Annotated in this window: 106 protein-coding genes and 1 tRNA gene (2 of these 107 cut by a window edge); 78 read left to right on the top strand and 29 right to left on the bottom strand. The window is 70.6% G+C overall.

All coding sequences use genetic code 11. The features are described 5' to 3' along the window. The 6 genes in view from LQ757_RS16980 to LQ757_RS16955 are tightly spaced (at most 48 nt apart) and all read left to right on the top strand, a layout consistent with a single transcriptional unit that may run on beyond the window. Positions 1–696: the 3' portion of an SDR family NAD(P)-dependent oxidoreductase gene (locus tag LQ757_RS16980; protein ID WP_231048452.1), read on the top strand. The gene continues 93 nt to the left of window position 1, outside the view; the window shows 696 of its 789 coding nt (coding positions 94–789); its start codon lies off the left edge, out of view; the stop codon is at positions 694–696. Beyond that, positions 693–1,511 (top strand): potassium channel family protein, encoded by an 819-nt coding sequence (locus tag LQ757_RS16975; protein ID WP_231048451.1) that lies wholly within the window; start codon positions 693–695, stop codon positions 1,509–1,511. The genes LQ757_RS16980 and LQ757_RS16975 overlap by 4 nt, the downstream gene beginning before the upstream one ends. Before the next feature lie 2 nt (positions 1,512–1,513). Next, positions 1,514–2,068, top strand: coding sequence for a phosphoribosyltransferase (locus LQ757_RS16970; protein ID WP_231048450.1), 555 nt, complete (start codon positions 1,514–1,516; stop codon positions 2,066–2,068). Continuing rightward, positions 2,065–2,781 carry a Type 1 glutamine amidotransferase-like domain-containing protein gene (locus tag LQ757_RS16965; RefSeq protein ID WP_231048449.1) on the top strand — a complete coding sequence of 239 codons (717 nt, stop codon included), beginning with the start codon at positions 2,065–2,067 and terminating at the stop codon, positions 2,779–2,781. The genes LQ757_RS16970 and LQ757_RS16965 overlap by 4 nt, the downstream gene beginning before the upstream one ends. Next, the gene (locus LQ757_RS16960) at positions 2,781–3,476 is read left to right on the top strand and encodes a uracil-DNA glycosylase (protein WP_231048448.1); all 696 of its coding nucleotides are present in this window, start codon (positions 2,781–2,783) and stop codon (positions 3,474–3,476) included. Before LQ757_RS16965 ends, LQ757_RS16960 begins: the two co-directional genes overlap by 1 nt. A gap of 48 nt (positions 3,477–3,524) precedes the next feature. Continuing rightward, positions 3,525–4,103: a GNAT family N-acetyltransferase gene (locus LQ757_RS16955; protein WP_231048447.1), complete on the top strand. Its 579-nt coding sequence runs from the start codon at positions 3,525–3,527 to the stop codon at positions 4,101–4,103. A 23-nt stretch (positions 4,104–4,126) separates the two neighbouring features. On the opposite strand, the gene LQ757_RS16950 is transcribed toward LQ757_RS16955, so the two are convergent. Continuing rightward, a complete protein-coding gene (locus tag LQ757_RS16950; protein ID WP_231048446.1) occupies positions 4,127–4,759 on the bottom strand; it encodes a hypothetical protein in 633 nt (210 codons plus the stop codon). A gap of 49 nt (positions 4,760–4,808) precedes the next feature. On the opposite strand from LQ757_RS16950, the gene LQ757_RS16945 reads away from it, so the two are divergent. From LQ757_RS16945 to LQ757_RS16925, 5 genes are all read left to right on the top strand, one after another. Continuing rightward, on the top strand, positions 4,809–6,230 hold the full coding sequence (locus tag LQ757_RS16945) for an amidase (protein WP_231048445.1): 1,422 nt from the start codon (positions 4,809–4,811) through the stop codon (positions 6,228–6,230). 56 nt (positions 6,231–6,286) lie between these two features. Beyond that, positions 6,287–7,162, top strand: a complete 876-nt coding sequence (locus tag LQ757_RS16940) for an ABC transporter ATP-binding protein (protein WP_231048444.1) — start codon at positions 6,287–6,289, stop codon at positions 7,160–7,162. A gap of 96 nt (positions 7,163–7,258) precedes the next feature. Continuing rightward, positions 7,259–8,227, top strand: coding sequence for an ABC transporter substrate-binding protein (locus tag LQ757_RS16935; protein ID WP_231048443.1), 969 nt, complete (start codon positions 7,259–7,261; stop codon positions 8,225–8,227). Further along, complete coding sequence (locus tag LQ757_RS16930; protein WP_231048442.1) at positions 8,199–10,289, top strand: iron ABC transporter permease; 2,091 nt, start codon at positions 8,199–8,201, stop codon at positions 10,287–10,289. Before LQ757_RS16935 ends, LQ757_RS16930 begins: the two co-directional genes overlap by 29 nt. 34 nt (positions 10,290–10,323) lie before the next feature. Next, positions 10,324–11,271 carry a siderophore-interacting protein gene (locus LQ757_RS16925; protein ID WP_231048441.1) on the top strand — a complete coding sequence of 316 codons (948 nt, stop codon included), beginning with the start codon at positions 10,324–10,326 and terminating at the stop codon, positions 11,269–11,271. Here LQ757_RS16925 and LQ757_RS16920 read toward each other — a convergent pair. After that, positions 11,234–11,680: a Fe-S oxidoreductase gene (locus LQ757_RS16920; protein WP_372459669.1), complete on the bottom strand. Its 447-nt coding sequence runs from the start codon at positions 11,678–11,680 to the stop codon at positions 11,234–11,236. The two genes, LQ757_RS16925 and LQ757_RS16920, sit on opposite strands and share 38 nt — an antisense overlap. Continuing rightward, positions 11,677–13,209, bottom strand: a complete 1,533-nt coding sequence (locus LQ757_RS16915; RefSeq protein ID WP_231048440.1) for a dihydrolipoyl dehydrogenase family protein — start codon at positions 13,207–13,209, stop codon at positions 11,677–11,679. The genes LQ757_RS16920 and LQ757_RS16915 overlap by 4 nt, the downstream gene beginning before the upstream one ends. Positions 13,210–13,420: 211 nt before the next feature. On the opposite strand from LQ757_RS16915, the gene LQ757_RS16910 reads away from it, so the two are divergent. Both LQ757_RS16910 and lepB read left to right on the top strand, forming a co-directional pair. Next, a complete protein-coding gene (locus LQ757_RS16910; protein ID WP_231048439.1) occupies positions 13,421–15,103 on the top strand; it encodes a multicopper oxidase family protein in 1,683 nt (560 codons plus the stop codon). Beyond that, on the top strand, positions 15,081–15,656 hold the full coding sequence (lepB, locus tag LQ757_RS16905) for a signal peptidase I (protein ID WP_231048438.1): 576 nt from the start codon (positions 15,081–15,083) through the stop codon (positions 15,654–15,656). Before LQ757_RS16910 ends, lepB begins: the two co-directional genes overlap by 23 nt. Before the next feature lie 11 nt (positions 15,657–15,667). On the opposite strand, the gene LQ757_RS16900 is transcribed toward lepB, so the two are convergent. From LQ757_RS16900 to LQ757_RS16860, 9 genes are all read right to left on the bottom strand, one after another. Then, complete coding sequence (locus tag LQ757_RS16900; RefSeq protein WP_231048437.1) at positions 15,668–16,525, bottom strand: arginase family protein; 858 nt, start codon at positions 16,523–16,525, stop codon at positions 15,668–15,670. 122 nt (positions 16,526–16,647) lie between these two features. Then, positions 16,648–17,382: a PspA/IM30 family protein gene (locus LQ757_RS16895; protein WP_231048436.1), complete on the bottom strand. Its 735-nt coding sequence runs from the start codon at positions 17,380–17,382 to the stop codon at positions 16,648–16,650. A gap of 60 nt (positions 17,383–17,442) precedes the next feature. After that, positions 17,443–19,425, bottom strand: coding sequence for a TPM domain-containing protein (locus LQ757_RS16890; RefSeq protein WP_231048435.1), 1,983 nt, complete (start codon positions 19,423–19,425; stop codon positions 17,443–17,445). A gap of 142 nt (positions 19,426–19,567) precedes the next feature. After that, on the bottom strand, positions 19,568–20,356 hold the full coding sequence (locus tag LQ757_RS16885; RefSeq protein WP_231048434.1) for a hypothetical protein: 789 nt from the start codon (positions 20,354–20,356) through the stop codon (positions 19,568–19,570). Further along, positions 20,343–20,876: a sigma-70 family RNA polymerase sigma factor gene (locus LQ757_RS16880; protein WP_231048433.1), complete on the bottom strand. Its 534-nt coding sequence runs from the start codon at positions 20,874–20,876 to the stop codon at positions 20,343–20,345. The genes LQ757_RS16885 and LQ757_RS16880 overlap by 14 nt, the downstream gene beginning before the upstream one ends. Positions 20,877–20,956: 80 nt before the next feature. Beyond that, entirely contained in the window at positions 20,957–21,604 is a 648-nt protein-coding gene (locus tag LQ757_RS16875; protein WP_231048432.1) for a DUF2461 domain-containing protein, read from the bottom strand. A 54-nt stretch (positions 21,605–21,658) separates the two neighbouring features. Then, positions 21,659–21,731: transfer RNA gene (locus tag LQ757_RS16870), tRNA-Arg, on the bottom strand. 76 nt (positions 21,732–21,807) lie between these two features. After that, positions 21,808–22,947, bottom strand: a complete 1,140-nt coding sequence (locus tag LQ757_RS16865; RefSeq protein WP_231048431.1) for an ROK family transcriptional regulator — start codon at positions 22,945–22,947, stop codon at positions 21,808–21,810. Between the two features lie 53 nt (positions 22,948–23,000). After that, positions 23,001–23,615: an iron ABC transporter ATP-binding protein gene (locus tag LQ757_RS16860; RefSeq protein ID WP_231048430.1), complete on the bottom strand. Its 615-nt coding sequence runs from the start codon at positions 23,613–23,615 to the stop codon at positions 23,001–23,003. A gap of 39 nt (positions 23,616–23,654) precedes the next feature. Here LQ757_RS16860 and LQ757_RS16855 point away from each other — a divergent pair, with 39 nt between their 5' ends. The 8 genes from LQ757_RS16855 to prfA all read left to right on the top strand — a co-directional run bounded on the left by LQ757_RS16855 (position 23,655) and on the right by prfA (position 34,657). Next, a complete protein-coding gene (locus LQ757_RS16855) occupies positions 23,655–25,328 on the top strand; it encodes an arginine--tRNA ligase (protein WP_231048429.1) in 1,674 nt (557 codons plus the stop codon). Between the two features lie 24 nt (positions 25,329–25,352). Continuing rightward, positions 25,353–26,192 (top strand): LmeA family phospholipid-binding protein, encoded by an 840-nt coding sequence (locus LQ757_RS16850; protein ID WP_231048428.1) that lies wholly within the window; start codon positions 25,353–25,355, stop codon positions 26,190–26,192. Positions 26,193–26,339: 147 nt separating this feature from the next. After that, entirely contained in the window at positions 26,340–27,770 is a 1,431-nt protein-coding gene (gene lysA / locus LQ757_RS16845; RefSeq protein WP_231048427.1) for a diaminopimelate decarboxylase, read from the top strand. Beyond that, positions 27,767–29,077: a homoserine dehydrogenase gene (locus tag LQ757_RS16840; protein ID WP_231048426.1), complete on the top strand. Its 1,311-nt coding sequence runs from the start codon at positions 27,767–27,769 to the stop codon at positions 29,075–29,077. The genes lysA and LQ757_RS16840 overlap by 4 nt, the downstream gene beginning before the upstream one ends. Next, on the top strand, positions 29,074–30,174 hold the full coding sequence (gene thrC / locus LQ757_RS16835; RefSeq protein WP_231048425.1) for a threonine synthase: 1,101 nt from the start codon (positions 29,074–29,076) through the stop codon (positions 30,172–30,174). The genes LQ757_RS16840 and thrC overlap by 4 nt, the downstream gene beginning before the upstream one ends. Then, positions 30,171–31,118: a homoserine kinase gene (thrB, locus tag LQ757_RS16830; RefSeq protein ID WP_231048424.1), complete on the top strand. Its 948-nt coding sequence runs from the start codon at positions 30,171–30,173 to the stop codon at positions 31,116–31,118. Before thrC ends, thrB begins: the two co-directional genes overlap by 4 nt. 262 nt (positions 31,119–31,380) lie before the next feature. Further along, on the top strand, positions 31,381–33,573 hold the full coding sequence (rho, locus tag LQ757_RS16825) for a transcription termination factor Rho (RefSeq protein ID WP_231048423.1): 2,193 nt from the start codon (positions 31,381–31,383) through the stop codon (positions 33,571–33,573). Between the two features lie 7 nt (positions 33,574–33,580). Beyond that, entirely contained in the window at positions 33,581–34,657 is a 1,077-nt protein-coding gene (gene prfA, locus LQ757_RS16820; RefSeq protein ID WP_231048422.1) for a peptide chain release factor 1, read from the top strand. A gap of 242 nt (positions 34,658–34,899) precedes the next feature. Here the strand turns inward: prfA and epsC are convergent, their stop codons facing one another. Together epsC and cysK are read right to left on the bottom strand one after the other, a co-directional pair. Continuing rightward, on the bottom strand, positions 34,900–35,478 hold the full coding sequence (epsC, locus tag LQ757_RS16815) for a serine O-acetyltransferase EpsC (protein WP_231048421.1): 579 nt from the start codon (positions 35,476–35,478) through the stop codon (positions 34,900–34,902). 42 nt (positions 35,479–35,520) lie between these two features. Next, positions 35,521–36,456, bottom strand: coding sequence for a cysteine synthase A (cysK, locus tag LQ757_RS16810; protein ID WP_231048420.1), 936 nt, complete (start codon positions 36,454–36,456; stop codon positions 35,521–35,523). A gap of 87 nt (positions 36,457–36,543) precedes the next feature. Here cysK and prmC point away from each other — a divergent pair, with 87 nt between their 5' ends. Continuing rightward, positions 36,544–37,428 carry a peptide chain release factor N(5)-glutamine methyltransferase gene (prmC, locus tag LQ757_RS16805; RefSeq protein WP_231048419.1) on the top strand — a complete coding sequence of 295 codons (885 nt, stop codon included), beginning with the start codon at positions 36,544–36,546 and terminating at the stop codon, positions 37,426–37,428. A gap of 132 nt (positions 37,429–37,560) precedes the next feature. On the opposite strand, the gene LQ757_RS16800 is transcribed toward prmC, so the two are convergent. Beyond that, the gene (locus tag LQ757_RS16800; RefSeq protein ID WP_231048418.1) at positions 37,561–38,511 is read right to left on the bottom strand and encodes a TetR/AcrR family transcriptional regulator; all 951 of its coding nucleotides are present in this window, start codon (positions 38,509–38,511) and stop codon (positions 37,561–37,563) included. Between the two features lie 115 nt (positions 38,512–38,626). Here LQ757_RS16800 and LQ757_RS16795 point away from each other — a divergent pair, with 115 nt between their 5' ends. The 15 genes from LQ757_RS16795 (at position 38,627) to LQ757_RS16725 (ending at position 51,378) form a co-directional block, all read left to right on the top strand. After that, positions 38,627–39,541 carry an ATP-binding cassette domain-containing protein gene (locus LQ757_RS16795; protein ID WP_231048417.1) on the top strand — a complete coding sequence of 305 codons (915 nt, stop codon included), beginning with the start codon at positions 38,627–38,629 and terminating at the stop codon, positions 39,539–39,541. A gap of 5 nt (positions 39,542–39,546) precedes the next feature. Beyond that, positions 39,547–40,335 carry an ABC transporter permease gene (locus LQ757_RS16790; protein ID WP_231048416.1) on the top strand — a complete coding sequence of 263 codons (789 nt, stop codon included), beginning with the start codon at positions 39,547–39,549 and terminating at the stop codon, positions 40,333–40,335. Between the two features lie 88 nt (positions 40,336–40,423). Beyond that, positions 40,424–41,335, top strand: coding sequence for an L-threonylcarbamoyladenylate synthase (locus LQ757_RS16785; RefSeq protein ID WP_231048415.1), 912 nt, complete (start codon positions 40,424–40,426; stop codon positions 41,333–41,335). Then, positions 41,332–42,525, top strand: coding sequence for an MraY family glycosyltransferase (locus LQ757_RS16780; RefSeq protein ID WP_231048414.1), 1,194 nt, complete (start codon positions 41,332–41,334; stop codon positions 42,523–42,525). Before LQ757_RS16785 ends, LQ757_RS16780 begins: the two co-directional genes overlap by 4 nt. Beyond that, positions 42,522–43,031: a Cg1360 family ATP-synthase-associated protein gene (locus tag LQ757_RS16775; RefSeq protein ID WP_231048413.1), complete on the top strand. Its 510-nt coding sequence runs from the start codon at positions 42,522–42,524 to the stop codon at positions 43,029–43,031. The genes LQ757_RS16780 and LQ757_RS16775 overlap by 4 nt, the downstream gene beginning before the upstream one ends. 115 nt (positions 43,032–43,146) lie before the next feature. Further along, entirely contained in the window at positions 43,147–43,947 is an 801-nt protein-coding gene (atpB, locus tag LQ757_RS16770) for a F0F1 ATP synthase subunit A (protein WP_231048412.1), read from the top strand. Between the two features lie 42 nt (positions 43,948–43,989). Then, entirely contained in the window at positions 43,990–44,226 is a 237-nt protein-coding gene (atpE, locus tag LQ757_RS16765; protein ID WP_231048411.1) for an ATP synthase F0 subunit C, read from the top strand. A 29-nt stretch (positions 44,227–44,255) separates the two neighbouring features. Continuing rightward, a complete protein-coding gene (locus tag LQ757_RS16760; protein ID WP_231048410.1) occupies positions 44,256–44,813 on the top strand; it encodes a F0F1 ATP synthase subunit B in 558 nt (185 codons plus the stop codon). Between the two features lie 3 nt (positions 44,814–44,816). Beyond that, the gene (locus LQ757_RS16755) at positions 44,817–45,614 is read left to right on the top strand and encodes a F0F1 ATP synthase subunit delta (protein ID WP_231048409.1); all 798 of its coding nucleotides are present in this window, start codon (positions 44,817–44,819) and stop codon (positions 45,612–45,614) included. A gap of 94 nt (positions 45,615–45,708) precedes the next feature. Then, positions 45,709–47,349, top strand: coding sequence for a F0F1 ATP synthase subunit alpha (atpA, locus tag LQ757_RS16750; protein ID WP_231048408.1), 1,641 nt, complete (start codon positions 45,709–45,711; stop codon positions 47,347–47,349). Positions 47,350–47,393: 44 nt separating this feature from the next. Further along, positions 47,394–48,290, top strand: coding sequence for a F0F1 ATP synthase subunit gamma (locus LQ757_RS16745; RefSeq protein ID WP_231048407.1), 897 nt, complete (start codon positions 47,394–47,396; stop codon positions 48,288–48,290). Between the two features lie 20 nt (positions 48,291–48,310). Beyond that, positions 48,311–49,771, top strand: coding sequence for a F0F1 ATP synthase subunit beta (atpD, locus tag LQ757_RS16740; protein WP_231048406.1), 1,461 nt, complete (start codon positions 48,311–48,313; stop codon positions 49,769–49,771). A 2-nt stretch (positions 49,772–49,773) separates the two neighbouring features. Then, a complete protein-coding gene (locus LQ757_RS16735) occupies positions 49,774–50,034 on the top strand; it encodes a F0F1 ATP synthase subunit epsilon (protein ID WP_231048405.1) in 261 nt (86 codons plus the stop codon). Positions 50,035–50,044: 10 nt separating this feature from the next. Next, positions 50,045–50,617, top strand: coding sequence for a P-loop nucleotide/nucleoside kinase family protein (locus tag LQ757_RS16730; protein ID WP_231048404.1), 573 nt, complete (start codon positions 50,045–50,047; stop codon positions 50,615–50,617). Beyond that, positions 50,617–51,378: a YaaA family protein gene (locus tag LQ757_RS16725; protein WP_231048403.1), complete on the top strand. Its 762-nt coding sequence runs from the start codon at positions 50,617–50,619 to the stop codon at positions 51,376–51,378. The genes LQ757_RS16730 and LQ757_RS16725 overlap by 1 nt, the downstream gene beginning before the upstream one ends. 147 nt (positions 51,379–51,525) lie before the next feature. On the opposite strand, the gene LQ757_RS16720 is transcribed toward LQ757_RS16725, so the two are convergent. From LQ757_RS16720 to LQ757_RS16710, 3 genes are all read right to left on the bottom strand, one after another. Beyond that, positions 51,526–52,341, bottom strand: coding sequence for a M57 family metalloprotease (locus LQ757_RS16720; RefSeq protein ID WP_231048402.1), 816 nt, complete (start codon positions 52,339–52,341; stop codon positions 51,526–51,528). Positions 52,342–52,510: 169 nt separating this feature from the next. Continuing rightward, complete coding sequence (locus LQ757_RS16715; RefSeq protein ID WP_308195662.1) at positions 52,511–53,101, bottom strand: DNA-3-methyladenine glycosylase I; 591 nt, start codon at positions 53,099–53,101, stop codon at positions 52,511–52,513. A gap of 5 nt (positions 53,102–53,106) precedes the next feature. Next, positions 53,107–53,598, bottom strand: a complete 492-nt coding sequence (locus LQ757_RS16710) for a methylated-DNA--[protein]-cysteine S-methyltransferase (protein WP_231048401.1) — start codon at positions 53,596–53,598, stop codon at positions 53,107–53,109. A gap of 221 nt (positions 53,599–53,819) precedes the next feature. Between LQ757_RS16710 and LQ757_RS16705 the strand changes: the two genes are divergently transcribed. Next, positions 53,820–55,004, top strand: a complete 1,185-nt coding sequence (locus LQ757_RS16705; protein WP_231048400.1) for a DUF4192 family protein — start codon at positions 53,820–53,822, stop codon at positions 55,002–55,004. Here the strand turns inward: LQ757_RS16705 and LQ757_RS16700 are convergent. Genes LQ757_RS16700 through LQ757_RS16690 form a run of 3 tightly spaced genes read right to left on the bottom strand, consistent with a single transcriptional unit; the run spans position 55,001 to position 58,362 of the window. Then, positions 55,001–56,455, bottom strand: a complete 1,455-nt coding sequence (locus LQ757_RS16700) for an NAD(P)/FAD-dependent oxidoreductase (protein ID WP_231048399.1) — start codon at positions 56,453–56,455, stop codon at positions 55,001–55,003. The two genes, LQ757_RS16705 and LQ757_RS16700, sit on opposite strands and share 4 nt — an antisense overlap. Beyond that, positions 56,452–57,867: an aspartate aminotransferase family protein gene (locus tag LQ757_RS16695; protein ID WP_231048398.1), complete on the bottom strand. Its 1,416-nt coding sequence runs from the start codon at positions 57,865–57,867 to the stop codon at positions 56,452–56,454. The genes LQ757_RS16700 and LQ757_RS16695 overlap by 4 nt, the downstream gene beginning before the upstream one ends. A gap of 12 nt (positions 57,868–57,879) precedes the next feature. After that, positions 57,880–58,362, bottom strand: coding sequence for an Lrp/AsnC family transcriptional regulator (locus LQ757_RS16690; RefSeq protein ID WP_231048397.1), 483 nt, complete (start codon positions 58,360–58,362; stop codon positions 57,880–57,882). Between the two features lie 140 nt (positions 58,363–58,502). Between LQ757_RS16690 and LQ757_RS16685 the strand changes: the two genes are divergently transcribed. From LQ757_RS16685 to LQ757_RS16625, 13 genes are all read left to right on the top strand, one after another. Next, positions 58,503–59,693 (top strand): FHA domain-containing protein, encoded by a 1,191-nt coding sequence (locus tag LQ757_RS16685; protein ID WP_231048396.1) that lies wholly within the window; start codon positions 58,503–58,505, stop codon positions 59,691–59,693. Next, entirely contained in the window at positions 59,690–60,517 is an 828-nt protein-coding gene (locus tag LQ757_RS16680) for a PP2C family protein-serine/threonine phosphatase (RefSeq protein WP_231048395.1), read from the top strand. Before LQ757_RS16685 ends, LQ757_RS16680 begins: the two co-directional genes overlap by 4 nt. Before the next feature lie 137 nt (positions 60,518–60,654). Continuing rightward, positions 60,655–62,070 (top strand): serine/threonine-protein kinase, encoded by a 1,416-nt coding sequence (locus tag LQ757_RS16675; RefSeq protein WP_231048394.1) that lies wholly within the window; start codon positions 60,655–60,657, stop codon positions 62,068–62,070. Further along, positions 62,070–67,973: an Ig-like domain-containing protein gene (locus tag LQ757_RS16670; RefSeq protein ID WP_231048393.1), complete on the top strand. Its 5,904-nt coding sequence runs from the start codon at positions 62,070–62,072 to the stop codon at positions 67,971–67,973. Before LQ757_RS16675 ends, LQ757_RS16670 begins: the two co-directional genes overlap by 1 nt. An 8-nt stretch (positions 67,974–67,981) precedes the next feature. Then, a complete protein-coding gene (locus LQ757_RS16665; protein WP_231048392.1) occupies positions 67,982–68,953 on the top strand; it encodes an AAA family ATPase in 972 nt (323 codons plus the stop codon). Continuing rightward, positions 68,950–70,275, top strand: coding sequence for a DUF58 domain-containing protein (locus LQ757_RS19475; protein WP_231048391.1), 1,326 nt, complete (start codon positions 68,950–68,952; stop codon positions 70,273–70,275). Before LQ757_RS16665 ends, LQ757_RS19475 begins: the two co-directional genes overlap by 4 nt. After that, the gene (locus LQ757_RS16655; protein ID WP_231048390.1) at positions 70,272–72,560 is read left to right on the top strand and encodes a transglutaminase domain-containing protein; all 2,289 of its coding nucleotides are present in this window, start codon (positions 70,272–70,274) and stop codon (positions 72,558–72,560) included. The genes LQ757_RS19475 and LQ757_RS16655 overlap by 4 nt, the downstream gene beginning before the upstream one ends. After that, a complete protein-coding gene (locus LQ757_RS16650) occupies positions 72,557–73,207 on the top strand; it encodes a zinc-ribbon domain-containing protein (RefSeq protein WP_231048389.1) in 651 nt (216 codons plus the stop codon). Before LQ757_RS16655 ends, LQ757_RS16650 begins: the two co-directional genes overlap by 4 nt. Positions 73,208–73,324: 117 nt before the next feature. Beyond that, complete coding sequence (locus tag LQ757_RS16645; protein ID WP_231048388.1) at positions 73,325–76,339, top strand: FtsK/SpoIIIE domain-containing protein; 3,015 nt, start codon at positions 73,325–73,327, stop codon at positions 76,337–76,339. A gap of 60 nt (positions 76,340–76,399) precedes the next feature. After that, positions 76,400–77,641, top strand: a complete 1,242-nt coding sequence (locus LQ757_RS16640; protein WP_231048387.1) for a polyamine ABC transporter substrate-binding protein — start codon at positions 76,400–76,402, stop codon at positions 77,639–77,641. Positions 77,642–77,643: 2 nt separating this feature from the next. Beyond that, positions 77,644–78,843 (top strand): ABC transporter ATP-binding protein, encoded by a 1,200-nt coding sequence (locus tag LQ757_RS16635; protein ID WP_231048386.1) that lies wholly within the window; start codon positions 77,644–77,646, stop codon positions 78,841–78,843. 2 nt (positions 78,844–78,845) lie between these two features. Beyond that, positions 78,846–79,757, top strand: a complete 912-nt coding sequence (locus LQ757_RS16630) for an ABC transporter permease (protein ID WP_231048385.1) — start codon at positions 78,846–78,848, stop codon at positions 79,755–79,757. 98 nt (positions 79,758–79,855) lie between these two features. Continuing rightward, entirely contained in the window at positions 79,856–80,656 is an 801-nt protein-coding gene (locus LQ757_RS16625; protein WP_231048707.1) for an ABC transporter permease, read from the top strand. Positions 80,657–80,749: 93 nt separating this feature from the next. On the opposite strand, the gene LQ757_RS16620 is transcribed toward LQ757_RS16625, so the two are convergent. Beyond that, complete coding sequence (locus LQ757_RS16620; RefSeq protein WP_231048384.1) at positions 80,750–81,739, bottom strand: asparaginase; 990 nt, start codon at positions 81,737–81,739, stop codon at positions 80,750–80,752. 3 nt (positions 81,740–81,742) lie between these two features. Then, complete coding sequence (gene gabT, locus LQ757_RS16615; protein ID WP_231048383.1) at positions 81,743–83,119, bottom strand: 4-aminobutyrate--2-oxoglutarate transaminase; 1,377 nt, start codon at positions 83,117–83,119, stop codon at positions 81,743–81,745. Between the two features lie 93 nt (positions 83,120–83,212). Here gabT and LQ757_RS16610 point away from each other — a divergent pair, with 93 nt between their 5' ends. After that, entirely contained in the window at positions 83,213–83,692 is a 480-nt protein-coding gene (locus LQ757_RS16610; protein WP_231048382.1) for an OsmC family protein, read from the top strand. 2 nt (positions 83,693–83,694) lie between these two features. Here LQ757_RS16610 and LQ757_RS16605 read toward each other — a convergent pair whose 3' ends face one another. Continuing rightward, entirely contained in the window at positions 83,695–84,630 is a 936-nt protein-coding gene (locus tag LQ757_RS16605; protein ID WP_231048381.1) for a hypothetical protein, read from the bottom strand. A 68-nt stretch (positions 84,631–84,698) separates the two neighbouring features. Then, the gene (locus LQ757_RS16600; RefSeq protein ID WP_372459668.1) at positions 84,699–85,460 is read right to left on the bottom strand and encodes a lysophospholipid acyltransferase family protein; all 762 of its coding nucleotides are present in this window, start codon (positions 85,458–85,460) and stop codon (positions 84,699–84,701) included. Positions 85,461–85,545: 85 nt separating this feature from the next. On the opposite strand from LQ757_RS16600, the gene LQ757_RS16595 reads away from it, so the two are divergent. The 6 genes from LQ757_RS16595 to LQ757_RS16570 all read left to right on the top strand — a co-directional run bounded on the left by LQ757_RS16595 (position 85,546) and on the right by LQ757_RS16570 (position 91,193). Next, positions 85,546–86,187 (top strand): 4'-phosphopantetheinyl transferase family protein, encoded by a 642-nt coding sequence (locus LQ757_RS16595; protein ID WP_231048380.1) that lies wholly within the window; start codon positions 85,546–85,548, stop codon positions 86,185–86,187. A gap of 82 nt (positions 86,188–86,269) precedes the next feature. Then, on the top strand, positions 86,270–87,355 hold the full coding sequence (gene dxr / locus LQ757_RS16590) for a 1-deoxy-D-xylulose-5-phosphate reductoisomerase (RefSeq protein ID WP_231048379.1): 1,086 nt from the start codon (positions 86,270–86,272) through the stop codon (positions 87,353–87,355). 56 nt (positions 87,356–87,411) lie between these two features. Next, positions 87,412–88,737: a M50 family metallopeptidase gene (locus LQ757_RS16585; protein ID WP_231048378.1), complete on the top strand. Its 1,326-nt coding sequence runs from the start codon at positions 87,412–87,414 to the stop codon at positions 88,735–88,737. Positions 88,738–88,864: 127 nt separating this feature from the next. Then, positions 88,865–90,079 carry a sensor histidine kinase gene (locus tag LQ757_RS16580; RefSeq protein WP_231048377.1) on the top strand — a complete coding sequence of 405 codons (1,215 nt, stop codon included), beginning with the start codon at positions 88,865–88,867 and terminating at the stop codon, positions 90,077–90,079. Further along, entirely contained in the window at positions 90,076–90,738 is a 663-nt protein-coding gene (locus tag LQ757_RS16575) for a response regulator (RefSeq protein WP_231048376.1), read from the top strand. The genes LQ757_RS16580 and LQ757_RS16575 overlap by 4 nt, the downstream gene beginning before the upstream one ends. 143 nt (positions 90,739–90,881) lie before the next feature. Continuing rightward, complete coding sequence (locus tag LQ757_RS16570; RefSeq protein ID WP_231048375.1) at positions 90,882–91,193, top strand: SHOCT domain-containing protein; 312 nt, start codon at positions 90,882–90,884, stop codon at positions 91,191–91,193. A 56-nt stretch (positions 91,194–91,249) separates the two neighbouring features. Here the strand turns inward: LQ757_RS16570 and LQ757_RS16565 are convergent, their stop codons facing one another. Further along, entirely contained in the window at positions 91,250–92,506 is a 1,257-nt protein-coding gene (locus LQ757_RS16565) for a low temperature requirement protein A (RefSeq protein ID WP_231048374.1), read from the bottom strand. 141 nt (positions 92,507–92,647) lie between these two features. Next, positions 92,648–93,832, bottom strand: coding sequence for an acetyl-CoA C-acetyltransferase (locus tag LQ757_RS16560; RefSeq protein ID WP_231048373.1), 1,185 nt, complete (start codon positions 93,830–93,832; stop codon positions 92,648–92,650). Positions 93,833–93,959: 127 nt separating this feature from the next. Here LQ757_RS16560 and LQ757_RS16555 point away from each other — a divergent pair, with 127 nt between their 5' ends. From LQ757_RS16555 to LQ757_RS16490, 14 genes are all read left to right on the top strand, one after another. Then, positions 93,960–95,159, top strand: coding sequence for a substrate-binding domain-containing protein (locus tag LQ757_RS16555; protein ID WP_231048372.1), 1,200 nt, complete (start codon positions 93,960–93,962; stop codon positions 95,157–95,159). A gap of 81 nt (positions 95,160–95,240) precedes the next feature. Continuing rightward, positions 95,241–95,996 carry an ABC transporter ATP-binding protein gene (locus tag LQ757_RS16550; protein ID WP_231048371.1) on the top strand — a complete coding sequence of 252 codons (756 nt, stop codon included), beginning with the start codon at positions 95,241–95,243 and terminating at the stop codon, positions 95,994–95,996. Beyond that, a complete protein-coding gene (locus LQ757_RS16545) occupies positions 95,993–96,751 on the top strand; it encodes an ABC transporter ATP-binding protein (RefSeq protein WP_231048370.1) in 759 nt (252 codons plus the stop codon). Before LQ757_RS16550 ends, LQ757_RS16545 begins: the two co-directional genes overlap by 4 nt. Beyond that, positions 96,748–97,623, top strand: coding sequence for a branched-chain amino acid ABC transporter permease (locus LQ757_RS16540; protein ID WP_231048369.1), 876 nt, complete (start codon positions 96,748–96,750; stop codon positions 97,621–97,623). Before LQ757_RS16545 ends, LQ757_RS16540 begins: the two co-directional genes overlap by 4 nt. Continuing rightward, entirely contained in the window at positions 97,620–98,804 is a 1,185-nt protein-coding gene (locus tag LQ757_RS16535) for a branched-chain amino acid ABC transporter permease (protein WP_231048368.1), read from the top strand. The genes LQ757_RS16540 and LQ757_RS16535 overlap by 4 nt, the downstream gene beginning before the upstream one ends. Continuing rightward, on the top strand, positions 98,797–100,506 hold the full coding sequence (locus LQ757_RS16530; RefSeq protein WP_231048367.1) for a class I adenylate-forming enzyme family protein: 1,710 nt from the start codon (positions 98,797–98,799) through the stop codon (positions 100,504–100,506). Before LQ757_RS16535 ends, LQ757_RS16530 begins: the two co-directional genes overlap by 8 nt. Further along, a complete protein-coding gene (locus tag LQ757_RS16525) occupies positions 100,503–101,186 on the top strand; it encodes a TetR/AcrR family transcriptional regulator (RefSeq protein ID WP_231048366.1) in 684 nt (227 codons plus the stop codon). Before LQ757_RS16530 ends, LQ757_RS16525 begins: the two co-directional genes overlap by 4 nt. Then, the gene (locus tag LQ757_RS16520; protein ID WP_231048365.1) at positions 101,183–101,929 is read left to right on the top strand and encodes a 3-hydroxybutyrate dehydrogenase; all 747 of its coding nucleotides are present in this window, start codon (positions 101,183–101,185) and stop codon (positions 101,927–101,929) included. Before LQ757_RS16525 ends, LQ757_RS16520 begins: the two co-directional genes overlap by 4 nt. After that, a complete protein-coding gene (locus LQ757_RS16515; protein ID WP_231048364.1) occupies positions 101,926–102,825 on the top strand; it encodes an alpha/beta fold hydrolase in 900 nt (299 codons plus the stop codon). The genes LQ757_RS16520 and LQ757_RS16515 overlap by 4 nt, the downstream gene beginning before the upstream one ends. Next, positions 102,822–103,625, top strand: coding sequence for a CoA transferase subunit A (locus tag LQ757_RS16510; RefSeq protein ID WP_231048363.1), 804 nt, complete (start codon positions 102,822–102,824; stop codon positions 103,623–103,625). Before LQ757_RS16515 ends, LQ757_RS16510 begins: the two co-directional genes overlap by 4 nt. Before the next feature lie 3 nt (positions 103,626–103,628). Beyond that, positions 103,629–104,270: a CoA transferase subunit B gene (locus LQ757_RS16505; protein ID WP_231048362.1), complete on the top strand. Its 642-nt coding sequence runs from the start codon at positions 103,629–103,631 to the stop codon at positions 104,268–104,270. Between the two features lie 75 nt (positions 104,271–104,345). Then, positions 104,346–105,392 carry an alpha/beta hydrolase gene (locus LQ757_RS16500; RefSeq protein WP_231048361.1) on the top strand — a complete coding sequence of 349 codons (1,047 nt, stop codon included), beginning with the start codon at positions 104,346–104,348 and terminating at the stop codon, positions 105,390–105,392. A gap of 121 nt (positions 105,393–105,513) precedes the next feature. Continuing rightward, positions 105,514–106,644, top strand: a complete 1,131-nt coding sequence (ispG, locus tag LQ757_RS16495; protein WP_231048360.1) for a flavodoxin-dependent (E)-4-hydroxy-3-methylbut-2-enyl-diphosphate synthase — start codon at positions 105,514–105,516, stop codon at positions 106,642–106,644. 75 nt (positions 106,645–106,719) lie between these two features. After that, positions 106,720–106,920, top strand: a complete 201-nt coding sequence (locus LQ757_RS16490) for a hypothetical protein (RefSeq protein ID WP_231048359.1) — start codon at positions 106,720–106,722, stop codon at positions 106,918–106,920. 35 nt (positions 106,921–106,955) lie between these two features. On the opposite strand, the gene LQ757_RS16485 is transcribed toward LQ757_RS16490, so the two are convergent. Beyond that, positions 106,956–108,386 (bottom strand): RNB domain-containing ribonuclease, encoded by a 1,431-nt coding sequence (locus tag LQ757_RS16485; protein WP_231048358.1) that lies wholly within the window; start codon positions 108,384–108,386, stop codon positions 106,956–106,958. 79 nt (positions 108,387–108,465) lie between these two features. Between LQ757_RS16485 and LQ757_RS16480 the strand changes: the two genes are divergently transcribed. After that, complete coding sequence (locus LQ757_RS16480) at positions 108,466–110,229, top strand: proline--tRNA ligase (RefSeq protein ID WP_231048357.1); 1,764 nt, start codon at positions 108,466–108,468, stop codon at positions 110,227–110,229. A 123-nt stretch (positions 110,230–110,352) separates the two neighbouring features. On the opposite strand, the gene LQ757_RS16475 is transcribed toward LQ757_RS16480, so the two are convergent. After that, complete coding sequence (locus LQ757_RS16475; RefSeq protein ID WP_231048356.1) at positions 110,353–110,913, bottom strand: hypothetical protein; 561 nt, start codon at positions 110,911–110,913, stop codon at positions 110,353–110,355. 96 nt (positions 110,914–111,009) lie between these two features. Here LQ757_RS16475 and LQ757_RS16470 point away from each other — a divergent pair, with 96 nt between their 5' ends. From LQ757_RS16470 to infB, 5 genes are all read left to right on the top strand, one after another. Continuing rightward, on the top strand, positions 111,010–111,306 hold the full coding sequence (locus tag LQ757_RS16470; protein WP_231048355.1) for a putative endonuclease domain-containing protein: 297 nt from the start codon (positions 111,010–111,012) through the stop codon (positions 111,304–111,306). Between the two features lie 142 nt (positions 111,307–111,448). Beyond that, positions 111,449–112,540: an LOG family protein gene (locus LQ757_RS16465; RefSeq protein WP_231048354.1), complete on the top strand. Its 1,092-nt coding sequence runs from the start codon at positions 111,449–111,451 to the stop codon at positions 112,538–112,540. Positions 112,541–112,678: 138 nt separating this feature from the next. Next, positions 112,679–113,677 (top strand): transcription termination factor NusA, encoded by a 999-nt coding sequence (gene nusA / locus LQ757_RS16460; protein ID WP_231048353.1) that lies wholly within the window; start codon positions 112,679–112,681, stop codon positions 113,675–113,677. Positions 113,678–113,732: 55 nt separating this feature from the next. Further along, a complete protein-coding gene (locus LQ757_RS16455) occupies positions 113,733–114,005 on the top strand; it encodes a YlxR family protein (protein ID WP_231048352.1) in 273 nt (90 codons plus the stop codon). A 59-nt stretch (positions 114,006–114,064) separates the two neighbouring features. Beyond that, a protein-coding gene (gene infB / locus LQ757_RS16450) for a translation initiation factor IF-2 (RefSeq protein ID WP_231048351.1) crosses the window boundary here: on the top strand, positions 114,065–114,952 show its start. The gene runs 1,908 nt beyond the window's last position; the window shows 888 of its 2,796 coding nt (coding positions 1–888); its start codon is at positions 114,065–114,067; its stop codon lies off the right edge, out of view.

Genomic DNA, 114,952 nt, shown 5'->3' with positions numbered 1-114,952 from the left:
GGCGTCGCCCGGCGCGAGGACCGTTTGCGCGAGCTCGAGGCCGAGACCGGGGCATCCTTCGTCGTCGCCGACCTCACGAAGCAGGCCGACGTCGACCGCCTGCGCGACCACCTCGCGGCGACCGGGGGAGTGCACGCCCTCGTGAACAACGCCGGGGGCGCCAAGGGGCTCGACTCCGTCGAGGCGTCCGAGATCGACGACTGGGCGTGGATGTTCGAGGTCAACGTGCTCGCGCTCAAGCGGGTGACGAGCGCACTCCTGCCGCTGTTGCGGCGGGGCGCGATCGAGCGCGGGGTCGCCGACATCGTGAATGTCACGTCGATCGCCGGCCACACCGCGTACGCCGGCGGCGGCGGCTACAACGCCGCGAAGTTCGCGGCGCATGCGCTCACCGAGGTGCTGCGGCTCGAGCTCAACGGCGAACCGCTGCGCGTCATCGAGGTCGCACCGGGCCTGGTGAAGACCGACGAGTTCGCCCTCGTGCGGTTCGGTGGCGACCGTGCGCGGGCCGACGCCGTCTACGAGGACGTCCCCGAACCGCTCGTCGCCGACGACATCGCGGGCGTCATCGCCGATGCCGTCCTCAAACCGCGCCACGTCGACCTCGACCTCATCGTCGTCAAGCCTGTGGCGCAGGCGGCGCCCTACCGACTCGCGAAGGGCGACCTCGTGGTGCGACCGGAGCCCACGCCATGAATCTTCGGGGTGCGTCGGAGGGCGATCCGGCGACGCATCGCCGCACTCGCTATGTCGACGTCACCGGGCGCGCCCTCGCGTTGCTCGGCGTGGCGTTCGTTCTGGCGTACACCGTCTTCGTGCTGTGGCAGGATCGCCCGCTGTGGGTGACGACGGTCATCTTCTTCGTGCTCATCCTCGCCTGGGTGATCTTCGTCATCGACGTCGTCATTCGCATCGCACTCACGCCGCGCGGTCGACGGTGGCACTACGCCTGGCATCATCCGCTCGAGGTGCTCTCGGCGGTCCTGCCGGTGTTCCGCGCGCTGCGCGTCATCGGCCTCCTGCAGGATCTTCCCGTGCTGAAACGGCACACACCGAGTGCGGTGCGCGCGCAGTTCATCGTCCTCGCGCTCGCGTACGCGGGAGCGTGGGTGTTCTTCCTCGCGCTCGCGACGCTGCAGGCCGAGCGCGACGCACCCGGAGCGAATATCCTGACCTTCGGCGATGCCATCTGGTGGGCACTCGTCACGATCGCGACGGTGGGTTACGGCGACACCTACCCGGTCACCGCGCTCGGTCGGTTCTACGCGGTGCTGCTCATGGCGGGCGGCATCGCGATCGTCGGCACCGCGTCGGCCACGATCATCTCCTACCTCAACGAGCGCGTCGCGGGGCTGCGCCACCGGGGTGACACGCTCGCGCCGCCGTCGCTCTCCACGGGCGAGGAGCCCGACGAGTCGGCCACGGCCGCGCTGCCGCCCTCCGAATCGCGGGCCCCGGTCCCCGCCGACGCCGAGCGCCCGCCTTCGGCGGGGCCGCCGGGTAGCCTGTGAGGATGACCTTCGATGCGAATGACGCCGCTTCGGGCGTCGACGGGATCCGCCGCGAGATCCTCAGCTGGGACGACTTCGGCGAGGCGGCCCGAACGCTCGCGAGCGATGTGCTCCGCGCCGGGTTCCGCCCCGACGTCGTGATCGCGATCGCGCGCGGCGGGCTGCTGCTCGCCGGTGCGATCTCGTACGCCCTGGGCACGAAGGCGTGCGGCTCGATCAACGTCGAGTTCTACTCGGGTATCGACGAACGCCTGCCCGAGCCGGTGCTGCACCCGCCGATGCTCGACGCGCCCGCGCTGAGCGGCAAGCGTGTGCTGCTCGTCGACGACGTGTCCGACTCCGGCCGCACCCTCGCGAAGGTGCTCCGCCTGCTGACCGACGAGGGTGCAGAGGTGCGCACCGCGACGCTGTTCACGAAGTCGCACACCGTGCTGGTGCCCGATTTCGACTACCGCCGCACCGATGACTGGATCGTGTTCCCGTGGTCGTCGCTGCCCCCCGTCACGGTGCCGGCCGCGGGCGCCTCCACCGAGGCCGAGGCCGAGGGCACCGCGTGAGCGTCCACCTCGTCGGCGGCGGTGCGCTCACCGCTGCGGATGCCTCGCTGTACGCGCCGTTCGTCGCCGAGGCCGCCGCGCGGGCGCGCGTCGCCGGTCGCAATCGACCTCGCGTCGCCGTGATCTCGATCCACCCCGAAGGCGGGGAGCGGGCCGCTGTGCTCGTCGACGTCCTCGCCGCGGCCGGCGAGTTCGATCCGCACGTGACGGCCGTTCGCGGCGGCGAGGACGTAGCGATCACCGCGCTCGCCGAGGTCGACGGAATCGCCGTCGGAGGCGGGATCGTCGAAGAGGTGCGGGCGGGACTCGAGCCGGTGTTCGGTGAGCTGCGTCGGCAGGTCGCCGCCGGCGTGCCGTATCTCGGCGTCTCGGCGGGTGCGATGATCGCGGCGGAGGGGTCGCTCTCGAGCGGCTCGCGCATCGACGGCGTCGTCGTCGCGCCCGAAGACGTCGACGAGCCCGGCTTCGAGCTCGAGATCGAGGCGGGAATCGGACTGGTCGACGTCGCCATCGAGGTGCACGTCGCCCAGCGCGGCATGCTCTCGCGTCTCGTCGCCGCCGTGGAATCCGGCCTCGTCGACGGCGGGCTCGGCATCGACGAGCGCACTGCGCTGATCGTCGGAGAGGGCGGCCTTCGGGTCGAGGGCCTCGGCAGCGTCTGGCGGGTGCTGCCCGCCGACGGCGGGGTGCTCGTCTCGACGATCGGCGTGTGATGCCCGCGAAGACCCTTGACGAACTCGCCGCCGACGGGCTCATCGATCCCGGGTGGGCGCACGCGCTCGCGCCCGTCGCGCCGCGCATCGCCTCGCTCGGCGACTTCCTCCGCTCCGAGACCGCGGCCGGTCGCGGCTACCTCCCGGCGGGCGACAAGGTGCTGCGGGCCTTCGACGCGCCACTCGACGACGTGCGGGTGCTCATCGTCGGGCAGGACCCGTACCCGACGCCGGGACATCCGATCGGGCTGTCGTTCGCCGTCGACCCGCATGTGCGACCGGTCCCGCGCAGCCTCGCGAACATCTATCGCGAGCTCCACGACGACCTCGGTATCGTGACGCCCGCGCACGGCGACCTCACGCACTGGAGCCGCAGCGGCGTCATGCTGCTGAACCGCGTGCTCACCGTGCAGCCCGGCACTGCGGCCTCGCATCGCGGCAAGGGCTGGGAGGAGGTCACCGACCACGCGATCCGCGCGCTCGTCGCGCGCGGCACCCCGCTCGTCGCGATCCTCTGGGGCCGCGACGCGCAGGGGCTGAAGCCGCTGCTGGGCGACACGCCGCTGATCGAGTCCGTGCACCCGAGCCCGCTCTCGGCGTCGCGCGGGTTCTTCGGCTCGAAGCCGTTCAGCCGGGCGAACACGTTGCTCGCGGCTCAGGGCGCCGAACCCGTCGACTGGAGCCTTCCGGCCTGACGGGACATCCGAAACCCGATCGAAATACCGCGCGCGTAGGCTTGCGGCATGCTCGAAGAGGAATACCAGCAGCGCCGCGAACTCCCGAGGCACCTGCGCCCGGTGCCACCGGTCGAGGCGCCGTTCGAGTACACCGTCAGAGATGCGCGTGCGGCCGACCTGCCTGCCGTTCGCGAGATCTACAACTACTACGTGGCGAACTCCACCGTGACCTTCGACGAAGACGCGATGACGCTCAAGGAGTGGAAGTCGAAGTTCGCGTACCTCGCCAAGCTCGGCATGCCGTTCATCGTCGCAGAGTCACCATCGGGGCAGTTGCTCGGCTACGCGCTCGTGTCGCCGTGGAAGCAGAAGCGCGCCTACCGGTTCACCGTCGAGAACTCGATCTACCTGGGCCCCGCGGCGTCCGGCAAGGGACTCGGCCGCGTGCTGCTTCGCGAGCTCATCGACCGGTCGAAGGCGGCCGGCCTCAAGGAGATGATCGCCGTCATCGCCGACCAGGGCGCCGAGGCGTCGATCGCGCTGCACGAGAAGTTCGGGTTCGTCGAGATCGGGCGCATGGGCCGGGTCGGCTTCAAGTTCGACCGGTGGCTCGGCACCGTGCTGATGCAGAAGACGCTCAAGTAGCCGGCGGATGCCGCGACGCGACGTCAGAGCGTGAGGTTGAACTCGCCCACCGTGAACGGCACGGCGATCGCGACGGCGAGGCCCGTGACCGCGAACAGCGCCGGGTGCGCGAGGCCGACGACCGCCCGACGCAGCGCCGGGTGCCGGGCCAGCAGGCCATCGGGAATCCGATCGCGGTCGGGAACCTCGGCCCAGCCACGCACTTTCGCCAGGAACCACGCGCACCGCAGCACGAACGCCGCCCACAGCACGGCGACCACGAGGGGCACGATGACCGACATGACGTTGAAGCCGATGCCGACGATCTCCTCCTCGCGCCCCTCGGCCGCGAGCTGGATCGTCTGCGAGATCGTGGCGCCGACGACGACCGACGCGCTCCACGCGCCCACCGCGATCACGAGGGCCAGGTAGCGCACGAAGAAGTGCGAGAACACCGAACTCATCTCGTCGAAGTGGCGGCGGGGAGTGCCGCTCAGCACGACGACGGTGGCGACGAGCGAGGGCGTGACGAGCGCAGCGAGCACGAGCCAGTCGAGCCATCCGGGCCAGTCGGCGGCCACCGCGGCGGCGAGGACGACGCCGAACGCGGCGCTCCAGGCGGCGCCCCAGACGAGCGGATGCCGCCCGACGAGCGTCACGACCCGGTTCTCGGTCACGCGCGCCATGCTAGCGGGGCGGAGGCGGCGCCGGTCGTAGGCTCGACGGATGGAGCTGCACGAGCACACGGCCCTCGAACTGCACCGACTGCTGCAGCGGCGCGAGGTGTCGCCCGTCGAAGTCGCCGCGCACTACCTCGCGCGCATCGAGCGGCTGAACCCGCAGGTCGGCGCGTTCACCACGGTGACGCCCGAGGCGGCGCTCGAGCGGGCTGCGCACGTCGAGCGCGACGTGCCGACGGCCCGGCCCTTGTGGGGGCTGCCGATCGCCGACAAGGACCTGCTTCGGCGTGCGGGCGTGCCGTCGCGGTTCGGCTCGCGCGCGTTCACCGATTTCGTTCCGGATGACTCGGACGAACTCGTTCGCGATGTCGACGCCGCGGGCGCCGTGAGCCTCGGCAAGTCGTCGACGCCCGAGTTCGGGCTGCCCTCGTACACCGAGGGCCTCGCCGGGCCGCCCGCCCGCAATCCGTGGAACCTGTCGCTCGGCGCGGGCGGCTCGAGCGGGGGAGCGGCCGCGGCGGTCGCCGCAGGGATGCTGCCGTTCGCCCCGGGTTCCGACGGGGGCGGGTCGATCCGCATCCCCGCGGCCTCGTGCGGGCTCGTCGGAGTCAAGCCGTCGCGTGGCCGGGTGCCCTCGGGGTCGGGTCTCGGGAGTCTCGCGGGCCTGGGCGTGGCGGGGCCGATCGCGCGGACCGTGGCCGATGCGGCGCTCCTGCTCGACGGCCTCGTGGCGCCCCTCGGCTACCCGGCGGCGCACCGTTTCGCCGTGCGCGCGCCGGGTGACGACGGTCCGTTCCTCGCGGCGGCGATCCGTGGCGAGGGACGGCACCAGCTCGGCGTGATGACCGACTCGCCCTGGGACGAGGCCTACGAGATCGCGATCGACGCCGATGCGCGCGGCGCACTCGACCGCGCCGTCGCGGAGTTCGAGGCGATCGGTCATGGGATCGAGCAGCTGGCGCCGTCGCCCGAACCCGGGTATGCGCCGGCGTTCCGCACGATCTGGCAGTCGGGCGCGGCGACGCTTCCCGTCGACGGCGACGATGAGGCGCTGCTCGAGCCGCTCACGCGGTGGCTGCTCGAACGCGGTCGGCAGGTGACGGCCCGCGAGCTCGCCGAGGCGCTCTCGTGGCTCGCCGGGTTCGAGGAACGGGTCATCCGCCGGTTCTCGTCGTTCGATGCGGTGCTGACGCCCGCGCTCGCGCTGACCCCGCGGCCGGTCGGCTGGTACGACCCCGAAGACGGGGAGCGGAACTTCGCGCAACAGGTGCAGTTCACCCCGTTCACCTCGTTCGTGAACGTCTCCGGCCTGCCGGCGATCACGGTGCCGGTCACCGAGACCGGCGACGGCGTGCCGATGGGCGTGCAGCTCATCGGACGTCCCGGCGGCGAGGCCGTGCTGTTCGCGCTCGGGGCGCAGCTCGAGCGGCGCGTGCGGCGCTGGCAGCGCCATCCGTCGATCTGGTGACCGAACGGTACGTCACGAGTTGACGAAGTTAGGTAAGCCTCACCTATAGTGGAACCATGCTCGGTCTCGACCTCACGATCTCCTACAACGGCACGCCGGTCGTGCACGGCGCCGAGCTCCACCTCGAACCGGGCAAGGTGACCGCGCTCGTCGGCCCGAACGGCAGCGGCAAGTCGACGCTGCTTCGCGCACTCGCCCGCCTGCACCAGCCCGACGCTGGTCGGGTGCTGCTGACGCCCGGCGGCGACGCGCACACCGTCTCGTCGGGTGCAGCCGCCGGCGAGCCCGACGACCTCGTCGCGCACGGCATCGACGCCGCGAGCCTCAGCGCGCGCGACTTCGCTCGTCGTGTCACGCTGCTCGCACAGAGCCGACCCACGCCCGGCGGCCTCACCGTGCGCGAGCTCGTCGAGTTCGGCCGGCACCCGCATCGCGGCCGATTCATCGCGGGCGACGCGCACGGCGCCGCGATCGTCGACCGGGCCATGTCGCTCACCGGCGTCGGCGACCTCGCGGGCAACGCCGTCGACCAGCTCTCGGGCGGCCAGCTGCAGCGCGTCTGGCTCGCCGCCTGCCTCGCGCAGGACACCGCCGTGCTGCTGCTCGACGAGCCGACGACGTACCTCGACATGCGGTACCAGGTCGAACTGCTCGACCTCATCCGTGAACTCGCCGACGATCACGGCGTCACGATCGGCGTCGTGCTGCACGACCTCGACCAGGCCGCGGCGATCGCCGACCGCATCGTGCTGCTCGAATCCGGCCGGGTACGAGCCGTCGGCACACCCGCGGAGGTGCTCGTGAGCGACGTGCTCAGCAGCGCATACGGCATCCGGGTCGATGTCGACATCGACGAGCGCGGCTGCATCACGACGTGCCCCATCGGGCGATACAACACGCGGCAACGCATCGAACGGCTCGCCGTCGCCTAGCGGCGCAGACCCCGAACTCCCACCCCGACCACCCCCTTCGCACGGGACACCCATGCCCGCGCACCGATCCGTGAGGACACCATGAGAAGTACCACCATGAACCGGGCTGCCATCGCTGGGACCGCCGTCGCTGCGGCATCCGTGCTGCTGCTCACCGGCTGCGGCACGACCGAAGCCCCGGCCGCCGCAGGCGACGACGCCGCAGCCATCTCGATCGTCGACGACCGCGGCGAGACGATCGAGCTCGGCGCCCCCGCCGAGCAGGTGGTCGCGCTCGAGTGGAACACGGCCGAGAACCTCGTGACGCTCGGCGTCATGCCGGTCGGCGTCGCCGATGTCGAGGGCTACAGCGCCTGGGTGAAGTCCGAGTCGCTCGACGACGGCGTCACCGATGTCGGCATGCGCGGCGAGCCGTCGGTCGACGCGATCGCCGGCCTCGCGCCCGACCTCGTGGTCACCACGACCGACCTGCCCGAAACGGTGATCGCGCAGATCGAGGAGTTCGCACCCGTGCTCGTCGTGCGCGGCGCCGATGCGTCGAACCCGATCGGCCAGATGGAGTCGAACCTCGAGCGCATCGCCACGGCGACGGGCACCGATGACGAGGCCGACGCCGTGCTGGCCGAGTTCGACGCCAAGGTCGCCGAAGGCAAGGCCGCGCTCGAAGAGGCCGGGCTCGCCGGCACCGCGTTCATGATGAGCGACTCATGGGCCAGCGGCGGGCAGGTCTCGATCCGTCCGTTCACCGAGGGCGCGCTGCTCACCGCCGTCACCGAGGAGCTCGGCCTCGAGAACGCGTGGACCGGCGAAGGCGACGCCGACTACGGCCTCGGGTCGACCGATGTCGAGGGTCTCACGAGCGTCGGCGATGTCGAGTTCCTGTACATCACCAACGGAGCGGCCGACGCGTACGCCGTCGACCTCGCCGACAATGCCGTGTGGACCTCGCTGCCGTTCGTGAAGAGCGGCAACGTGCACCGACTGCCCGACGGCATCTGGATGTTCGGCGGCCCCTCGTCGATGAACGACTACATCGATGCGGTCGTCGACACGCTCGCAGTCTGAGCCGGTGACGGCGCCGGGCGGGGCGACACGTCCCCGCTTCGGCGCCGTCCTGCTCATCGGGCTCGGACTGGTCGCCGCGACGCTGCTCGCCGGGGTGCATGTCACCCAGGGCTCGGCGGACGTGGGACTTGCCGAACTGCTCGGTCTCGCGACCGGCGCCTCCGACGACCAGGCGGCCGCCGTGCTCGTCGCATCGCGCATGCCGCGTCTGCTCGCCGGCGTGCTCGTGGGCGTCGCCCTCGGAGTCGCCGGGCTCGTCATGCAGTCGGTCTCGCGCAACCTGCTCGCCTCACCCGACACGCTCGCGGTGAATGCGGGCTCATACCTCGCGGTGGTCGGCGTCGCCGCATTCGGCGTGGTGCTGCCGGCGCTGGGCGGCGGCTTCGTCGCCTTCATCGGCGGCCTCGCCGCGGCCGGACTCGTGCTCGCACTGTCGGCAGGGGGTCGCGGCGGCGGCACGGTGCGCCTCGTGCTCGCGGGGTCGGCGATCGCGCTCGCGCTGCAGGCGATCACCATCATGCTGCTGCTGCTCCACCCCGAGGCCACGACCGGCCTCTACGCGTGGAACCAGGGCACCCTCGCGCAGACCGGCCTCGGGCCCGTTTCGCAGCTCGCGCCCGTCGTGCTCGTCGCCGTCGCGGTGCTGCTCGTGTTCTCCCGCCAGTTCGACCTCGTGGCACTCGGCGACGACACCGCGACCGTGCTCGGCGTGCGAGTGCGGCGCACCCGGCTCGTCGGCATCGTCGTCGCCGTGCTGCTCTCGGCGGCCGCGGTCACGGTCGCCGGCCCGATCGGCTTCGTCGGCCTCGCCGCGCCGGCGATCGTGCGGCTCATCGCCGTGCGCGTACCGGGCATGCAGCGGCACGTGCTGATGATCCCCGCCGCGGCGGTCATGGGCGTCATCGTCGTCCTCGGCGCCGACGTGCTCCTGCGCCTCGCATTCGGGCAGGCCGCCGTCGAGGTGCCGACGGGCGTGGTGACGACCGTCTTCGGCGCCGTGTTCCTCATCGCGCTCGCGTTGCGGGCGAGGGCGTCGTCCGAGACATCCGCCGGGTTCGTGATCGGCGCGGGCCTCTCGGCCCGCGGTCGGTTCCTCGTCATGGCCGGATCGGCCGTGCTCCTCGTCGTGCTCGCCTTCGTCTCGCTGCTGCTCGGCGACGCGAAGCTGCTCGGCGGAGACGTGCTCAACTGGGTGACCGGCCAGGCCGGGCCGCTCGTCGAGTTCGTCATGAACACGCGTGCTCCGCGCGTCGCCGCCGCCGTGCTCGCGGGTGCCGCGCTCGCCCTCGCGGGAACCGTCGTGCAGGCCGTGTCGCGAAATCCGCTCGCGGAACCCGCGATCCTCGGGGTCACCGGCGGGGCGGGTGTCGGTGCCGTGCTGGTCATCACGTTCTGGCCGCTCGCCACCTTCCTCGGCATCGCCACCGGCGGCATCGTCGGCGCCGCGATCGCCGCGGTGATCGTGTTCGGGCTCGCCCTGCGCGGGGGCCTGGCGTCGACCCGACTCATCCTGATCGGCCTCGGGGTCTCGGCCGCCGCCGGGGCGATCACCTCGATGCTGATCATCGCGACCGACCCGTACAACGCGGCGAAGGCGCTCACCTGGCTCTCGGGTTCGACATACGGGCGCACGTTCCCCCAGCTCATTCCGCTGCTGGTCGTGCTGCTCGCCGCCCTGCCGCTGCTCGCCGGCGCCCGTCGAGAGCTCGACCTGCTCGCGTTCGACGACGACACCCCACGGGTACTCGGAATCCGGCTCGGGCGGGCGCGGCTCGGCCTGCTCGCATCAGCGGTGGCGCTCACCGCCACGGCCGTCTCGGCCGTCGGCGTGATCGGCTTCGTGGGGCTCGTCGCGCCGCACGCGGCCCGCGCCCTCGTGGGGGCGCGCCATGCCCTCGTGCTGCCGCTCGCGGCGCTGCTCGGTGCGTTGCTCGTCACCGTCGCCGACGCCCTCGGCCGCACCGTGATCGCGCCCGGGCAGCTGCCGGCCGGCCTGCTCACGGCCGTCGTCGGCGCCCCCTACTTCGTGTGGCTGCTGTGGCGCTCGCGCCGCACCGCCTGACCTTCACCCACCGACTCGACAAAGGAGCCTGCACATGGCCAAGCCCGGATACCGCGTCTTCGACACCCACGTCGGTGCGATCGAGCGGATGTCGCCGCATTTCGTGCGGGTGACCTTTCGCGGCGACGACCTGCGCGAGGTCGGCTGGGACGGACCCGACCAGCGCATCAAGGTGATCCTGCCGCTCGAGTCGACCGGCTTCGCCGACGTGCCGAGCGGGGGAGACTGGTTCACCGCCTGGCGGGCGCTTCCCGACGAACGCCGCAACCCGATCCGCACCTACACGATCCGCGACGCTCGGCCCGAGCTCGGCGAGCTCGACGTCGACTTCGTCGCGCACGGCGACGGTGGGCCGGCGTCGCGGTGGATCGGGACGGCCGCGATCGGCGCTCGGATGCTCCTCGTCGCGCCCGACGCGACGAGCGACGAGCCCTCGGGCGGCTGGGAGTGGAACCCCGGCGCGGCCCGCACCGTGCTCATCGCGGGCGACGAGACCGCGGTGCCGGCCGTCTCGGCCATCCTCGAACAGCTGCCGGCCGATGCCCGGGGCGTGGCATTCCTCGAGGTGCCCGAGGCGCGCGATGCGCTCGACGTGCGGGCACCCGAGGGGGTCGACGTGCGCTGGCTCCCGCGGGACAGCTCGTCCGACAAGACCGACGAGTACGGCGCACGTCTCGTCGAGGCGGTGCGGGCGTGGGCCGACGAGTGGGCCGCTGCCGACGCATCCGGTGCTGGTGCGACGTCGTCGGCCGGGCTTGCCTCCGAACCGCCCGCCGCCTCGAACGAGCTCCCGGCGATCGACGACGAGGAGATCCTCTGGGAGGTGCCCGAGCCGCGCGACGACGCCGCCTTCTACGCGTGGCTCGCGGGCGAGGCATCCGCCATCACGACGCTGCGCCGCCATCTCGTCAAGGAACTCGGCGTCGACCGTCGGCGCGTCGCCTTCATGGGGTATTGGAAGCTCGGCCGCGCCGAGGGGTAGGCAGGTAGCCTCCGGCCTCGAGCCCGGCCTCGATCTCGAACCGGTTCTTCAGCGGGTTGCGCCCGGCGAAGAAGTACAGCAGCGGGAAGAGCATGCCGTACTTCTGCCACTGCGCCTTGTGCACCGTCTCGTGCTCGAGCACGCGCTCGCGGGTGTTGGAGCCGGTGAGGTAGCACGCCCCGACGCACGAGCCGCCGCGGCCGTACGTCCACTTCGGCATGCCGGTGAAGACGATGAGCCCGTGCCGGCGTTCGATGGGCCCGGTGCTCCAGAGGAAGCCCCAGGTGAAGCCGACGAGGGTCGCCCACCAGTATCCGGCGCGACTGATGGGGGAGTCGGTCAGGCGGATGCGCACGGTGCGGGTCTGGCGCCGCCCGACGCCACGTCGAACACCCTGCCGGTCGCTCACGCGGCGACCTCGCCGTCGCCCGCCGCCGCGCCCGGGTCATCCGACGCCCGATCGTCGTGCGGTTCGCCCGACGCGACCTGCGTCGCCGGCGATCCGGGCCGGCCGAGCGCCTCGAGCAGGCGCAACCACGTTTCGCTCACGGTCGGGAAGGCGGGCACGGCATGCCAGAGCCGGTCGACCGGCACCTCGCCGACGATCGCGATCGTGGCGGCCTGCAGCAGTTCGGCGACGTCCTGACCCACGAACGTCGCCCCGATCACGGTACCGGCATGCGCGTCGACGACGAGCCGGGCCCGGCCCTCGTAGTCGTCGGCGAGGATCCCGGCGCCGCTCACCCGGCCGATCTCGACATCGGCGACGCGCAGGGTGCGTCCGGCGCGCTCGGCGGCCTCGACGGTGAACCCGACCGAGACGCACTCGGGCTCGGCGAAGACGACCTCGGGAACGGCGGAGTGATCGGCGGTCGCGACGTGCGCGCCCCACGGCGCCGTGTCGACGGGGCGGCCGAGCGCACGTGCGGCGATGAGATCGCCCGTCGCACGCGCCTGGTACTTGCCCTGGTGGGTGAGCAGGGCGCGGTGGTTCACGTCGCCGACCGCGTACAGCCAGGGCCGATCGGAGTTGCCGGCCGCGCCGGTCGCGAGCATCGTGTCGTCGACGTCGATCCACGCGCCGGGTTCGAGGCCGACGGACTCGACTCCGAGCGTCGTCGTACGGGGGCGTCGGCCGGTGGCCACGAGCACCTCGTCGGCGACCACCGTCGACCCGTCGTCGAGGTCGACGACCACCTCGTCCGCATCGTTGCGGCCGACACGCGTCACCGAGGCGCCGAGGCGAACGGATGCCCCGAGCCCCCGCAGCCCCGCGAGCACGGCGTCACCGGCGAAGGACTCCATGTTGCGCAGCAGGCTGCTGCGGGCGAGCACGGTGACCTCGGTTCCGAAACCCGCGAATGCGGTCGCCATCTCGACGGCGACGACACCGCCGCCGATGATCGCGAGACGCCCAGGCGGATGCTGCACGCTCGTCGCATCGCGACTCGTCCAGTGCCGCGCGCCGGCGAGGCCCGGGATCTGCGGGATCACGGGGTCGGAGCCGGGCGAGACCGCCACCGCATGCCGAGCGACGAGGGTGAGCGGCGCATCGCCATCGCGCTCGACGATGACGCGGCGCTCGCCGTCGAGTCGCCCGTGTCCTCGCTCGAGCACGACTCCGACGCTCTCGAGCCAGCCGACATCGCCGGCGTCGCTCCAGTCGGAGACCCAGTAGTCGCGTCGCTTCAGCACCGCCTCGACGTCGAGCCTGCCCGTGACCGCCTCGGCGGAGCCCGCGACCCGCGTCGCCGCCCGCAACGCGGCAGCGCTGCGCAGCATTGTCTTCGACGGCACGCACGCCCAGAACGAGCATTCGCCGCCGACGAGCTCGTGCTCCACGAGCACCACCTCGAGCCCGGCGGCACGCGCGCGGTCGGCGACGTTCTCTCCGACCGGTCCGCCGCCGACGACGACCACATCGACCTCGCGCTCCATCGCCACTCCCGCCTTCGGCCGCGTCGCGGCCGTCGCGTCCCAGCCTATGCAGTCGGCAGGGGCCGGGCACGGGTCGTTCGTGCCCGGTTCCGGCGGCTGATCGCGCAGCGGATCGACCCCCCGAACCGGGGATTGGGAGATCGCGCGGACCGGACGAACATGGAAGTCAAGGCGGGAGGGGGTCCCGCCGAGCAGTCGGCAGGCGAGCATCATGAGTGTCACTCGACGTCAGGTTCTCCGGTACGGAGCGGTCGGCGCGGCGGGCGCCGCGGCAACGGTGCTCGGCGGCGCGGCACTGGCATCGGCGTTCTCATCTCGCAGCGATCTCGCCGTCGTGAACCATCACGAGGCGCTGGCGGCATCGGTGAGCCAGGTGGCTCCCGAGCTGATCCCGCGACGCTATGCGCGCACCCTGCCCACCCTGCCGCGACTGGTCCCGTTCGCACACGGGATCGACAGCGAGGGGCCGTTCGAGAAGTACCAGGTGCGTGCGCAGGCCTTCAACACGAGAATCCTCGGCGGCGGATTGCTGACTCCCCAGATCGGGTACGACGGGATCGCCCCCGGACCCACCATCGAAGTCGATCGAGGCACGCGTGTCGAGCTCACCGTGCGCAACCACCTTCCGGCGACGCACCCGACGTTCGGGCACACGATGGAGCTCGCGACCCACCTGCACGGCTCGGCCTCGCTGCCGCAGTTCGACGGCTATGCGGCCGACGTGACCGTGCCGGGCATGATGAAGACGTTCCACTACCCCGACCACCAGACCGCGCGCACGATCTGGTACCACGACCACACGCAGCACGTCACCGCCCAGAACGTCTACTCGGGGCTCAATGCGCACTACCACATCCACGACGAGGAGGAGCGCGACCTCCTGCCGCAGGGCGAGTTCGACGTGACGCTCACGGTCGACGACGCCCAGTTCGCCGCCGACGGGCGGCTGATGTTCGACAACCGCGAGGACTCGGGCGTCTGGGGCGATGTCATCATCATGAACGGGGCACCGTGGCCCGTGATGCGGGTCGAGCCGCGCATCTACCGGTTCCGCCTGCTCAACGTCTGCGTCTCGCGTTCGTTCCGCTTCCGGCTGAGCAACGGCATGCCCGTCACCTTCGTCGCGACCGACGGCGGACTCATGCCGCGCTCGCGGCAGGCGCTCTCGTGGCGGCACGCGCCCGCCGAGCGGTACGAGTTCCTCATCGACTTCCGCGGGTTCGCCGGCCGGCGCATCGAGCTGCTCAACAGCTCGAACGACAACAACCGCGACTTCGACTTCACCGACAAGGTGATGGCGTTCGACGTCCTTCCCGTGCCGCCCACGACGACGAAGCCCGACGGCTCGCCCGACCCCACGTGGAACACCATCCCGGGCGACCTCGCGACCGGCAACGCCGTGATGGCGCTGGATCCGGCCGACGCCGTCAGGGAGCGGCGGTTCCGGGTGAAGCGCGACGACGCCACGAACGTCTGGACCCTCGGCGAGCTGTCGTGGTACGACATCGTCGACAGCGGCTACCAGCGGGTCATGGCTGACCCGGGACTCGGCGACACCGAGATCTGGGAGTTCGAGGGCGGTGACGGCTGGTTCCACCCGGTGCACGTCCACCTCGTCGACTTCAAGGTGCTCACCCGCAACGGCGCTCCCGTGTTCGACTACGAGCAGGGGCCGAAGGACACGGTGTACCTCGGCGAGAACGAGACGGTGCGCCTCCTCATGAACTTCGGCCCTCACAGCGGGCGGTACATGGTGCACTGCCACAACCTGTCGCACGAGGACCACGCCATGATGACGCAGTACTCGGTGGGCCTGCGGCCCGGCGACCCCGACCCGAACGACCCCATCAACGCGGCGAGGCCCGTGCCGGATGCGGATCCGTCGCTGGCCTGAACTCATCGTCGCCGGAGTGGTCGCCGGGCTCGCGGTCGCGATGCCTGCGCCGGGAACGGAACGGGTTCGCGTCGCGTCCGACAGCATGGCGCCGACGGTGCTCGACGGCGACTGGGTCACGGTCGGCGCCGTCGGGGCGCGGGGCGTGCAACGGCGCGACCTCGTGATGCTCGCGTCGCCCGACGACGGCAAGCTGCTGCTCAAGCGGGTCGTCGCGATCGGCGGTGACGAGGTCGGCATCGAGGACGGAGTGCTCGTGGTGAACCGCGCCGAGGTCGACGAACCCTTCGTCGACTATGCGAGGGTCAACGGCGAGTACTTCGGTCCGGTGCGGGTGGCGGCAGGGCATGTCTTCGTGCTCGGCGACAACCGCGGCAGTTCCGTGGACTCGCGCGCGTTCGGCGCCGTTCCGCTCGCGGCGGTCGCGGGCACGGTCGTGGGCGTCGACGTCGTGCGGACGATCCCCGACCAAGCGCCTCGAAGCGTGGTCGACGCGGGCGAGCCCGGCGATCTGGGACTCATCCCCGGCCTGCTCGGGCGGGACACGCGCTGACCGACGCGGCGTCAGGCTGCGCCGGCGGCGGCAGCACCCGAGGTCAGCGCGGCGACCAGTCGCAGGATCGTCGGCAGGTCGTCGGATGCCGCTTCCGGGGAGCTCGGCGCGAATCCCGCGATCGACGCCCCAGCCAACGGGAAGCGCGCGGCGACCGCTCGAACGAGGGCGGCGAGCTCGGGCGCGCCGATGCCGAACGGCATGGGGTACGACAGCCCCGCGATCGCCGACGGGTCGAGCACATCGAGGTCGATGTGCACGAACACCCGGCCGGCGCCCGTCGCCTCGAGTGCTTCGACGACCGCGGCGGGCTCGGCGAGGTCTTCGACCGTGAGCAGGGTCACGCCGTGCTCGTCGATGAAGCGGCGCTCCTCGTCGTCGATCGCGCGCACGCCCCCGAGCACGAGCCTTCCGGGCGCGACGCGCGTCGATTCGTCGAGGGCGAGACCCTCTGGGCCGTCTCCGAGGATCGCGCGAAGGGCCATGCCGCCGAATCCGCCCGACGGCGAGGATTCGGGCGTGTTCAGGTCGGGGTGCGCATCGAGCCAGAGCACGGCGAGGTCGCCCGCCGATCGTGCCTGCGCGTGCGCGGCGCCGGCGACGGCCGCCCCGCAGTCGCCGGCGATGGTGATCGCCCAGTCGGGCACCCGGAGGAGCGCAGCATCGGACAGCTCGCGGACGCGTCGGATCGTCGAGTAGCGCTGCACCCCCGTGCCGAGCGATTCACCGGCTTCGGCGGGGACCTCGACGACGATGGTGGTCGATGCGGGCAGGTCGCCCTGGATGGCGGTGGCACCGTCGGCGTGGCTCATCGCGCGAGCGGACACCGAACCCTGCCACTGCGGCACGACGACGAAGGTTGCTGGCATGCGTCCCAGTATTCCGCTCCGTAGCTCCGTGCGCACGGCGGATGTCGCAGGCTCCGCCGAAGGCGAACGGCCGTGCCGCGCGTCGTGGACACGCGGCACGGCCGTTGCGACCGGTGTCGGACTCAGCCCGAGATCGCGCTCTGCGAGCCGCCCGCCTTCAGCGCGGCGAGCCGGGCGTCGACCTCGGTCAGCTCGCCGAGGTCGTCGAGCTCGTTGAACTGGGCGTCGAGGCTCGACGCGGCGAGCTCGGCCTGGCCGCGCACGACGGCCTCCTCGCGGCGGATCTTCTCCTCGAAGCGGCCGATGTCGCTCGTCGGGTCGAGGATGTCGATCGACTTGACCGCGTCCTGCACCTGCTTCTGCGCCTGGGCGGTCTTCGCCCGCGCGACGAGCTCGGAGCGCTTGTTCTGCAGCTGGACGAGCTTCTCCTTCATGCCGTTGAGGCCGGCCTTCAGCTTGTCGACGACCTCGGTCTGCGCGGCGATCTGCGGCTCGGCCGCCTTCGCCTCGTTCTCGGCGGAGATCTGGCGGCTGAGCGCCACCTTCGCGAGATTGTCGAACTTGTCGCCGCCCGAGGCGTCGCCCGCCGTGCGCAGCTCGTCGCCCTTGCGGCTCGCCGCGATCGCCTTCTCGCCCCACTCCCGGGCGGCGTCGACGTCTTCGCGGTGGTCGTCTTCGAGCAGGCGCAGGTTGCCGATGGTCTCGGCGATCGCGGCCTCGGCGTCGGCGATGGAGTTGGTGTAGTCGCGAACCATCTGGTCCAGCATGAGCTGGGGATCTTCGGCCTGGTCGATGAGCGCGTTGATGTTGGCCCGCACGAGTTGCGAGATCCGGCCGAAGATGGACTGCTTGGACATGGTGTTCCTTTCGTGGTGAGAACAGAGGTCGGTCGAGGTTCGGTCAGGAGTCGTGGCGGGTCAGAAACGACCTCCGCTTCCGCGGCGGGAGCGCGTGCCCGATCCGCCGAAACTGCCGGGGGAGCGACGACCGCCGCCCCCGAAACCTCCGCTGCCGCCGAAGCCGCCGCCTCCGCCGCCGAAACCGCCGCCTCCGCCTCCACCGCCGAGGACCGAGTTGATGAGGATGCCGCCGAGCACCGCGCCGAAGATGTCGCCGCCTCCGCCGCCTCCGGTGCCTCCGCCGCTCCCGCCGAAGCCGCCGCCCATGCCGCCGCCGAAGCCGCCGACGTCCTGTTGCGCGAGCGACATCGCCGAGCGTGCGAGCTGGTCGGCCCGCTGTGCGGTCGAGAGTGCACCGGCCGGGTCGGTCGCGGCGACCGCCTCGGCCTGCACGAGCAGCCGGCCCGCCTCGGCGAGTCGCGTGCGTGCCTCGGCCCCGACGGCACCGCGGCGGGCGACGAGGTAGTCCTCGGTCGCGTGAACCTGCGCGCGCGCGGCGGCGAGGCTGCGGTCGAGCTGGGACCGTGCGCGCGCAGCCTGCTCGGCGGCGTCGCGCGCGCCCTGGATGGCGGCGTCGATCTCGGCGTCGACCTGTTCGAGCCGTGCCTGCAGCGCGAGCGGGTCGCGCCCCGGCCGGCCGATCGACGAACGGATGTCGGATGCCTCGGCCGCGACACGATCGGCGAGCGCAGTCGTGGCCTCGGTGTTCAGCGAGCGCGCCGCCTGCACGTCGCGGTCGAGTTCGGCGACGCCCGCGGTGACGGCCTGGTCGGCTGCCGCGAGATCTGCTGCGAGGCGCTCGACGGCGACCGACAGGAGCTTCGCCTGGTCGACCGCCTCTTCGGCGGCGCGGATCGAGACGGCGGCCGGTCCTCCCTGGCCGGCGTCGACCGCGGTCTTCGCCGCGGCGAGCGACTCGCGAGCGAACCGCATGCGCACCTGCGCCTGCTCGGGGTTGTCGGCGACGGGGGCGAGCGCGCTCTCGCCGTACTGCGACTTGAGGGCGTTCAGCCGTTGCACTGCGGGCGCGATCTCGCGCTCGGCGCCCACGGCGGCCGTTTCGACCCGCGCGAGCGCTTCGGGTGCGTTGCGTTCGAGGTCGCGCAGGGCGTCGAATCGTTCGGCCTGCTCGTCGAGCAGGGCGTCGGCCTCGCCGGTGAGCTGGATGATGCCGCCGTACCAGGCGCGTCGTTCGTCGTCGGTGTCGGGCTCGGCGTCGTCGAGGCGCTGCTGCAGCGCGAACGCCTCGGCGACCTTCGCCTTCGCCGACTCGAGAGCGGCACGGAACTCGGCGGTGGCCTCGTCGCCGTACGAGGCGACCGCGAAGCCCAGCTCTTCGGCACTCGTCTTCATCGCGTCGTCGGCCTGTACGAGTGCGCTCCCGGCTCGGCGGCGCAGGTCGTCGATCGACGGCAGGGGAACTCCGCCGGGTCCGGCCTCGACCTGGCCGCGCTTCTTCTTGCGGCGGGCCAGCACGATGGCCACGACGATGATGACCGCGGCGGCGATGACGAGGAACCAGATGAAGCCCGCGCCGATGCCGCCGCCCCCGGTGTCGCCGGCGATCGCCTCGGCACCCGCGGTCGCGGCGCCCGCCCAGTCCTCATCACGGAGCCGCGGTTCGATGACCTCGAGGCTGATGCGATCGAGTTCGGCATCGGAGAGGGACGCGTCGCTCGCTGCCGACAGGTAGTAGGCCCGGCCGTCGACGGCGACCGCGAGCAGGTAGTCCTCGCTGCCCATGTTGTTGTCGATCGCGGTGCGGACGGCCCATTCGTCGGCAGCCTCGGGGTTCGTGAACGTGTCGACGTAGGCGACGAACAGCTGGCGCCCGCTGCGCTGCGCCGACTCGTCGAGCGCCGCGACGACGTCGTCGGCCTGGTCGCCGAGGACGCCCGCGGAGTCGACGACGGGGGATGATCCGAACGTCACGGGGTCTTCAGCCCACGCCGTGCCGGCCGCGCCGGCGACCACCATGCCCGCCACGATCGCCAGAATCACGGATCCCTTGCGTAGCAAGCGCATGCACCAGTGCCTTTCCCCCGTGCCCAGCCGACGCGTCCGAGTCTATGGCGGACTCGCGCCACTCGTCCACGACCGCATCGCCGGACGCACCTGCCGCGCGGGTGTCGCGTGCGGATCATCACTCGACGGTGAACGGCTCTCCAGGGGAGACGAGCACGAATCGCGCCAGGGAGTCGAACGCGAAGAACTCGACCATGGCTCGTGCCCCGTATGAGCCGGCCGTGAGTGGCGGGAGGTCGGCCCTCGGCGCCTCGTCGAGCGGCTCATCGCCGAACACGCAGCGGCGCGTCTCCAACGAGCCTCGCAGCGTGAGCGACTCGCCCGGCGCGAGTTCGAGCCCCGTTCCCGGGCCGCCGGGGTCGCTCGTGCGCCAGACCACCACGCCATCGTCGTCGACCGCGAGACCCGGCACCAGGCGTATCGAGCCCGATACCGTCGCCTCGCCGTCGTTCGTCACGATCACGTCGGCTGCGACGGATGTCCCGGGGGCGGTGTTCTCGGGCACCACGAGCCGCACCGCGAGCGGCGCGGTCGCGGGATCCGTCGTCGGGGCAACTCGTGCCCCGCAGTACGGCATCTCGAGAGCGGCCTCAGCGTCGACCGGGCCGCTCTCGTCCCGCTCGTCGGCGACCTCGGGCGCCGACTCGGCGACCGATCCCGACTCGAGCGAGGAGTCGGCGCTCGTGGACCCGAACAGGCCGTCCTGCATCCCGAACACCAGTCCGCCCACCGCGAGCACGGCCACCAGTGCGCCGGCGCCGCCCACGACGGCGGTGCGCCGGGCGCGGCGCTTCGCGCGGCTCGCCCCGAGCACGGCGTCGACGTCGATCGCACGCGGTGTCGAGGCATCCGCTGCCGCTTTCAGTTCGCGGGCGAGCGCCGTCTCGTTCCGGTCATGTTCCGACATGGTCGCCTCCAGTCCGTGCCGGGCGTGCGCCCGCCGGATCGATCGCGGAGGACAGCGCCCGCAGCCCGTCGCTCAGGTACCGCTTGACCGCGCCCGGACTGATGCCCAGCACCTCGGCGACGCCGTCGACCGTGAGGTCGTCGTAGTAGCGCAGCACGATGCACGCCGCCTGCCGTGGTGCGAGCTCGCGCACGCGCGCGACGAGGTCGAGTCGCTCGTCGGTGGCGTCCGCCGTGGACGCGATCGACGCGGGGACGGCCGTGAGGTGCCGCACATGTCGCCACGTGCCGTCGCGTCGCGACCGGTCGATCACCGCGTTCAGGATCGCGCGGCGCACGTACGCCTCGGCACGCGGCAGGGTGAGCCGCATGCGCGGGGTGCCGAACGTGCGCACGAGCGCGTCCTGCACGAGGTCGGCGGCGTCGTCGACGCTGCCGGTGAGCAGGTACGCGTAGCGGCTGAGTGCGTCGCCGCGTTCGACGACCAGCTCGGTCGCCACGGCGTCCCACGGGCGGCTCACGGCACTCCTCCCGACGGAGGCGGTTCCCCCGTCACCCATTCAGACGAACGGCGGCGGCGTTTCGTTGTGCGCCGCAACCGTCAGCGAGAACGCTCGGCCGAGGACGGGCCGACATGAGCGTCGAGCCAGTCGGTGAGCGGCTGCGAGGCGCGCAGCGCATCGACGACCCGGGCCTCGGCGGCCGGCGTGTGCAGCCAGGGCTCGACCGGCCACTGGATCCACGCGGTGAGGTCCTTGTCGCGCAGCAGCTCCGCCCGCGCATGGTCGGGGTCGAACCCGCGCGGCACGCGCTTCAGGCGCTCGCTCGCCGTGACGTCGACGCCGCCGGCCTCGACCGCCGCGACCGCGGCGACCAGCGCGTCGCCGCTGCGGTCGTCGTCGACGGCGGCGCGGAACCGGGCCAGCTGGTCGGGCGCCATGACGTGGCATCCGGCGCCGACGCCGAGGCCCTCGGCCGAGAACTGCACGTAGCCGGAACCGCCGACCGTCGCGCCGATCGCGGTCTTGTAGGGCGACTTGTCGGCGCTGAACCGGATGTCGCGGTAGGGGCGGAAGATCCGTCCCTCGCCGAACTCGGCGGCGAGATCCTCGAGCAGCGCCTGCATCGGGGCGAGCACCATATCGTCGTACACGGCGCGGTGCTCGGTCCAGTACGCCTTGGAGTTGTCGGCCTCGAGTCCGCGGTAGAACTGCACCGCCGCCCCCGGCCAACCCGTGAATACGCCCATCTCGGCCTCCTCGATGGAGGCTCGGAACGGCGTCGGCGACGTCATCGTCTGGAGTGCCCCCGGAGGGATTCGAACCCCCGACCTACGGTACCGGAAACCGGCGCTCTATCCCCTGAGCTACGGAGGCGCACGACTAGAGACATTACCACCTGCGCGCCCGTGATCCGACCGCGCCTCGGACGGCGATCACGCCGGGCGGACGCTCACATCGTCAATTTCGCCACGGTGCCGAGCAGTTCGTCGCGCACCTTCGCCGTCAGGAACGCCCGGGCGCCCACCAGCACGGCGTCGCCCTCGACGTGCGTCGCCACGACATCGGGATACCAGCGGCTCAGGCGGCGGATGTCGCGCTCGACGGCCTCGGCCAGACGCGGGCCGCCGACGGCCGCGGTCGGACCCGCGAGCACGAGCAGGCCCGGGTCGAGGGTGGCGAGCAGCGCCAGGCTGATGTGCGCGATGCGCTCGCCGAGTTCGTCGATGATCAGGTCGCGGTCGGTGCTCGCGCTGATCGCGTCGAGCGCCCCGTGGTAGTCGTCGGCACTCAGCCCTCGCGCCGCCGCGAGCCGCTCGACGGCGACGGCGCCGACGAGGTCCTGGCTGGTGTGCGCGGCGTCGTCGAGCTCACGTGCTGCGACCGACAGCGGGAGGAACCCGATCTCGCCGGCACCCCCGAACGTGCCGCGGTGCAGGTCGCCCGCGACGTCGAACGACGCCCCGACGCCGTTGCCGAGCCAGAGCAGCGCGAACACGTCGCGGTCGACGCCCGCGCCGGTCTCACGCTCGGCGAGTGCGGCGAGGTTCACGTCGTTCTCGATGAAGGCGACGACGCCGAGCTCGGCCTCGAGCGTCGCCCGCAGCCCGGTGGTGGGCCAGCCGGGCAGCGTCTCGCTGAACAGGGCGCCCTCGCCGCCCGGGTCGACATAGCCGGCGGTGCCGATGCAGATCGTGTGCACCTCGTCGGGGTCGGTGCCGGCCGCGGCGCTCGCGTCGCGGATCGCCGCGGCGACCTCGCCGACCGCCGAGCGGGCCGCCGCATCACCGGGCAGCACCGTGCGCACGACCGGTCGCTCGCCGCCTGCCGCGTCGACGACGCTCGCGCGCAACTCGTGCGCGTCGATGGCGATCGCGACGCCGAGCGGTCGGTCGGTGCGGGCGGCGTAGAGGGTGGCGTTGCGACCCGAGCCGCCGCTGACCTGCCCCCGCTCCTCGACGACCCCGGCGGCGATGAGCCGGTTCATCATCATCGAAGCGGTCGGCTTCGAGACGCCGACGAGCTCGCAGATGCGGTTGCGCGTGAGCGGTCCCTTGTCGAGCAGCGCCGAGAGGCCGACTCGGTCGTTCACCGCGCCGAGCCATGAGGGGGTGCCGTGTGCGTTTCGCAAGGTCGTCGTGGTCCTCAGCTCGCCGGCAGGTTCGCGACGACCGCCGCGACGAGCGACTGCGCGTCGCCGGGTTCGATGAGCTCGGTGGAGTCGATGACGACCCAGTACGGTCCGGTGAACACCTGCGCCTCGCCGACGTCGCCCGTGCGGCTGAAGTAGCCCTCGACGTCGGGCGGGGTGCCGTAGGTGGGCACGACGTGGCTGCCCAGTGCCGCGTCGCCCCTGCGCGTCTCGAGGGCGCCGGCCGGGGGAGTGGCGACCCCGAACTCGATGACCGCCCCGTTGGTCTGGTTCAGGAGGCCGCAGGCGGTGCCGGCTTCGTCGACGATGCCGACGACGGCGTCGGCGCTCGGCTCGAAACCGGGGTCGGCGCCGTAGTTCGGGTTGAAGGCGTAGACGTCGTCGGCGCTCAGCAGTTCGTCGCACGCGACCTCGAACGGGATCGGCTCTTCGGCCGGTTCGCTCGGCGCGGCCGTGGCTGCGGGCGGTTCGGATCCTGGGGGCGGACCAGTCGGATCGGTCGCTCCGGGCATCGCCCCGGAGCATCCGGCGAGCAGCAGAACGGATGCCGCGGCGACGAGAATGGAGCCGAAGGCGGGGGTTCGGGCGGGGTGGAGCGGGCGCAGCATGTGACGAACCTTACCAACCGCTCCGGGTAGGATTTCGGAGTGACTCCAGCCGACCTCTCCCGCACCCTGTACGACCTCGTGCTCGCCCTCGTCGAGCGACGTCGTGCGGCCGGCGCCGAGGTCGACCTCCCGCTCGCGGTCGACGATGTGACGCTCGAGCGCCCCAAGCTGCGCGAGCACGGCGACTGGGCATCGAGCATCGCGATGCGCATCGCGAAGCCGCTCGCGCAGAGCCCGCGCGAGATCGCGACCGAGCTCGCCGAAGGGCTCCGCGCGATCGACGGCGTCGCGAGTGCCGAGGTCGCGGGGCCCGGGTTCATCAACATCCGCCTCGACGCGGCCGCGGCCGGCGCACTCGCGAAGGCCATCGTCGATGCCGGCGAGCGCTACGGCCACGGCGACTCGCTCGGCGGCAGCTTCATCAACCTCGAGTTCGTGTCGGCGAACCCCACGGGCCCGCTGCACATCGGGCACAGCCGCTGGGCAGCACTCGGCGATTCGATCAGCCGGGTGCTGCGTGCCGCCGGCGCCGAGGTGGCGAACGAGTACTACATCAACGATGCGGGCAGCCAGATGGACGCGTTCGGAGCGTCGGTGCTCGCCGCGGCGAAGGGCGAGCCGACCCCCGAGGGCGGCTACCCGGGCAGCTACATCTCCGACCTCGCCGCGAGGGTGCTCGAACGCGAGCCCAAGCTGCTCGAGCTCGCCGACGACGTCGCGCTGCACACCGCGAAAGAGATCGCCTACGAGCTGCAGCTCGCCGAGATCCGCGAGTCGCTCGACCGGTTCAACGTGCACTTCGACGTGTGGACGAGCGAGCGCCGCATGCACTCGAAGGGCGACGACGGGCTCTCCGACGTCGACACCGCGGTCGAGCGCCTGCGTGCCCAGGGCCACGTCTTCGACGAGGACGGTGCGGTCTGGGCGCGCACCACCGACTTCGGCGACGACAAAGACCGGGTGATCCGCCGCAGCAACGGCGTCTACACCTACTTCGCGGCCGATGCGGCGCTGTACCTCGACAAGGGCGACCGCGGCTTCAAGCACAAGATCTACCTGCTCGGCGCCGACCACCACGGGTACGTGCACCGCCTGAAGGCGCTCGCGGGCGCGGCCGGCGACGACCCCGAGCGCGACATCGAGGTGCAGATCGGCCAGCTCGTGTCGATCAACGGCGCGAAGCTCTCGAAGCGCGCGGGCAACATCATCGAGCTCGACGACCTGCAGGCGTGGCTCGGAACCGACGCGCTGCGGTACACGCTCGGCCGCTATCCGGCCGACTCGCCGCTCACGATCGACCCCGAGATCCTGCAGCGCCGCACGAACGACAATCCCGTCTTCTACGTGCAGTACGCGCATGCGCGCACGTCTGCGGTCGACCGCAACGCGGCATCCGTCGGGGTCGACCGTTCGACGTTCGCGCCCGAACTGCTCGACCACGAGACCGAGTCGGCGCTGCTCGGAGCCCTGCAGGAGTTCCCGCGCATCGTCGCGCAGGCGGCCGAGTTGCGCGAGCCGCATCGCGTGGCCCGCTACATCGAGGAACTCGCCGGCCTCTATCACCGCTGGTACGACAACTGCCGTGTGCTGCCGCTCGGCGACGAGCCGATCGGCGACCTGCACCGCACGCGCCTCTGGCTGAACGACGCCACCGGCCAGGTCATCCGCAACGGCCTCGGCCTGCTCGGCGTGTCCGCACCCGAGCGCATGTAGCGGCGAAGGGACGAAGGGGCGCCGATGACGGATTCGTCGCGAGATGACCATCCGACCGAGGTGTATCCCACCGAGGTGCTCACGCCGATGACACCGGCCGCCGAGCCGCGGCGCCCGCGCCGCGCCGCGCGCGTGTGGATCATCGTGGTGGCGGTCATCGTCGGCGTCGCGGCGCTCCTCGTGATCGCCGACGTCGTGGTGCGAGGCATCGCCGAGCAGCGCGTGGCCGAGCAGATCGAGGCCGAGCTGCCGCCGGGTGTCGAGGGTGAGGTCGACGTCACGATCGGCGGGTTCTCGGTGCTCGCGCAGTACCTCACGGGAACGATCGACCGCGTCGAGCTGAGCGCGCCCGAACTCCTCGTCGAGGGCGCCCCGCTCGACGTCGACGTCGCACTGCAGGGCGTCCCGGTCGACTTCGCGTCGCCGATCGCGCAGGCAGAAGCGACGGTCGTCGCCGACGAGGCCACGGTGAACCGCCTCATCGAGGTCGCGGGCATCGAGGGCGGGCTGACGCTCGGCGACGGCGCGGTCGCCTACGAGCGGTCGATCGAGGTCGACCTCCTCTCGATCCCGATCCCGATCACCGTCGAGGTCACGGCGACGCCGGTCGCGGCCGGCGACACCGTGGTGCTCGAGTCGATCGGCGTCGACGTCTCGGCCGCAGGGGGCTCGGTCGACCTCTCGGGTCTCGCCGATCGCATCATCGGCGAGAACCCGATCGAGATCTGCGTAGCCGAGCGCCTGCCCGAGGGAGTCGAGGTGACGGGCATCGCGGTCACCGAGGGCTCGGTGACCGTCGATGCCCACGCGACCGACCTGCGCCTCGACGATGAGAGCCTCGCCGACACCGGCGCCTGCACCTGAGCGCGCTCGATTCGGCTCGCCCCTCGACCCGTCGGTAGACTCGGTGGCGCCGACCCAAAAGGCCGGCACACGCATCAGGCTTCAGGAACCGATCCGGGTTCGCTCGCCGTGAGCGATCCGTCGATTCGCCCTCACGTGAGGTTTCCCGTGACATCCGCCGCATCCAGCGCACCCGTGCCCGACTGGCTCCGTGCGCCCGACGACGCCAACGCCCTCGCCCTGCTCGTGTGGCCCGAGCGGTCGCACCGCGACCGCGACGGACGCCTGGTCGTCGGCGGCGTCGACGCCACGACGCTCGTCGCCCGGTTCGGCTCGCCCCTGTACGTGGTCGACGAGTCCGACGCGCGGGCCCGGGCACGGCGCATCCGTGCCGCGTTCGAAGCCGCCGCGGCGACGGCCGGCACCGATGTGACGATCTATTACGCCGGCAAGGCGTTCCTGTCGGGGGCCGTCGTGCGCTGGGTCGCCGAAGAGGGGCTCTCGGTCGACGTGTGCACCGGCGGCGAGCTCGCCGTGGCACTCGCGGCCGGCGCCGACCCTGAGCGCATCGGCTTCCACGGCAACAACAAGTCGGTCGCCGAGATCGAGCGGGCGGTCGCCGCGGGCGTGGGCGCGATCGTGATCGACAGCGAGATCGAGATCGAACGGGTCGCCGACGCCGCGGCCCGCGCCGGCCGGGTGCAACCGGTGCGGCTTCGCGTGAACAGCGGTGTGCACGCGTCGACGCACGAGTTCCTCGCGACCGCGCACGAAGACCAGAAGTTCGGGGTCTCGCTCGAACGTGCCGTCGAGCTCGGCACTCGCATCCGTGCGCACGCCTCCCTCGACCTGCTCGGCCTGCACTGCCACATCGGTTCGCAGATCTTCGACTCGGCGGGCTTCGCCGAGTCGGCGTCGCGCCTGCTCGCCGCGCACGGCGAGCTCGCCGCCGTCGCGCCGCTGCCCGAGCTGAACCTCGGGGGCGGGTTCGGCATCGCCTACACCTCGGCCGACGAGCCCACGCCCATCGAGGAGATCGCGCTCGGCATCGTCGACGCGGTCGCCGACGGATGTCGCGAGCGGGGCATTCCCGTTCCGAAGCTCGCGTTCGAGCCGGGGCGCTCGATCATCGGTCCGGCCGGGGTCACGCTGTACACCGTCGGCACGATCAAGCCCGTCCCGATCGACGGCGGTGTCCGGCACTACGTCTCGGTCGACGGCGGCATGAGCGACAACGCACGCCCTGCGCTCTACGGCGCCGATTACAGCGCGCGCATCGCCTCACGGGTGTCGTCGGAGGCGCCCGTGCTCGTGCGGGTCGCCGGCAAGCACTGCGAATCGGGCGACATCGTCGTCGACGCCGAGTACCTGCCGGGCGACGTCGCCCCCGGCGACCTCCTCGCGGTGCCGGCCACCGGCGCCTACTGCTGGTCGCTCGCGTCGAACTACAACCACGTGCCCCGACCGCCCGTGGTCGCCGTGCGCGACGGCGAGGCCCGCGTGATCGTGCGCGGCGAGAGCGAGGCCGACCTGCTCGCCCGCGATGCCGGGCTCGAGCCAGACCCCACTGACCGATCCACCGAAGGGACCCCTGCATGATCGAGTACCGCTCCATCCGAGTCGGGCTCCTCGGCGCCGGTTCGGTCGGCTCGCAGGTCGCCCGCCTGCTCCTCGAGCACGCCGACGAACTCGCGCAGCGCGTCGGCGCGCGCATCGAACTCGTGGGCATCGCGGTGCGCGACACGAACGCGAAGCGCGACGCCGACCTGCCGGCCGAGCTGCTAACGACCGACGCCGAGTCGCTCATCCACGGCTCCGACATCGTCATCGAACTCATGGGCGGGCTCGAACCCGCACGCACGCTCGTGCTCGCGGCGATCGCCTCGGGCGCCGACGTCGTCACGGGCAACAAGGCGCTGCTCGCCACGCACGGCCCCGAGCTGTTCGCGGCGGCGCAGCAGGTGGGGGCCCAGCTCTCCTACGAGGCGGCCGTCGGCGGGGCCATCCCCATCATCCGGCCGCTGCGCGACAGCCTCGCGGGCGACCGCATCGACCGCATCCTCGGCATCGTCAACGGCACCACGAACTTCATCCTCGACCGCATGGACCACACCGGGGCATCCCTCGAGGCCGCGCTCGCCACCGCGACCGAGCTCGGCTACGCCGAAGCCGACCCGACCGCCGACATCGGCGGCTACGACGCCGCGCAGAAGGCGGCCATCCTCGCGAGCCTCGCCTTCCACACGAGCGTGCCCGTCGATGCCGTGCACCGCGAGGGCATCACGGGCGTCTCGGCCGAGCAGGTCGAGTCGGCCAAGCGTGCGGGCTACGTCGTCAAGCTCCTCGCGATCTGCGAGCGGCTCATCGACGACGAGACCGGCGACGAGGGCGTCTCGGCCCGCGTCTACCCGGCGCTCGTGCCGCGCGAACACCCGCTCGCCGCCGTGCACGGCGCCAACAACGCCGTCTTCGTCGAGGCGGCTGCCGCCGGACCGCTCATGTTCTACGGCGCGGGCGCCGGGGGAGTGCAGACCGCGTCGGCCGTGCTCGGCGACCTCGTCGCGATCGCCCGTCGTCACGTCATCGGCGGCCCCGGCACCGCCGAGTCCACGCACGCCGAACTTCCCGTGCTCGACATCGGCCGCATCACCACCCGCTACGCCATCACGCTCGAGGTCACCGACGAACCGGGCGTGCTCGAGCAGATCGCGCACATCTTCGCCGAGCACGGCGTGTCGGTCGAGCAGCTCCAGCAGACCGTCGCCCAGGGCTCCGAGCGGGCTACGCTGGTCATCGGGACGCATGAGGCGAAGGAGTCCGCGCTCGCCGAGACCGTCGCCGCCCTCAGCCAGAGCCCTGTCGTCGCATCCGTCGCGTCCGTCCTCCGAGTTGAAGGAGCAGTGTGAACAACCCCATCACCCCCAAGGCGAACTCGCGTCAATGGCGCGGAGTCATCCGCGAGTACGCCGACCGCCTCGACGTGACCGACGCCACGCCCGTCGTCACGCTCGGCGAGGGCGGAACGCCGCTGCTTCCCGCTCCCGCACTCTCGGCCCGCACCGGCGCCGACGTCTGGGTGAAGTTCGAGGGCATGAACCCCACCGGGTCGTTCAAGGACCGGGGCATGACGATGGCCGTCACGAAGGCGGTCGAGCGCGGCGCGAAGGTCGTCATCTGCGCGTCGACGGGCAACACCTCGGCGTCGGCCGCCGCGTACGCGACCCACGCCGGCATCACGGCGGCGGTGCTGGTGCCCGAGGGCAAGATCGCCATGGGCAAGCTCAGCCAGGCCATCGCCCACAACGCCCAGCTCCTGCAGGTGCAGGGCAACTTCGACGACTGCCTCGACATCGCCCGCGACCTCGCGGCGAACTACCCGGTGCACCTCGTGAACTCGGTCAACAACGACCGCATCGAGGGGCAGAAGACGGCGGCCTTCGAGGTCGTCGAGGTGCTCGGCGACGCCCCCGACTTCCACTTCATCCCGGTCGGCAACGCGGGCAACTACACGGCGTACACGCGCGGCTACCGTGAGGACATCGCGGCGGGCAACGCCACGCGCCTGCCCCGCATGTTCGGCTTCCAGGCCTCGGGCTCGGCACCCATCGTGCGCGGCGAGCCCGTGAAGGACCCCGACACCATCGCGAGCGCCATCCGCATCGGCAACCCCGCGTCGTGGGATCTCGCGCTGCAGGCGCGCGACGAGACCGACGGCTACTTCGGCGCCATCGACGACGACAAGATCCTCGAGGCGCAGCGCATCCTCTCGTCCGAGGTGGGCATCTTCGTCGAGCCCGCATCGGCGATCTCGGTGGCGGGCCTGCTCGAGCGTTCGGCCGCGGGCGTCGTCCCCGCCGGCGCCCGCGTCGTGCTCACCGTGACCGGCCACGGCCTGAAGGACCCGCAGTGGGCGCTGCGCACCGCCGACGGTACCGACGTGCAGCCCACCGTCGTCCCGGTCGACACCGCGGCGATCGCCGGGGTGCTCGGGCTCGCCTCATGACCGGAACCCTCGTCGCAGATCCGTCGTCGACGCTCGCCGGACGCCGAGTGCACGTGAAGGTGCCCGCGACCTCGGCGAACCTCGGCCCCGGCTTCGACACGCTCGGCCTCGCGCTCGCGCAGTACGACGAACTCGACGTCGCGGTCGCCGATACTCCCGGCGTGCACGTCGAGGTGCACGGCGTCGGAGCGGGCGAGGTGCCGCTCGACGAATCGCATCTCGTCGTGCGCTCGATCGCCCACGCCTTCGCGCGGGCGGGCGTTCCGCTGCCGGGGCTCTCGCTCGTCGCGCACAACACCATCCCCCACGGGCGCGGACTCGGCTCGTCGGGCGCCGCGATCGTCGCGGGCGTCGTGGCAGCCAAGGGACTGCTCGACGGCGTCGTGGAATTCACGTCCGACGAACTGCTCGAGCTCGCGACCGAGCTCGAGGGCCACCCCGACAACGTAGCGCCCGCGCTCTTCGGCGGGCTCACGATCGCCTGGGTCACGCCCGACGGCCCGAGGCACAAGAAGCTCATCGTGCACCGCGGCGTCTCGCCGCTCGTGCTCGTGCCCGAGCACGAGATGTCGACGGCGCTCGCGCGCTCGCTGCAGCCCGAGTCGGTGCCGCACGAAGACGCCGTGTTCAACGTCTCGCGGTCGGCGCTGCTCATCGCGGCGCTCATCCAGAGTCCCGAGCTGCTCTTCCAGGCAACCGAAGACAAGCTGCACCAGCACTATCGTGCCGGCGCGATGCCCGAGACCGACCGGCTGATCCGCGAACTGCGTTCGGCGGGTCATCCGGCCGTCGTCTCGGGAGCGGGCCCGTCGATCCTCGTGCTCGCGAGCGACCCGAGCGAGCGCGCCGACGCGATCGCGCGCGCCGAGGCCGTCGCCGACACCGCGTGGCAGGCACTGCCGCTCGCGGTCGACTTCCTCGGCGCCACGGTGCAGCCCGCCTGACGCGGCGACGAGCGGATGTCCCGGCCGGGCAACCGCTCTCCGCAGGGCGTGGCGCGTGTCGGGAGCACCGATTCCGGGTGTTAGACTGATCCCGCACCTGGCAGGTGGCGCACAGTTCGCGTCTCCCGGCCGCATCGTGCACTTCCCGGCAATCTCTTGCTTTCGCTTTCGCGCATGTCTGCGCCACCGCGCACCGACATGGTCGATGTGCGATCAGCTCTCCTGGGTTCGCAATCTGCGCCAGGGGAAAGGAACATACCCAGTGACCAACGCATCCGATCACGCCGCCGGCGTGACGACCAGCGCCCGACTCTCCTCCCTCAAGGTCGCCGAGCTCCAGGAGCTCGCCGCATCGCTCGGCATCGCGGGCGGCTCGAAGCTCCGCAAGGGCGAGCTCGTCGAGGCGATCTCGGCCCGTCGGGCCGCCGACGCGGGCGAGTCCATCACGCTCGACGTCGACGTGACCGACGGCGGCGCGCCCGCGGCAGCGGATGCCGCTGCGCCCGCGGCGAGCGAGTCTGCCGCGCCCGAGGCGACGCCCGCCGACACCGCTGCGGCCGGCGTCGCACCCGAGGCCCCCGCGGCCGAGGCCGTCGCGACCGAAGCTCCCGTTGCCGAGGCGGCCGCGCCTGAGGCATCCGTCTCAGCCGACCCGATCGCTGCCGACGCCGCCCCCGCGACTGCGGCACCTGCGCGCCGTGGGCGTCAGCCCCGCCGCGCGACCAGTGCGACGACCGCGGCGCTCGCACATGTCAACTCCGGCGATGCCGGCGTCGGGCTCGTGCCCGAGACCGAGTCCGATCAGGCTCGCGAAGCGGCCCGCGCCGCCGTGCGCGAAGAGCTCGCCGCCGCGACCGGCGAGGGCGCCCGCGGCGCACAGCCGGCCGAGGGCGTTGCCGAGGGCGAGCAGCCCGCCGCCGACGAGCCCCGCCAGGGCCGCAGCCGCAACCGCGGCCGGCGTGGTGGCGAGCGCGGTGACCGCGGCGATCGCGGCGACGACGGCCAGAAGCAGGGCGAGCGCCGCCAGAACGGCGACCGCCAGGCCCAGGGCGGCGAGCAGCGCAAGGGCGACGACGCCAAGGCCGCTCAGGCCGACGACTCCGCCAAGCAGCAGCAGGCCGAGGGTGGCCGTGGCCAGGGCCAGGGCCAGCAGGGCCGCGACCAGCAGGGTCGCGACCAGGGCGACGGCGAGGGCGGCCGTCGCAGCCGTTACCGCGACCGCAAGCGCCGCGGCCAGGGCACCGGCGACGAGCTCGAGCCCGAGATCCTCGACGACGACGTGCTGATCCCGATCGCCGGAATCCTCGACGTGCTCGACAACTACGCGTTCGTGCGCACCACGGGGTACCTGCCCGGCCCGAGCGACGTCTACGTCTCGCTCGGCCAGGTGAAGAAGTACCACCTGCGCAAGGGCGACGCGGTCGTCGGCTCGATCAAGCAGCCGCGCGACGGCGAGTCGAACAGCCGACAGAAGTACAACGCGCTCGTCAAGGTCGACTCGATCAACGGCCAGACCATCGACGAGGCCGGTACGCGCGTCGACTTCCAGAAGCTCACGCCGCTGTACCCGGCGGAGCGCCTGCGCATGGAGACCGAGCCCACCAAGCTCACGCAGCGCATCATCGACCTGATCGCCCCGATCGGCAAGGGCCAGCGCGGCCTGATCGTCTCGCCGCCGAAGGCCGGCAAGACGATCGTGCTGCAGCAGATCGCCAACGCCATCGCGATCAACAACCCCGAGGTCCACCTCATGGTCGTGCTGGTCGACGAGCGCCCCGAAGAGGTCACCGACATGCAGCGCACGGTGAAGGGCGAGGTCATCGCCTCGACCTTCGACCGCCCCGCCGAAGACCACACGACGGTCGCCGAGCTCGCCATCGAGCGTGCGAAGCGCCTCGTCGAGCTCGGCCACGACGTCGTCGTGCTGCTCGACTCGATCACGCGCCTCGGTCGCGCCTACAACCTGGCGGCGCCGGCTTCCGGCCGCATCCTGTCGGGCGGCGTCGACGCCTCGGCGCTCTACCCGCCGAAGCGCTTCTTCGGCGCGGCGCGCAACATCGAGAACGGCGGCTCGCTCACCATCCTCGCGACCGCGCTCGTCGAGACCGGCTCCAAGATGGACGAGGTGATCTTCGAGGAGTTCAAGGGCACCGGCAACTCCGAGCTGCGCCTCTCGCGCCAGCTCGCCGACAAGCGAATCTTCCCCGCGGTCGACGTCAACGCGTCGTCGACCCGGCGCGAAGAGATGCTGCTCTCGCCCGACGAGGTCAAGATCACGTGGAAGCTGCGCCGCGCCCTCGCCGGGCTCGACCAGCAGCCGGCCCTCGAGGCCGTGCTCGGTCGCCTGAAGGAGACGCAGTCCAACGTCGAGTTCCTGATGCTCATGCAGAAGTCGATGCCGGCGGTCACGGCCGGCCACGGCAACTCGCACGGGCACGAGACCGACCACCGCTGAGGCGACCGTGTTCGAATCCGTCCAGCCGCTGCTCGACGAGCACGCCGCGCTCCAGGAGGAGCTCGCCGACCCGGCGCTCCACGCCGACGCGGCCCGCGCGAAGAAGGTCAATCGGCGCTACGCCGAGCTGAGCCGGATCGTCGCGGCCAACGCGGCGTGGCAGCAGGCGAACGACGATGTCGACGCGGCGCGCGAGCTCGCGAAAGAGGACGAGGCGTTCGCCGAGGAGGTGCCGACGCTCGAAGAGGGACTCGCCCAGGCCCAAGAGAAGCTGCGGCGGCTCCTGATCCCGCGCGACCCCGACGACGGCCGCGACGTGATCATGGAGATCAAGGGCGGCGAGGGTGGCGCAGAGAGCGCCCTCTTCGCGTCCGACCTGCTTCGCATGTACCTGCAGTACGCGCAGTCGAAGGGGTGGAAGGTCGAGTTGCTCGACCAGAACGAGTCCGACCTCGGCGGCTACAAAGACGTGCAGGTCGCGATCAAGTCGAACGCGTCCGACCCGTCGCAGGGGGTCTGGGCGCACCTGAAGTACGAGGGCGGCGTGCACCGCGTGCAGCGCGTGCCCGTCACCGAGACGCAGGGCCGTATCCACACGTCGACGACCGGCGTGCTCGTCTTCCCCGAGGTCGACGAGCCCGAAGAGGTCGACATCAACCAGAACGACCTGAAGATCGACGTCTACCGCTCGTCGGGCCCCGGCGGCCAGTCGGTGAACACCACCGACTCCGCGGTGCGCATCACCCACCTGCCCACGGGCATCGTCGTGTCGATGCAGAACGAGAAGTCGCAGTTGCAGAACCGCGAGGCGGCGATGCGCGTGCTGCGTGCGCGCCTCCTCGCGCGTCAACAGGAGGAACTCGCGGCCGCGGCATCCGATGCCCGCAAGACGCAGATCCGCTCGATGGACCGATCCGAGCGCATCCGCACGTACAACTTCCCCGAGAACCGCATCGCCGATCACCGCACCGGGTACAAGGCCTACAATCTCGACCAGGTCATGAACGGCGCGCTCGACCCCATCATCGATTCGGCGATCCAGGCTGATGAAGAGGCGCAGCTCGCGGGCCTCGGCGACGAGTAGCCGCCGACGTTCACGTCGAGATCACGGATGCCCCGTGCACGGACTGTGCCGGGGCATCCGCGTTTCCGTCTACCGTGCTCCCGCCAACCCCGAAAACAGGAAGTCGCGCGATGATGGCGCCCCTCGTTCCTGTTTTCGGCACCTGCGCGGCGTGTCTTCCTGTTTTCGGTACGCGTCGTCCGGGTCGGACGGGCCGGGCCGAGACTGGCCCGGTGGCGTCCCGGGCGCGCCAGCCGGTGCGCTCAGATGTGCCAGTCGTGGATGCCGCGTGCGGCATCGGCGGTCTCGTGCGAGAGCGGCTTGAACGTCGCGGGGATGCCGACCACGAGCGAGTGGGGCGGGGCGTCCTTCGTGACGACGGCGTTCGCGCCGATGGCGCTCCACGCGCCGATCGTCACGTCGCCGAGTACTTTCGCGCCCGCACCGACGGTCACGCCGTCTTCGAGGGTCGGATGCCGCTTGGCCCCGCGCCCGACGCCGCGCGCGGCCTTTCCGCCGAGCGTGACCCCGTGGTACAGCATGACGTCGTCGCCGAGCACGGCCGTCTCGCCGATGACGACGCCCATGCCGTGGTCGATGAAGAATCGTCGGCCGATCGTGGCTCCGGGGTGGATCTCGACGCCGGTGAGGAACCGCACGAACTGCGACATCACGCGCGCGGGCAACCGCAGCCCGGACATCCAGAGGACGTGGGTGAGCCGGTAGCCCCAGATCGCGTGCAGGCCCGAGTAGGCGAGGAGCACCTCGAGCCCGCTGCGCGATGCGGGGTCATGCGATCGCGCCGTGGCGATGTCTTCTCGGAGTGCTCGAACGAAAGTCACGTGAGCCAGTCAATCAGGCGCAGCGCCCTGATGCCGTCGGCGTCAGTCGCGCAGGTCTTCGTAGAGCACGGTCGAGAGGTAGCGCTCGCCGAAGTCGGGCACGACCACGACGATCGTCTTGCCGTCGTTCTCGGGGCGCTTCGCGACCTCGAGCGCGGCCCACACGGCGGCGCCCGACGAGATGCCGCCGAGGATCCCCTCGTCGGACGCGAGCCCGCGCGCGGTCGCGACGGCATCGGGTGTGGCGACGTCGATGACCTCGTCGTAGACGTCGCGATCGAGCACGTCGGGCACGAAGTTCGCGCCGATGCCCTGGATCTTGTGCGGCCCGGGCGTGCCTCCCGTGAGGATGGGGGAGTCGGCCGGCTCCACGGCGACGACCTTCAGGTCGGGGTTCTGCTCCTTGAGGAAGCCGCCCGCGCCCGTGATCGTGCCGCCGGTGCCGATACCCGATACGAGGACGTCGACCGCGCCGTCGGTGTCGGCCCAGATCTCGGGGCCGGTGGTGGCGCGGTGGATCGCGGGGTTCGCCTCGTTCTCGAATTGCCGGGCGAGGATCGCTCCGGGCGTGTCCGCGACGATCTCCTGGGCACGCGCCACGGCGCCCTTCATGCCCTCGGCACCCGGCGTGAGCACGACCTCGGCGCCGAATGCGCGCAGCACGACCCGACGCTCGACGCTCGCGGTCTCGGGCATGGTCAGCACGACCTTGTAGCCGCGGGCGGCGCCGACGAGTGCGAGTGCGATGCCGGTGTTGCCGCTCGTGCCCTCGACGATCGTGCCGCCGGGCGCCAGTTCGCCCGACCGCTCGGCCGCGTCGACGATCGCGACGCCGATGCGGTCCTTCACGCTCGCGGCGGGGTTGTAGAACTCGAGCTTCGCGAGCACGGTCGCACCGCTGCCCTCGGTGAGCCGGTTCAGGCGCACGAGCGGCGTGCGGCCGATGACTTCGGTGATGTTCTCGGCGATCTGCGCCATGGTCCAGCCTCTCTCAGGTCATGCTCGGGCAACGGCATCAGCCTAGGGATCGGCGGGCGCACGGGCGAGTGGGTTACATTCCATTGCGTGGATACGACGAGCACGCCCCCCGGCCCACGATCGCTGCGCGCCGTTCGCGACGAGACGGCGGCGCGGCTCGCGGCTGCCGGCGTGCCCGACCCCGAGGTCGATGCCGAGCTGCTCATCGGGCACGTGCTCGGATTGTCGCGAGGCGGCGTCCAGGCACGCCTGGTCGTCGGCGGCGAGCTCGATGAAGCGGATGCCTCGGCGCTGGCCGGTCTCGTCGAGCGCCGCGCCCGGCGCGAACCGCTGCAGCACCTCACCGGCCGGGCCGCGTTCCGTTCGCTCGAGCTCGCGGTCGGGCCCGGCGTCTTCGTGCCGCGCCCCGAGACCGAAGGGGTCGCCCAGCTCGCGATCGACGCGCTCCGCGCGAGCGCCGAGCCCGAGCCCATCGGCATCGACCTCGGCTCCGGAAGCGGTGCGCTCGCCCTCGCCCTCGCGACCGAGGTTCGGCATGCCAGGGTGTGGGCGGTCGAGAACTCGCCGGAGGCGTACCCATGGACCCGGCGCAACGTCGACGAGGTCGCGGCTCCCAACCTCGAACTGGTCTTCGCCGATCTCGCGGTCGCCCTGCCCGAGCTCGACGGCACGGCGGCGGTCGTCGTGTCCAACCCGCCGTACATCCCGCAGGATGCGATCCCGCGAGACCCCGAGGTGCGCCTGCACGATCCCGAGCGTGCGCTCTACGGCGGGCCCGACGGGCTCGACGTCGTGCGTGCCCTCTCGAAGCGGGCGCTCGCGCTGCTGCACCCGGGGGGAGTGCTCGTGATCGAGCACGGTGAGCTCCAGTCGGCCGAGATCGCCGCACTGCTCTCCGCCGACGGGTGGCGGGCGATCGCGCACCACCGCGACCTCACGGGCCGCGACCGGGCGACGACCGCCCTGCGCTGAGGGCTCTCTCGGCTGGTTGAGGAGCGACGAAGGCGGTGGGTCGAGGAGGCGCGCAGCGCCGTCTCGAGACCAGCGTCTCGAAACCTGCCCAGCACGTGTGACGCGGTTTCGAGACGGCGCTGGCGCGCCTCCTCAACCTGCAGACTTCTTCTCGCGCTCGACGGCGCGCTTGATCGCCTCACGTTCGCGCTTCTGCGCCTCGCGCAGGGCCTTCTCGGCTTCGCGCCGCGCCTTCGCGGCCTCGCGCACCTTGGGGTCGCGAGGGAGTTCGACCTGTGGCGGGAGCGGCGCGGGGCGATCGGGGGTCGAAGCATCGCCGCCGACGTGGTCGACGTGGTGCTCGATGCCGTCGAGGATGCGCGCCAGGCCGAATGCGAAGTCGTCGTCGGACTCGTCGGGCGCCGTGCCGGGCGGGGCGACGTAGCCGCCGCTCGCGAGCAACGGGCTGAGGTAGGGGAACCGCTCGGGGGTGACGAGTTCGGCGAGGGCCTCGAAGAAGTTCGCGCCCGTGACATCCGCCGGATCCGAGGCCGCCGCGGCGGCGGCGCCGAGGTCGCGTTCCTGAGCGCTCGTGGCGCGCGCGTAGCTCGTCACGAGCAGGAGCGCGGACATCTTCTCGCCGTCGCTGAGCGGCAAGTCGCGCACCTCGCGCAGGAACCAGTCGACCATGAGCAGGCTGTTGGGCGTGATGGGTGCGCCCGAGATCGGGATGTCGACGAGCCAGGGGTGCGCTCGATACGCGCCGCGCATCGCGAGGACCCATGCGGTGACGCCCTCACGCCAGGTGCGTTCGATCGCGTCGTCGGGCACCGGCGGGGTGAGGGCCCCCTCCTGCATGAGCAGGATGAGGTCGTCCTTGCTCGTGACGTAGCGGTACAGCGACATCGTCGTGAATCCGAGCGATGCCGCGACCCGGCTCATCGAGACAGCCGCGAGCCCTTCGGCGTCGGCGATCTCGATCGCCGCCTCGACGATGCGCTCGATCGAGAGTTCGCGTTTCGGCCCGCGCTGCGGGTTCGCGGCGACCCCCCATGCCAGCGCGACGCCGCGGGGGAGTTCGGGGTCGGCCCGCACGTCGCTCATTCGGCTCCCGTCGATCGTTGGCTTGACGACAGTCTAGAACTGTGTATTACTTAAACAACAGTGGATGACATAAACAGTTTGCGCCATACGCAGACCTGAGAGGAAGGAACATCCCATGGATCTCGCCATCGACGCGACCGGGCTGCGCAAGCGCTTCGGTCGCACCGACGTGCTCGCCGGCCTCGACCTCACGGTCGCCGCAGGCACGGTCTTCGCGCTGCTGGGGCCGAACGGCGCCGGCAAGACGACCACGATCAACATCCTCACGACGCTCGTGCGCCCCGACGAGGGCACGGCCCGGGTCGCCGGGTTCGACGTCGTCGCCGCGGCCGACGAGGTCAAGCGGCGCATCGCGCTGACCGGCCAGTCCGCGGCCGTCGACGAAGTGCTCACGGCCACCGAGAACCTCGTCATGCTGGGTCGGCTCTCCGGGCTGTCGCGTCGCGACGCGTCGACGCGGGCCGCAGAGCTCGCCGAGCGCTTCGGGCTGTCGGATGCCGCGAGCCGGTGTGTCGGCACGTACTCGGGCGGCATGCGCCGACGGCTCGACCTCGCGCTCAGCCTCGTCGTCGACGTTCCGGTGATCTTCCTCGACGAGCCGACGACGGGCCTCGATACCCGCAGTCGCCAAGAGCTCTGGACGCTCATCCGAACACTCGCCGATGCCGGCACCACGGTCTTCCTCACGACGCAGTACCTCGAGGAGGCCGACCGGCTGGCCGATCGCATCGCCGTGCTCGACGGTGGCCGCATCGCCGCCGAGGGCACCGCCGACGAGCTCAAGGCACGCATCGGCGGCGATGTCGTCGAACTGCGCAGCCACGACGGCGGGCTTCTCCGCGAACTCCCCACCGACGGCTCGGTGCACGGCCTGCGAGCAGCCATCGACGAGCTCGACCGCACCCCGGCAGCCGCGGCCGAGGGCGTGCAGGTGACCATCCGCCGCCCGAGCCTCGACGACGTGTTCCTCGCGATCACCGCCGGCGGCGGGACATCCGACCGCACCCGCGACCTCATCGAAACGAAGTGACCCTCATGACGACCCTCACCGCCACCCGCCCCCGACTGCGCGGATTCACCGCTGAGTCGACGTTCATCACCCGCAGCCTGATCCACTCGATCCGCGATGTCGAGGCGCTCCTCATGGCCGTCGTGCTGCCCGTGATGCTCATGCTGATGTTCACCTTCATCTTCGGCAACGCGATCGACCCCTCGGGCGGCTACGTCGACTACGTCGTGCCCGGCATCATCCTGCTGTGTGCGGGATTCGGCGCCGCCTCGACCGCTGTCGCGGTGTCGCGCGACATGACCACGGGCATCATCGACCGGTTCCGCACGATGCCCCTGCGCAGCGGTGCCGTGCTCACCGGGCACGTCGTCGCGAGCCTCGCCCGCAATCTGCTCGCGACCGCCGTCGTGGTCGCGGCCGCCCTACTCGTCGGCTTCCGTCCGTCGGCCTCGTTCCTCGACTGGGTGGCGGCGTTCGCGGTGATCGCGCTGTACATCCTCGCGATCACCTACCTCTTCGCCGCGATCGGCCTGGCCGCCTCGAGTCCCGACGCCGCGAGCGGCTACGGCTTCATCCTGCTGTTCCTGCCCTACGTGTCGAGCGCCTTCGTGCCCGTCGAGACCATGCCCGAATGGCTGCAGTGGATCGCCGACAACCAGCCCATCACGCCCGTCATCGAGACGATCCGCGCGCTGCTCATGGGCACGCCCGTGGGCGACTCCGCATTGTGGGCGATCGGATGGTGCGTCGTGATCATCGCGGCGGCAGCGATCTGGGGCGCGTGGCTGTTCCGTCGCAAGGCCGGCAGGCGCTGAGCGGATGACCCGGGCGGGCGGTATCGCGATGCGATACCCGCCCGCGGCATCCGATCGGCCCGCGCTGCTGGTCTAGAATCGGCAGGTCATGACTGCCATCTTCGACTGCTCGGTCGACTCCCAACTGCTCACCGGCATGCGACTCGCGAGAGGTGCCATCGGCCGGGGGCAGCTCGTCGTGATCCCGACCGACACGGTCTACGGCCTCGCCGCCGATGCGTTCAGCGCTCAGGCGGTCGCGGGCCTGCTCGCCGCCAAGGGGCGCGAACGCACGGCGCCGCCGCCCGTGCTCATCCCCGGCATTCCCACCCTCGACGCGCTCGCGACCGACATCCCCGAGGTCGTGCGGCTGCTCGTGGGCGAGTTCTGGCCCGGCGGGCTCACCGTGATCCTGCGCGCGCAGCCCTCGCTGCAGTGGGACCTCGGCGAGACGCGCGGCACCGTGGCGCTGCGCATGCCCGCCAACCCGATCGCCCTCGAGCTGCTCGCCGAGACCGGCCCGCTCGCGGTGTCGTCGGCGAACCTCTCGGGCATGCCGTCGGCGACCACCGCCGCCGAAGCCGAGCAGATGCTCGGCGAGCACGTCGCCGTGTACCTCGACGGCGGACCGGCCGGCGAGTCCTACGAGGCGATCGGCGAGCGGCCCGGCGACACCTCGTCGACGATCGTCGACGCAACGGGCATCCACGACGGCGAGGGGGTGCTGCGCATCGTGCGCGCGGGCGTCATCTCGCGCGAACGCATCGCCGCGGTCGTCGGTGAGGAGATGCTCGCGCCCGAGGGCGCCGCAGCAGTCGCCGACGCCGAGCCCGAGCAGGCCGATGGCGCCGTCGAGGGCGCCGGGCCGGCGGACGGCGCCGAACCCGGGGCATCCGACACCGGGGCACCCGACTCGGCGACATCCGACCCCGCGACATCCGACGCCGCGGGATCCGCTTCCGCGACCGCGGGATCCGACCCCGCGAACGCGGGCGACGAAACAGGCCCGACCGCCTCATGACCCTCTTCCTGCTGCTCGCGCTGCTCACCGCGCTCGTGACGTTCGGCGGATCGATCCTCGTCTGGAAGCTGAGCCTGAAATACCGGCTCTACCCGAAGATCCGCGAGCGTGACGTGCACACGCGGCCGACGCCGCGCCTCGGGGGCATCGCGATGTTCGTCGGCATCGTCGTCGCGATCGGCGCGGCCGCGTTCGTGTCGACGCTCGGATCGTCGCGGTTCTCGAACGTCGCGATCATCTTCCAGAATCCCGGCCAGATGCTCGCCATCCTGGGCGCGGCGCTGCTGATCGTGCTCACCGGCGTCGCCGACGACATCTGGGACCTCGACTGGACGACGAAGCTCGCGGGCCAGTTCCTGGCCGCGGGACTCATCGCCTGGCAGGGCGTGTCGATCGTGTCGCTGCCGATCGGCGGCATCACGCTCATCCCGTCGTGGGTGAGCGTGACGCTCACGGTGTTCACGATCGTGCTCGTGATGAACGCCATCAACTTCATCGACGGCCTCGACGGCCTCGTCGCCGGTGTCGCGCTCATCGCCAACGGCGTCTTCTTCCTCTACACCTACCTGCTCGTGCAGCAGACGTCGCCGCTCAACTACTTCAACCTCGCGTCGCTGCTCGCGATCGTGCTCGTCGGCGCCTGCGCCGGGTTCCTGCCGTTGAACTGGCATCCCGCGAAGCTGTTCATGGGCGACGCGGGATCGATGCTCATCGGACTGCTCATGTCGACCGCGGCGATCGCGGTCACCGGCCAGCTCAACCCGACCGGCGTCGGGTTCGACCAGTTGTTCGCGGCGTTCATCCCGATCCTGCTGCCCTTCCTCGTGCTCATCATCCCGCTGCTCGATTTCGGCCTCGCCGTCGTGCGGCGCCTGCGCGCCGGCAAGTCGCCGTTCGCGGCCGACCGCAAGCACCTGCACCACCGCCTGCTCGACATGGGGCACTCGCACTTGAACGCCGTGCTCATCTTCTACGGCTGGACCGCCGTCGCCTCGGTCGGATGCCTGCTCACCTACGTCTTCCCGGTCTACTTCGGCATCGACTCGATGTGGGCGTTCGTGCTGATCGCCATCGGCTTCCTCGTCTGTGCCGCGATCACGCTGGCACCGCTCGGTCGTCGCAAGCGACTCACGGTGGCCGCGGAGGCGCGGTCGGTAGAATCAGGCCAACCCGACTCAGGAGCACGATGACCGACGCACTTCCCGGCACGCCCGCCGACGGCCACCCCCCGGCTTCCACGACTCCGGCGGTCGCGCCGATCCTCCGGCGCGCCCTGGTCTACGGAGCGATCCTCGCGGTGGGTCTCGCCGTCGTCGGTTCGATCGTCGGCTACCTGGTGGCCGGCATTCCCGGGCTCACGAGCGCGCTCATCGCCGCGGTGCTCACGGTGGTGTTCTTCGGCCTCACCGCGGCCACGGTGCTCATCGCGTCGCATGTGGCCAAGGGGCAGATGTTCTCGACGGTGTTCTTCGGCATCGTGCTCGGCGGATGGCTGGCGAAGCTGCTCGTGTTCTTCGTCGCGGTGCTCTTCGTGAGCCGCCAGGAGTTCATCGACCCGTACGTCTTCTTCATCACGATCGTCGTCGCCGTGATCGGCAGCCTCGTGGTCGACGTGCTGGCGTTCCGCAACGCGCGCGTGCCATACGTCAGCGACGTCGATCTGCCCGGCCCCCAGGGTCCCGATTCCGCGTCGTGACGATTCGGTGATCGACCGATCTTCTTGCTAGAGTCGAACGCGATCCCCCCTTCTTTGCGCGTAACGACACGCCCCGAAACTGGAGACAGCGCTGCTAGGTAACGCTCTCGTTCACATGCTCCCGTTCGCGACCTCCGAAGAAGGTGGTTCGGGTGAGTTCCATGGTCCTTCGCTGACCGACTTCTTCCCGCCGGTGATCCTCTTCGAAGGCACCTGGTTCGAGATCAACCGCATCATCCTCATCCGGTTGCTCGTCGTCGCCGTGCTCATCCTGCTCTTCTGGCTGGCCACCCGCCGCATGAAGCTCGTGCCCGGTCGCGGCCAGAGCCTCGCCGAGCTCGCGCTCGACTTCGTGCGCAACAACATGGTGTACGACACGCTCGGCAAGCGCGACGGCAAGCGATTCCTCCCGCTGCTCACGACGCTGTTCTTCCTCATCCTCGCGATGAACCTGACCGGCATCATCCCCGGCATCAACATCGCCGGCAGCTCGGTGATCGGCTTCCCGCTGTTCCTCGCCCTCGTCTCCTACGTCGCGTTCATGTACGCGGGCATCAAGAAGCACCCGGGCGCGTTCTTCAAGAACTCGCTGTTCCCGTCGGGCGTGCCGTGGTACCTCTACATCGTCGTCACGCCCATCGAGTTCGTCTCGACGTTCGTCCTCCGGCCGATCACGCTGGCGCTGCGACTCCTGATGAACATGGTCGCCGGGCACATGCTGCTCGTGCTCTGCTTCTCGGCCACGCAGTTCTTCATCTTCACGGCCGGCGGCCTGTGGAGCCTGTTCAGCATCGGCACCTTCGCGTTCGGCCTGGCGTTCACGCTGTTCGAACTGCTCGTCGCAGTGCTGCAGGCCTACGTCTTCACCCTGCTCTCGGCCGTGTACATCCAGCTGGCGCTGGCCGAAGAACACTAAACGAACCGGGATCCCGGTTCGACAACATGGAAGGAAACACACATGGACGCAACGACAATCCTCGCTGAGGTCAACGGCAACCTCGCTCCCGTCGCGTACGGCATCGCAACGATCGGCCCGGCCATCGGCGTGGGCATCGTCGTGGGCAAGACGGTCGAGTCGGTCGCACGTCAGCCTGAGCTCCAGGGTCGTCTCACGGGCCTCATGTTCCTCGGCATCGCGTTCACCGAGGCACTCGCCTTCATCGCGATCGCCGTGGCGTTCATCCCGTTCCCGTAATCACCCCCTGACGAGACACCGAGGTACCAATGCTCCAGGCAATCGTGACTGCGGCGACAGAAGAGAGCATCAACCCGCTCCTTCCCGCGCCGTACGACATCATCTGGTCGGCGGTCGCCTTCGTCATCATCCTCATCTTCTTCTGGAAGTACGTGCTGCCGCGCGTGCAGAAGCTGCTCGATGAGCGCGGCGAGGCGATCGAAGGCAACATCGCGAAGGCCGACGAGGCACAGCGCAAGGCCGAGGCGGCGCTCGAGGAGTACACCGCCCAGCTCGCCGACGCACGCAGCGAGGCCGGCCGCATCCGCGAGACCGCCCGCGAAGACGGCAAGAAGATCGTCGCAGAGGCCAAAGAGACGGCCACGACCGAAGCCGCCCGCGTCACCGCGAGCGCGCAGGCGCAGATCGACGCCGAGCGCCAGTCGGCCCTCGTGTCCCTGCGCTCCGAGGTCGGAACGCTCGCGATCGACCTGGCGTCCGGCGTCATCGGCGAGTCGCTCACCGACGACAAGAAGGCCGCTGCGGTGGTCGACCGGTTCCTCGCCGACCTGGAGGCCTCCGAGGCCACCGCCGGAGGGAAGAAGTAGTCCATGGGTAGCGCTACGAGAGAGGCCCTGACCGGCACGCGCGCCGCGCTGTCGGCGCTCGGCCGCGCCGAACTGTCGGTCGCAGACGACCTCCTCGCCGCGGTCCGCGCGATCAGCGGCACGTCGCAGCTGCGCTCGGCACTCACCGACAACGAGGCCGACGCAGCGCAGAAGCGCGCGCTCGTCGACGCGGTGTTCGGCAGCAAGATCTCGGCCGACGCGGCCACGCTCCTCACGAGCGCCGCGTCGAGCCGCTGGTCGAGCGGCGCCGACTTCCTCGCCGGCGTCGAGGACCTCGGCATCCGCGTGGCCGCCGACGCCACGGGCGACGACATCGACATCGACGCCGAGCTGTTCGCCTTCGAGCGCACCGTCGCCGCCGACGCGGGTCTCGAGCTCGCACTCGGCTCCAAGCTCGGGTCGTCCGCGGCCAAGGCGGTCCTCGTCGACCGGCTCCTCACGGGCAAGGCGGCACCGGCGACCGTGGCCATCGTGCGTCACCTCGTGCAGCAGCCGCGCGGCCGCCGTATCGGCGAGATGCTGCGCCACGCGGCATCCGTCGTCGCCGACCAGCGCGGATTCGACATCGCGACGGTCACGACCGCCGTGCCGCTGAGCGAAGCGCAGCTCGCGCGCCTCGAGCAGGGGCTGGCCGCCCAGACGGGTGGTCGCCGCATCCGTTTCGACACCATCGTCGATCCCGCCGTCGTCGGAGGGGTTCGCGTCCAGATCGGCGACGACGTCTTCGACGGCAGCGTCGCCAGCCGCCTCAGCTCGCTGAGGCAGAAGCTTGCCGGCTGACGCCGGACCACAACGACCGGCGTCATTCGCCGCGACAGACCAGTAGCTGTACGACCTGTACAGATAAGGGCCAGCCCCAGAAAAGGAAATGGCAATGGCAGAACTCTCCATCAGCCCCGACGAGATCCGTTCGGCTCTCGCGGAGTTCGCCTCGGCATACGAGCCGGGTGCAGCGCAGAAGACCGAGGTCGGATACGTCACCGACGCAGCCGACGGCATCGCACACGTCGAGGGCCTGCCCTCCGTCATGGCGAACGAGCTCATCCGCTTCGCCGACGGCACGCTCGGCCTGGCGCTGAACCTCGACGAAGACGAGATCGGTGTCGTGGTTCTCGGCGAGTTCACCGGCATCGAAGAGGGCATGGAGGTGACCCGCACGGGCGAGGTCCTCTCGGTGCCCGTCGGCGAGGGCTACCTCGGCCGTGTCGTCGACCCGCTCGGCAACCCGATCGACGGCCTCGGCGAGATCACCGGCATCGAGGGCCGTCGTGCCCTCGAACTGCAGGCGCCCGGCGTCATGCAGCGCAAGTCGGTGCACGAGCCGCTGCAGACCGGCATCAAGGCGATCGACGCGATGATCCCCGTCGGCCGCGGCCAGCGGCAGCTCATCATCGGCGACCGCCAGACGGGCAAGACGGCCATCGCGATCGACACGATCATCAACCAGAAGGCCAACTGGGACTCGGGCGACGTCAACAAGCAGGTTCGCTGCATCTACGTCGCGATCGGCCAGAAGGGCTCGACCATCGCCTCGGTGAAGGGCGCCCTCGAAGACGCCGGCGCCATGGAGTACACCACCATCGTCGCGGCGCCGGCCTCCGACCCCGCCGGCTTCAAGTACCTCGCGCCGTACACCGGCTCGGCCATCGGCCAGCACTGGATGTACGACTCGAAGCACGTCCTCATCATCTTCGACGACCTGTCGAAGCAGGCCGAGGCCTACCGCGCCGTGTCGCTGCTCCTCCGTCGTCCGCCGGGACGCGAGGCGTACCCCGGTGACGTCTTCTACCTGCACTCGCGTCTGCTCGAGCGTTGCGCGAAGCTCTCCGACGAGCTCGGCGCGGGCTCGATGACCGGTCTGCCGATCATCGAGACCAAGGCGAACGACGTCTCGGCGTACATCCCGACCAACGTGATCTCGATCACCGATGGCCAGATCTTCCTCCAGTCCGACCTCTTCAACGCGAACCAGCGTCCCGCGGTCGACGTGGGCATCTCGGTCTCGCGAGTCGGCGGCGACGCGCAGGTCAAGTCGATCAAGAAGGTCTCGGGCACGCTGAAGCTCGAGCTCGCGCAGTACCGCTCGCTCGAGGCGTTCGCGATGTTCGCGTCCGACCTCGACGCGGCCAGCCGCCGTCAGCTCGCCCGTGGTGCGCGCCTGACGGAGCTGCTCAAGCAGCCGCAGTACTCGCCGTACCCCGTCGAGGAGCAGGTCGTCTCGATCTGGGCCGGCACCAACGGCAAGCTCGACGAGGTTCCCGTCGAAGACATCCTGCGCTTCGAGCGTGAGCTGCTCGACTACCTCGGCCGCAACACCGAGGTGCTCTCGAACCTGCGTGAGACGAACGTGCTCTCCGACGAGACGGTCGCCCAGCTCGAGTCGGCAGTCGACACGTTCAAGCAGGAGTTCCAGACCGGCGAGGGCAAGCCGCTCGCCTCGGTCGGCTCCGAGCAGTTCGAGGCCATCGCCGAAGAGGACGTCAACCAGGAGAAGATCGTCAAGGCCCGCCGCTAGGCAGCCCGCGATTGACGACCGAACCCTAGCGATACAGGAGAGAAATGGGAGCGCAACTTCGGGTCTACCGGCAGAAGATCAGGTCTGCCCAGACGACGAAGAAGATCACCAAGGCGATGGAGCTCATCGCCGCCTCGCGCATCCAGAAGGCGCAGGCGCGTGTGACGGCTTCGACGCCGTACTCGCGCGCCATCACGCGCGCCGTCTCGGCTGTCGCGACCTACTCCAACGTCGATCACGTGCTGACGACCGAGCCCGAGAAGATCGAGCGCGCCGCCGTGCTGATCGTCACGAGCGACCGGGGTCTCGCGGGCGCGTTCAACTCGCAGGTGCTCCGCGAGGCCGAAGAGCTCAGCGAGCTGCTGCGGTCGCAGGGCAAGGAGGTCGTGTACTTCCTGGTCGGACGCAAGGCGGTCGGCTACTTCGCGTTCCGCCGGCGCTCGTCCGAGCGCCAGTGGGTCGGCAGCTCCGAGAACCCCCAGTTCGACCTCGCCAAAGACGTGGCCGAAGCCGTGCTCGAGGCGTTCCTGCGCGATGCGGCCGACGGCGGTGTCGATGAGATCCACGTGGTCTACAACCGCTTCGTGAGCATGATGACGCAGACCCCCGAGGTCGTGCGCCTCCTGCCGCTCGAGGTCGTCGAGGGAGTCGAGGAGCCCGACTCGACGGTGCAGCCGCTGTACGAGTTCGAGCCCGACGTCGAGACGGTGCTCGATGCGCTGCTGCCGGTGTACATCGAGAGCCGCATCTTCAACGCGCTCCTGCAGTCGGCCGCGGCCAAGCACGCTGCCACCCAGAAGGCGATGAAGTCGGCGAGCGACAACGCCGACAAGCTCATCACCGACTACACGCGCCTCGCGAACGAAGCGCGCCAGGCCGAGATCACGCAGCAGATCGCCGAAATCGTGGGCGGCGCCGACGCGCTCGTCGTCGCCAAGTAATCCAGAAAAGAGAGAGCACAATGACTGACACCGCAACCGCGCCGGTCGCCGAGTCGACCGCCGGCGCCGTCGGCCGCATCGCCCGCGTCACGGGCCCCGTCGTCGACATCGAGTTCCCGCACGACTCGATCCCAGAAATCTACAACGCTCTCCGCACCGACATCACGATCGGCGACGAGACCACCTCCCTCACGCTCGAGGTCGCCCAGCACCTCGGTGACGACCTCGTTCGCGCCATCGCGCTGAAGCCCACCGACGGGCTCGTGCGTGGTCAAGAGGTCACCGACACCGGTGAGGCGATCTCGGTGCCGGTGGGCGACATCACCAAGGGCAAGGTCTTCAACGTCATCGGCGAGGTGCTGAACGGCGAGCCCGGTGAGGCCGTCGAGGTCACTGAGCGGTGGCCCATCCACCGCAAGCCCCCGGCGTTCGACCAGCTCGAGTCGAAGACCCAGCTCTTCGAGACCGGCATCAAGGTCATCGACCTGCTCACGCCCTATGTGCAGGGTGGCAAGATCGGCCTCTTCGGTGGTGCAGGCGTCGGCAAGACCGTGCTCATCCAGGAGATGATCCAGCGCGTCGCGCAGGACCACGGCGGAGTGTCGGTGTTCGCCGGCGTCGGCGAGCGCACCCGTGAGGGCAACGACCTCATCCACGAGATGGAGGAGGCGGGCGTCTTCGACAAGACCGCCCTCGTGTTCGGCCAGATGGACGAGCCGCCGGGGACGCGTCTTCGCGTCGCCCTGTCGGCGCTGACGATGGCGGAGTACTTCCGCGACGTGCAGAAGCAGGACGTGCTGCTCTTCATCGACAACATCTTCCGCTTCACGCAGGCGGGGTCCGAGGTGTCGACGCTGCTCGGCCGCATGCCGTCCGCTGTGGGCTACCAGCCGAACCTGGCCGACGAGATGGGCATCCTGCAGGAGCGCATCACGTCGACCCGCGGTCACTCGATCACCTCGCTGCAGGCCATCTACGTGCCCGCCGACGACTACACCGACCCGGCCCCCGCGACGACGTTCGCGCACCTCGACGCGACGACCGAGCTCTCGCGTGAGATCGCGTCGAAGGGTCTCTACCCGGCCGTCGACCCGCTGACCTCGACCTCGCGCATCCTCGACCCCCGCTACCTGGGCGAGGACCACTACCGCGTCGCGACCACGGTCAAGCAGATCCTGCAGAAGAACAAGGAGCTCCAGGAGATCATCGCGATCCTCGGTGTCGACGAGCTCTCCGAGGAAGACAAGATCACGGTGGCACGTGCACGCCGTATCCAGCAGTTCCTCTCGCAGAACACCTACATGGCGAAGAAGTTCACGGGTGTCGAGGGTTCGACCGTTCCGCTGAAGGACACGATCGAGTCGTTCGACGCGATCGCGCGCGGTGACTTCGACCACGTCGCCGAGCAGGCCTTCTTCAACGTCGGCGGAATCTCCGACGTCGAAGAGAAGTGGGCGCAGATCCAGAAGGAGAACGGCTGAGCATGGCCAGCCTCAACGTGAGCGTCGTCTCGGCCGACCAGGAAGTCTGGTCGGGCGAGGCGACCATGGTGGTCGCTCGCACCGTCGAAGGCGAGATCGGCATCCTGCCCGGTCATGAGCCGCTGCTCGCGATCCTCGCCGGTGGCGAGGTGCGCGTCACGCTCGCCGGCGGTGAGAAGATCACCGCGAACGCGGAAGAGGGATTCCTCTCGGTGCAGTCGGATTCCGTGCAGGTCGTGGCCTCGCGCGCTCAACTCGTCTGAGGAGACACGGATGCAGGGGGAGCAGCCGTTCGACCGTCAGTTCGGTGACCTGAGTGTCACCCAGCTCATCGTCATGGCCGGATTACCGGGTGCGGGCAAGTCGACGATCGCCGAGATCGTCGGCGCCCGCCTCGGCGCCACCGTGGTGTCGGTCGACCCGATCGAGTCCGCGATCCTGCGGGCCGGCATCGATGCCGACCAGCCGACGGGGCTCGCGGCGTATCTCGTCGCCGAGGAGATCGCCCAGAAGGAACTCGAATCGGGTCGCACGGTCATCGTCGACGCTGTCAACGCCGCCGAGGCAGCACGGCTGCAGTGGCGCGACCTCGCCGAGCGCGCGGACGTGCGGCTCCGGGTCATCGAGGTCGTCTGCTCGGATGAGGCGCTGCATCGTGCTCGACTCGAGAAGCGCGAGCGCCGGCTTCCGCACCTCGAAGAGACGACCTGGCGTGCGGTCGAGCAGAGCCTCGAAGGGTATGCCGTGTGGACCGGACCGTCGTCAGCGCTCCCGCGGGTGACGATCGACAGCGTCGAGACGCTCGGTACGAACGTCGACGCGGCACTCGCCTTCATCGGCGCGTAGTGCGGATCCTCCTACCGCCGTCCGAAACGAAGCGCGACGGCGGCGCCGACGCGCCCCTCGAACTCGCCGCGCTGTCGTTCCCGACGCTCTCGTCCGCTCGCGAGCAGACGCTCGCCGCACTCGGCGAGCTCTCGGCCGACCGCGAGGCGATGATGCGGGCGCTGAAGCTCGGGCCGCGGCAGGCCGCCGAGATCGACCGCAATCGGGAGCTTCCGGGCGCTCCGACCATGGCGGCGATCGACCGCTACACCGGGGTGTTGTTCGACGCGCTCGACCCGACGTCGCTCGATGCACCCGCCCGCGAGTTCGCGAGTCGAACGGTCGTCGTGCACTCGGCCCTCCTCGGGCTCGTCGGGGCACTCGACCCCGTGCCGGCGTATCGCCTCTCGCACGACTCCAAGCTGCCGGGGCTGCGGCTGAAGTCGCACTGGCGTGCGCCGATCGCCGAGGTGCTCGGCGGCGAGCCCGGACTCATCATCGACCTCCGCTCGGAGGGCTACGCCGAGCTCGGACCGGCCCCGGTTCGTCCTGGCAGCGTGTATGTGCGCGTCGTCTCGGTCGACGCCGCGGGGCGGAAGCGCGCGCTGAACCACTTCAACAAGCAGGCGAAGGGGCGTTTCACCCGCGCCGTGCTCGAGCGGCGCCCCGAGCTCGACAGCCTCGACGATCTGCTCGACTGGGCTCACGCCGCGGGCTTCTCGATGCAACTCGGCGAGGAGCGCGGCGCGACGTTGCCGCGCGAGGTGGAACTCGTCGCCTGATGCGCCGGGCGCACGATTCGACGACTGCGTGCCGCACCGCGCGATGCCTCGCCCTCGGCCTCGCGACTTCATGACGTAACGCTGGGTCCGGTCGGACACGACCGGACCCAGCGCGCCCTGACGGAGGGCTTGGATGAGAACGGTGTCTCAGCCGCCGTAGAGTGCGACGACGCCCGCGCGGTCGGAGTTCGTCATCGACAGGTCGTCGGACGAGCCGTTGCACTGCGGGTAGTGCATGATCGACGCCGAATCGTAGGGCGTCAGCGGACGCCAGTTGTTGTCTTCGAAGCAGGTGCCCGATTCGGGGCGCGTGTGCTCGTGCCGGAAACCGAGGGCGTGCCCGAGTTCGTGGCCGATGATGTTGGTCGGCGTCCAGGAGCCTGAGCTCCAGATCGAGTCGTCGATGAGCACGTTCTGCTGACGGTCCGGTGAGCTCGGGAAGAACGCGCGGGCGATGTACTGCGAGGTCTGCACGGGCTCGACCGAGAACAGGACCGATTTGTTGCGCGTCGTGCACTGGCCGTCGGCGCTGCTCACGTGCACGAAGTTGATCTTGGACGACGCGGACTCCCAGAGGGCCGCGCCGCTCGCCATCGCGCTGACGACGTCGGCATGACGAGTGCCGAACTTCGTGCTGACGCAATAGGTGAGGTTGCCCACCTGCGAGGCCGACCACTTGTCGTCGGCGCCGTTGACCGTGTTGACGATCAGACCGTCGGTCGGCGTCTCGGGTCCGACGAGCTGTTCGTAGAATGACCGCAGGTCGCTCTGGCCCGAGATCAGCTCGTCACCGTTGACGATGTAGCCGCCGTCGATGTCTCGGTACGTCGATGCCGCGAACTCCTGGTAGGAGGGAACGTCGGAGTCATCGAGCGGGGTTGCGCCGGCGGCCGGGATTACCGTGCCGACAGCGAGCGCGCCCGCCGCGGTGGCGGCGAGCGCGAGTGTTCTCGTGAATCGCATGCAGTGTGCTCCTTCTGAAATGAGCGATCCGCTCGCCTGGTCGGCGAGCGGTATCGGATCCGAAGGTCGGGCATCGTTGCCTGTCCCCCGAAGTGGGCTCAACGTAGCCTGCGCGATTCGACGGTGTCAAGGATCTCAGGGGCGCGCCGCGCGTCCGGCGCGGCGGACATCAGACGCTGCTGGGATGCTTCGCCCGGAAGCAACCGGCGACGTGATCGTCGACCATTCCCGCCGCCTGCATGAGGGCGTACATGGTGGTCGGTCCGACGAAGCGGAAGCCTCGGCGGCGCAGCTCCTTGCTCATCGCGACCGATTCGGCCGTCGTGGCGGGCACCTCGGCGAACGACGCCGGCGCCGCGGCGCGCGGCGACGGGGCGAAACCCCACAGCAGCTGATCGATCGGGACGTCGAGTGCGAGGGTCGCGCGCGCGTTCTGGATGGTCGCCTCGATCTTGCCGCGATGGCGGATGATGCGCTCGTCACCGAGGAGCCGCTCGACGTCGTCGTCGGTCATCGCGGCGACGAGGCGCGGGTCGAACCCGTGGAAGAGCTCGCGGAAGGCAGGTCGTCGTCGAAGGATCGTGATCCACGACAGGCCGGCCTGGAATCCCTCGAGGCACACCTTCTCGAACAGCCGCGTCGGGTCGTGCTGCGGCGTGCCCCACTCGTCGTCGTGGTATCGACGGTACTCGTCGCTGCTCGTGCCCCAGGCGCACCGGGCCAGGCCGTCGTCGCCGATCACGAGTTCGGGTCGGGGGATGACGCTCACGCGGCGAACCCGATGCGTTCATGGCCGAGCAGCCAGAGCTTCGTCGGGATGCCCTCGCCGGCGGAGTACCCCGTGACCCGGCCGTCGGAGGCGAGCACACGGTGGCAGCCGACGATGATCGGCACGGGATTGGCGCCGACTGCGCCGCCGATCGCGCGTGCGGAGCCGGGCTTGCCGACCGCAGCGGCGAGCGAGCCATATGAGGTGGCGTCACCCCAGCCCAGACGTTGGAGCTCACCCCATACCGCCTCTTGGAAGGGAGTTCCGCGCAGTCTCACCGGCAGGTCGAACTCGGTCCGGGCCCCGCTGAAGTACTCGGCGAGCTCGCTTCGAGCTCGATCGAGCACGGGATTGGTGCGCTCGGGCTCGCCGTCGTGGGGCAGCCGGCCATCTTGCTCGATGGTGAGCGAGGTGACGGCGTCATCGTCGGCGACGACCTCGATGCGCCCGATGGGGCTGTCGAGTCTGATGAGGAACACGTTGGTCATGCTCCGAGCGTAGCCGGGGCCTCCGACATGATCTCGCGGGAATCGGACACGGCGGGGAAGTCGACGTTCGGCCCCGCCTGTGGAGGACGAGTGCGAGCGGACGCCCAGCCATCCGTCCTGGTTTCGGCGACTCCTCCTCCCCAAGGGCGGATCTCAACGAGGTTGCGACAGCGCGAGGATCCCACGGCACGCCGCCGGAATGTCCGACAGCATCGCTCGGCATGACGACCATCATCCGCGCCGCATCGGCGCACGACTTCCTCGCCCTCGTCCCGTCGCTCGCCGGCTTCCGGCCCGAACGGTCGCTCGTCTGCGTCGCATTCGAAGGCAACCGCACCGTCGGCGTGCTTCGACACGACCTGCCGTCGAAGGCGCGCGACCGCGCCGCGCTCGTCTCGGTCGTGGTCGGCACCCTCTGCCGAATGCCCGGCATCGATGCGGTCGTGCCGGTGCTGTACACCGATCGCACGTTCGAGTCCGAACGAGGTACTCCCGAGCGACGACTCGCCGAGCAGCTCATCCGGCGCGCCGAGCAGGCGGGCTTCGTCGTCCGCGACGCGCTCTGTCGAGCGGCGGATGCCTGGGGGTCGTACCTCGACCGCGAGACGCCGGCGTCGGGACATCCGCTCGGAATGATCGACGACAATCCCGTGACAGCTCAGGCGCCCGACGCGGCCGGCGTGCTCGACGATCCGGCGGCGAGCGGCGTACTGCCTGCACCCGACGGGCGTGTCGCAGTGCGCATCGCCGAGGAGCTCGAGCGGTTCGGCGACGCCGTGCCGGGTGATGCGGTCTTCGAGCGACTCGGTGACGACACCGACCCCGTCGAGCTCGTCGAATCCCTGCTCTCGGCCGACTTCGTTCGGCAGCCGGCGCTGCGGCTCGCCTGGTTCCTGCACCTCGCCGCACGCCCGGCGTTCCGCGACGGGATGATGTTGCAGTTCGCATTCGGGCCGGTGATCGGAGCTGCAGCGCACGACGACGCCATCGCCGCGGCCGAGCGAGCAGACATGTCGGGCGAGTCGCTCGACGATCTCGTGCGACGTGAGGTCGCCGAGGGTGACCACGACGATGTCACTGAACTGCTCTCGCGCCTGCTGCTCGGCCAGTCGACGTTGCGACCCGAGCGTGCACGGGTCGAGCATGCGCTCGAGCTGCTGCGGCCGCTCATCGCCAACGCGCCCGAGGCGGACCGGGTGGGACCGCTCTGCATCGCGGCGTGGCTCTCCTGGTCGCTCGGCCGCGGCTCGGCGGCCGGGGCCTTCATCGACCGTGCCGTCGAGCTCGAGCCCGCTCATCCCATGGCAGGCCTGCTCGCGGCCTTCATCGGCGGCGGAGCAATACCCGAGTGGGCGTTCGTGCGACCGGCCGCCGAGGCGGCGAGCGTCGGGGCCGGTCGCTCCTAGTGACCTGTCAATCGCGCGGTCGCGCGGGCGATGAGCGACGGCCTGCGGGTCAGAAGTTCCTCGGGGTCGGCGAGCGTCATGCCGAGGATGCCGAGGTTCGCCCCCACATACCGCAACGGTTCGGGCTCCCACAGCGGCGATCGGTGGTTCGCCCAGGGCAGCCTGGTCAGCTCGCTGTCGACGCCCAGTACGAGGTCGGTCAGCGTGCGTCCGGCGAGGTTCGTCGTCGACAGGCCGTCACCGACGTAGCCCCCTGCGAAGCCCACCCCCGTCTTCGGGTTGTAGCTCGCGGTCGCGCACCAGTCTCGGGCGACGCCCAACGGCCCGCCCCATCGGTGGGTCACTCGAGCCTCGCCGACGGCGGGGAAGAGGTCGCGAAGGGCGGCGTGCAGGTGCTCGAACACGCGGTCGACCCGCTCGAACGCCGGGTCCACGGCGCTTCCCCAGTGGTAATTCGCGCCGCGACCACCGAAGGCGAAGCGATTGTCGGCGGTGCGCTGGCCGTAGATGAGGAGGTGCCGGTAGTCGCTGAACGTCTGGCCGTGCTCGATGCCGATCTCCTCCCACACGGCGTCCGAGAGAGGCTCGGTCGCGATCATGAGCGAGTACAGCGGCAGGATCCGCCGACGCACGCGGGGCAGGCCGGGGCCGTACCCCTCGGTCGCGACGATGACATGCTTCGCGGCGATCGTGCCGTGGGCGTCGCCGCCGTCGAGCGAGCGGAAGCGCACCTGGCCGGCCGACCAGTCGAGCACCTCGGTGCGTTCGAAGACGCTGACTCCCCGGGCTTCGACGACGCGTGCCAGTCCGCGCACGAGCTTCGCCGGATGCACCCGCGCGCACGCGGGGTCGAAGACCGCGGCCGGCGAGCCGCCATCGAGCGCGGTCGCACCCGACCCCGCGCCGACGGTGGACTCGTCGCGGTACTCGAGCCGGTCGACCCCGAAGCGCCGTGCCTCGGCGACGTCGGCCTTCGCAGTGCGACGCTGCACGTCGTTGCGCGCGAACACGACCGTGCCGCCGCGTTCGAAATCGCAGTCGATCCCCTCGCGCGCCGTCACCCGGCCGACCTCGTCGACCGTGTCGATCATCGCGCGACGCATGGCGACGGCCGCGTCGAAGCCGTACCGGCGCTCGAGCGCGCCCGCCGTCTTCGGGAACAGCGCCGAGCACCATCCGCCGTTGCGGCCCGAGGCGCCGAACCCGGCGATGTCGCGCTCGAGCACGGCGATCGAGAGCGACGGGTCGGCGCGCGAGAGTTCGTACGCGGTCCACAGCGCCGTGAGACCGCCGCCGATGAGGGCGACGTCGAACCGCGCGTTCGTCGTGAGTGCGTCGCGCGGCGCCAGGTCGTCGAGCCCCTGCGCGACGAGGTCGTCGAGCCAGAAGCTCAACCGACGGTAGGCGGCGGGTGAGGCATCCGTCGCCGTCGCATGAACTCCCGCCGTCACAGCCGGTTCGATGCTTCGGTCAGCACGCCGCGAAGGATCTGCTCGATCTCCTGGAACTCGGGCACGCCGATCGTGAGCGGCGGCGCGAGCTGGATGACCGGGTCGCCGCGGTCGTCGGCGCGACAGTAGAGGCCGGCATCGAAGAGCGCCTTCGAAAGGAAGCCGCGCAGCAGCCGCTCGGACTCGTCGTCGTTGAACGTCTCGCGCGTCGCCGTGTCCTTCACCAGCTCGATGCCGAAGAAGTACCCGTCGCCGCGCACGTCGCCGACGATCGGCAGGTCGAGCAGCTTCTCGAGTTCGGCGCGGAACAGCGGCGAGTTCTCGCGCACGCGCTCGTTGAGCCGCTCCTCCTCGAAGATGTCGAGGTTCTCGAGCGCGACCGCCGCCGAGACGGGGTGCCCGCCGAAGGTGTAGCCGTGGTAGAACGACGTCGTGCCCTTCGAGAAGGGCTCGTACAGCTTCTCGGAGACGATGGTCGCGCCGATGGGGGAGTAGCCCGAGGTCATCGCCTTCGCGCAGGTGATCATGTCGGGCACGTAGCCGTAGGCGTCGCAGGCGAACATGTGGCCGATACGCCCGAACGCGCAGATCACCTCGTCGGAGACGAGCAGCACGTCGTACTGGTCGCAGATCTCGCGCACCCGCTGGAAGTAGCCGGGGGGCGGCGGGAAGCACCCGCCCGAGTTCTGCACCGGCTCGAGGAACACGGCCGCGACCGTCTCGGGGCCCTCGAAGAGGATCATCTCCTCGATGCGGTTCGCCGCCCAGATGCCGAAGGCCTCGAGGTCGTCGGCCGGCGCGCCGACCTCGGCGGCACGGTAGAAGTTCGTGTTCGGCACGCGGAAGCCGCCGGGCGTGAGCGGCTCGAACATCTCTTTCATCGCCGGGATGCCGGTGATCGCGAGCGCGCCCTGCGGGGTGCCGTGATAGGCGACCGAACGCGAGATCACCTTGTGCTTGGTCGGACGGCCCTTGAGCTTCCAGTAGTACTTCGCGAGCTTGAACGCGGTTTCGACCGCTTCGCCGCCGCCCGTCGAGAAGAACACGCGATTCAGGTCGCCCGGCGCGTACTCGGCGAGCCGGTCGGCGAGCTCGATCGCCGCAGGGTGCGCATACGACCAGATGGGGAAGAAGGCGAGCTGTTCGGCCTGCTTCGCCGCCACTTCGGCGAGTCGCGCCCGGCCGTGGCCGGCGTTCACGACGAAGAGCCCCGACAGCCCGTCGAAGTACTTGCGGCCCTCGATGTCGTAGATGTGGTGGCCCTCGCCCCTGGTGATGATCGGCACGCCCGAGGCCTCCATCGTGGACTGCCGGGCGAAGTGCATCCAGAGGTGATCCTTCGCCTTCTGCTGCAATGCACCGTTGTCGTAGACCGCGTCAGTCAATGGGCGGTCGTACACCGTGTCGGTCATGGTCTTCCTTTCCTAGCGAGTGCCCCAGTTGTAGAACTGCTTCTGGAGCTTGAGGTACACGAACGTCTCGGTCGCGCTGACGCCGCTGAGATTGCGGATGCGGGTGTTCAGCAGCGTGATGAGCTCTTCGTCGTTCTCGCACACCACCTCGGCGAGCAGGTCGAAGCTCCCCGCCGTGAGCACCACGTAGTCGATCTCGGGGATCTCGGCCAGCTGTTCGGCGAGCATTCGGGTGTCACCCGCGGCGCGGATGCCGATCATCGCCTGGCGCGTGAAGCCGAGTTGCATCGGATCGGTCACCGCCACGATCTGCATGACACCCGAATCGGTGAGTTTCTGCACGCGCTGGCGGACGGCCGCCTCGGAGAGGCCGACCGCCTTACCGATGTCGGCATACGAGCGTCGGCCGTCGGCCTGCAGCTGCTCGACGATCGCCTTCGAGACAGCGTCGAGCTGTACGGCACGATTGCCGTTGGGGCGACTTGCGTTCGTCATTGCTCGATTGTGACAGTGACGGATGTCTCAGGCAAGGGATTCCGTCGTATTCTCGCGTTCTGACAACTGATTCCATGCTTTTCGCGCGATATGACGGGCCTGCTGTCACGCCCGATGCGGCCGGTGCCAGACTGAACGACATGCCTCGAGGTTCCGTCACGAGCACCGCGACGGCGGGCGCGTCCGCGTGGGACGTGATCGTCGGCGACCGCTTCATCGTCGCGCTGGCCGCACCCGCGCCCGATCCGGTGCTCGCGTCCCTCGCCGAGGCGGCCGGTGAATCCGGCCCGGTGCTCGAGGAGATCGTCGGCCGCCTGCCTTTCGGCGACATCGACCCCATCGAATCGTTCGCACTCGTCTGGTGGCCCGGCGACGATCCGTCCGAGTTGACGGCCGTGGTGCGCGGCGACGCCGTGGTCGACCTCGAGTCACCCGGAGGCAGCCGACGGTTCGACGCACGCGACATCCGCCCGTGGCTGCTCGCGGAGTTCCACGAAGTCACGCGGCTCAGGCTCACCGGCGCTGACGCCGCCCTCGAGCCGCTCCGCGGCGGCGAGCCCGTTCGGCACGCACGGGCGAGTCTTCGCGCGTCCGCGGTGGAGTGGACGCCGGCGATCGTCCCCGAGCCGACCAGACCCGTTACGGTGGTCGCACCGCCCCGCGATCCCGACGCGGCGTTCGCACCGGCCGACGACCATGCATCGGCCACCGATGCGCGCGGCGAATCCTCACCATCGGTCGACGCCGACACCGTCCTGCTCGGGAGGTCCCGGGTCGATGCCGACACGATCATCGTGCCCCGCCGGCGCCCCGGGGCGGGCGACGATCCCTCGGTGCCGACAGCCGATCCACCGGCCGCGGGAGCGGCGCATGTTGGACGCGACGCGTTGCCGGGCGGGCTCGCCTCGGGAGAGGCGATCGGTGATGCGGCCATCGTCGCGACCGTTCCGCAGGTGCGCATCGCGGGCGGACCGGTGCGCGCGGTCACGGCGCCGTTGCTCATCGGCCGCCGGCCGAGCCCACCGCGCATCGCGCGGGCCGACGGCGTCCAGCCCGAGCTCGTGACGGTCGAGTCGCGAGGAGGATTCATCTCGGCGACGCACCTCGAACTGCGCGTCGAGGGCACGCGACTCGTCGCGACCGACCTGCGATCGACCAACGGCACGACTCTTCGACCAGCGGGCGGCGGGCGGCGGCGATTGCGATCGGGCGAATCGATCGTCGTCATCCCCGGCGCATCGCTCGACCTCGGGGACGATACGATCATCGAGATCCTCCCTCCCCGAGGCGGCGATCGAACGACCCGACCAGACAGCAGGCTGCACAGGTGACGCAGATAGGCAACGGCAACGCCCGGCATCGCGTCTCGCTGCCCGACGGCACCGAGATCACGCTCGCGTGGGCGGCGAAGACCGACACGGGGCTGCGCCGCGAAGTCAACGAAGACAGCTTCCTCGCGCAGGCGCCGATCTTCGCCGTCGCCGACGGCATGGGCGGGCACGCGGCGGGCGACTTCGCGAGCGCCGCGGTCGTGACCCGCCTCGCCGAGCACGGCGGCAAGCCCGTCATCGGAACCGCCGACATCGATGCGTCGCTCGACCGGGCGGTGCAGGACATGAGCCGCGGCGCGGGCGTCACCGACGAGGGCAGCGGCACGACCGTCACCGGCATCGCGCTCGGCGTCATCTCCGACGAGCCGGCCTGGATCATCTACAACATCGGCGATTCCCGCGTCTACCGGCTCGTCGGCGGAGTGCTCGAGCAGCTCACCACCGACCATTCCATCGTGCAGGAGCTCGTCGACGCGGGACAGATCACGAAGGAGGAGGCCGACACCCATCCGCACTCCAACGTGATCACCCGCGCCGTCGGCTTCCATGAGGCGCCGATCCCCGACTACCGAGCCATCGCCATCGAGCCCGGCATGCGGTTGCTGGTCTGCTCCGACGGGCTCACGAAAGAACTGACCTCGTACGGCATCAGGCACTTCCTGGTGGCCAACGAGCGGGCCGAGAAGGCCGCCGAACAACTCATCGACGCCGCACTCGGCAACGGCGGTCGTGACAACATCACCGTCGTGGTGGTCGACGTGCTGTCCGTGGTGCGCCCGCCTGCGGGCGAACGGTCCGAGGGCGGCGAGACCGCCCGAGCCTGACGGATGTCCCGCGCTCGTCCTGCGCGTTCTGCACAGGACGATTCGGGTACGGCCGACCCGACCTACAATGGTGGGAAATCCGGGCCCGCCGGCACCGGCGGACGCTCCCCGACCACGAGATGAATGCTGGGAGGACCGTGTCGCGCCGCCTGCCATCCACGCCGCCGAACCTGCCCGGGTTCGAATTCGTGCGCGTGCTCGGCTCCGGCGGATTCGCCGACGTCTTCCTGTACGAGCAGAACATGCCGCGCCGGCTCGTCGCGGTCAAGGTGCTCCTCGCGGGGGTCGTCAACGACGACACGCGCCAGATGTTCCAGGCCGAGGCGAACCTCATGGCCCAGCTGAGCTCCCATCCGTCGATCCTCACGGTCTACCAGGCGAGCGTCGCCGCCGACGGCAGGCCCTACCTGGTCATGGAGTACTGCTCGGCGACGATCGGGCAGCGCTACCGCGCCACCCAGCTGCCGATCGCCGAGGTGCTCTCGATCGGCGTGCGCGTCTCGAGCGCCGTCGAGACCGCGCACCAGCAGGGCGTGCTGCACCGCGACATCAAGCCGTCGAACATCCTGACGACGGCGTTCGGCCACCCGGTGCTCTCCGACTTCGGCATCGCCGCGACGCTCGGCCAGGTCGAATCGAGCGACACGGTGGGGCTCTCGATTCCGTGGTCCGCACCCGAGGTGCTGCACGACGAGGTCTCCGGCACGGTCGCCAGCGAGGTGTGGTCGCTCGGGGCGACCGTGTACTCGCTGCTCGCAGGCCGGAGCCCGTTCGAGATCACCGGTGGTGACAACGGCACCGCGGCGCTCATGGCGCGCATCGCGAAGGCCAAGGTTCCGCCGACCGGGCGCGACGACGTCCCGCCGAATCTCGAGGCGGTGCTGGCCCGGGCCATGTCGCGGGACCCCGGCGCCCGTCAGGCGAGTGCGCTCGAGTTCATCCGCGACCTGCAATCCGTCGAGGCGGAGCTCGGGCTCCCGCAGACACCGATCGAGGTCGTCGTCGACGACTGGGCGCTCGTGACGACGATCGACGACGACGAGCGCACACGCGTGAGCACGGCGCCTTCGGTCTCACTCCGTGGCAGCGCCCGGCGTCGTCGCGGTCCGGCCGCAGCACGCACGCACGCGGGTTCGATCGCGACCCAGTCGCGGCAGCGCGAGACCGGCTCGACGAGCTCATCCGGCGTCACGCAGCGCGTTCCACGACTCGCCTGGGGCGTCTCGATCGTCGCCGTGCTGCTGCTCGCGCTCTCGGGGGCCGGCGTCTGGGCGGTCGTCCAGGGAACGCGGTCGATTCCAGTCGTGAGCAACGTGCAGGGAACGGCTGACGGCACGACCGTCACGTTCACCTGGGCCGATCCCGGCCTCCAGACCGGTGACGTGTACATCGTCTCGATCGACGGCACGCCGTCGCCGGTCCAACGCGACGGCACCTACTCGCTCGAGGTGCTGGATCGTGAACGCGTGTGCGCCAGCGTCGTCGTGAGTCGCGACGGCAAGGCGGGTCAGGCGAGCGCCGAGCGGTGCGTCGACGTCGAGGGGTCCGGCTGATGGTGCCGCTTCGTCGACTGAACCGTCACCGTTCCGCGATCGTCACCGCGGCGGCCGTCGGAGCGGTCGTCGCGGTCGTCGGCGGCATCGCCGTCACCTCCGGGGGATATACGGCGCAGCGCATCGAACTCGGAGACGCCGCGGTCTGGGTCCCGAATGACAACATCCAGTCGATCGGGCGTGCGAACACCGCGGCACTCGAACTGAACTCCCTCGTCGAGACCGGTGGCGGCCCGGTCGAGGTGGCGCAGGCCGGTTCGACCGTGCTCATGCTCGATCCCGAACGTGCGAGCGTCGACATCATCGACGTGACGACCTCGTCGCCCACCGATCAGCCGGTGGCGGTGCCGCCCGACAGACCGACGGTGACCATCGCCGGGGCCCAGGTCGTCATCGTCTCGGCCGGCGATGTGTGGACGTCGCCGATCGACGACTTCGCCGACTTCGACGCCGACGCCGAGCCGCAACTCTCGTTCGGTCCCGACGCACTGGTCTCGGTCGACCCGTCGGGCCGGCTCTTCGCCTACACGCCGACGACCGGTGCGGTCCACGCAGTCGACACCGACGACGCGGGCACGATCCAGCGCAGCTGGGAGATCACGCCCGTGACGGACGATCGCGACCTGCAGCTCAGCTCGGCCGGCGGCACCTGGGCGGTCCTCGATCCGAACGCGCGAACGCTCACACTGCCCGGGCGAGCAGAACTCGACCTCGCCGGTGCGCTTCCCGAGCGCGCCGACCCGGTGCTCCAAGCCGCGTCGGCCGACGGAGACGAGGTCTTGGTCGCACATGAGCGGGGACTCATCGCGGTCGGCATGGACGACGGCGTGGTGCGCTCCCTGGTCGACGGGAGGTCGGGGACCGCGGTGTCCCCGGTCGTGCACGAGGGATGCATCCACGCTGCGTGGAGCAGGGGCACGATCTGGCGATCGTGCGCACCAGCGAACGATCGACTCATCGAACTCGACGGCGCGAGCGGCGCCGCAGAGTTCGAGTTCATGGCGAACGGCAGCGCACTCGCGCTCAACGACCGTCGCAGCGGGCGCACGTGGGCTGCCAGTGCCGACTACGAGTTCATCAACAACTGGAAGGACCTGCTCGACATCCAGAGCGATGACGAGGAGGTCGAGCAGAACGATCCCCACGAGCCGCCGACGGTCGAGAAGAGCCAGCTTCCGCCGGTGGCGGTCGACGACGTCGAGTTCGGAGCCCGCCCCGAGCGGTCCACGTTGCTTCCCGTCATCCTCAACGACTACGACGCGAACGGCGACGTGCTCGTCGTCGACTCGATCGAAGGCGATCTGCCCTCGTGGGCGAAAGTCGACCTCGTCGCCGACAACCAGCAGCTGCAGTTGACCCTCGGCCCCGAGGCCTTCGGCTCGGTGTCGTTCGATTATGTCGTCACCGACGGGCGCGGCGGGACGGCGCAAGCGCACGTCGAGGTCGCGGTCCGTGAACCCGAAGAGAATTCGCCGCCGGTGCAGAAGCGAGAGACTGCCAGCGCTGTCGCCACGAACGGGCGGGTGACGACCGCCGTGCTCGGCGACTGGGTCGATCCCGACGGCGACCCGTTCTTCCTCGAGCAGGCGTCGATCGACGCGCCCGACACGGTCTCGTCGACGGCCGAGGGCGTCGTGGTCGTCGACGAGGGCGGCGAGCGAGGTGGAAGCCGCACGGTCTCACTCCTCGTCTCCGACGGCCGCGACCGGGCGTCGGGAGCGCTCGACGTGAAGGTCTTCGAGCCGGGCAGTGTTCCGCTGATCGCCGACCCGTTCGTGGCGCTCGCGACGGCCGGCCAGGAGATCCGCATCGATCCGCTTCGGCACGTGCGCGGCGGCACCGGCACCGTCGAGCTCAGTGCGGTCCCCGCGAAACCCGACGTCGAGCTCACCCCCGACTACGACCGCGGAACGGTTCGCTTCACGAGCAACTCGGTGCGCACGCACTACCTCGAGTACTCCGTCACCGATGGTGACGAGACGGCGACCGGGGTGGTGCGCGTCGAGGTGTCGGCGCCGCCCGACCGCGACACGAAGCCCATCACCGTTCCCCACACGGCGTACCTGCGCGCCGAGCAACCCGTCGACATCGACGTGCTGGCGACCGACATCGACCCGACCGGCGGCGTGCTCGTGGTCACCGCGGTCGACCCCGACCTCGAGAGCGAGGGCGTGACGGTCGAGATCGTCGAGCACCGGCTGCTCAGGGTGACCCTCACGAGGCCGCTCGCAACCGGGTCGATGGTGTTCGGGTATCGCGTCAGCAACGGCCTGGCCGAAGCCGAGGGCGAGGTGACGCTCGTCGAGGTACCGGTGCCCGCCGTCGCCCAGCCGCCGGTCGCGGCACCCGACGTGATCTCGGCGCGCACCGGGGACGTCGTCGACATCCCCGTGCTCGCCAACGACGAGCACCCCGATGCCATGCCGATCACGCTCGCCCCCGACCTCGTCGAGGAGCCCGCCGAGGGCCTGCTCTTCGCCTCCGACGATCGGCTGCGGTACTTCGCGCCGCAACGCGCCGGTGAGTACGAGGCCATGTACCGCATCGAGTCGGCCGGGCAGTTCGCCACGGCGAAGGTCACGATCTCTGTCAGCGAACCCGACCCCGAGACGAACGTGGAACCCGTGCCCGCCACCGTGACGGGCCGGGTCATCGCGGGCGAGACGGTGCGCATCCCGGTCCCGCTCGGCGGTGTCGACCCCGATGGCGACTCGGTGCAGCTCCTCGGCCAGTACTCGAACCCCACGCGCGGCGCCGTCGTCAACACCGGGCCCGACTGGTTCGAGTTCCGCGCCGGCGAATACTCGGCTGGCGCCGACCAGTTCCAGTACTCGGTGGTCGATGCGATGGGCGCTCGCGCGAACGGCACGGTGCGCCTGGGCATCGCGCCGCGCAGCACCGGCCCGCAGAAGCCGATCGCCGTCGAAGATGAGATCACGGTGCGGCCCGGTCGCACGATCTCGGTGCGCGTGCTCGAGAACGATTCCGACCCGGCCGGAGGCGTGCTCACCCTCACCGGCGTCGAGCCGACGACGGGTGGAGCCTCGGCCGTCGTCGTCGACGACTGGATCGAGGTGGAGGTCCCCGCAGGCGAGGGCGACTACGGCTTCATCTACACCATCGAGAACGAGCAACTCGGCCAGGCGACCGACTTCCTCAGGGTCGAGGCGCGCAACGATGCTCCCCTCGCGCGTCCCGAGGCCGCCGATACGGTGCTCGGGCTCAGCGAGATCCTCGGCGAAGAGCGCATCGATGTTCCCGTGCTCCGCAACGTGTTCCTCGCCGACGGCGATGCAGATGCCCTGCGGGTGGGTCTCGTCCCCGGGTACGCACGCGGCGCCGCGGTGAATCCCGACGGCACGATCAGCGTCGACATCGAAGATCGACGCCGCATCATCCCGTTCACGGTCAGCCATCCCGAAGACGCCTCCGTCGTCGGGCACGCCTTCATCTGGGTGCCGGGGCGCGACGACGCGCTGCCGCAGCTGCGCAAGGACGCGCCCCGCGTCGAGGTCCGCAGCGGCGACGAGGTCGAACTCGAGCTGGCCGACTTCGTGATCGCCGCCTCGGGCCGCCCGGTCACGATCACCGATGAGGCGAGCGTTCGCGCCACGCACAGCGACGGCTCCTCGCTCGTGGTCGACGAGAACACCCTGCGCTTCCGCAGCGAGGAAGCCTACTTCGGTCCGGCTTCGCTCTCGTTCACCGTCACCGATGGTTCGTCGCCCGACGACCCCGAGGCGCGCACGGGCACGATCGTGATCCCGATCGACGTGCTCTCGATCGAGAACCAGCCCCCGTCGTTCGTCGGAGGCGTGATCGAGTTCGAGCCGGGCGCATCGAAGACCATCGACCTGGTCAAGCTCACGAGGTATCCCTACCCCGAGGCCGAGGAGCTGCTCGAGTACCGGGTGCTGCCCCCGCCTGCCGATGGCTTCGAGGTGTCGCTCGACGGCGACGAGATGACGATCACCGCGTCGAACGGCACCCGCACCGGCACTCGAGCCTCGATCGGGGTGGGCGTCGCCGACCCCCGTACCGAGGGTGAGGGCGGTCGAATCGAGCTTCGCGTCGTGCCGTCGACGAAGCCGATCGCACGCCCGGTCGCCGATGTCCACGTCGTGACCCGCGGAACGTCGACCTCGATCGATGTGCTCGCCAACGACGAGGCGACCAATCCCTTCCCCGACACTCCGCTGCGACTTGTCGGCAGGGTGAACGGCCTCGATGCGGACGCACTGCCCCGCGGGGTGACGATCGTGCCGAACGAGTCCGGCTCGACGCTCTCGGTGACCGTCGCGGCCGACGCCGAACCGGTCAACACGACGCTGCAGTACCAGGTCGCCGATGCGACCGATGAGCCGTCCCGCTACGCGTGGGGCACGGTGACGATCTCGGTGCAGGATCGCCCGGATCCTGTCACGGGCCCACAGGTCACCGGCTTCGGAGACGGCACCCTCGATGTGGCATTCGGAGCCGGCGCGTTCAACAACTCGCCGATCACCGGCTACGAGATCGCCCTCGTCGGCCCCGAGTCGGGCGACGTGCTCAGCGCGTCGACGTGTGCGGCGACGACCTGCACGGTGGCGACGCCGGGCAACGGCCAGTCCAACGCCGTCGTCGTCCGCGTGCGTGCACAGAACGGCATCGGATACTCCGACCCGGTCACGGTGCCGGGCGCGATCTGGTCCGACGTCATCCCGCCCGCGCCCGCCGGGCTCCGCGCCCTCCCGCGCGACGGGCGGCTGCGCATCGAATGGGCGCCGGTCTCGACAGGCTCCGGCAGCGCCGTGCGCTCGTACGTGGTCACGGTCGGCGGCGTCTCGAACGAGGTCTCGGCCGGCGCCGCGTGCACGGCGAGCGTGTGCGGCGCCGATTCGGGGTCGCTCGAGAACGGCAGCCGCGTGCAGGTGAGCGTGAGCGCCCGCAACGAGGCATATCCCGCGCTGGCGTCGTGGACCGAGTCGGCGACGACGGGAACGCCGTTCGGCCCGCCCATCGCGGGCGGGATCACCGTCGCCGGCGACGCGACGGCCGGAGCGGTGAACGTCTCGTGGTCGCCGTTCGCAGCCAACGGCGACACGGTGCTCGGCTACTACGTGCAGCGCCTCGTCGAAGGTGCGTCCGGTGTGCCGAGCGGACCGCAGTCCTGCACGGTCACGACGCCTGCCCCGGGCACCGTCGTGGCGCCGAGCAGCGGCGGCACCGTCACCGAGACCGTGCCCGTCTCACCCGACACGACGAGCATCCGCTTCTCGGGAACCTCGTCGGACTCGACGAGATACTCGTTCCTCGTCTGGGGCTACAACCGTGCGGGCTGCGTGAGCACCGACGTCGCGGGAACGGTCGTGCGACCTGGTCCCGGTGCCGTGACCGACGTGCGCAGCGGCATGGACTACAACGGCCTCGAGACGTGGGACCGCTACATCAACGGCGTCGACGTCTCGGCGTCGCGCATGCAGATCGTCGCCGTCGACGCGAACGGCGCCCAGATCCCCGGGTCGAACCGGGAGTTCCACGGCACGGGGTGGCTGCGCGACATCTTCAACAATCCCAGCCGGTTCGCGTTCGGCCAGACCGCCCGCTTCCAGGTGCGCGGCTGCACGGACTGGGGGACCTGCGGGCCCTGGTCGCAGGTGATGCCGAGCGGCGAATCGCCCTCGCTCACCTTCGCGCTGGGAGGTCGTGCGTGGAACAGCACCACGAACACGTGGTCGTGGACGACGCTGCCGAACAACTCGGGGCTGCCCGCCACGCTCCGGTGCGGCGTCGAGGGCCAGCAGGACAGCCGCGCCGCGCAGACCGCGACGAGCTGCAACGTCCCCGGGGCACGACCCGGCGACACCGTCTGGTTGGATATTGAGGTTGCGGGCATCAGCACCCGCTACACGGCCACGAGTTAGGAACGCACATGACGATGACCGCCGAAGAAGCCGCGGCGTTCGCGGGAACCCTCGACCGACTCGTCGGTGCGGTCGAGGAGGTGCTGCTCGGCAAGAACCGCGTCATCCGGCTCGCGTTCACGGCATTCCTGAGTGAGGGCCACCTGCTGCTCGACGACGTGCCCGGCACCGGCAAGACCTCCCTCGCGCGCGCCATGGCGCAGTCCGTCGCCGGAACGAGCAATCGGGTGCAGTTCACGCCCGACATCCTCCCGGGCGACATCACCGGCGTCACCGTCTACGACCAGCGCAGCGGGCTGTTCGAATTCCACCCCGGCCCCGTCTTCGCCAACATCGTCCTCGCCGACGAGATCAACCGGGCGAGCCCGAAGACCCAGTCGGCCCTGCTCGAGGTCATGGAGGAGGGGCAGGTCACGGTCGACGGCCAGACCCATCCGGTGGGACATCCGTTCATGGTCATCGCGACCCAGAACCCGGTCGAGCAGGCGGGAACCTACCGGCTGCCCGAGGCGCAGCTCGACCGGTTCCTCATCCGCTCGTCGATCGGGTACCCCGATCACGCCTCCACGATCCGAATCCTCGAGGGCGCCGACCAGCGCGCGCACGACCACCGCGTCGAGGCGCAGCTCGACGCCGACGAGATCATCCAGCTCGCCGCGCTCGCCCGCACGGTCTACGTCGACCCGACGATCCACGACTACGTGTCGCGGCTCGTCGACGCGACCCGCACCGCAGGCGAGGTGCGGCTCGGCGTGAGCGTGCGCGGTGCGCTCGCCCTCATCCGCACGGCGAAGACCCACGCGGCCGGTCGCGGGCGGCACTACGTCGTGCCCGACGACATCAAGGCGCTCGCGGAGCCGGTGCTCGCGCACCGCCTGATCCTCGACCCCGAAGCCGAGTTCGACGGCGTCACGGCGTCGAACATGATCGCGCAGGTGCTCATCGAGACCCCGCCGCCCTCGACGAGGCAGGCCGTGTGACCTTCGCCCAGACCCACACGAGCATTCCCGAGGAGGCCAGGAAGCGGGGCCTGCTCGCGGTGGTGATCGAGCGCGGACTGCTCGGCGCACGCGCCGCCGCGGGAGCGATCCGGCGAGCGGCACGAGCGGTGCAGGGCGTCGTGACGCCGCTCGGGTGGTCGGTCATCGGCGCCACGATCGTCGCGTTCATCGTCGGGTACGGCTGGGGGCTGCTCGAGATCATCGCCATCGCGTGGGGACTCGTCGTGATCGTCGCGGTCGCGGCACTCTGGCTGATCGGTCGCGGTGCCGGCGAGATCCGGTTGCTCGTCCCGACGCCACGGGTGGTCGTGGGCGAGCCGGCGCTCGCGCGCCTCGTCGCAGCGAATCCCGGTCGACGCGGGTTCCGGGGCGTGCAACTCGAGCTCCCGGTCGGCTCGAGGGTGTTCGAGCGCGTGCTGCCCCGACTTGCGCGCGGCAGTGCGTTCGACGAACAGTTCGCGATCCCGACCGATCGGCGGGGCATCGTCTCGATCGGCCCGGTGCGAACGGTGCGCGCCGATCCCATCGGCCTCATGCGGCGCGAGATCGTGTGGTCCGAGACGGCCGAGCTGCGGGTGCATCCGCGAACCGTGTCGATCAGCGCGCTCAGCACCGGATTCATCCGCGATCTCGAGGGCTTCCCGACGCGCGACCTCACGTCGAGCGACATCGCGTTCCACGCGCTGCGCGAGTACGTCCCGGGCGACGATCGACGCTACATCCACTGGCGCAGCTCGGCGAAGACGGGCACCTTCATGGTGCGGCAGTTCGAGGAGTCGCGTCGCAGCCGGCTCATGATCCTGCTCGACCTCGAGCCCGGAGCGTACGCCGACGATGCCGAGTTCGAGCTCGCGGTCGGAGCGGCGGCCTCGGTCGGCGCGCGCGCGATCCGTGACGCCCGCAGCGTCTCGTTCGTGGTGTCGGGGCCGCGGTCCGCGAGCGGCAGCCGGTTCGGCGGGCCGATGCGAGAGCTCCCCACGGTCTCGCGGGATCGGCTGGTCGACGCGCTCTGCGTGATCGAGCGCGAGCCCCGAGCGGCGCTGCTGCCCGACGTGGCGCGCAGCGCGGTCGAGACGCTGCACGGCATCTCCCTCGTGTTCCTCGTGACGGGCACCGCCCGGGGCATCGCTCCGCTGCGTTCCGCCGCGAGCCGAGTGCCGGCCGGAGTCGAGGTGCTCGCGGTGCAGTGCTCTCCCGAGGGTGAGGCGAGCGCGCGCACCGTCGCCGGACTCACGGTGTTCGACATCGGGTATCTCGAGGACCTGCGGGCGATGCTCGCACGATCGGCGTCGGTCGCATGATCGCCCGGGCACCGGCGGGCGCCGATCGGTTCGCACCGACGGCGGTCACCGTCGTGCTCGTCGTCGCGATGCTCGGTGCCGCGATGATCCCCTGGTGGCCGATCTACGAGAGCCCCGCGTTCTTCGTCGCGGCGGGCGCGGCGATCGTGCTCGGGACGGCGATCGGGGTCGTCGGAGCCCGACGCCGATGGCCCTCCTGGGCGGTCGTGGTCGCGGTCGTCGCCGCGTACCTCGTGGTCGGCGTGCCCGTCGCGGTGCCCGGTCAGGCCCTCGGCGTGCTGCCGACGCCGGCCGGGCTGCTCGAGCTGGTGACCGGCACGGCTCTGTCGTGGAAGCAGCTCGTCACGATCGCGGTGCCCGTCGGCTCGTATCAGGCGCTCCTGGTCCCGCCGTTCCTGCTGGGGCTCATCTGCACCACCGCCGCGATGACGATCGCCCTGCGCAGCCGGCATCCGGCGGCGGCGGCGCTGCCGGCCGCGCTGCTGCTCGTCGCGGGCATCGCCCTGGGCGTGGTCCACGTCGGCATCGCGCTGCAAGCGGGCCTGGTGTTCCTCGTCACCGTCGTCGCCTGGCTCGTGCGCGTCGCGATCGCGAAGCGCCGGGCCGTCACCCGCGGCCGACGTGTCGACGGCGCCGTCGCCGACGCGCGGCGCGTGTTCGGGGCATCCGCGCTCGTCGCCGTCGCGCTCATCGGCGCGACGGCGGCCTCGCTCGCCATGCCGGGCCCGCAGCGCAATGTCGTGCGGGCAGAACTCCAGCCTCCGTTCGAGCCCAACGAGCACGACAGCCCGCTCGCCGGGTTCCGCGCGGCGTTCCGCGAGGAGGTCGCCGACGTCACCATGCTCGAGGTGCGGGGCCTGCCGCCCGGTTCCGGCATCCGCATCGCCGCACTCGACACGTACGACGGCGTCGTCTACTCGGTCGGCGGCAGCGACGGCAACACGCTGTCGGGTCGGTTCGCCCGGGTGCCGTACCAGCTCGACCAGTCCGACACCGAGGGTACCCGCGAGCGCATCGAGGTCGAGATCGCCGCCTACGACGAGGTGTGGGTGCCCGGCATCGGCCAGCTCGAGCGCATCGACTTCGAGGGGCGCGATCGCCTCGCGCACACCGACGCGTACTACTACAACGACGTCACGGGAACGGGCGCGACACAACACGGGCACCACGAGGGGGACCGATACGAGGCGACGTCGAAGGTGCCGGTGACGCCCGACGACCTGGTCGTGTTGCAGGCCGGGACGAGCGTGCTGCCGGCGATGCCCGAACTGCCCGACGATCTCGAGCGCCTGCTCGATCGGTGGGCGCCGGCCTCGGGTGCGCAAGGCCTGCGACTCTCCCAGGTGATCGAGGGGTTCCATGCAGAGGGCTACGTCAGCCACGGACTCGACGATGAGCCCTTCAGCCGTTCGGGTCACTCGCTCGACCGACTGAGCGAGCTCGCCAGAGAGGTGCCGATGCTGGGCGACGGCGAGCAGTACGCCGTGGCGGCGGCGCTCATGGCACGGCGCATCGGGTTCCCGGCCCGCGTGGTCGTCGGCTACCTGCAGCCCGAGAAGCCGGCGGATGACCCTGCCGCGGTGACCCGTTTCCGCAGTGCCGACCGCCAGGCGTGGATCGAGGTGCAGAGCGCCGAAGGCGAGTGGCTCGCGGTCGACCCGAACCCGACGCCGGGGCCGGTGCCGAAAAAGGAGCCCGATCAGCCCAACATCGTCTCGCGGCCGCAGTCGGCCCTGCCGCCACCGGCGGAACGCACGCCGGTCGACGACTACGACGCCGACCCCGAAGCGGCGCCCGACGACGGCGATGGCGACGGCGACGCGTGGCTGGCGGTGCTGTTCGGCGTACTCGAGGTCGCCGGGTTCGTCATCCTCGGGCTGGCGGTGCTCGTGAGCCCGTTCCTGGCCATCATCGTCGCGAAGCTGCGGCGTCGCCGGTTGCGACGGCGTGCGCCGACCCCGGTCGAGCGCATCGAGGGCGGCTGGGAGGAGTTCGCCGACATCGCGTCCGACTACGGATACCCGATCTCGCCGACGGCCACGCGCGCCGAACAGGCGGCGACGGTCGGCGGACTCGGCCCGCTCGTGCTCGCATCGGTCGTCGATCGTGCGGTGTTCGCACCGAACGGTCCGGCCGACGACGACGACCACCGTGTCTGGAGCACGGTCGACGAACTGGCGCAGCGCCTGGCTGAGTCTCGCAGCACCCGTGACCGGCTTCGGGCGGCCGTCTCGCTCTCGTCGCTCGGCGGGTACGCTGTCACGCGGAGGGGGGGCCGAACGTGAGATGCGCCATCTGCGGTGCCGAGCTGCCCGACGGCGCGATGTTCTGCGGTGAATGCGGCAGCTCGACGAGCGCCACACCCGAGTCGCGGCGGCGAGCCGACCCCCGGCCCGGCGACACCACGATCCTCGATCCGCTCGAGCGTCCGACGCGGCGCCAGAGCGGCGTGGTGAGCGTCCCGGTCGACGGATTCCGTGCCGCGACCGCCATCGATTCCGGCGCCGAGCATGACGCGATCGCATCCGAGGCGCCGCCGGCCGCGATCGGGTCGGATGCCGCTGCCGGCGCCGAGACGCAGACGGCCACGTCGGCCACGGAGCATCCGTCTCGGTTCGTCCTGAAGTTCAGTACGGGCGAGACGCGCACGGTCTTCGGCACCGGCCTCATCGGCAGGCGCCCGCTTCCGCAACCGGGCGAACAGTTCGACCACCTCGTGCAGATCGCCGACCGCACCCTCTCGGTCTCGAAGACCCACCTCGAGTTCGGCGAACACGAGGGCACGCTGTGGGTCGCCGACCGGTTCTCGGCGAACGGCACGGTCGTGCGGCGCCCCGACGACGGTGCCTTGCGCTGCGAGCCGGGCCGACGCTATCTCGTGCCGCGCGGGAGCCGGGTGGAGCTCGCCGAGCAGTCGTTCGTCGTCGGCTGATTCCGCGCCCACCCACGCGTCCGCGACTCGTCCTCGACAAGGACGCTCGACGCATCGTTCCGGACGGTTGCGCCGATCGGTCGGGTTGACCGGGCCGGTAGCTGATCGGATGTCCCCGTGCGTACGCTCGATCTCACCGAACCGCCAGTCGTCGATGTCCCGCTCGCCCTGCCCGCGCCGCCGGCTGAACCCGAGCGGCCCGGATTCCCGCTGCTCGCGGTGCTCGCGCCCATCGGGGGAGCACTCGCGCTGTGGGCGATCACCGGGTCGCCGTTCTCGCTCGTCTTCGCGGTCCTCGGCCCGGTGGTGGCGATCGCGTCCATGATCGACGCGAAGCGACAGGGGCGCGCCCGACGCCGGCGCGCTCGCGTCGAGCGTGCCCGAAAGCTCGACGAGCTCCGCGACGACATCGACGCGCGTCATGAATCCGAGCGCCGTGCGGCGTGGCGGCGGGCACCGTCGCCGGCCTCGCTCGTCGAGCGCATGACACCGCCGGCCTGGCAGGGCGGCCCGCTGCCGGCGATCGTCGTCGGCAGCGGATCGGCCCGCAGCGCCCTCCGTGTCGACGGCACGCCCGTCGATTCCGACGAACGCCTCCTGCTTGCTCGGGCCGCATCGCTCGAGGGGGCTCCGGTGCTCGCGGACCCGTACGGAGGTATCGGCTTCGTCGGCGCCCGCCCGCTCGCCCTGGCGGCTGCGCGAGCGGCGGTCGTGCAGTGCGCCCATCACGGGGTGCCCGGTGGACTCGGGCTCGAGATTCCCCGCTCCGCCGATTGGGGGTGGGCCGGGCGGCTGCCCCACTCCGTCACGGGCCCAGAGCGGTTGCGAGTGCTCGACCGTACGGGAAGTGAGGGTGGGCAGGCGAACGACGTCGGCCCGCCGCCGACATTCGGCTCCGGGTCGAACCGCCGTTCGACAGAAGGCACCGCACTGATCGCCGTCGCCACAGATACGGCGGCGCTGCCTCCCGGGCTCCAGACGATCGTCCGCGTCGATGCACCGGGTTCAGCACTCGTGCGGCGCCCGGGCGGCGCACAACCGGTGCCGATGGTGCCGTCCCTCACGGGGGCGGCCGACGCGCTCGCGTGGGCGGAGGCGGCGGCGCGCGTCGCCGAACGTGCCGGCGTCGGGACCGCCGTCGCCGAGCTGCCCACTCGAGTGGCGCTCGGCGAGCTCGGTCAGCCCGAAGTGGACCGCGGATCACGGTCATCGCTCGCCGTCGCGGTCGGCGCTACGGGAGGGGGCCCGCTCGTGATCGACCTCGTGCAGCACGGCCCGCATGCGCTCGTCGCCGGAACGACGGGCAGCGGCAAGAGCGAGTTCCTGCTCTCGTGGCTCACCGGCCTCGCGCGCGCCTATCCGCCTGATCGTGTCGCGTTCCTGCTCGTCGACTTCAAGGGCGGCGCGGCGTTCGAGCCGATCCGCGAGCTCCCGCACGTGACGGGAGTCGTCACCGATCTCGATGAGGGCGAGGCCGAACGCGCGGTGCTGAGCCTGCGTGCCGAGCTGCGCCACCGCGAGCGCGTGCTGGCGCAGGCCGGGGTCCGGGACATCCGCTCGCTCGACACCGGAATCGAACTGGCCAGGCTCGTCCTCGTCGTCGACGAGTTCCAGGCCATGATCGAGCGGTTCCCCGAACTCGGCGCGGTCATCGCCGACATCGCCGCCCGCGGCCGCTCGCTGGGCCTGCACCTGGTACTCGCGTCGCAGCGGCCGAACGGCGTGGTGCGCGAGCAGGTCACGGCCAACTGCGCGATCCGCGTGTCGTTGCGGGTGATGCAGCGGGCCGACAGCATCGCTGTCGTCGGCGTCGAGTCCGCCGCCGAGATCGCGCCCGACACCCCTGGGCGCGGCATCGTCGACCGTGGCGACGGGTGTCCGATGACGTTCCAGTCGGCCGTCGTCGACGTGGCGGCGCTCACCGGCGCGCGGGTCGCGAACGCGGCGGCGCCGCAGGCCCGAAGGCCGTGGCTCGACCCCTTGCCGAACCGCGTCGGGCGCGTCCAGCTCGATACGCTCGTGCGATCCGCCGGCGGGACAGCGGATGCGGCATCCTCGCAGGCCGACGCCGGACTGGACGCGTTCGCGATCGGCCTCGCCGACGAACCCGAACATCAGCGCCGCAGCCTCGCGACGTGGTTCCCGGCAGCCGACGGGCACCTCCTCGTGCTCGGCGCACCGGGCAGCGGTCGTACCGGGGCGCTGGCCGCGACGGCGGAGGCCGTGGCCGCGGTGCACGGAGCCGAGTCGGTGCTCGTGCTCGACGGCGCGCGAAGCGCGGTGTGGGATGCCCTGCATGGGCTGCTCGCCGCGGTGCGCGGCGGCGGCGACTGCCCGCGACTCGTCGTCATCGACGACCTCGACGTGCGGTTCCGGTCGTGGCCCGATGACTATCGACTGGCTGCGCTCGATGCAGTGGAGGCGTTGCTCCGCGAGGGACGGGCACACGGCCTCTGGGTCGCCGCGGCAGCCTCGCAGCCGCACGGGCTGGCCTCCGGCATGCGCGACGCATTCGGTGCGCGCCTGCTGCTGCACCACGCCACGAGGTCCGACCTCGTGCAATCGGGCGGCGTCGGCGGCCTGTGGCGCACCGACGAGCCGCCCGGATCGGCCCAATGGCGCGGGCACCGGGTGCAGGTGGTCGACGCCGACCCGCTGCCGCGGGCAGGGCATAGTGACGAGCCCTCGCTGCAGTTGCTGGGCGGCGGAGTCTATGCGGTCGTCGCCGCGGCACCGACCGCCGCCGCCGCAGCGATCCGCTCAGCGGGAGGGGTTCCCACCCTCATCGCAGCAGGGGCGGATGTCGCGGGGCGCGCGGGTTCCGAGGCGGGCGACCACCACGGGCCGACGGTGTTCGTCGGCGACGCCGACGCGTGGGCGGCGAACTGGGCGCTCGCCGCGCGCATCCGCGAGAACGCGGTCATCGTGGTGTACGGAGGTGCGCACGAGTACCGGGCACTGATCCGGGATCGCGTGCTGCCCCCGTTGCTCGACGAGGGGAGCGGCCAATGCTGGTCGAGTTCCGGGGGCGGGCCCGCCCGCCGACACGGCTGGCCGCCGACGATACAACCGAATCCGGCGTGCGAAGCAGAACGGAGCACTGAATCCGAATCGAATGTTCCCGAAAATTAACGATTCGGACATTATTGGGAACAAATCCGCCTGCAGTGTGTCAGTATCTTCCCACCCCGAATGAGCCTGCAACGAATGGAGTCGCTCGTGAGCCCCCGGCCTCTTCCCCAGGACCCGATGATCCGCAACCTGATCGCGCAGGCGCGTCGAGCGCAGCTGAACCGCCGCACCCTGCTCGCCGGCGCAGGTGCCGGCGCGACCGCGCTCGCGCTCGCTGCGTGTGCGGCCGGTGGCGGCGCAACGAAGCCCACACCCGCCGCCGACGCCTCGTCGACCGACAAGACGCTCAACTGGGCGAACTGGGCGGCGTACATCGACGAAGACGACGCGGGCAACTACCCGACGCTGGTCGCGTTCACCGAGCAGACCGGCATCGAGGTGAACTACGAGGTCGCCGTCGATGACAACAACACCTACTACGGCAAGGTGAAAGACCAACTGGCGCTCGGCCAGGACATCGGTGCCGACCTCTCGGTGCTCACCGACTGGATGATCGCTCGCTGGATCCGGCTCGGTTACGGGCAGGAACTCGACCACGCGAATCTCCCGAATCTCGCCAACCTCACGCCGTCACTGCAGAATCCCGACTTCGATCCCGACCGCAAGTTCTCGGTGCCGTGGCAGGGCGGCTTCGCCGGAATCGCCTGGAACAAGGAGGCGATCCCCGGCGGGCTGTCGAGCGTATCCGACCTCTGGGACACGTCACTCAAGGGCCGCGTCGGCGTGCTCTCCGAGATGCGCGACACGATGGGCTGCATCATGCTCGAGCAGGGCGTCGACATCTCGGGCGATTGGGGCGACGAGGAGTTCAGCACGGCGATCGACCTGCTGCAGCAGCAGGTCTCCGACGGTCAGGTGCGCAACATCAAGGGCAACTCGTACCTCGAGGACCTGAAGAACGAAGACACCCTCGCGGCGATCGTCTGGTCTGGCGACATCACGGTGATCAACGCCGAGGCAGGCGACAAGTGGGAGTTCGCGATCCCGTCGGCGGGCGGAACGCTGTGGAACGACAACTTCATCGTGCCGATCGGCTCGCCGCGCAAGACGAACGCCGAGACGCTCATCAACTACTACTACGAGCCCGAGGTGGCCGCCGAAGTCGCGGCCTGGGTGAACTTCATCACCCCCGTCGTCGGGGCGAAGGAAGCCGCGATCGCCATCGACCCCGCGCTCGCCGAGAACCAGCTGATCTTCCCGAACGAAGAGACGCTGTCGCAGGCGCACATCTTCCGTTCGCTCTCGGGTGCAGAAGAGCAGAAGTACCAGGCCGAGTTCCAGGCCATCCTGCTGGGGTCGTGAGCGTGTCCGTTCGCGAATTCGCCGAGCGAGGCGCCGACCTCGAACTCGTCGGCATCCAGAAGCGCTTCCCCGGGTTCACCGCGATCGAAGAGCTCGACCTCACCATCCCGGCCGGATCGTTCTTCGCCCTGCTCGGGCCGTCGGGCTGCGGCAAGACGACGACCCTGCGGCTCGTGGCCGGACTCGAGGAGCCCACGCGCGGTCGCATCCTCATCGGCGGCACCGACGTGACCGATACGAAGGCGCACCAACGACCGGTCAACACGGTGTTCCAGAGCTATGCCCTGTTCCCGCACATGTCGATCATCGAGAACGTCGCGTTCGGGCTGAAGCGCCGCCGCATCGGCGACGCCGACACCCGCGCGCACGAGGCGCTGCGCCTCGTCGAACTCGACCACCTCGCGCAGCGCCGCCCGGCGCAGCTGTCGGGCGGACAGCAGCAGCGCGTGGCGCTCGCCCGGGCGATCGTCAACCGTCCCGCCCTCCTGCTGCTCGACGAGCCGCTGGGTGCACTCGACCTGAAGCTCCGCCGGCAGATGCAGCTCGAGCTCAAGACCATCCAGGAGGAGGTCGGCCTCACGTTCCTCCACGTGACGCACGACCAGGAGGAGGCCATGACCATGGCCGACACCGTCGCCGTCATGAACAAGGGCGCGATCGAGCAGATGGGTGCGCCCGAGCAGCTCTACGAACTGCCGCGCACCGTGTTCGTCGCCAACTTCCTCGGCCAGTCCAACCTGTTCACCGGCCGCGTCGTCGGCACGACCGACACCGCGATCGCGGTCGACGTGCAGGGTGCGCGCCTCGTCGTGCCCACCGCCCGCGCCGCACGACACCAGGGCCAGGTCACCATCGGGGTGCGGCCCGAGAAGGTCGCACTGCACCGCGATGCGCCGGCGGAGTCGTCGTCGCGCAACGTGCTCGGCCCGGGCCACGTCATCGACGTCTCGTTCTCGGGTGTCAGCACCCAGTACATCGTTTCGATCACGGGCGTCGGCACGGTCACCGTCTTCGCGCAGAACATCGGCATCGGTCCGATCGCGTCCGAGGGTGACGAGGTGTGGATCAGCTGGGACGTCGAGCATGGATTCGGGCTCGACGACGACCTGGCGGACGCCGGGAAGTTCGCGGCCGACGACGACACCCATGCCATCGCCGTGCAGCGTCGCGAGGCGCTCGTCGCGGAGCTCGAGGAGAGCTGACGATGGCCTTCGCAGCGTTCACCACGACGGAGGCGCAGCCGCAGGCACCGAAGCGCAAGAGCCGGATCGCGCTCTTCCTTCTCCTGCCCGGCATCCTCTACATGGTGCTGTTCTTCCTGACGCCACTGATCTCGCTCATCCTGACGTCGCTCCAGGCCCCCAACGAGTTCGGCGACATCGGCGTGTACGACTACGCGTTCAACTGGCAGAACTACGTGACGGTGGTGCAGGAGTACTGGCCGCACATCCTGCGTTCGTTCGGTTATGCGCTCGTCGCGACGGTGCTCGCCCTCGCGTTCAGCTACCCCCTCGCGTACTTCATCGGCGTGAAGGCGCGCCGCTGGCCGCTGCTGCAGAGCGTCATGCTCGTCCTCGTGATCGCGCCGTTCTTCATCAGCTTCCTGCTGCGGACCCTCGCGTGGAAGCAGCTGCTCTCCGACGAGTCGTTCATCATCACGTCGCTGAAGGCGCTCTCGCTGATGGCGCCCGATGCGCACTTCACCGGCACCCCGGCCGCCGTCATCTTCGGGTTGACCTACAACTTCATCCCGTTCATGACGCTGCCGCTGTACACGACCCTCGAGCGCCTCGACCTGCGGTACCTCGAGGCGGGCAGCGACCTCTACGCCAACCCGTTCACCGTGTTCCGCAAGGTCACGATCCCGCTCTCGATGCCGGGCATCGTCGCGGGCACGCTGCTGACGTTCATCCCCGCCGCGGGCGACTACGTGAACGCGAGTCGCGACTTCCTCGGCGGGCCCGACACGCAGATGATGGGCAACGTCATCGAGGCGAACTTCCTCGTCCTGCTCAATTACCCGGCGGCCGCAGCGCTGTCGATCATCCTCATGGCCGCGATCCTCGTGCTCGTCGGCATCTACGTGAAGCGTTCCGGAACGGAGGACCTGCTGTGAGCGGCGAAGTCCAGGCAGCCGCCGTGCTCGGCGGGCTTCAAGAGAGCGAGCAACAGGAAGACTCGGGGCATCGCGGCGGGCGGGTCCGACGGCAGCGCATCGGGCTCGGCGACTGGCTGTTGCCCGTGTACACGGTGATCGCGTTCGTGTTCCTGCTCATCCCGATCGTCTACACGCTCGTGTTCTCGTTCAACGACTCCATCAAGTCGAACATCTCGTGGCGCGGCTTCACGTTCGACAAGTGGCTCAACGTCTGCAACGTCGAGGGTGGCGCGGTCTGCGAGGCCTTCGCCAACAGCATCGTGATCGGCATCGTCGCGACGATCATCGCCACGACGCTGGGGACGATGATCGCGATCGCGCTCGTGCGGTACCGGTTCCGTGCCAGGTCGTCGATCAGCCTTTTGCTCTTCCTCCCGATGGCCACCCCCGAGGTCGTCCTCGGCGCGGGCCTCGCGGCCCAGTTCCTCGCGGTGGGTGTCCCGAAGGACATGACGACGATCATCCTGGCGCACACGATGTTCTGCATCAGCTTCGTCGTGGTCACGGTCAAGGCTCGCGTCGCGAGCCTCGATCCCGCACTCGAAGAGGCCGGGCGCGATCTCTACGGTTCACCGTCGCAGGTGTTCTGGCGGGTCACGTTCCCGCTGCTCGTGCCCGGCATCATGGCCGCGGCGCTGCTCTCGTTCGCTCTGAGCTTCGACGACTTCATCATCACCAACTTCAACTCCGGCTCGGTGTCGACGTTCCCGAAGTACATCTACATCTCGGCGTCGCGCGGCATTCCCGCCGAAGCCAACGTGATCGCGTCGGCGGTGTTCCTCTTCGCCCTCGTGCTCGTGATCGTCGCGCAGGTCTCGAGGGCGGCACGGGCGAAACGCCTCGCCAGGCTCAGCTGAGGCGAACAAGACCTCGGCGACCCGAACCGAGGCCGAGTACGGCGGATGCCGCGGGGGAGTCCATCCCGCGGCATCCATGCGTTGCGCTCGCGGTCAGACGGTCGCGCGCACCTTGCCGACCCGTCGTTCGCCGCCCATGACCCAGAGGTCGAGCTCGGTCTGCACGGCGTCGATCGCCTCGTCGTCGACGGCGCCCGCTGCTGCCAGCAGTCGCAGTGCGATGATCGTCGACGCGCGCGAGGAGCCGTCGAGCACCTTGAGGGCGGTGGTCGTGCCGTTCTGCGCCGTCATCACCATGACGCCCTCGGCCCCGACCTTCGCGAAGACACCGAGCCGTTCGATCGCGACCGTGTCGGGCTGACCGGGTCCGCCGACCGCCCACGGGTTCTCGCGGACGGCTTCGGTGAGTGCGGCCGCCTCGCGGTAGAGCGCGAACGGCGAGGTCGTCGCCGCCGTCGTGATCTTCTGCACACCGCGACCGAGCGCGGTGAGGCTGATGGCATGGACAGGGGCGCCGCAGCCGTCGACCGCGGTCGAGGCGGGGCGTTCGCCCGTGAACCGTTCGACGACGTCGAGGATGCGCTTCTGCAGCGGGTGGTGGGGGTCGAGGTAGTCGTCGAGCGACCAGTCGTTCTCGACGCACGCGTTGAGCATCGCGGCGTGCTTTCCCGAGCAGTTCATGTAGACCCGGTCACGCGGCCCGCCCGAGCGGATGAGCTCGTCGCGGGCGACCTTGTCGGTCGGGGCGGCGGGCGGGCAGCCGAGCGCGGAAACGGGCAGTGAGGCGCGCTCGAGGAGCTTTCTCACGAGTGCGACGTGTGCTGCGGTGCCCGAGTGACTCGCACTCGCGATCGCGGCATCCTCGCCCCGCAGCGTGACGCCCGACGTCATCACCGCGACCGCCTGGAACGGCTTCAGGCAGGAGCGCGGGAAGATCGGCGTCGTGACGTCGCCGAGGGCGCGCAGCACCTCGCCTTCGGGGGAGAGCACGATGGCGGAGCCGGCGTGCCTGGACTCGATGAAACCACTTCGTTCGACCACGGCGAGTTCGACGGAATCTGCGACGGAGAATGTGCCGGCCACGGCTCAGCCGAGGGCCGCGAGGCCGTCGTCGAGCACGCGCAGGCCGTCTTCGAGGAGCTCGTCGGTGACGGCGAGGCTCGGCAGGAACCGCAGCACGTTGCCGTAGGTGCCGGCGCTGAGGAACAGCACGCCGTTCTGCGCGGCGTACGCGACGAGCGCGCCCACAGCCTCGGCGTTCGGCTCCTTCGTCGTGTCGCCGGTGCCGGGTTGCACGAGCTCGATGGCGATCATCGCGCCCTTGCCGCGGATGTCGCCGATGATGTCGTAGCGCTCCTTGAGGCGCTCGAGGCCGGCGGTGAGGGTGGCCTCGATGCGTCGGCCCTCGGCCAGCAGGTCGTTCCGGTCGATCGACTCGAACACCGCGATCGCCGCGGCGCACGCCACGGGATTGCCGCCGAAGGTGCCACCGAGACCGCCGGGCTGCGAGGCATCCATGATCTCGGCTCGCCCCGTGACCGCGGCGAGCGGCAGTCCGCCCGCGATGCCCTTGGCCGAGAGCACGAGGTCGGGCTCCCAGCTGAAGTGTTCGCTCGCGTAGTAGCGGCCGGTGCGGGCCATGCCCGACTGGATCTCGTCGGCGATCATGACGACGCCGTTCTCGCTGCACCACCCCTGCAGGGTCGGCAGGAACCCGTGGGCGGGCACCATGAAGCCGCCCTCACCCTGGATGGGCTCGACGACCAGGCAGGCGAGGTCTGCCGCGCCGATGACCTTCTCGAGGTAGGCGATGGTTCGCGCCGCCGCGTCGGCGCCCGAGAGCCCGTCGCGGTACGGGTACGAGCTCGGCGCGTGATAGACGTCGCCGGCGAGCGGACCGAAGCCGCTCGCGTACGGCATCGCCTTGAAGTTCATGGCCATCGTGAGGTTCGTGCGCCCGTGGTACGCGTGGTCGAGCACCGCGACGCCCCGGCGCCCGGTGAACTTGCGAGCGATCTTCACGCCGTTCTCGACGGCCTCGGCGCCCGAGTTCACGAGCACGCTCTTCTTCGCCCAGTTGCCCGGCGTGTGCTCGGCGAGCAGCTCGGCCACGCGCACGTACTCCTCGTAGGGGGTGATCGTGAAGAGGGTGTGGATCACGTCCTGCAACTGGGCCGCGGCGGCTTCGACCACGTTCGCCTCGGTGTGCCCGACGGTCGTGACGCCGATGCCCGCACCGAAGTCGATGAACTGATTGCCGTCGACGTCGACGAGGATCGCACCGTTGGCGTGCTCGATGTAGACCGGGAGGGCCGACGAGACGCCGGCGGAGACGACCTTCGTGCGGCGGTCGTGCAGCTCCTGAGACTTCGGACCGGGGATGGCGGTCACGACCTTGCGCTGCTGCGGCACCGAATAGACGGGGGCGGCAGCCTTCTGGGCGGAGATCTGGGTGTCAGTCATGGTGCTTCAACCCTATCGTCGCGGGCGGGGAGCGCCGGGGCCGGGCATGGGGGAGAATCGGATGTCACGGGGGGCGCGGGAGACGGAGGAACCATGCTCGGCGAACACCGGTACGAGGTGGCACTCGAGTGGCAGGGCGATCGGGGCGACGGCACGAGCGGCTACCGCGCCTACGGCAGGCAGCACGTCGTGCGCGCCGTCGGCAAGCTGCACGAGATCGCCGGATCGAGCGACCGCGTCTTCCACGGCGACCGCGAGCGCTGGAACCCCGAAGAGCTGCTGCTCGCCGCACTCAGCCAGTGCCACATGCTCTCGTACCTGCACGTGGCGACCAACCACGGGGTCATCGTGCGCGCCTACACCGACGCTGCGACGGGCACGCTGAAAGAGGACGGCCGCGGCGGCGGCGCCTTCACCGAGGTCACGCTGCGGCCGACCGTGGCGGTGGCGGACGCGTCGATGCTCGCGCTCGCCGACGAACTGCACGCCGAGGCCGAGCAGAAATGCTTCATCGCGGCGTCGGTCGCGTTCCCGGTGCGCCACGAGCCGGCATCGGTCGTCGCCGTCGGCTGACCCTAGTTCGCGGGAACGGGCGGCACGGCCGGCAGCGTCGCTCCCGGCGGGCATTCGTGTCCGCCGACGAGGCGGGTGCACGCCGGCAGGAATCCCGGATAGCGCTCGGTCTCGGGGTCGCCGAACCAGCGGTGCCAGAGCCGCCAGAAGTTGAGGTTGCCGAACGCCGAGCACGAGTCGCCGGTCTCGGGGGCGGCGATCGTCGCCGGGTTCGGCTGGTACGGCGTGTAGTTGTAGAGGTTCGCGGTCGCTTGGTTCCGCACGTCGACCGCGGTCGCGCCGCACGCGGCGTCGGGGTGGTACTGCACGCGCACCGTGCCGATGCGGTACGGTCGCTTGGGCTCCTCGGTGTACTGCCGGAACTGCCACGCGGCGTTGTAGACCTGGTTGAAGAAGCCGAAGTACTTCTGGTCGCAGTCGGCGGTGTCGGGACATCCGTACCCGGTCGCGCGCTCGTAACCCGACGCATCGGGCCGGGTCAGCAGCGACTGCTCCTTCTGCAGCAGCACGAGCAGCGTGCGCGGGTTCACCCCGCAGGCGACCGCGACCTTCGCGAGGATGCGGCTCGCACGCTCGCGGGTCGCCCCGCGATACTCGGCGCAGTGCTCGCCGCCGACGGCCGGCTGCGTCGACGTGGTCTCGCGGAAGTCGGCGAGGCACGGCACGTCGTCGACCGGGCGGCAGTCGAGCCCGTCGAGGAACGTCTGGATCTCGCGCTCGTTCATCGCGCCGCTGTCGTAGAACGCGTCGTCGCTCACGATGAATCCGGGATCGAATCCCGCCGCGTCGGGGATCTCGAACTCGGGCGTCGGGGTGACACGGGTGGCGGCGCCGCCGTCCCAGGGCTCGTCCGGAGTCGTCGGCGATGCGCAGGCCGCGAGGCCGACGAGGACGAGTGCCGCCGCGACGATGCGGGCGGCCGACTTCGCGAAATTCACCGAAGCGACGATACCGGCACCCGACCGGCGTCGGCTGGGAGCCTCACCGGCATCGGCTGGGAATCGGTTCACACCCGTTCGCGCGGGACCACCTTGTCGGCCAGTCGCGCGAGCGCACCCTGAGGCGGCACTTCGTTGTACTGGCCGGCCGGTTCCTGCCCGCTGAGCGCTTGGATCGCCGTCATGATCTCGTCGGTCGCGGCGCGTCGGGCCCGGCCCGACGTCGCGCCGCCGTGGTGCGCGAGGTCGAGCGGCGCGCCGAAGCGCACCGTCACCGGCCGGACGCGCGGGAGCTTCGCCCCCACCGGCTGGATCTGCTCGGTACCGATGAGACCGACGGGGACCACCGTGGCGCCGGTGGTGAGGGCGAGCCACGCCACGCCGGTGCGGCCCCGGTAGAGCCGCCCATCGAGCGAGCGGGTGCCCTCGGGGTAGAGCGCGAACGCGTTGCCCTCGTCGAGGATGCGCTTGCCGGCGTCGAGGGCCTCCTGCGCCTGCGAGCCGGCACCGCGCTCGACGGGCACCGCGCCGATGGCACCGAAGAATGTGCGTGAGACCCAGCCCGAGAACCCCGTGCCGGTGAAGTAGCTCGACTTCGCAAGGAACTGCACGGGGCGAGGCGAGGCGAGCGGGATCACGATGCTGTCGACGAACGAGAGGTGGTTCGAGGCGAGGATCACCGCGCCGTGCTTGGGCACGTGCTCGGCACCCGTGATCGTCGGACGGTAGACGAGGCGCACGAGGGGCCGGAGGATTCCTCGGACGATGCGATAGAGGGGGCCTTGCCGGACCGATGCGGCAGGGACGGCGTCGGCCACGATCTCGCTCACCCTCCGACCCTACGGGCGCGGGTATGCGCCGCACGGCATATCCGGCGTTCGCCCACGGCCGCCGCGATGGGGGAGGATTGGAGCCATGTCCATGGACGCCACGGCCGACGAGCTCATCGAGCTCGAGGAGTCGGGCGTGCGCGTTCTCGTCGTCATGCGCGGCCGTCGAGGGCCCGGCACCGACACGGTGCTGCGCCGGCTCGTGGCCGGGGGTGCGGGCGTGCCGGCCGACGATGTCGAGCTCGTGCATGCGTGCGAGGTGTGCGGCGCGCGGCACGGCAGGCCGGTCGTCGCCTACCCGACGACGCCGTCGGGCGGTGCGTGGTTCGCCGACGCCGCGGTCTCGGGCGATGCGATCGTGGCCGCCGCCGGCACGAGGCGCCCGGTGGGGGTCGCCATCGAGATCGCGGTCGCAGGCTTCGACGGGGTCATCGACGAAGCTGCGTTCCACGCGTCAGAGCTCGCGGCGCTCGCCGCGCTCGACCCGGCACGGCGTCCGCTCGTGCGCGCCGCGCTGTGGGCGCGGAAGTCGGCACTCCTGCGCGCCGTGGGGCACACGGGGTTCATCGAGCCGTCGACGCTGGCCGTCTCGGTCCCGGGCGACGACGGCGGCGTCGGACGCGTCGAGCGCAGCGTCCCCGAGTTCGGGCCCGGATGGCGCGACATCCGATTCCACGACGTGCCGGTGCCCGGCAACCGCGCCGGGTCGGTCGCCGTCCTCGGCTGATCGGGGGTCGCGGCCGCCGCCGAATCGGCTCGGCCGGGCGGATGACCCGCGCACGGGCCATCCGCGGCCATACAGTTGAGGCGTGCGCAGCGTCATCATCCTCGGGTCCTCAGGTTCGATCGGCACGCAGGCCCTCGACGTCATCCGGGCGAACCCGCGCCGTTTCGACGTCGTCGGCCTCGCCGTCGGGTCGAACCGCGCGCTGCTGGCCGAGCAGGCCGCCGGGTTCGGAGTCGAGCACACCGCCGTCGGCATCGACGAGGCGGTGCAGCTGGTCGAAGACGTCGACGCCGACGTCGTGCTCAACGGCATCACGGGGTCGGTCGGGCTCGCGCCGACCCTTGCGACACTCGAGCGCGGCACCACGCTCGCGCTCGCCAACAAGGAGTCGCTGATCGTCGGCGGCGACCTCGTCACCCGGCTCGCGAAGCCGGGCCAGATCGTGCCCGTCGACTCCGAGCACTCGGCGATCGCGCAGGCGCTGCGCTCGGGAACCGACGACGAGGTGCGCCGACTCGTGCTCACCGCGTCCGGAGGGCCGTTCCGCGGGCGACGGCGAGCCGAGCTCGCCGCGGTCACGCCCGCCGAGGCGCTCGCCCACCCCACCTGGGACATGGGGCTCGTCGTCACGACGAACTCGGCGACGCTCGTGAACAAGGGCCTCGAGGTCATCGAGGCGCACCTGCTCTTCGACGTCGACTACGACCGCATCGACGTCGTCGTGCACCCGCAGTCCATCGTGCACTCGATGGTCGAATTCATCGACGGTTCCACGATCGCGCAGGCGTCGCCGCCCGACATGCGGCTGCCGATCTCGCTCGGGCTCGACTGGCCGAACCGGGTCGCGGCCGTCGGCCGGCCGCTCGACTGGACCACGGCCCAGTCGTGGACCTTCGAGCCCCTCGACGCCGAGGCGTTCCCGTCGGTCGCGCTCGCGAAGCAGGTCGGCCGGGCCGGAGGCGAGTACCCCGCGGTGTTCAACGCCGCCAACGAGCAGGCCGTGGCAGCCTTCCATGCGGGCCGCATCGGATTCACGGGCATCGTCGACACCGTGCGCGACGTCGTGGAATCGCACGAGGCATCCGATCGCACCCTGACCGTGGAGTCCCTCGCCGACGCCGAGCGCGCGGCCCGCCGTGCCGCCGACGCCCGCATTGCGCGCGCCTGACGCGCTCCCAGCAGACCGACAGCCCCTTCAAAGCCATCGGCAGTACGCTGAACGCCGTGGAATCCGTACTGCTGTTCATCGGGGGCGTCGTCATCGTCGTGATCGGCCTCGCGCTGTCGATCGGGCTGCACGAGATCGGGCACCTCGTGCCCGCGAAGCTCTTCGGCGTCAAGGTCACGCAGTACATGATCGGCTTCGGCCCGACGATCTGGTCCAGGCGCAAGGGCGAGACCGAGTACGGCGTCAAGGCGATCCCGCTCGGCGGGTACATCGCCATGATCGGCATGTTCCCGCCGGCGAAGGGCGCGAAGGTGCACGCCGACTCGACCGGCTTCTTCCGCGGTCTCGTGCAGGACGCACGCGACTCGAGCATGGAATCCATCACGCCGGGCGATGAGGACCGTGCGTTCTACCGGCTGCCGGTCTGGAAGCGCATCATCATCATGTTCGGCGGGCCGTTCATGAACCTGCTGCTCGCGGTCGTGCTGTTCGCGGTGCTCCTCATGGGGTTCGGCGTCACCCAGGCGTCGACCACGGTCGGCACCGTCTCGGAGTGCGCATTGCCGGCGACGAGCGAACGGCAGACGTGCGAGCCCGGAGATCCGGCCGCGCCGGGTGCCGCCGCCGGCATCGAGCCCGGCGACCGCATCGTCTCGGTCGCGGGCGAGCCCATCGAGACGTGGGGCGAGTCGACCGCGATCATCCGCGAGCACCCCGACGAGGCGGTCGAGATCGTCGTCGTGCGCGACGGCGACGAGGTCGCGCTGACGGTCACGCCGATGCTCAGCGAGCGGTACGCCATCGATGCGAACGGCCAGGTGGTGACCGATGCCTCGGGCGACCCGGTCGTCGTGCAGGCCGGATTCATCGGCGTCGGCGCCGCGACCGAGACCGTGCAGCAGCCGGCGACGGCCGTGCTGCCCGCCGTCGGCGACAACGTCGCACGGGTCGCCGGCATCATCGTGAACCTGCCGCAGCGCCTCGTCGACGTCGCCAACGCGGCCTTCGGCCCGGGCGAGCGCGACCCGAACGGCCCCATCTCGGTCGTGGGCGTGGGCCGCGTCGCCGGCGAGATCGCGAGCCTCGACGAGATCCCGGTGGCGTCGAAGGCCGCCGGACTCATCGGCCTGCTCGCGTCGCTGAACATCGCGCTCTTCGTCTTCAACATGATCCCGCTGCTGCCGCTCGACGGCGGCCACATCGCCGGCGCCCTCTGGGAGGCCATCCGCCGCGGGTTCGCGAAGCTGTTCAAGCGACCCGATCCGGGGCCGGTCGACCTCGCGAAGCTCATGCCGGTGACGCTCGCGGTCGTCGTGGTGTTCGGCGCGATGAGCGCGCTGCTCATCTACGCCGACATCGTGAAGCCGGTGTCGCTGTTCTGATGCGGGGTGGGCGGATGCCGGGGGCGCGGATGCGGGGTGCGTGGCGCCGCCCGTACACCCGGGGGAGTAGGGCGTGAGCCTTCGCCCGGCAGATTCGCGCGTGCGGCCGGGGCATTACGATCGAGGAATGCCCGCGCCCGCGTGGAGCGGCCCCCCCGATCGGGCGATGCCCGGGGCACCGTGGGGCCCGCCTCCCGACCGATACCGACGGCCACCGGCAGCGTTCGTGCTGCTCGCGCCCGTCGTCATCAGCCTGCTCGTGCAGGTGCCCGCAGCGATCGGCATCGCCGTCTGGACGCATGCGGGCTGGGCGGCGGGATCGCTGCACGTCGCACTCGCCGTGGCGGGGCCGCTCGCACTGCTCGCCTCGCGACGGTTCCCCGGGCCGACGGTCGCGGTGGTCGCGGCGCTCGCGCTCGCAGACCTGCTCGTCACCCCCGACGCGGGGCCGCCGTACGTCGCCGTCGCGTTCGCGATCGTGCTCGCGGTCGCCCGCGGGGCGGTAGTGTGGGCGGCAGTCGCGACCGTCGCGGCGTGGATCGCCGCGATCTGGCTCGGCGCCGTGCTCGGGCTGTCGTGGCATCCGTTCCGCATCGCGACGACCACCCTGGCGCTCGCGGCATGCTTCGGCATCGGCTGGTTCGTGCGGGTCAGGCGCACCCGCGCCGCCGCGTACCGGGAGCAGGCGCTGCGCCGTCGCAGGTCGGCCGAAGCGCGCGAACGCGTGCGCATCGCGCGCGAACTGCATGACGTCATCGGCCATGCGCTCTCGCAGATCAACGTGCAGGCGAGCGTCGGGCTGCACCTCATGGACCGCGACCCCGAGCAGGCGCGCACCGCCCTCAGCAGCATCAAGGAGACGTCGAAGACGGCGCTCGACGAGGTGCGCAGCGTGCTCGGCGTCATCCGCGACGGCGACGCCCCGCTCGCGCCGCAGGCCGAGATCGCCGAGTTGCCGCGCCTGCTGCGGGGCGTGGAATCACCCGACTTCTCGGCCGAGCTCATCGACCGGCTCGACGACGTGCCCGGGCGCGCCGCGCAGTTCGCGGCCTACCGCATCGTGCAGGAGGCGCTCACGAACGTGGTGCGGCACGCCGGTGCCACGCGCGCCGTCGTCGAGCTCGAGCACGTCGGCGACGACCTCGTGGTCACGATCGACGACGACGGGGCCGGGTTCACGGAGCGTTCCGGCGGGGATGCCGTCGACGAGGAGTACACCGGCACCGGCATCCTCGGCATGCGCGAGCGTGCGACCCTGCTCGGCGGAACCGTCGACCTCGAGTCATCCGAACTCGGCGGGCTCAGGGTGATCGCACGACTGCCGTGGCGGGCCGCCGCGTGATCCGCGTCGCGCTCGCCGACGACCAGGTGCTCGTGCGCGCGGGCTTCCGAGCCCTGCTCGAGGCCGAACCCGACATCCACGTCGTCGGCGAGGCGTCGACGGGTGAAGAGCTCCTCGAGCTCGTGCGTCGCGAGCCCGTCGACGTCGTGCTCATGGACATCCGCATGCCCGGCACCGACGGGCTCTGGGCGACCGAGCAGATCGCCGCCGACCCGGCGCTCGGCGGCGTGCACGTCGTCATCGTCACGACGTTCGAGCTCGACGAGTACGTCGCACGGGCGGTGCGCGCCGGCGCGAGCGGATTCCTCGTGAAGGACACCGAGCCCGTCGACCTGCTGCGCGCCGTGCGCGTCGTCGCAAGCGGCGAGGCGCTGCTCTCGCCGGGAGTCACGAAGCGCCTGCTCGAGCGCATGGCGGTCGGCCTGCGCGACGCACCCGACGAGCAGCGCCTCGCTGCCCTCACCGAACGCGAGCGCGAGGTGCTGCGCCTCGTCGGGCAGGGGCTCACGAACGACGAGATCGCCGAGCGGCTCGTGCTCTCGCCCCTCACGTCGAAGACGCACGTGTCGCGGATCATGTCGAAGCTGCACGCCCGCGACCGGGTGCACCTCGTGGTGGTCGCCTACGAGTCGGGGCTCGTCGCGCCCGGCTGGCAATAGCGTCGGCAGGTGGGAGCAGGTGCCGGCCTGCTCCCGGGGGAGCAGCCCAGGTGACTCCGCCGGGCGGATTCGCCGTTCCCCGGTGCTCGCGAGACTCGTCTCGACGGCCTGAACCGCAGGCCGCACGAACACGGGAGAACCTCATGCTCGCCACGCTCGCCGCCACCTCGGTGGCCGCCCACACCGGCCCTTGGGGGCCCGGGTTCGGATGGGCCTTCATCCTCGTCCCGATCTTCTGGTTCCTGGTCATCGGGCTCATCATCTTCCTGATCATGCGCAGCCGGCGTCGCTTCTGGGCGCAAGGCGGACCCGAAGGCTCGTACGGCCCGCCGTGGATGCGCGCCGGCGCGAGCGCCGAGTCGACGCTCGCCGAGCGGTTCGCGAAGGGCGACATCGACGAGACCGAGTACCGCGCACGCCTCGAGGTGCTGCGTGCGAACCGGCCGAACGCGTAGCGTTCGCAGATCGCGAGGGGCGGATGTCGCGGCATCCGCCCCTCGTCGACGTTCGGTCAGCCGGCGAGCGCCCGCTCGAGCGCTGCCGCCTGGTGCCGGTGGCCGACGGTCTCGTAGCCGACGATGACGACGACGGGCGAGAGCGCGGCGAGCACGATGCCCGTGCCCATGCTCGCGCCCGCGGCGACCGCCCACACCGCGATCACGAGCATGACGATGCTGCCGATGAAGAGCCAGATGTGGAACGGGTCGAACTGGCGCAGCAGCAGCGAGTAGACGGTGAACAGCGCGATCAGGAAGACGCCGACGGGCACTGCGACAGTGAGCATCGCCTCGATCGTGCCGATGTGCGCGACGCCCTCGATCACGTAGGCCGCGACGTGCAGGCCGGCACCGGTCGCGGCGAGCGAGCCGAAGATGAAGAAGTGCCCGTATCCCCAGATGAACCCGCGCTTGCGGAAGCGCGTCAGCACCTTGGCCGACGGCATCGTGAAGTACACCCACCACATGGCGAACGCCAGCAGGGTGCCGCCGAACGCGACGAGGGCCGCCTCGACCGACCAGTCCTGCTCCTCGACCACGGCCGAGATCGCGAGGATCGTGCCGAGCACGACCTCGCCGAGAGTGATGATGACGAGCAGCCCGTAGCGCTCGGCGATGTGGTGGGCGTGCCACGGGGTGCCGCCCACCCGGCGCTCGATCACGTAGGGGCAGACCAGTTCGAGCGTGCCGAGGACCGCGAAGATGCCGAGCATCACCGGCAGCGACGGGTTGATGAAGATGGAGATCACCCAGCCGACCTGGATGGCGCCGACGGCGATCGCGTAGGTGAGCGCCGACGGCCGGTGCGCGGGGTCGTGGCGGGCGATGCGCAGCCAGAGGGCGATGGTCGCGACGCGCATGATCACGTAGCCGGCGATCATCACGCCGTTGTCGAGGTGTTCGCCCTCGTCGATCGATTGGAACGCCGGCGGGAGCCCGAGGGCGAGCACGAGCACCCCGAGCATCTGCACCATGGTCGCGATGCGGAAGAACGCGTCGTCGGTGTCGTACGCCGACGCGAGCCACGAGTAGTTGATCCACGCGAGGCAGATCGCGAACACCGCGAGCGAGAAGCCCAGGAACGCCGGGCCCCAGTGCCCGAGTTCGAGCAGGTGCGCCGCCTGCGCGCCGGCCTGGCTGAACGCGACGACGAACGTCAGGTCGAAGAGGAGCTCGAGCGGGGTCGCGGCGCGGTGCGGCTCGTTCGGGTCGCGACCGACCATGCGCCGTAGGCGGTGGTCGAGCGGGGGGTGCGCGGCCGGCGTGCTCATGGCACACATCGTCGCACGCGCGGGCGTCGGTCGAGTAGCGCCGAAGGCGCGTATCGATACCCGGGTCACGTGGTCTCGATACGGCGCTTCGCGCCTACTCGACCGACCGCTTCGCGCCTACTCGACCGACGAAGGCCGTGGTCAGCGCGAAAGCAGCAGCGCCTCGCCCTGGCCGCCGCCGCCGCAGAGCGCGACCGCGGCATTGCCGCCGCCCCGACGCGACAGCTCGAGCGCCGCGTGCAGTGCGAGGCGTGCGCCCGAAGCGCCGATCGGGTGGCCGAGGGCGATCGCGCCGCCGTGCATGTTGACGATGTCGCTCGAGAGGTCGAGGTCGCGCGTGGACTGCAGCGAGACCGCGGCGAACGCCTCGTTGATCTCGACGACGTCGAGGTCGGATGCCGCGACGCCGCCCTTCTCGAGGGCCGCGGCGATCGCGTTCGACGGCTGGGAGTGCAGCGAGTTGTCGGGCCCGGCGACCTGTCCGGCGGCACCGACGAGGGCGAGCCACGGCAGCCCCTTCGACTCGGCCCATTCGCGGCTCGCGACCACCACGGCGGCCGCGCCGTCGGAGAGCGGCGACGAGTTGCCCGCGGTGATCGAGCCGTCGGCGGTGAAGGCCGGGCGCAGCTTCGCGAGCACCTCGACGGTGGAGTCGGGCCGAACGCCCTGGTCGGCGTCGACGACGACCGGGTCGCCCTTGCGCTGCGGGATCTCGACGGGCACGATCTCGTCGGCGAAGACCCCGGACGCTTGGGCGCCGCCGGCGCGCACGTGCGAGGCGGCCGCGATCTCGTCCTGCTCAGGACGCTCGATGCCGTAGCGGGCATTGAAGCGCTCGGTCGAGGCGCCCATCGAGTCGTGGTCGAACGCGTCGGTGAGGCCGTCGGCGGCGGCATGGTCGAGCATCTCGACCGAGCCGTACACGTGGCCGGCGCGGGAACCGGGCAGCAGGTGGGGCGCGTTGGTCATCGACTCCTGTCCGCCGGCGACGACGACGGACGCCTCGCCGAGGCGGATGAGGCGTGCCGCGTCGGTGATGGCGACGAGGCCCGAGAGGCACACCTTGTTGAGGGTCGTCGCGGGAACGCGCCACGGGATGCCGGCGGCGACGGCGGACTGCTTGGCGGGGTTCTGGCCGGCGCCGGCCTGCAGCACCTGGCCCATGATGACGGCGTCGACGTCGTCGGGGGAGACCCCGGCCTTCTCGAGAGCGCCACGGATGGCGACGGTGCCGAGCTGAACCGCCGACTGGTTCGCGAGGTTGCCGTTGATACGGGCGAACGGGGTGCGTGCCCCCGCGATGATGACGACGTCGGGGATGCTCATGTCTTCGGAACTCCTTCGTTCGGTTGCGAGCTGCTCGCGTTCAACTCTATGGTACGTTCATGACACCTGAACCACCTGTCAGGTTCTGCATCACACGTCCAGCCATTCACTGTTGAGAGGCAATCCAATGCGGGTTACGAAGAAGTACCTCGCGACGGCCGTCATCGCCGCCGCGACCATTGCACTGGTCGGGTGCGCGCCGACCACCTCGGGCGGCGGCGACGCCGGAGCGACCGATGCCGGCGCTCCGGTGTCGGTCTCGATGATCACGAGCCAGACCGGTCCGCTCGCGGCCTACGGCGAGGCCTACACCAAGGGCTTCGAGGCGGGCCTCGACTACGCCACCGACGGCACCGGCACGGTCGACGGCCGCGAACTCGACATCGAGTGGCTCGACGACCAGGGCAACCCCGACACGGCCGTCTCGCTCGCGAAGGACGTCATCGGCCAGGGCACGCAGATCATCGCCGGCACCGTCGTCTCGGGCATCGCCACGGCACTCGCCGAGCAGGCCGCCCAGAACAAGATCCTCTACATCTCGGGCCCCGCCGCGACCGACGCCATCACGGGGGTCAACGAGTACACCTTCCGGTCGGGCCGCCAGACCTTCCAGGACGTCGCGACCGCCGGTACCTTCATCGGCGACCCCGAGGGCAAGAAGGTCGTCGTGTTCGCGCAGGACACCGCGTTCGGCCAGGGCAACCTCGCCGGCGTGGAGGCCGTGCTCGGCGGCCAGGGCGCCACGGTCGAGGGCGTGCTCGTGGCCGAAGACGCCACCGAGTTCACCCCGTTCGCGCAGCAGCTGCTCGCCGCCTCGCCCGACCTCGTGTTCGTCGCGTGGGCCGGAGCCTCGTCGGGTGCGATGTGGACGGCGCTGTCGCAGCAGGGCGTGTTCGACGCCGTCCCGGTCGTCACCGGCCTCGGCGACGTGGCGACCTACGGCGCCTACGGCGACGCCTCCGCCGACATCTCGTTCCTCAACCACTACTTCGGCGGAGCCTCGGGCACCGACGCCGAGGCCGCGATGATCGAGTACCTCGACGGTGAAGGCGCGGTCGCCGACCTGTTCTCGCCCGACGGCTTCGTCGCCGCGCAGATGATCGTGCAGGCGGTGCGCGAGGGCGGCGACACCGTCGACGGCATGATCGGCGCGCTCGAGGGCTACACGTTCGACTCGGTCAAGGGCGAGATCACCGTGCGCGAAGGCGACCACGCGGTCATCCAGCCGATGTACCAGGCCAAGCTCGTGCAGGACGGCGCCGACTGGGTGCCCGAGCTCATCGACACGGTCGACGCCGAAGAGGTCGCTCCGCCGGCCGCCGGCTGAGCACCCGCTGAGCAGTCCGGCGGTCGCGCCCCGACGCGGCCGCCGGACCATCCCCCCGACGGTACGACCAGTAAGGCGACCATGACCGACCACGCGGTGCTCACCCTCGAGCACATCGGCCTGCGCATCGGCGGCGCGCGCATCCTCCAGGATGTGTCGCTGCGGGTGCCCGCGGGCGAGATGCTGGGGGTGATCGGCCCCAACGGCGCCGGCAAGACGACCCTCTTCAACGTCATCTCGGGCGTCGTGCGTCCCACCGAGGGCACGGTGCACCTCGACGGGCGCGATGTCACCCAGGTGCCGATCCACCGTCGGGCGACGGCGGGGCTCGGGCGCACGTTCCAGACGTCGAGCCTGTTCCCGGCGCTCACCGTGCTCGAGAACGTGCGGCTCGCGGCCCAGGCGCACGCCGGGCACGCGACATCCGTCTTCCGCACTCCTCGTCGCACGGATGCCGCGACCACGGCCGCGCGAACGGCGCTCGCCGAGGTCGGCCTCGCCGACCGGGCCGACGCCACGGCCTCGGGGCTCGCGCACGGCGAGAAGCGCAAGCTCGAGATCGCGATGCTCATCGCCATGGATCCGAAGGTCATCCTGCTCGACGAGCCGATGGCCGGGGTCGCCTCGGGCGACGTGCCCGCGATCACCGAGGTCATCCGCGGCCTGCACCGCGGCGGGCGCACGGTGCTGATGGTCGAGCACCACATGGAGGTCGTGCTCGGCCTCGTCGACCGCGTCGCGGTCATGCACCACGGCGAACTGCTCGCCGTCGACACCCCCGCGGCCGTGATGGCGAATCCCACGGTGCAGTCCGCCTACCTTGGAGAGCCGGTATGAGCGCGCCCATCCTCGTCGTCGAGGGCCTGCACGGCCGCATCGCCGGGCAGCAGGTCGTCGAGGACGTCTCGTTCGAGGTCCCCGCCTCGGGTGTGACCGCCCTGCTCGGCCGCAACGGCGTCGGCAAGACCTCGACGATCAAGTCCATCCTCGGACTCATCGACCGCACGGGCGACGTGCGCCTCGGCGGTGAGCGCATCGACCGGCTCCCGACGCACCGCATCGTGCAGCGCGGCGTCGGCTACGTGCCCGAGGACCGCGAGGTGTTCGGCTCGCTCAGCGTCGCCGAGAACCTGCGGCTCGCCGAACGCGACGACCGGCCGCGCCGCGAGCTCATCGAGCGGCTGTTCCCCGACATCCACGCCCGTCGCGCACAGCGCGCCGGCACGCTCTCGGGCGGCCAGCAGCAGATGGTGTCGCTCGCCAGGGCGCTCGTGAACGAGAACCGGCTGCTGCTCGTCGACGAGCCCACGAAGGGCCTCGCCCCGCGCATCGTCGACGAGGTCGCCGCCGCGCTCGCCGAGGCCGCGAAGACCGTGCCGATCCTCCTCGTCGAACAGAACCTGCACGTCATCCGCAAGCTCGCCGAGCGGGTCGTGGTGCTCTCGGGCGGGCGCGTGGTGTTCAGCGGATCCGCCGCCGACCTGCTCGACGACGAGGCTCGCATCCAGCGATACCTCGGCGTGGCCACCGACGAATCCGCCCACGACGCCGTCCCCGCGGCATCCATCGACATCACGGAGGAACTCCGATGAGCACCGTGCTCCTCCTCGTCATCACCGGACTCGGGCTCGGCGCCCTCTACTTCCTCGTCGCGAGCGGCCTCTCGCTCATCTACGGGCTCATGGGCGTCCTGAACTTCGCCCACGGCGCGTTCCTCACGATCGCCGCCTTCCTCGGCTGGGAGGTCGGCCGCCGGGTGTCCGACGGCACCTGGTGGGGCCTCCTGCTCTCCGCACTCGTCGGCATGATCGTCGGCGCGATCGTCGCGGCGGCGACCGAGTACTTCCTCATCCGCCGGCTCTACGAGCGGCACATCGAGCAGGCGCTCGTCACCGTCGGCCTCTCGCTCGCGAGCGTCGCGCTCTTCGAGGGCATCTGGGGCACCGACCCGATCTACACGGCGAAGCCCGACTGGCTCACGCAGACCACCGAGATCCTCGGCGCGAAGATCCCGAACGACCGGTTCCTGCTCATCGCCTGCGCGGCGCTCGTGCTCGGCGGCATCGTGCTGTTCCTCCGCAGGACCCGCTACGGGCTGATCATCCGCGCCGGCGTCGAGAACCGCTCGATGGTGACGGCGCTCGGCATCGACGTGCGGCGCTCGTTCACGCTCGTGTTCGCGATCGGCGGCGCGGCCGCAGGGCTCGGCGGCGTGCTCGCGTCGGTGTACTACGGCTACGTCTCGGCGCACCTCGGATCGGTGCTGCTCATCTTCGCGTTCATCGTCACCGTCATCGGCGGTCTCGGCTCGCTGACGGGAGCGGCGATCGCGTCGGTGCTCGTGGCGGTGCTCCAGCAGTTCGCCAACTTCTACCTCGGCGGCACCGGCGACCTCGTCGTCGTCATCGCCCTCGCCGCGGTGCTGCTCGTGCGCCCGCGTGGACTCATGGGGAAGGTCGCATGAACCAGCAGCTCACCGATTCCGCGCCCGCGTCGACTGGCTCAGCGACCGAGGCGCCCGCACCGGCACCCGACGGCAAGGCGGGCGGCGAGGCATCCACCCGGCGACCGCTCGCGCTCCTCATCGGCGGGATCGCGCTCGTGGTCGTGCTCGCGATCCTGCCGCTGCTCGCGATCGAGATCCCGGGCGTGCTGCCCGGCCCGACCTACACCCCGGGCACCCTGCAGCTGCTCGCCTACGCGATGCTCATCGCGGCGCTCGCGCTCAGCTACCGCATGATGTTCGGTTTGGCCGGCCTGCTCTCGTTCGGGCACGCGCTGTTCTTCGCCGCGGGCGCGTACGGGCTCGGAATGGCACTCGAGTACTTCGCGCCGGTGGAGTGGCCGAGCGAGCTCATCTTCCTCGCGTCGATCGTCGTGACGCTGGTCTTCGGCATCGTGCTCGCCGCCACCGTCGGGTCGCTGGCCCTTCGGGTCACGGGCATCTCGTTCGCGATGGTCACGCTCGCCTTCGCCCAGGCCGGGTCGGTGCTCATCCGCCGCAACCCCGGCGGGGCGACCGGCGGCGACGAGGGACTCTCGCTCGACATCGCCAACGTGCCCGACGCGCTCGTCGGGGTGCTCAACACGCGCAACCTCTACTGGCTGGCGCTCGGCATCCTCGTGTTCGTCTACCTCGTGGTGCTCTGGGTCGAACGCAGCCGTGCCGGCCACGTCGCCGAGGCGACGCGCGAGAACGAGTTGCGCGTGCGCGTGCTCGGCATCCGTCCGTACCGGGTGAAGTTCCTCATCTTCATCGTCGCGTCGACGCTCGCCGCGATCGCCGGCATGGGCTACCTGCTGCTGCAATCGGGTGCCGCGCCCCGCATCGCCACGGCCGACTTCACCCTCACGATCCTCGTGATCGTCGTGCTCGGCGGGGTGGGGTATCGCTGGGGCGCGATCGTGGGCGGTATCGTCTACACACTGCTCGATCAGCGGCTCACGGCGCTCGCGGGCTCCGACTTCATCGCAGGTCTGCCCGCCGTGCTCCGCGTCCCGCTGTCCGAGCCGCTGTTCATTCTGGGAACGCTCTTCATCCTCGTGGTGCTGTTCCTGCCCGGGGGGATCGCGGGAATCCCGCAACGCATCCGAACCGGTCGGAAGCAGCACCCGGTCGAATCGGAGGAGGCCGCGGATGCCTGACGGTCTGCACACCCTCGGTCGCTGGACGCGCGATCGGGCGCGGGCGACCCCCGAGCGCATCGCGATCGACGACCGCGGCGTCGTCATCAGCTACCGCGAGCTCGACGCCCGCGCGGAGCGCCTCGCCGTGGCCCTGCGTGCCGCGGGGTACGTGATCGGCGACCGCATCGCCACCATCACGGGCAACAGCTCCGACCATGTCGTGCTGTTCTTCGCGTGCGCGAAGGCGGGCCTCACGCTCGTGCCGCTGTCGTGGCGGCTCGCGCCGCGCGAACTCGCCGAGCAGCTCGAGATCGCCGAGCCGGCGGTGCTGCTCGTCGAGACCGAGTTCGAGTCGCTCGCGAAGGCGACGCTCGCCCGCCTCGCTCGTCGCATCTCCACGGCCGCGCTCGGCGCGCACGGCGTCGAGGCCGAGGTCCCGGCGCCCGCGGATGACACGCGGCACGGGTCATCCGCCGTCGCTCGCGACGTCGCCGACGACGACGCCCTGCTCATGATCTTCACGTCGGGCACCACGGCGAAGCCGAAGGGCGCCGTGCTCACGCACGCCAACTGCTTCTGGACCAACCTCTCGTTCTCGCGCATCGCCGAGATCGGCCCCGGCGACACCGTGCTCGCCGTGCTGCCGCAGTACCACGTCGGCGGGTGGAACATCCAGCCGCTGCTCGCGTGGTGGACGGGTGCGACGGTGGTGCTCGAGCGCACCTTCGATCCGGCGCGCGTGCTGCACCTCATCCAGGAGCGTCGCATCACGACGATGATGGGCGTGCCCGCGAACTACCTGTTCCTCGCGCAGCATCCCGACTTCGCGCGCACCGACCTGTCGAGCCTCGTGCACACGATCGTCGGCGGTGCGCCGATGCCTCCTGCCCTGCTGCGCACGTGGCACGCGCGCGGCATCGCGCTCACCCAGGGCTACGGCCTCACCGAGGCCTCGCCGAACGTGCTCTGCCTTCCCGACGACGACGCGCTCGGCCGGGCCGGCTCGGCCGGAAAGCCGTATCCCCACGTCGATGTCGCCGTCGCCGACCCCGTCACCGGCGAGCACCTCGACGGCGAGGCCGAGGGCGAACTGCTCGTGCACGGGCCGTCGGTGTTCGCCGGCTACTTCCGCGACCCGGCCGCGACCGAGGCGACCCTCGTCGACGGCTGGCTGCGCACCGGAGACCTCGTGCGGCGAGACGCCGACGGCTACTTCACGATCGTCGACCGCATCAAGGACATCTACATCTCGGGTGGCGAGGGAGTCGCGCCCGCCGAGGTCGAGGCCGTGCTCATGGGCCATCCCGCCGTTGCCGACGTCGCCGTCGCGGGAGTGCCCGACGACCGCTGGGGAGAGGCCGGCGTCGCCTGGGTCGTCGTCAACCGCGGGCGGGTGACCGATGCCGCCGAGCTGCTGGACTTCGCTGCCGGCTGGCTCGCACGCTACAAGGTTCCGCGCGAGGTGCATTTCGTCGACGCGCTGCCGCGCTCGACCGCGGGAAAGGTGCTGCGGCGGGTGCTCGTCGAGGGCGCGGAACCGCGGGTTGAGGAGCGTCCGACGAAGGAGGATGCGTCTCGAAACCGCGAGAAGAACGTCGAGCGGGTTGAGGAGCGTCCGACGAAGGAGGATGCGTCTCGAAACCCACCCCGCGGGCGACCGGGTTTCGAGACGGTCGCTGCGCGACCTCCTCAACCCACGGGTGAGGAGGACGCGCGATGAGCGCCGCACCTCGCACCGCACGCGGCGAGAAGACCCGGCGCAAGCTGCTCGAGGCGGCCGAGCACGTGTTCGCGGCGACCGGCTACCACGAGGCATCCGTCTCTCGCATCACCGATGTCGCCGGGGTCGGACAGGGCACGTACTACCTCTACTTCGACTCGAAGCTCGCGATCTTCAACGAGCTCGTCGAAGACCTGAACCACCGCGTGCGCCAGGCGATGAGCGAGGGTGCGCGTGGCGCGAGCAGCCGGCTCGAGGCCGAGCGTGCCGGCTTCGCCGCGTTCTTCCGCTTCACGGCCGAGCACCCGGGGCTCTACCGCGTCGTGCGTGAGGCCGAGCAGGTGTCGCCCGATGCGCTTCGGCTGCACTACACGCGCATCGTCGAGGGCTACATCGAGGGCCTCCGAGACGCGTTCGACGACGGCGAGATCAGCGACATCGACCCGACCGTGGCCGCGTGGGCGCTCATGGGGATCGGCGAGATGATCGGGATGCGCTGGGTGCTCTGGGGCGACCCCGACGCGGCGCCCGGCGCGGGTGCCGACCCCACCGCGAGCGGCACTCGCGAGGTGCCCCAGCACGTGCTCGACGAGATGATGCGGTTCATCGAGGGAGCCCTCGGGCGCCCCGAGACCGCGCGAGCGGGACGCGCCGACGCGGCCCAGAAGGAGGAATCGTGACCGATCTGAGCCAGCGGCGGGCGGTCGTGACCGGCGGCGCGAGCGGAATCGGCGAGGCGTGCGCGCGCGCCTTCGCCGCAGCCGGCGCCCATGTCGTGATCGCCGACCTGAACGGCGAGGCCGCCGAGCGGGTCGCCCGCGATGTCGGCGGCGAGGCCTGGCAGGTCGACCTCGGCGACACCGCAGCGCTCGCCGATCTCACGCTCGACGCCGACATCCTCGTGAACAACGCCGGCATCCAGCACGTGCGCCCCATCGAGGAGTTCGAACCCGAGCGGTTCGCGTTCATCCTGAAGCTCATGCTCGAGTCGCCGTTCCTGCTCATCCGCGCGGCGCTGCCCGGCATGTACGAGCGCGGGTTCGGTCGCATCATCAACATCTCGAGCGTGCACGGCCTGCGCGCCTCGCCGTTCAAGTCGGCGTACGTCGCCGCGAAGCACGGCCTCGAGGGTCTGTCGAAGGTCACCGCACTCGAGGGCGGCCCGCACGGCGTCACGTCGAACTGCATCAACCCCGGCTACGTGCGAACACCGCTCGTCGAGAAGCAGATCGCCGACCAGGCCCGCCTGCACGGCATCACCGAAGACGAGGTGCTGCCCAAGATCATGCTCACCGAGTCGGCGATCAAACGCCTCGTTGAGCCGGCCGAAGTCGCGAGCCTCGCGCTCTGGCTCGCGAGCCCCGAGGCCGGCATGGCGACCGGGGCGAGCTATGTCATGGACGGCGGATGGAGCGCACGATGACCGAGACCACCTTCGCCGCCCCCGTCGCCGGCGGCGACCTGGCGGGCGGGCAATGGCGAGCGGATGCCCCGGGCCTCGCAGTGCTCGCGGTGCACGGCATCACGGCGAGCCACCGCAACTGGGACCTCGTCGCCGACGCCCTGCCGGGCCGGCGCGTGATCGCTCCCGACCTGCGCGGCCGGGGCCGCAGCAACGGCCTCCCCGCGCCGTACGGGCTCGTGCAGCACGCCGACGACCTCGCCGCGACGCTCGACGCGCTCGACGTCGAGCGCGTCTACGTGGTCGGGCACTCGATGGGCGCGTTCGTCTCGGTTCGCTTCGCCGAGCGCCACCCCGACCGGGTCGCCGGCCTCGCGCTCATCGACGGCGGCCTGCCGGTGCCGAGCCCCGAGGGCATCGCCCCCGAGGACCTGCCGAAGGTGCTGCTCGGGCCGGCGCTCGAGCGGTTGTCGATGACGTTCCCCAGCCGCGCCGACTACGTGGAGTTCTGGCAGCGGCATCCCGCGCTCGGCCCGTACTGGAACTCCGCGATCGAGGCGTACGTCCGGTACGACCTCGACGGCGACGAGCCCGCGCTGCGCAGCTCTGCGAGCGCCGCCGCCGTCGCGGTGAATGCGGTCGAACTCGACGGATCGGCCGGCTACACCGAGGCGCTGCTCGCGACGCCCGGGCCGGTCGACTTCTTCCGCGCGCCGCGCGGCCTGCTCGATGGGGCTCCGCTGTACTCCGATGCGCTCACCGCCGAGTGGGCGGTCCGGATGCCGCAACTCGTCGTCCACGACGTCGCCGACGTCAATCACTACACGATCGTCATGTCGGCCCCCGGAGTGGATAGTGTGATGCCCGTCATCCGCGACCGCATCCAGGCCGCGCAAACACAGGAAGGTGCATCGTGACACTCGACAAGGTGGTCGGGTCCGCTCAAGAGGCGGTCGCCGACATCCCCTCCGGAGCCAGTCTCGCCGTCGGCGGGTTCGGGCTCTGCGGCATCCCCATGGTCCTCATCCAGGCACTGCTCGACGCAGGCGTCGACAGGCTCTCGGTCGTCTCGAACAACTGCGGCGTCGACGACTGGGGGCTCGGCGTGCTGCTCGCGAAGCAGCGCATCGCCAAGATGACCTCGTCGTACGTCGGCGAGAACAAGGAATTCGAGCGCCAGTACCTCTCGGGTGAGCTCGAGCTCGAGCTCACCCCCCAGGGCACGCTCGCCGAGAAGCTCCGCGCCGGCGGCAGCGGCATCGCGGGGTTCTTCACCCAGACCGGCGTCGGCACCCAGGTCGCGGAGGGCGGCCTGCCGCGTCGGTACCATGCCGACGGCACGATCGCCGTGGCGAGCTCGCCGAAGCAGGTGCAGTCGTTCGACGTCGACGGCGAGGCCCGCGAGTTCGTACTCGAAGAGGCCATCACGACCGATTTCGCGCTCGTGCACGCCCTCAAGGGCGACCGATTCGGCAACCTCGTGTTCGACAAGTCGGCGCGCAACTTCTCGCCGCTCGCCGCGATGGCCGGGCGCGTCTGCATCGCCCAGGTCGAGGAGATCGTCGATGCGGGTGAGATCGATCCCGACGCCGTGCACCTGCCCGGCATCTACGTCGACCGCATCGTCGTCGTGGGTCCCGACATCGAGAAGCGCATCGAACGTCGCACCGTTTCCGTCGAGAAAGCGGCATCCCGCGAGATGCCGGAAGGAGCCTGAGCAATGGCACTCACACGTCTCGAGATGGCGGCCCGGGCCGCGAAGGAACTCTCCAACGGTTCGTACGTGAACCTCGGCATCGGGCTGCCGACGCTCGTGCCGAACTACGTGGCCGACGACGTCACGATCCTGCTGCAGTCCGAGAACGGCATCCTCGGCGTCGGCCCCTACCCGACCGAAGACGCCGTCGACCCCGACCTCATCAACGCCGGCAAAGAGACCGTCACGGTGCTGCCCGGCGCCGCGTACTTCGACTCGGCGACGAGCTTCGGCATGATCCGCGGCGGCAAGATCGACGCCGCCATCCTCGGAGCCATGCAGGTCTCCGCGGACGGCGACCTCGCCAACTGGATGATCCCCGGCAAGATGGTGAAGGGGCCCGGCGGTGCGATGGACCTCGTCCACGGCGCCCGCCGCAAGATCGTGCTCATGGAGCACGTCGCGAAAGACGGCTCGGCGAAGATCGTCAACGAGTGCTCGCTGCCGCTGACCGGCAAGCGCGTCGTCGACCGCATCATCACCGACCTCGCCGTCATCGACATCACGCACGACGGGCTCAAGCTCGTCGAGCTCGCACCCGGCGTCACCGTCGACGAGGTCGTCGCCGCCACCGAGCCGCCGCTCGACACCTCAGCGGTCGGGTAGGCCGGCCGCACGTCTCGTCGGACGAGTAGGCCCGCACGGGCCGTATCGAGACCCACCGCTCACGAAAGGCATCACATGGTCGACACGATCTTCCCGGGCATCACCACCAGTCGGGTCGAGACCCCTCGGCTCACCGCGAACGTGCTCGAGCGCCCATCCGATGCCGCGACGAGGACCGTCGTCTTCGTGCACGGCAACGTCTCCTCGTCGCTGTTCTGGCAGCCGCTCATGCTCTCGCTGCCCGACGACGTGCGAGCGCTCGCGATCGACCTGCGCGGGTTCGGCGACAGCGAGACGCTGCCGGTCGACGCCACACGCGGAGTGCGCGACTTCTCCGACGACGTGGCGTCCGTCATCGACGCGCTCGGCCTCGGCGCGGTGCACCTGGTCGGGTGGAGTCTCGGCGGCGGCGTCGCCATGCAACTGCTGCTCGACCGGCCCGATCTCGTCGCGAGCCTCACTCTGCAGGCGCCGGTCTCGCCATACGGGTTCGGCGGCACCGCTGCCGACGGCTCGCTGCTGACCTCGGATGCCGCGGGCACGGGCGGCGGCGGGGCGAACCCCGATTTCGTGGCGCGCATCGCGCGCGGCGACCGCGGCGACGAGCCGGGATCGCCGCGCGCGGTGTTCCGTGCGACCTATGTCGTGCCGGGATTCGAGGCCGAGCACGAAGATATCTGGGTCGAGTCGATGCTCACGACGAAGACCGGCGTCGACAACTATTCGGGTGACTCCACGCCGTCCGAGAACTGGCCCGGGTTCGCGCCCGGCGATCGGGGTATCCTCAACACGCTCGCGCCGACGGTGTTCGACACGACCGCGATCGTCGACCTCGACCCGAAGCCCCCGATCCTCTGGATCCACGGCGCGCAGGACGCGATCGTCGGCGACGCGTCGTTCTTCGACCTCAACCAGCTCGGCAAGGCGGGCGTCATCCCGGGGTGGCCCGGCGACGACGTGGCGCCGCCGCAGCCGATGATCCAGCAGACCCGGGCGGTGTTCGATCGTTACCGAACGGCCGGCGGCGCGGTGACCGAGCTCGAGCTCGAGAACTGCGGGCATTCGCCGCACCTCGAGCGCCCCGACGCGGTCCGCGCGGCGCTGCTCGAGCTGATCGGCTGAGTCCCGCACGAAGCCCGTCCCGGCCCCGGGAGGGGCTTCGTGCGCTGTTGCGACATCCGTTCGCAGCCGCTGCTTCGCCGCCCGGCCGTAGACTGGCACCGTGCCTGCTGTGAATCTCGGAATGCCCAAAGTCCCTGAGGTACTGGCCCCGCGACGCAAGTCGCGCCAGATCAAGGTGGGCAAGGTGCTCGTCGGCGGCGACGCCCAGGTGAGCGTGCAGTCGATGACCACGACGCCCACGACGAACATCAACGCCACGCTGCAGCAGATCGCCGAGCTCACCGCGTCCGGCTGCGACATCGTGCGCGTCGCGGTGCCGAGCCGCGACGACGCCGAGGCGTTGCCGATCATCGCGAAGAAGAGCCAGATCCCGGTGATCGCCGACATCCACTTCCAGCCGAACTACGTGTTCGCCGCGATCGACGCGGGCTGTGCGGCGGTGCGCGTGAATCCGGGCAACATCCGCAAGTTCGACGACCGCGTCGGCGAGATCGCCGCGGCCGCGAAGGCCGCCGGAGTGAGCCTGCGCATCGGCGTGAACGCGGGCTCGCTCGACCCGCGCCTGCTCGAGAAGTACGGCAAGGCCACGCCCGAGGCGCTCGTCGAGTCGGCCGTGTGGGAGGCGAGCCTGTTCGAAGAGCACGACTTCCACGACTTCAAGATCTCGGTCAAGCACAACGACCCCATCGTCATGGTGAAGGCCTACCGCCTGCTCGCCGAGCGCGGCGACTGGCCTCTGCACCTCGGCGTCACCGAGGCCGGCCCCGCGTTCCAGGGCACGATCAAGTCCGCCACGGCGTTCGGCATCCTGCTCAGCGAGGGCATCGGCGACACCATTCGGGTGTCGCTCAGTGCTCCGCCCGTCGAAGAGGTCAAGGTCGGCCTCCAGATCCTGCAGTCGCTGAACCTCCGCGAGCGCAAGCTCGAGATCGTCTCGTGCCCCTCGTGCGGCCGCGCGCAGGTCGACGTCTACAAGCTCGCCAACGACGTCACCGATGGACTCGAAGGCATGACCGTGCCGCTGCGCGTCGCCGTCATGGGTTGCGTCGTGAACGGCCCGGGCGAGGCCCGCGAGGCCGATCTCGGCGTCGCATCGGGCAACGGCAAGGGCCAGATCTTCGTGAAGGGCGAGGTCATCAAGACCGTCCCCGAGTCCGAGATCGTCGAGACCCTCATCGCCGAGGCGCAGCGCATCGCCGACGAGATGGGGACCGACGCCCCGGTCGGCTCGCCGCAGGTGCTCACGCCGTAGTAACCGCGAGTCGTCGCGAGTACAGTGGGCGGCACCGGATGCCCCACCGGCATCCGTGCGCGAGAGGGGATCGCGATGAGTGGCGACAAGTTCGAGTTCGAGTATCCCGACCAGGCCGGGTACCCCGACGGGATGGGCACGCTGCACGAGGGCATCGAGGAGGACGCGGCTGAAGAGGACGCCGCAGAAGGCGCCGACGCGGCCGCGACGGCCGCAGAGCAGGATCTCGAGGAGTTCGCGCTCGACGATGAGGAAGACGTCGACGGGAACGTCTGACGAGCGCGAGCAACCGCAGGGCTCGCCGAGCGGACTCAGTCCGCGAGCGCGAGCTCCACGGCGCCCGAAGCGATGTCGGCGCTCGCGAGCACGACAGGCACGCGCTGACCGGGACGGGTTCGATCACTCGCCGGGCACGTGGCCGTGACCGGGGGCTCGGCGAGCTGCACGACCGCGCGATCGTCGCGCACCTCGAGCACCGTGGCCTCGAAGCGCTCACCGACGCGGTCGGCGAGCACGGCCGCCTCGACCCTGGCGACCGATGCCGATTCGAGCTGGCTCGCTCGTTGCGTCGAGACACCCATGAGGGAGGGCAGTGCCGCGAGCGACTGCCGCGCCCACGCCGGCACCTCGCGCCCGGCGCTCACCGCCTCGCACACGACGAGGCCCCACCGATCGACGAGTCGACGCAGTGGCGCGGTGACGTGCGCATACGGCGCAGCGATCGCCGACTGCACCGGGTCGCGCGGCACGGTTCCGTCGAACGCCTCGTAGCCCGCACCGCGGAAGAGCCCGCCCGCCGCTCGCATGACGGCGAGGCTCGCCGGGTCGGTGCGATCCAGGCCGCGCAGGTACTCGCCGTACGAGACCGACTGCGGCCACGGTCGCCCGAGCGCATCGGTCTGCGTACGGAACGCGGCGACGCGCGAGGCGTCGGGAGCGGGCATCGTTCGGAGGATGCCGACGCGGGCTTCGACCATCAGTTGCGCTGCGGCCATGCCGGTCATGAGCGAGAGCTGCGCATTCCAGTCCTCGACGGCGAGCAGGCTGCGCCACTCGAGGGCGTAGCCGCCGTCGGATCGCACGATCTCGGCCTCGGGCGAGTTCAGGCTCGCGCCGCCGCGCGCCCGCTCCTGTTCGATGCGGAGCCGGCCGATCTCCTGCAGCAGGGCGAGCGACCCGTCGGCCGCGCCGGCGTCGATGCGCTCCTGCGCCTCGACATAGCTCAGCCTCTCGTGCGAGCGCACGACGGCTCGCTCGAGCCGGGTGTCGACGACCGCGCCCGCCTCGTCGAGGTCGAGCGCCCACACGTAGGCACTCCGGTCGACGCCCGGGAGCAGCGACACCCGGTCTTCGCTGAGCACGGGCGGGTGCAGCGGAATGCGGCCGTCGGCCGCGTACAGCGTCTGCCCGCGCTCGCGCGCCTCGAGATCGACCGTGCCATCGGGGCTCACGAACCCCGGGACATCCGCGATCGCATAGTGCACCGTGTAGCCGCCCCCGCGACGTGCCAGGTGCAGGGCTTGATCGAGGTCCATCGAGCCGACCGGGTCGATCGTGAGGAACTCGAGGTCGCGCCGGTCGCGTTCGGGCGGCGGCGAGGCGGATGTCGCGGCCTCGGCCTCGGCGAGGACCTCCGCCGGGAACTCGGAGGGCAGCTCGAGCGACGTGCGCAGATCTGCGAGCGCGGTCGCGAGCTCGCTCTGGGCGACCGAAGCCGAGATGTGCGACCGGAGGGCGGACATGCGCCCAGCCTACGGCGGGCGAGCGTGACGAGGGGAGGACGTGAGGTCGCGGCATCCGCTCGCCTTCTAGACTGGGCGGGTGCCCACACGCCTGACGAACTACTTCCTCCGTACCCTCCGCGAAGACCCAGCCGATGCCGAGGTGACGAGCCACAAGCTGCTCGTACGCGCCGGCTACATCCGCCGTCAGGCACCGGGCGTGTTCGCGTGGCTGCCGCTCGGGCTGCGCGTGAAGGCGAAGATCGAGGCGATCATCCGTGAGGAGATGACGAACGCGGGCGCGCACGAGGTGCACTTCCCGGCGCTGCTGCCGCGCGAGCCCTACGAGCTGACCAACCGGTGGACCGAGTACGGCGACGCCCTCTTCCGCCTGCACGATCGCAAGGGCGCCGACTACCTGCTCGCGCCGACGCACGAAGAGGTGTTCACGTTGCTCGTGAAAGACCTCTACAACTCCTACAAAGACCTGCCGCTGTCGATCTACCAGATCCAGGACAAGTACCGCGACGAGGCACGGCCGCGTGCCGGCCTGCTGCGCGGGCGCGAGTTCACGATGAAGGACGCGTACTCGTTCGACGTCTCCGACGAGGGTCTGGATGCCTCGTACCAGGCGCAGCGCGACGCCTACGAGCGCATCTTCACGCGCCTCGGGCTCGAGTACGTCATCGTGCAGGCCGATGCGGGCGCCATGGGCGGCTCGAAGAGCGAGGAGTTCCTGCACCCGACCCCCGTCGGCGAAGACACCTTCGTGCGCTCGGCGGGCGGGTACGCGGCGAACGTCGAGGCGTTCCAGACGATCGTTCCCGACTCGCTGCCCATCGACGGTCAGCCTGCGCCGCTCGTGTTCGACTCGCCGAACACCCCCACGATCCTGACCCTCGTCGACCACGTCAACGAGCACGAGCCGCGCGCCGACCGCCCCTGGCGCGCCGCCGACACGCTCAAGAACGTCGTGCTCGCCCTCACCCACCTCGACGGCAAGCGCGAGCTCGTCGTCGTCGGAATGCCCGGCGACCGCGAGGTCGAGGTCAAGCGCGCCGAGGTCGCGTTCGCCCCCGCCGAGGTCGAGGCGGCCACCGAGTCCGACTTCGCGAAGCACCCCGGTCTCGTCAAGGGCTACATCGGCCCCTGGTCGCCCACGGGCCCCGTGCTCGGCGAGGCGTCGGCCAGCGGCATCCGGTTCCTCGTCGACCCGCGCGTCGTCGACGGCACCTCGTGGGTGACCGGGGCGAACATCGACCAGAAGCACGTGCTCTCGCTCGTCGCCGGTCGCGACTTCGTCGCCGACGGCGTCATCGACATCTCCGACGTGCGCGCCGGCGACCCCGCACCCGACGGCTCGGGCCCCGTCGAGCTCGCTCGCGGCATGGAGATCGGCCACGTGTTCCAGCTCGGCCGCAAGTACGCCGACGCGCTCGGCCTCAAGGTGCTCGACGAGAACGGCAAGCTCGCGACCGTCACCATGGGCTCCTACGGCATCGGCGTCACGCGCATCCTCGCGATCCTCGCCGAGGGCAACAACGACGAGAAGGGCCTCGTGTGGCCCGCCGCGGTCGCGCCGTTCGACGTGCACGTGCTCGCGACAGGCAAGGACGCCGCGGTGTTCGACGCCGCCGAGACGATCGTCGCCGCGCTCGAGGCATCCCGATTCGACGTGCTCTACGACGACCGGCCCAAGCTGTCGCCGGGCGTGAAGTTCGCGGACGCCGAACTCATCGGCGTGCCGAAGATCGTGATCGCGGGCCGCGGTGTGGCCGACGGCGTCGTCGAGATCTGGGACCGCGCGAGCGGCGAGCGCACGAGCGTGCCGATCGACGAGGTCGTCGCCGCGCTCGAGGGCTGAGTCGCCCCCTCACCGCCATCGAGTGGGCTGAGTTCGACCCTCCCCATGCGTCGCGAGGTCGATCTCCGCCCACTTGATGGCCTGAGGTATCCGGGCTGTGGAGAAACTCGCGCGAATGAGTGATCACATCGGCAAGCTGAGCGAGTGAAGCGCCGAACACCCCTTCCTCCACGCTTGCAACGGCGAGCATTCGCGGTGACCGCTCAGGGCGCATTCGGGTTCGGTCCGAGCAGACTGCGCGGCGGCGATGTCGACCGTCCGTTCTTCGGTATTCGCAGCGTCGGTGTCGATCTCACCGAGCTGCGCGGTCTCTGTCGCGCATATCGACCGCGAATGCGCCCGGCCGAGGTGTTCAGCCATTCGACGGCGGCCCAGCTCTACGAGATTCCACTGCCGGGAGAACTCGAAGTGACTCGGCCCTTGCACGTGTCGTCGGCAGACGGGGGTCGTCCGCGAACGTCCGGCGTGGCCGGGCATCGGATCAAGCGGTTCGAGCGCTTCGAGGTGAACGGGCTTCCAGTCGCGTCGCCCGCCGACACGTGGTGCCAGTTGTCGATGCTGCTCCCTCTTGACGACCTGATCGCCGCCGGCGACGCGTTCGTCTCGGGAAAGCTCATCAGACGTGGCCTGCGCGTGGCGCCCTTGTGCAACAGAGGGGACCTGCAGGCCGCGATCGATCGACATCGTCCCGCTCGCGGGACGGCCAAGCTCGACGAGGCGATCGAGTTCGTACGGACCGGGGTCGATTCCCGCCGGGAAACGCTCACTCGACTTGCGATCATGCGTGCAGGCCTACCCGAGCCGATCATCGCCGCACCGGTTCCGGTTCGCCACGGGGTCGTCCTGCATCCCGACCTCTCGTACCCCGAGCTCAGGATCGCGATCGAGTACGAGGGCGAGGAGCATCGACTCGATCCACGTCGGTGGCACGATGACATCGCACGGCGGCGAGCGCTCGAGGCCGTCGGGTGGGTGGTGATCCGCGTCACCATGGCCGATCTCCGGGCGCCCGAGCAGTTCCTGGCTGATCTCCGGGAGACCCGCCGCCGCCGCATCGGGGATGCGATGCCTCGCTGAGGCGATCGAGTGGGCGAAGATGCGTGCTCTGGACGTTCCGAAGGGCGATCTCTGCCCACACGATCCGCGAGTGCACCAGAGCAGGGGGAAGAAAGCGATCGCTGCCCGCGACCACAGCGCGGGGCGTGGGAGGCTTGCAGGCATGACCGTTCAGCCCCAGCCGAGTGCCGGCGAGAACCTCAGTGACCAGCTCCTGAAGAGCGTCGATGCCCTGCTCGATCAGGCGGGGATCCGCGAGAACCGGAGCCTCATCGAACGGATCCTGCTGTCGGGCCTCCGCCTCGGCACCGACGGCACGAGACGGCTCGACCTGAAGATCACCGCGGTCGCGCTCGAGGAGATGCGCGACGCGTTCCGCCTGTTCGAGCCGTACACCGACGTTCCGAAGGTCACCGTGTTCGGCTCAGCACGCACGTCGCCGAGCGACCCGTCCTACCGCCAGGCTCATGAGCTGGCCACCGCCCTCGCCCGAGATGGATGGATGGTGGTCACCGGCGCCGGCCCCGGCATCATGGAGGCCGCGAGCACCGGTGCAGGGCCCGGTCGCGCGCTCGGGGTCTCGATCCGGCTGCCGTTCGAGGAGGAGCCGAATGCGGCGATCGCGGCAGCGAGCCGGGTCACCATGAAGTACTTCTTCATCCGCAAGCTCATGCTCGTCAAGGAGTCTCGTGGTTTCGTCTGCCTGCCCGGCGGGTTCGGCACGCTCGACGAGACGTTCGAGCTGCTCACCCTGCAGCAGACCGGCAAGGCGGAACCCATGCCGATCGTGCTGCTGGACCCGCCGGGCGTCGGCTTCTGGGAGGGCCTGAGGCGCTTCGTCGACGACACCCTCGTCCCGGCGGGCGTGATCTCTCGCGACGATCTCGATCGTGTGCTCGTCACTGATTCCGTGGCCGAGGCCGCTCGCGAGATCACCGGCTTCTGGCGCAACTACGACTCCCTGCGCTGGGTCGGCTCGCGCCTCGTGCTGCGGCTGAACGCCGCGCCGAGCGACGCTGAGATCGACGGGCTGAACGAGCGCTTCGGCGAGCTCTTGGCCACGGGCCGGATCGAACGCACGGAGCCGCTCCGCCCTGAGCGGGAGGATGGCGATGCGCTCAACCTGGCCCGGATCGTACTCGTGCCGGATGGGCACCGGGTCGGCCGGCTCCACCGCCTCATCCGCGCGCTGAACGAGCTTCCGTCTGCGCCCGCGGTCGCCACGCCTCCGCTCATGCCGCCATCGCCGGGCTGAGCGGCGAAGCCGGAGGGCATGCGGCGTGGATGACGCGTCGTCCGCGCGGATGCCCCTGCCCGCGTCGAGCGGGTATCGTGGAGTCCTGCCGACTCCGAGGGGAGCGCGGCACTGAGAGCTGAATAGAGGAGGCCGGCGATGGATATCGACCTCAGCGTGCTTCGCATGATGGAGCGCGAGAAGGAGATCCCGTTCGACGAACTGGTGGAGATCATCGAACAGGCCATCCTGATGGCCTACCTGAAGCACACCAATCCCGGCCAGCACGGCCACGCGAACCCCAACGGGGCCCGCGCGCACCTCGATCGCAAGACCGGTCACGTCTCGGTGTTCGTACCCGAGCTCGACGACGAGGGCAACGTCATCGGCGAGGCCGAGGACTCGCCGAGCGACTTCGGGCGCATCGCGGCGTTCGCGGCGAAGCAGGTCATCAACCAGCGCCTGCGCGACCTGGCCGACGACGCGGTGCTGGGGGAGTTCCGCGGGCGTGAGGGCGACATCGTCGCCGGCATCATCCAGCAGGGGCCCAACCCGAAGATGGTGCACATCGACCTCGGCACCGTCGAGGCGATCCTGCCGCCCGAAGAGCAGGTGCCGGGCGAGGAGTACCCGCACGGCCAGCGCATCCGGGTCTATGTGACGAGCGTCGCGAAGGGCACGAAAGGCCCGTCGATCACCGTCTCGCGCACCCACCCGGCATTGGTGCGCAAGCTGTTCGCCCTCGAGGTGCCCGAGATCGCGTCGGGCGTCGTCGAGATCGTCTCGCTCGCCCGCGAGGCGGGTCACCGCACGAAGATCGCGGTGCGTGCGAACCAGCCGGGCGTGAACGCCAAGGGTGCCGCGATCGGTGAGCTCGGCCAGCGCGTGCGCGCGGTCACGGCAGAACTCGGCGCCGAGAAGATCGACATCGTCGACTGGTCCGACGATCTCGCCACGTTCGTCGCGAGCGCCCTGTCGCCGGCGAAGGTCACGAGTGCCTTCGTCATCGATGAGTCGACCCGCGCCGTGCGGGCGCTCGTGCCCGACTACCAGCTCTCGCTCGCGATCGGCAAGGAGGGCCAGAACGCCCGCCTCGCCGCCAAGCTGACCGGTGCGAAGATCGACATCCAGCCCGACTCGATCCTCGAGTCGAACTGACGCCTGCCGCGCCCGCCGCCCCCGTGGCGTCGGGCGCCCAGCCCAGAGGTGTACCATGGAACCCGTCAGAACGTGCATCGGATGCCGTTCGCGCTCCCCGCGGTCCTCACTTCTGAGGGTCGTCACCCAGAACTCCCACGTCATCGCAGATGATTCGGCCGTGCTTCCGGGAAGGGGTGCGTGGCTGCATCCGACACTCGAGTGCTACCGGCTCGCCGTGCGGCGACGCGCGTTCACGCGCGCGCTCCGCCTCCGCGGTGAACCGGACACCAGCAACGTAGAGAACAGGCTGAAGGCAAATGGACAACTCATGAGCGGCTCGAAATGAGACCCGTCCGCCATTGATGGTCCGCCCCTGTCCGGGGTCGGGCCCGGAACAGGAGAGAAGTGGCTGCCAAACCACGCGTACACGAGATCGCATCCGAACTCGGTGTCGACAGCAAGATCGCGCTTGAGAAGCTCAAGCAGATGGGCGAGTACGTCAAGGGACCCTCGTCGTCCATCGAACCCCCCGTCGCGCGTCGCCTGAAGGCGGCGCTCGAGGCCGACGGCGCCGCTGCCAAGGCGGCGGCTCCCGCGCCCGCCACCGCGGCCAAGCCCGCGGCGACCGGCGCCAAGCCCGGCCCCAAGCCGGCCCCGAAGCCTGTCGCCGAGGCGCCCGCCGCACCCGCCGCACCCGCGGCGCCCGCGGCCGACGCGCCCCTCACGGTCGCCGAACGCCAGGCCCAGGCCGAAGAGAAGGCCGCGCATGCGGCTGCCGAGAAGGCCGAGCAGGCGGCAGAGCAGGCCGAGAAGCCCGCTGCCGCAGCGTCGTCCGATGTCGCGAAGCCGTCGGCCGGGCCGAAGCCCGGCGGCGCGATCCCGCGTCCGGCCGGCGCCCCGCGTCCCGGTGCCCCGCGCCCCGGCAACAACCCGTTCTCGAGCTCGCAGGGCATGGGACAGCGTCCCGCCCAGCCCCGACCGGGCAACAACCCGTTCTCGAGCTCGCAGGGCATGGGCCAGCGGCCGACCCCCGGCAACATCCCGCGCCCGCAGGCGCCGCGACCCGGTTCGCCGCGCCCCGGCGCCCCCCGCCCGGCCGGTGCCGGCGGTCGTCCCGGCGGCTTCCAGCGTCCCGGCGGCGGTGGCGCAGGCGCTCGTCCCGGCGGTGCCGGCGGCGGCTTCCAGCGTCCCGGCGGCGCGCCAGGCGGCGGCTTCGGCGGCCCGCGTCCCGCGGGCGGCGGCGGCCGTGGTCGTGGTCCCGGCGGTGGCACGGCAGGCGCCTTCGGTCGCGGT

Source organism: Agromyces cavernae (assembly GCF_021044935.1).
Taxonomy (GTDB): Bacteria; Actinomycetota; Actinomycetes; order Actinomycetales; family Microbacteriaceae; genus Agromyces; species Agromyces cavernae.
Note: the sequence above shows the minus strand (reverse complement) of the source record. Positions and strands in the feature narration are given on the sequence as shown.

Coding starts and splice junctions, on each gene's coding strand:
- LQ757_RS16975 (WP_231048451.1), top strand. CDS start 693: ATGAATCTTCGGGGTGCGTCGGAGGGCGATCCGGCGACGCATCGCCGC.
- LQ757_RS16970 (WP_231048450.1), top strand. CDS start 1,514: ATGACCTTCGATGCGAATGACGCCGCTTCGGGCGTCGACGGGATCCGC.
- LQ757_RS16960 (WP_231048448.1), top strand. CDS start 2,781: ATGCCCGCGAAGACCCTTGACGAACTCGCCGCCGACGGGCTCATCGAT.
- LQ757_RS16955 (WP_231048447.1), top strand. CDS start 3,525: ATGCTCGAAGAGGAATACCAGCAGCGCCGCGAACTCCCGAGGCACCTG.
- LQ757_RS16945 (WP_231048445.1), top strand. CDS start 4,809: ATGGAGCTGCACGAGCACACGGCCCTCGAACTGCACCGACTGCTGCAG.
- LQ757_RS16940 (WP_231048444.1), top strand. CDS start 6,287: ATGCTCGGTCTCGACCTCACGATCTCCTACAACGGCACGCCGGTCGTG.
- LQ757_RS16935 (WP_231048443.1), top strand. CDS start 7,259: ATGAACCGGGCTGCCATCGCTGGGACCGCCGTCGCTGCGGCATCCGTG.
- LQ757_RS16930 (WP_231048442.1), top strand. CDS start 8,199: ATGCGGTCGTCGACACGCTCGCAGTCTGAGCCGGTGACGGCGCCGGGC.
- LQ757_RS16925 (WP_231048441.1), top strand. CDS start 10,324: ATGGCCAAGCCCGGATACCGCGTCTTCGACACCCACGTCGGTGCGATC.
- LQ757_RS16915 (WP_231048440.1), bottom strand. CDS start 13,209: ATGGAGCGCGAGGTCGATGTGGTCGTCGTCGGCGGCGGACCGGTCGGA.
- LQ757_RS16910 (WP_231048439.1), top strand. CDS start 13,421: ATGAGTGTCACTCGACGTCAGGTTCTCCGGTACGGAGCGGTCGGCGCG.
- lepB (WP_231048438.1), top strand. CDS start 15,081: ATGCGGATCCGTCGCTGGCCTGAACTCATCGTCGCCGGAGTGGTCGCC.
- LQ757_RS16900 (WP_231048437.1), bottom strand. CDS start 16,525: ATGCCAGCAACCTTCGTCGTCGTGCCGCAGTGGCAGGGTTCGGTGTCC.
- LQ757_RS16895 (WP_231048436.1), bottom strand. CDS start 17,382: ATGTCCAAGCAGTCCATCTTCGGCCGGATCTCGCAACTCGTGCGGGCC.
- LQ757_RS16885 (WP_231048434.1), bottom strand. CDS start 20,356: ATGTCGGAACATGACCGGAACGAGACGGCGCTCGCCCGCGAACTGAAA.
- LQ757_RS16875 (WP_231048432.1), bottom strand. CDS start 21,604: ATGGGCGTATTCACGGGTTGGCCGGGGGCGGCGGTGCAGTTCTACCGC.
- LQ757_RS16860 (WP_231048430.1), bottom strand. CDS start 23,615: ATGCTGCGCCCGCTCCACCCCGCCCGAACCCCCGCCTTCGGCTCCATT.
- LQ757_RS16850 (WP_231048428.1), top strand. CDS start 25,353: ATGACGGATTCGTCGCGAGATGACCATCCGACCGAGGTGTATCCCACC.
- LQ757_RS16840 (WP_231048426.1), top strand. CDS start 27,767: ATGATCGAGTACCGCTCCATCCGAGTCGGGCTCCTCGGCGCCGGTTCG.
- thrB (WP_231048424.1), top strand. CDS start 30,171: ATGACCGGAACCCTCGTCGCAGATCCGTCGTCGACGCTCGCCGGACGC.
- cysK (WP_231048420.1), bottom strand. CDS start 36,456: ATGGCGCAGATCGCCGAGAACATCACCGAAGTCATCGGCCGCACGCCG.
- LQ757_RS16800 (WP_231048418.1), bottom strand. CDS start 38,511: ATGAGCGACGTGCGGGCCGACCCCGAACTCCCCCGCGGCGTCGCGCTG.
- LQ757_RS16795 (WP_231048417.1), top strand. CDS start 38,627: ATGGATCTCGCCATCGACGCGACCGGGCTGCGCAAGCGCTTCGGTCGC.
- LQ757_RS16790 (WP_231048416.1), top strand. CDS start 39,547: ATGACGACCCTCACCGCCACCCGCCCCCGACTGCGCGGATTCACCGCT.
- LQ757_RS16785 (WP_231048415.1), top strand. CDS start 40,424: ATGACTGCCATCTTCGACTGCTCGGTCGACTCCCAACTGCTCACCGGC.
- LQ757_RS16780 (WP_231048414.1), top strand. CDS start 41,332: ATGACCCTCTTCCTGCTGCTCGCGCTGCTCACCGCGCTCGTGACGTTC.
- LQ757_RS16775 (WP_231048413.1), top strand. CDS start 42,522: ATGACCGACGCACTTCCCGGCACGCCCGCCGACGGCCACCCCCCGGCT.
- atpB (WP_231048412.1), top strand. CDS start 43,147: ATGCTCCCGTTCGCGACCTCCGAAGAAGGTGGTTCGGGTGAGTTCCAT.
- atpE (WP_231048411.1), top strand. CDS start 43,990: ATGGACGCAACGACAATCCTCGCTGAGGTCAACGGCAACCTCGCTCCC.
- LQ757_RS16760 (WP_231048410.1), top strand. CDS start 44,256: ATGCTCCAGGCAATCGTGACTGCGGCGACAGAAGAGAGCATCAACCCG.
- LQ757_RS16755 (WP_231048409.1), top strand. CDS start 44,817: ATGGGTAGCGCTACGAGAGAGGCCCTGACCGGCACGCGCGCCGCGCTG.
- atpA (WP_231048408.1), top strand. CDS start 45,709: ATGGCAGAACTCTCCATCAGCCCCGACGAGATCCGTTCGGCTCTCGCG.
- LQ757_RS16745 (WP_231048407.1), top strand. CDS start 47,394: ATGGGAGCGCAACTTCGGGTCTACCGGCAGAAGATCAGGTCTGCCCAG.
- atpD (WP_231048406.1), top strand. CDS start 48,311: ATGACTGACACCGCAACCGCGCCGGTCGCCGAGTCGACCGCCGGCGCC.
- LQ757_RS16735 (WP_231048405.1), top strand. CDS start 49,774: ATGGCCAGCCTCAACGTGAGCGTCGTCTCGGCCGACCAGGAAGTCTGG.
- LQ757_RS16730 (WP_231048404.1), top strand. CDS start 50,045: ATGCAGGGGGAGCAGCCGTTCGACCGTCAGTTCGGTGACCTGAGTGTC.
- LQ757_RS16720 (WP_231048402.1), bottom strand. CDS start 52,341: ATGCGATTCACGAGAACACTCGCGCTCGCCGCCACCGCGGCGGGCGCG.
- LQ757_RS16710 (WP_231048401.1), bottom strand. CDS start 53,598: ATGACCAACGTGTTCCTCATCAGACTCGACAGCCCCATCGGGCGCATC.
- LQ757_RS16705 (WP_231048400.1), top strand. CDS start 53,820: ATGACGACCATCATCCGCGCCGCATCGGCGCACGACTTCCTCGCCCTC.
- LQ757_RS16695 (WP_231048398.1), bottom strand. CDS start 57,867: ATGACCGACACGGTGTACGACCGCCCATTGACTGACGCGGTCTACGAC.
- LQ757_RS16690 (WP_231048397.1), bottom strand. CDS start 58,362: ATGACGAACGCAAGTCGCCCCAACGGCAATCGTGCCGTACAGCTCGAC.
- LQ757_RS16685 (WP_231048396.1), top strand. CDS start 58,503: ATGCCTCGAGGTTCCGTCACGAGCACCGCGACGGCGGGCGCGTCCGCG.
- LQ757_RS16670 (WP_231048393.1), top strand. CDS start 62,070: ATGGTGCCGCTTCGTCGACTGAACCGTCACCGTTCCGCGATCGTCACC.
- LQ757_RS16665 (WP_231048392.1), top strand. CDS start 67,982: ATGACGATGACCGCCGAAGAAGCCGCGGCGTTCGCGGGAACCCTCGAC.
- LQ757_RS16655 (WP_231048390.1), top strand. CDS start 70,272: ATGATCGCCCGGGCACCGGCGGGCGCCGATCGGTTCGCACCGACGGCG.
- LQ757_RS16640 (WP_231048387.1), top strand. CDS start 76,400: ATGAGCCTGCAACGAATGGAGTCGCTCGTGAGCCCCCGGCCTCTTCCC.
- LQ757_RS16630 (WP_231048385.1), top strand. CDS start 78,846: ATGGCCTTCGCAGCGTTCACCACGACGGAGGCGCAGCCGCAGGCACCG.
- gabT (WP_231048383.1), bottom strand. CDS start 83,119: ATGACTGACACCCAGATCTCCGCCCAGAAGGCTGCCGCCCCCGTCTAT.
- LQ757_RS16610 (WP_231048382.1), top strand. CDS start 83,213: ATGCTCGGCGAACACCGGTACGAGGTGGCACTCGAGTGGCAGGGCGAT.
- LQ757_RS16595 (WP_231048380.1), top strand. CDS start 85,546: ATGTCCATGGACGCCACGGCCGACGAGCTCATCGAGCTCGAGGAGTCG.
- LQ757_RS16580 (WP_231048377.1), top strand. CDS start 88,865: ATGCCCGCGCCCGCGTGGAGCGGCCCCCCCGATCGGGCGATGCCCGGG.
- LQ757_RS16570 (WP_231048375.1), top strand. CDS start 90,882: ATGCTCGCCACGCTCGCCGCCACCTCGGTGGCCGCCCACACCGGCCCT.
- LQ757_RS16565 (WP_231048374.1), bottom strand. CDS start 92,506: ATGAGCACGCCGGCCGCGCACCCCCCGCTCGACCACCGCCTACGGCGC.
- LQ757_RS16560 (WP_231048373.1), bottom strand. CDS start 93,832: ATGAGCATCCCCGACGTCGTCATCATCGCGGGGGCACGCACCCCGTTC.
- LQ757_RS16555 (WP_231048372.1), top strand. CDS start 93,960: ATGCGGGTTACGAAGAAGTACCTCGCGACGGCCGTCATCGCCGCCGCG.
- LQ757_RS16550 (WP_231048371.1), top strand. CDS start 95,241: ATGACCGACCACGCGGTGCTCACCCTCGAGCACATCGGCCTGCGCATC.
- LQ757_RS16545 (WP_231048370.1), top strand. CDS start 95,993: ATGAGCGCGCCCATCCTCGTCGTCGAGGGCCTGCACGGCCGCATCGCC.
- LQ757_RS16540 (WP_231048369.1), top strand. CDS start 96,748: ATGAGCACCGTGCTCCTCCTCGTCATCACCGGACTCGGGCTCGGCGCC.
- LQ757_RS16535 (WP_231048368.1), top strand. CDS start 97,620: ATGAACCAGCAGCTCACCGATTCCGCGCCCGCGTCGACTGGCTCAGCG.
- LQ757_RS16530 (WP_231048367.1), top strand. CDS start 98,797: ATGCCTGACGGTCTGCACACCCTCGGTCGCTGGACGCGCGATCGGGCG.
- LQ757_RS16525 (WP_231048366.1), top strand. CDS start 100,503: ATGAGCGCCGCACCTCGCACCGCACGCGGCGAGAAGACCCGGCGCAAG.
- LQ757_RS16515 (WP_231048364.1), top strand. CDS start 101,926: ATGACCGAGACCACCTTCGCCGCCCCCGTCGCCGGCGGCGACCTGGCG.
- LQ757_RS16505 (WP_231048362.1), top strand. CDS start 103,629: ATGGCACTCACACGTCTCGAGATGGCGGCCCGGGCCGCGAAGGAACTC.
- LQ757_RS16500 (WP_231048361.1), top strand. CDS start 104,346: ATGGTCGACACGATCTTCCCGGGCATCACCACCAGTCGGGTCGAGACC.
- ispG (WP_231048360.1), top strand. CDS start 105,514: ATGCCCAAAGTCCCTGAGGTACTGGCCCCGCGACGCAAGTCGCGCCAG.
- LQ757_RS16490 (WP_231048359.1), top strand. CDS start 106,720: ATGAGTGGCGACAAGTTCGAGTTCGAGTATCCCGACCAGGCCGGGTAC.
- LQ757_RS16485 (WP_231048358.1), bottom strand. CDS start 108,386: ATGTCCGCCCTCCGGTCGCACATCTCGGCTTCGGTCGCCCAGAGCGAG.
- LQ757_RS16475 (WP_231048356.1), bottom strand. CDS start 110,913: ATGTCGATCGATCGCGGCCTGCAGGTCCCCTCTGTTGCACAAGGGCGC.
- LQ757_RS16470 (WP_231048355.1), top strand. CDS start 111,010: ATGCGTGCAGGCCTACCCGAGCCGATCATCGCCGCACCGGTTCCGGTT.
- LQ757_RS16465 (WP_231048354.1), top strand. CDS start 111,449: ATGACCGTTCAGCCCCAGCCGAGTGCCGGCGAGAACCTCAGTGACCAG.
- nusA (WP_231048353.1), top strand. CDS start 112,679: ATGGATATCGACCTCAGCGTGCTTCGCATGATGGAGCGCGAGAAGGAG.
- LQ757_RS16455 (WP_231048352.1), top strand. CDS start 113,733: ATGGAACCCGTCAGAACGTGCATCGGATGCCGTTCGCGCTCCCCGCGG.